This window comes from Clostridium estertheticum, assembly GCF_018861295.1.
GTDB lineage: Bacteria > Bacillota > Clostridia > Clostridiales > Clostridiaceae > Clostridium_AD > Clostridium_AD estertheticum_D.
The window spans coordinates 1-105,448 of the sequence record NZ_JAHLDM010000019.1; the positions used below are offsets into that span (position 1 = coordinate 1).

A 105,448-nucleotide genomic window follows, 5' to 3' on the forward strand; every position below is an offset into this window, starting at 1 on the left:
ATTTACGTGAGTTAATACGTTCTTTCCCAGCGCAGGGAATGACAGTCATCCTCTCCAGTCATATATTGTCCGAGGTTGAACTTATTGCAGATCACATTGGTATTATAAGCAATGGGGTAGTCGGATATAACGGCAAAATCAATCCTGGTGAAGATCTGGAAGTACTTTTCACAGAGGTTGTGAAAAAAAACCGAAGGGAGGATTTATAATGCTTAAATATTTACAGGCTGAAAATTTGAAATGTAAGAGAACATTTCTAAAAAAACTAATTTTTATCGCACCTATAGTTCCTTTGTTAGTTGGATTTATGACCGGAAAATATTTCGAACAAAATAGCTTCAATGAGTGGTACATGCTTATACTACCGGGATATATTTCAATAATGGCAGTAATGACTAACGAAAAAGAGGAAAAAAAGTTACGCTATAGGGCTGTATTTGGTCTTCCAATTTCACTAAAAAAAGTATGGATTTCAAAAGTTTTGGTAAACGGGATTTATATGACTTTCTCATGTATGGTTTTTATAGTTGGAATTTTTTTAGGAAGTTATCTAAGGATTACTCCCATACCGGCTTTTAGTGCATTTGCCGGAGCTGGTTTGATTGCACTTACATCTTTATGGCAGATTCCACTTTGTATGTTTTTAGCGAAGAAACTTGGAATGCTAGGAACAGTTTTGATAAACACTGGAGTTGGAACTGTATTAAATGTTATGGCTGTAAAAACATCAATGTGGTGGATTTCTCCTTATAGTTGGACGACACGTATTATGTGTCCCATTCTTGGAATTTTGCCAAATGGAGAGCTAGCAGGCATAGGAGATCCACTGCGAAATCCGGTCGTGATTCCAATTGGAATTATTTTGTCCATTATTCTGTTTGTTTTGTTAATGATTGTTACTGCTAATTGGTTTGAAAAACAGGAGGTTAATTAATATGATTGCTTTACTTAGGTGTATAAAATCGGATTTTTATAAATTAAGACATACTTCTATTCCGTGGATTCATTTACTTATTCCACTAGCAGGAGCATTCATGTTTTTGGCGTATTATAGAATATCTTCATTTGACACAGTAAAAAAAATAAGTGGGTATCTGGAGACCCTAGCAATTGCATTTCCTTTGCTGATAGGAATAATCAGCGGGATAGTAATTGAGCAGGAAGAGCAAGCTGGAAATTTTCAAACACTACTCTGCAATACAAAATCAAAAAACACCACGTATTTGAGTAAGCTAATTGTGTTACTTTTATTGGGAAGTTTTTCTATTATACTTGCAGTAGGAATCTTTGCACTTGGATTCCAAACAATGCCCAATATATTTTACTTGAAAGCCGCAGGAGCATTAGTGATTGGAAACATATTTCTTTATATCTTGCATGTGTTCATGAGTCTTCAATTTGGAAAGGGTGCCTCTACAGGGCTTGGAGTTGCAGAAAGTCTGATTTCTGCTCTAATGCTTACTGGTCTTGGAAATAGAGTATGGCATTTTATTCCATGTGCATGGGGTGTAAGATTTTGCGATTACCTCGTTGTAAAGTGGGCCAATTATTCTACAAGTGCTATTGTAGCGGTTGATACGAAGCAAGGAGTATTTATAATGTTATTTGCAATAGTGATTGCCTTTATTGCTAGTTTATTTTGGTTCAAAAAGTGGGAAGGAAGAAAGTCATATGATTAAAAAGGAGTTGTTATTATGAAAACAAAAAAAATATTGATCCCTTTACTTGTAGTTTTGTTTTGTACACTAGTGATAGGGTATTTTGCAAAAGATACTATAATTAAAAAAGTAATGCATTATCAAATTAAAGATAAAATTGTTTGCAAGGTCAATGCTAAAAATGCTACTCAAATAAGTTATAAAGAAGTAATGTATCAAATTTCAAATGTTTCATTGGATCCCTCTAAAATCGGGGGATGGAATGGAATTATTAACCAGGTAGCAGTTATTGATAAAAATAATTGTATACTTGAACAAAAGGAAACTGATTCATCTGCCCAGTTAACGATAAAGGATATTAAGCAGAATATTCCCAAAGATGCAAAGTTTATTGTCTCTTTTCTAAGTGTTTGCTCAATAAAAGGTACAGATAATAAAGATGCCATTGCCGTTCAAGTTAATAACCAATTTTACAAAGCTGTTCCAGTAGGAAGCGCGTCTACTGACAAAACAGCCATTAAATTATTTACTGAGGAGTTGCATTAAGTTTTATTCTTACTAGTAAAAAAAGATTAATATGAAAATGAAGTTTTCCATATTAATCTAATATATGTCATTTATCTAATTTATAATAACCCCGGTTGCAGGTTGCAGAACAGTTACACTGCATGTAGCTTTTTTAGTTGTATCATCCATTGAAGTTGCAGTTATTGTCGTAGTTCCTCCAGAAGTTGGTGTTACCCTCCCGTTTGAATCAACATTAGCTACCATTGGATTACTACTAGTCCACGTAACACGTTTTACCTTTTGGTTTTCTGGCATAACAACAGCTGACAGATTTACAGAAGAATCCCCTAATTTAAATTTTAAACTATTCTGATTTAGGATAATGTTATCTACCTGCTCTGGTACATAAACTATGCAATAAACTAAATGATTTCCTTCAACTGATCTTCCGATAATACCTGCAGTTCCGGCCTTTATTGCAGTTACTATTCCATCATCACTTACACTAGCTACATCTTCATTTCCACTATTCCAAATTATTGTTTTATTTGATGCATTTGTTGGAAGTATATCTGGCTTTAATGCTAAAGTGCTCTTAATCTTTAAAATCGCACTATTTTTATTTAATGTCATTTTTGCTATATCTTGCTTTGTTACATTTACAACGCAAGCATCCATAATTCCTCTATCAACTGTAGTCGCAATAATTAACGTCACGCCTTCAGCTATTGGTGTTACTACACCTGTAGCACTTACTACCGCTATATTCTCATTACTACTACTCCAGGTTACTGCCTTATTTACAGCATTACTTGGGTTTATAACTGTAGTTAATGTAAATGGAGTTCCTACAATTGATGGATTTGCATTTGGTTTTATAGAAATACTTGTCGCATGTACTTTAAGATCCCCAGATACAGGCCCAATTACATTTACACTACATGTGGCTTTTTTAGTCTTATCATAAACTGAAGTTGCAGTTATAACTGCACTGCCTCCAGACATTGGGGCTACCTTACCATTTGAATCAACATTAGCTATGCCATAATTACTACTAGTCCACACAACACCATTTACCGAGAGATTATCTGGCATAATTTTGGCAGACAGTGAAACAGCAGCATCACCTAATTTAAGTTTTAAACTATTTTGATTTAAGCTAATATTATCTATTACTTCAGGTACATACACTAAGCAATAAACAAAATAATTACCATCCACCGTTTTACCAATAATCCCAGCAGATCCGGATGATAATGCAGTTACTACCCCTGTATCGCTTACCTTAGCTACCTCCTCATTACCACTACTCCAAATTACTGCTTTGTTTAAAGCATTGACTGGAAATATGTCTGGCTTTAATGTCAATGTACTCTTGATTTTTAAAGTTTCATAGTTGTTAGTTAAAGTCATTCCTGTTACATTCTGCTTAATAACATTAACCAGGCAACCATCCATATTTCCTCTATCCACAGTTGTTACTACAATTAATGTAATCCCTTCAGCTATGGGTGTTACGACGCCTGTAGCACTCACCGTAGCAACATTTTCATTACTACTACTCCAGGTTACTGCCTTATTTACAGCATTACTTGGCGATATAACCGGTTTTAATGTAAATGGAGTATTTCCTATTAAATCTCTACTATGCTCATTTAAAGTGATTCCTGTTGCATGTATTTTAGTATCCATTATAGGTCCATTAACAGTTACACTACATGTAGCTTTTTTAGTTTTATCATAAACTGAAGTTGCAGTTATTATTGCCTTTCCCCCAGCCTTTGGTATTACCCTACCATTTGAATCTACATCAGCTATGTTGTAATTACTACTAGCCCACGTAATATCCTTCAACGAGAGATTATCTGGCAAAATTTTAGCTGACAGAACTGTCGCAGCGCCCCCTAAATCAAATTTCAAATTGTTTTGACTTAAGGTAATGCTGTTTATTACCTCCGGTACATAAACTAAGCAATAAACTAAATGGTCTCCATCCACAGTTCTACCAATTATTCCTGCAGAGCCGGATGTTATTGCCGTTACTATTCCAGCATCACTCACTTTAGCTACATCTTCATTTCCACTACTCCAAATTACTCTTTGGTTTGTTGCATTACCTGGCTGTATATCTGGCTTTAATGTCAAGGTGCTCTTAATTTTTAGAGTTGCACTCTTTTGAGTTAAAGTCATTCCTGTTACATTCTGCTTAGTGACATTAACGAGACAACCATCCATATTTCCTCTATCCACAGTTGTTGCTACAATTAATGTAATACCTTCAGCTATTGGTGTCACGACACCTGTAGCACTCACAGTAGCAACATTTTCATTACTACTACTCCAGGTTACTGCCTTATTTACAGCATTACTTGGCGATATAACCGGTTTTAGTGTAAAAGGAATATTTCCAATTAAATGCTTATTATGCTCATTTAAAGTGATTCCTGATGCATGTACTTTAGTGTCCGTTATAAGTCCGTTCACAGTTACATTGCACGTAGCTTTTTTAGTTTTATCATAAGTTGATGTTGCAGTTATTATTGCAGATCCACCAGACATAGGAGTTACCCTGCCATTTGAATCTACATTAGCTATGCCATAATTACTACTAGTCCACGTTATACTCTTAATCGAGAGATTATCTGGCATGATTTTTGCCGATATCGTAATAGGAGTATCACCTAAAGCAAATTTTACATTGTTTTGACTTAAGGTAATACTGTTTATTTCTTCAGGCACGTATACTAAACAATAAACCCGGTACTCTCCATCCACCGTTTTTCCAATAATACCCGCTGATCCTGGTGTTATTGCAGTTACTACTCCTTTATCGCTCACTTTAGCTACATCTTCATTTCCACTATACCAGATTACTGTTTTGTTTGAAGCATCTAGCGGAAGTATTTTAGGATTTAATGTAATTGTTCCCTTAATTTTCAAAGTTACCATGGTTGGGGTTAATGTCATTCCTGCTACATCACTCTTTGTTACTTTAACAATGCAGGTATCAATATGACCCCCATCTACTGTTCTAACTACAATCATCGCCGTACCTTCAACTATCGGGGTTACGATTCCAGATGCACTTACAGTAGCCACATCATCATTACTACTACTCCAAATTACTGCTTTATTTGCAGCATTAGCTGGTAATACAGTAGCTTTTAGACTTAATGTTGGCCCACCTACAATTAGAGTTTGGTTCTCTAGAGAAGTCGTTACAGTGGTAGCACTAATTGCTGATAAATTCACTGCAGCGCGTGTATTATAAACAGATACTTGAATTTGATATAATAAAGCTATTGTAAAAATTACTAATAAGTTTTTTACTGTAATTATTTTATGTTTTGTTATCAATTTTTCACTCCCTTTATTAAGACGAAAGATAATTTTTTTATAAAATATATGTCTACTTATTTTAACATTATCTTCTATATATCGGTAATTTGTCAATATACTTTAATTATTTTACTAGTGTATCTTTCTAAAAAGGAACAAAAATACTCTATAAATTAAAAAGTTAATTTTATCCATAATATTCTTGCAAACGTTTGCACAATGTTATATAATAATGATGGTTGTATTAAAGAAAGGAGATTGCATAATTAAATTGGCGGGTTTTCAATAAAAATTGAGGAGTGAATTTATGAAGAATAAAAAAATTTCAACGTTAATTTCTTTTGGATTATTTTTAGCTTTAACTTTCTCACCACTTCAAAACCTGAATTACTTTTCTAGTAATTCTACTGTTGTACATGCTGCAACCATTTCATCTTTACCATCTACCACTAAAGATGGAGCAATACTTCATGCTTTTGATTGGTCATTTAATACTATTAAGAATGAGTTACCTAATATTGCAGCAGCAGGATATAAATCCATTCAAGTTTCACCTGTACAAGGAACCAAAGACTCAAGTACTGATCCAACTAAATGGTGGTTATTGTATCAACCAACTAATCAAGCTATTGGAAATGCGCAACTTGGATCTTTATCTGATTTTACAACATTGTGTAGTACTGCAAAGAACTATGGAATTTCAGTAGTAGTAGATGTGGTTATGAACCACATGGCTAATAATGGAAATAAAGACCAATTAGATCCTTCTGTTGATTCAAGTTTCAAAAATTCAAGTTTATATCATAATCTAGGACAATGCTCAAACTGGAGTAACAGATATGACGTAACACAAAAGGGTATCGGTATGCCTGATTTAAATACTCAAACCACTGAAGTTCAAAACAAAGCAATTACTTTTTTAAATCAATGTATTGATGCTGGGGCTTCTGGATTCCGTTTTGACGCAGCTAAGCACATTGAAACAAATATAGGCTTAGATGCAAGTCAATCATGGTCTGGAAATTATTGGACTAATGTTCTTGACAATTTGCATAATAAATCAAATATATTTGTATATGGTGAAATATTACAAGATGGAACAGTAGACAATATTGCCACCTATGAAACATTTATGAACGTTACCGCTAGTAGCTATGGTGGTAGTGTAAGAAGTGCAATTACTTCAAACAACCTAAGTAAGGCAGGTGGTATGGGTGGTCTAAATCCAAGTACAAGTGTGGATTTTGTTGAAACTCATGATACTTATGAAGATGGTTCTACTCGTAGTTTAACAGATTTGCAAAGGAAACTGGGTTGGGCTATTGTTGACTCACGTGCAGGAACAACGCCTTTATTCTTTGATAGACCAACTAGTAAAATTGGATCTATTGGTGAATCTTTATGGAAAGATGCTGACGTTGTAGCCTTAAATAAGTTCCATAATGCAATGGTTGGTCAAACCGAATATCTAAGATGGACAAACAATAATCAAACTATGTTAATAGATCGTGGAAAAATCGGTACAGTACTAGTAAACGCTGGTTCAAGTTCAAGTGTTAATTCTCCTACTAACTTAGCAAATGGCACATACACAAATAAAGGCACAGCAAATTGTACTTTAACAGTATCAAATGGAACAATATCTGGAAACATTCCAGCAAATTCAGTTATAGTTTTATACAATGGTAGTACTCCAATTACTACACTTACTGCCTCTGCAAATATAACAGCTGGAAATTATACCACTACACAAAGTGTAATTTTAACACCATCAAAAACAGCAGATATCTATTACACAACTGATGGAAGCACTCCAACTTCACATAGTACAAAATATACTGAGGCAATTAATGTATATAATAGCTTAACTCTCAAGTATATAGCTATAGATTCACTGGGAGTTTCATCACCAGTATATACAGAATCATATGTCATTAGTACATCTACTGCCTATACCCCCAGTTCAGGCTATAAAGTAGACTATGACAGCAGTAAACTATTACAAGGTAATCGCTTTACAATATACTATAATGGATCTTTAGCTAATTCTAGCAATGTTTCATTACACTTTGGATATAATGGTTGGATAGGTGTATCAAATGCGACAATGACCAAACGTTCAGATGGCTTTTGGGCAGCTACTATAACTATCCCTACCACAGCTACAAAGTTAGATTTTGACTTTACTGCTGGAAGTAACTATGACAATAACAGCAGTAAAGATTGGCACTTACAAGTATGGTCAGGTTCTGTTCCAGTACAGGTTAGTCCAGCACCAGTTGCTACTAAATCTGTTACAGTATATTATAATGGACCCTTGGCAGCTAGTGCAACTTCAATGACACTTCATTGGGGATATAATAACTTTACATCACCCACAGATATAGCAATGACAAAGCAAACAAATGGACAATGGGCAACTACTTTAACAATGCCTTCAGGCAGTTACATGCTTAACATGGCCTTCAAGAACAATGCAAGTACATGGGATAGTTATAACTCTGTAAATTATAATTATTCTTCAGCACAATAATAAAAAAAACACTCTATATCACAGACTTTTGGGTCTGCCATATAGAGTATTTTCAACTTTTGTTATTATTAATCTTTTTACTGTTTTAAATTTAAGACTTCATAGCTCTCATAGAATTTAATACTGCAATCAAAGCAACTCCTACATCTCCAAAAACTGCTTCCCACATATTTGCCACTCCAAACACTGCAAAGATCAATATAGCTGCTTTTACACCTAGTGCAAATACAATATTTTGCAAAACAATCTTCTTTGTTTTTTTAGCAATTTTGATAGCCTCCGCAATCTTAGATGGTTCATCTGTCATTATTACTATATCAGCAGCTTCTATTGCAGCATCAGAACCCACACCACCCATAGCAATTCCAATATCTGCTCTTGCAAGCACTGGCGCATCATTGATGCCATCTCCTACAAATACTATTTTTCCTTTAGGTGACTTTTCATTTTGAAGTTTCTCTAGCTTTTCTACCTTCTCATGTGGAAGGAGTTCTGAGTAAACTTCATCAACGCCAAGAGCTTTTCCGATATTATTTGCTATATCTTTATTATCACCAGTAAGCATTACTATTTTTTTAATACCCATAGCCTTTAAACCTTTTATTGCAGATATAGAATCATCTTTTATCTCATCTGAGATTATAATATTACCAACATATTTATTGTCTATAGCTACATATATTATAGAACCAACATTTTCACCTTTAGTATAAGAAATTTTCCCACTATCCATGAGCTTTGAATTACCAGCTAGGACATATTTTCCTTTTACTTTAGCTCTAATACCTTTTCCAGCTATTTCTTCTACATCTTCAATATCTTTTTTGTTTATTTCTTTACCATAAGCTTTTAATATGGATATTGCAATAGGATGATTAGAGTAACTTTCAACAGATGCTGCATACTCTAATAATTCCTCTTCACTTAATTCTCCATTAACATGCATTTGTGTAACCTTAAATACTCCTTTAGTTAGTGTCCCCGTTTTATCGAAAACTACCATTTCCACACTATTAAGTGCCTCTAAGTAGTTTCCACCTTTAACTAAGATTCCACTTTTTGATGCTCCACCTATTCCTCCAAAGAATCCAAGTGGAATAGATATCACTAAAGCGCAAGGACAAGATACTACTAAGAATACCAATGCTCTATATACCCATTGCGAGAAAGTAGCACCAGGTATTAAAATTGGCGGAATCACCGCAAGTACAACCGCACTTATAACTACAATAGGTGTGTAATACCTTGCAAATTTAGTTATAAAGTTTTCAGTTGGTGCTTTTTTACTACTAGCATTTTTAACTAAATCCAATATTTTTGCAAGCGTCGATTCCCCAAACTCTTTTTTCACCTCTATAGTTAATAACCCATTTTTATTTATGCAGCCTGCTAAAATTTCATCGCAAGGATTTACTTCTCTTGGAACTGATTCACCAGTTAAGGCAGATGAATCAACTAACGAACTTCCTTCTATAACACTACCGTCTAAAGGTACTTTTTCACCAGGTTTTACTATTATAATATCTCCAATGTGTACCTCATCCGGATCAACTTTTACTATTTCATCATTAATTTTCTTATTTGCATAATCTGGTCTTATATCCATTAGTGCAGATATTGACTTTGTTGATTTGTTTACGGCTACATCCTGGAAAAATTCTCCTACTTGATAAAAAAGCATAACCCCAACACCTTCTGGAAATTGCCCTATAGAAAATGCCCCCACTGTTGCAATTACCATCAAGAAATTTTCATCAAAAATTTCTCCTCTCAATATATTTTTTATGGCAACCATTAATACGTCTCCACCAATTAATAAATAACTTATAAGATATAATGAAAATTCAAACCAGTAATCTAATTTTAATATAACTGCTATAATGTAAATTACAAAACCTATAGAAAAACGTATAATTTTATTTTTATTATTTCCTTCTTCCCCACCAGCATGTCCATGATCATGATTATGGACATGTCCCTCATACTTAACTCCATGAATGTCACTTTGTATAAAATTAACGTCGGGTTCTATCCTCTTAACTATTTTTTTTGCTTCATCTATGACTTTTAATATTTTATCCTCGCTTTGAAATTGTATCACCAAATTTTTACTAATAAAGTTTATATTCGCATCGGATACTCCATCTAACTTTCTACATTGAGTTTCAATTTTATTGGCACAATTTACGCAACATAGACCCTCTAGCATGAATTCCCTTCTTATTATATCCTCCATTTTCTCGCCTCGCTTTCAAAGTTTTACATTCTTTTATATTATGAATTATTGTTTATGTAATAGAATATTATCTAAGTTCTTTTATGTGTGTAAGTCCTTGATCAAATATTTGTTTAACATGCTGATCGTCCAATGAATAATAGACAACCTTACCCTCACGTCTATACTTAACAAGTCTAGCATTCTTAAGTACACGCAATTGATGTGAAATAGCTGATTGAGTCATAATAAGAAGAGCTGCTATATCACAAACACACATTTCAGTTTCAAAAAGCACACAAAGAATTTTAATTCTTGTACTATCTCCAAAAACCTTAAAAAGCTCTGCGAGATCTGATAAAGTCTCTGCTGGTGGTATTAATCTTCTTACTTTCTCTATCTCATCTTCATGAACAGTTGCGCAATGACAAAACTCTATATCTTTCTCCATCTATATTCCCCTTTCATATGAACATATGAATTGTTGTTCATACGTTTATTATATGATGCGTTGCAAGACTTGTCAACATTTCCTTAAAATATTTTTCACTTGGTGATTCCATTGTTAATACATCACATTATCACATTAGGGGACAGTTAATAACTTTAGTATTATTAACCCTTGATAACACTTGATATAACTCAGTTTGACGTTGGGGGGACACTTAATAACTTTAACACTGTTAACACCTGATATAACTCCGTTTGACATTGAGGGACACTTAATAACTATTGTATTATCAACCTAGTAAATATCACAAAAAATAAAAACTCGCATCATGTATTTGCATGATGCGAGTTTTAAATTCACTAAACAATTTAATCTAATAACTATCTATAGTACCTATATTCTTAATGATTTCAGAAATTATATCAATTCTTTTAAATGGTGTAATAAGATAATATCCATCTACATAATCATAAATTTCTCTTGCAATATCTGTAGATATCTTAATTGCAAGAATCGTAGCTTCCTCTTTTGAAATACCATTATATAGCTCCGTGATTTCATCAGAAACAGTTATCCCTGAAATTTCATTATTCATAAAACAAGCGTTCCTATGACTTACAATTGGAATAATCCCACCTAGGATTTTAGCAGGTAACTCCCTGCGTGCTTGTTTTAAGTTCTCTACAGCTTGCTTTGATAAAATTGGTTGTGTTAAAAACATAGTTACACCATTTTCTATTTTCTTTTTTGCGTGGTCAAGTTGACTACTAAAATTAATAGCATTTACATTTAAGGCACCACAAATATTAAAAGGTGATGAAAATGTTGTCTCATTTAAATTAGTAATGTAATTGGCAAGTATTGCAGAATTAAAGCTAAACATTGCCTTAACCTCATCCCGCTCAGCTGTAGGCACCGGGTCACCAGTTACCACTAAAACATTATTTACTCCCTCAATGCTTAAGCCTAAAAGTAATGCTTTAGTCGCATTAATGTTTCTATCTCGACAAGTCATATGAGGAACAGTTGTAATGTCAAGTTCTCTCTTTAACTTACAAGCAAGTAGGCTACTATCTACTCTAACTCTTGCAACAGGACAATCTGCAATAGTTATTGCATCAACTCCTTGCTCCTTAAGACTTTTAGCACTATTCATAAAAAAATCTATCCCCGTATCCATCGGTGGGTCGAGTTCCACCGCAATAATCTTTTTACCAAGCCTAATTTTTTCGAGAAGCGAATTTTCAACTATAAGTTTTTCAAACTTAATTTTTTCCATCTTTATACTTGGAACAATTTCATTTGGAGATAACCCTTCTATATTTGCTACAGTTTCCCTTATAAATTCTGGAGTTGTACCACAACACCCACCTATTATCGCTACACCTTGTTTTACTATTTCTAACATTTGCCTTGCAAAATATTCTTTAGTATTATTAAAAAACGTACGATTATTTATTACTGTTGGATACCCCGAATTTGGCATAACGGAGATTGTTTTATTTTTTATATTAAGAGTTTTAATATATTTTAATAAATGATATGGCCCCGAAAAACAATTAAATCCACAAGCATCTATACTTGATATATTAGATACTTTCTCTATAAATTTTTCACCTGATATACCTATTCTTGTAAATCCTTCCGGTGAAACTGCAAGTTCCATCAAAATATATGCCTTTGGATTTTTTTCCTTAATATATTTAGAAATTTCAGGTAAATATTCATCACTGCTAAAAGTTTCGAATATAAAGTGCGTAACACCGAGTTCTAAAAACAAATCTACTATTTCTTTATATGCCTCCCATAAATCCAGCGTCTCTAAAAATGGGATTGGCCCAATATCCGCAAAAACCAAAACGTCAGTGCCCTTTGTTGCCTCACTTGCTATTTCATACCCTTTTACAATAACATCTTTTACTCTATTAAAATCACTTTCAAGGCTAATTCTATTTGCACCAAATGTGTTTGTTTTAATAGCCTTGCAACCCGCCTCTATATATTCCTTATGTATATTTAATATGGTATTTCTATCATAAATATTTGCAAGCTCACATTTAGATAATGGATTTTCTTTAATGCTTGCATAATATGTTCCCATAGCACCATCAAAAATAAGTGGTAATTGTTTAATATTCATATATTTCTCCTTTCTCTCAAACATAAAATCTTATATTCGATAATCATCAAAAATTTCTTTAGGCTAATTATATCAAAAAATTCTGATTATAGTATACTTTAGAAAAAGTAATACTTAAAGCTTTAAAATATATTTTATATAATTACTCTACATATCTGAATTATTTTCTTGCATATTACCATAAATGAAGCGTAAGATAACATTAGGATATTAAAGCAATAAGAATGTCTCATAATCAAGAAAAATATTTTCCTCACATTGTACATAAGCAAAAAATAAATCTTAAATGAAATGGGTGATATCGATGGCTAAAAAAATACTAAAAAAAATTATAATAGTAGGTAGTGGCATTACAGCAATAACTGCTATTAAAGCAATTAGAGAAATAGACTTAGATTCAGATATATGTTTAATTGGAGAAGAAAAATTTTATCCATATACCAGAATAAAGTTATCCAAAAGTTTATTCGCAAATCTTGAAGAAAATAATATACTTATTCAAAAAAAAGAGTGGTATGAACAAAATAACGTGAAAATATTAATTAATACTAAAGTGGTAAGTATAGATTCAAATTCACATGAAGTCTCCTTATCTAATGGAAGTAAACTTAGTTATGATAAATTGTTAATTGCAAATGGTGCAAGTAATAACGTACCTCAAGTTGATGGTATAGGTATGAACGGAGTATATACGCTTCGGGGTCTTAATGACGCTTTAAATATTAAGGAGAAACTTAATGAAAACACGAATGTAATAGTTCTTGGTGGAGGAATACTTGGTCTTGAAATGGCCTTCATATTACATCAGCATAACATCAAAGTTACAATTGTTGAATTATGTCCAAGGCTTATGCCTCGCCAATTAGACGATAAAGCATCAGAGATATTAAAAAGTAAAATACAAGCTTGTGGAATACAAATATTAACTAACACTTGTGTAAATAAAATAATAGGCACTGATAATAAAGTAGAAGGAATTCTTATAAACGAAAATGTAGAATTAAAGTGTGACATAGTTATTCACTCAATAGGTATTAAGCCTAATATGGACCTAATTTTAAAGACTGATATTAAAAGAGAAAGAGGAATACTCGTAAACAATAAAATGGAAACTAATATAAAAGATATTTATGCAGCAGGTGATATTGCAGAATTTGATAATCAAGTTATTGGACTATGGAATATTGCTATATCGCAAGGCAAAGTTGCAGGGTACAATATTTCTGGGCGTGATGCTGTATATGAAAAGATTACTCCAGTAACAATGCTAAATGCTTTTGGTATTTCTTTGTTTTCTATGGGATGCATAGAAGAATCCAGCTCTACGAAAATATTGTCATATGAAGATATTAATGGAACCGGTTATAAAAAGATATTTATAAAAAACAATAAGATTATTGGTGCAATTGTAATAGGTGATGCTAGAAGATCACCACTTCTTAAATCTGCCATTGAAAAAGAATTACCCTTAGATGGGATAAACTTATCTAATATATCCGTAGACGACTTATTAGATAAATTAAAAAAGTAGATCAAAAATACAATACTTAATTTACACAAAATAAAAGCCAGGGTTTTTAATCATATAATGATAAAAACCCTGGCTTTTTATCGTTAAAACCATTTACCTACATCATTTAATATTTCAAAATTAGTTAGATCATAATGAAGTGGAGTTACAGTAACGTACCCCTCTTTAAAATATATTGTATCGGAATCTTCCTCATGAATATCTTTTGCCATGCCCTTAATCTGATACTGAGTTTCATTATTTTCCCCAATAGATTGTACATATTTGTTATTGTACAATCTACTTCCAATTTTGCACACTTTAATTCCTTTTATTTCATTCTCCGTAAGCATAGGAACATTTACATTTAATACAATATCATTATTAATTTTATTTTGGATAGCCTTAAGAAGTATTTCTCCAGCGTATTTAGCCGCTATGTCATAATTTTCAGTATTCTCATCAAACTCTACAGAAACCGCCATTGCTGGTATTTTATATATAGTAGCTTCTATTGCTGCAGAAACCGTTCCAGAATATAAAACATCTGTACCTAAATTAAAGCCTCTATTAATTCCTGATACTACCATATCTATTTTAGCATCAGTAAGTTTATTTATTGCAATTTTCACACAATCCGCCGGCGTTCCATCTACACTAAAAGCTTTTGCTTTTAATCCTTTGAGCTTAGTTTCTTTAACAATAAGTGGTCTTGTAAGGGTTATTGAATGCCCACAAGCACTTCTCTCTTTATCTGGTGCTACGATAATTACTTCATGATTTTTTTCAAGTTCTTTAGCTAAGGCATATATTCCTTTTGCGTTTATACCATCGTCGTTTGTCAGTAACAATCTCATTTTCATTCCTCCAATTATTCACTATAATACATATAATTTTATAACATATATATATATTATAACAATAGATGTATATGGGCAAATATAACTTTATATTCTATATCCTTCAATTTTTCATTAAATCATCTCTTAGGCCTCTGAAATCTTAAAAATAATCTCTTTCAAACTTTTGTTGACTATACCTAAGTTTGCTATTAAAATTATATAGAAATAATATAATTTTAATTTTAGAATGTAGTTATTCGCTAACTGTATACAAAATACTAAAGAAGAAAGGATGATTTATTTTGAAGGCATCAAATAGTTTAAAAAGGCAAATCGGCTCGCTAGAAGCCATTACCATAGTTATAGGCATGGTTATAGGTTCAGGTATTTTCTTTAAACCTTCAATAGTCTTTAAAAATGCTGGTTCTCCACTTATGGGGATACTTGCTTGGGTAGCAGGCGGTATTATAACTATAGCGTCGGGCCTTACTATTGCTGAAATAGCAGCTGCTATTCCAAAAACTGGAGGTGTCTTTATATATCTTAAAGAACTTTATGGAGAAAAATGGGCATTCTTATTTGGTTGGGTACAAACGGTTATTTATGTACCTGGCTCCATTGCAGCCCTCGCAATAGTTTTATCAACTCAAGCTACTAATTTTGTACCTATGAATGGACTTCATCAAAAACTATTTGCAATACTAATGCTTCTAATTATTGCGACTGCAAATGTATTATCAACTAAACTTGCCAGCAAAATTCAGTTCATCGCAACTATTGCAAAGCTTATTCCACTCATTATTATCATTGCTTTAGGAATTATAAAAGGAACAGCTCATAGTTTTTCCATGCCAGTAGGAACAACAGCTGCCGGTGCTGGATTTGGAGCCGCTGTGCTTGGAACACTTTGGGCTTATGATGGATGGGTAAGTGTAAGTAATATGGCGGGTGAACTTAAAAACCCTAAAAAAGATATACCAAAATCCATAATTATAGGATTAAGCATTACTTTAATAGTCTATGTTTTATTTAATTTAGCAATTATAAATGTAATTCCTATAACCACTGTTATAAGTTCTAAGACAGTAGCATCAGATGTCGCATCCGTTTTACTTGGAAAATCTGGCTCATTATTTATTTCTGTCGGTATATTAATATCAATCTTCGGAGCATTAAACGGTTACCTAATGACAGGAGTTAGAATCCCTTTTGCTATGGCACAGAGTAAACTTTTACCTTGCAGCAACTTTTTAGGAAAAGTTAACAAAAAATATCAAACTCCATTAAACTCTTATATTTTTGTGGCTGCACTTTCTTGTCTTTATATATTTAGTGGTTCTTTTAATGCCTTAACTGATCTTGTTGTTTTTGTTTTATGGATTTTCTTCACAATGGCAGTAGCCGGCATCTTTATATTAAGAACAAAACATAAAGATTTAGTGAGACCTTATAAAGTACCACTTTACCCAATAGTTCCATTAATCGGAATTATCGGAGGCCTATATATACTTATAAGTACTCTTTTAACCGATACTAGAAAAGCACTTATAGGAATTATTATCACTTTAATTGGATTGCCTGTATATTGGTACATTAAGAAACAAAAATAAAGTAAACGAGCATATGTTACTACAAATTCATCTCACTTGTTCAAATGTATTTTACGTAATATATGCTTTTTTTCCTTATAAGGAAAGGACCTTACTCCGGTTGATATTTAAATTTATCAAAATCAGCAAAGCAAGCATTCTTTTTTTCTAAATTATTGACTGCAAGTCCTATAAAATTTCCTGTATAACCTCCTGATAAAAAGCTGATATCTTCCTTTGCTAAAAATTCTTTTGTTTCTTGGTCTTCCACACTAAACTGTGCATTAATTCCATTCACTTTAATATGCATCTCCACTTTCTTACCACTTACAGGTACCTTAACTGGCAATATAGAAAAATCATCCTTTACTACTTTCATTACCTGAGCAATAATCCCCATTTCTTCGTCATAAGAAAGATATAAATAAATATAATTCATTGTATCTAAATATAATATCATCCCTGCTAATTGTAGGTGATTTGTAGGGGCAAAAGTAATTACCGTCTCTGCACTAAAATTAATATCACTCTGACGTATTGCAATGATATGTTGATCAAAAGTACTCTGAGGTGATTCAGCACCAGCTATACGTATTATTGATTTATCTGGAATTATGTTAAGCCAGCTACTGTTTGGAAATATTCTCAAAGTACTCCATTCACTATTTAAATCTTTTTTGTCAAAATCATCATAGAATTTATTATCCTTTTTTTTAATAACTCCATTAAAACCCTTTGGAAGTTCAACATCTGTAGCAGGTGAATGTCCACCTTGAATAAGTCTGAGCCACCCATCCTTTGTCCAAATAACCTTTTGCAATGCAGTCTCCCTTCCAAGAATAGGATATTTGCCCATTATAGGTCTAGTACACAAATGAGCTAAATACCACTCGTGTTCATCTGTTTCCACTAAGCTAGCATGTCCTGCACATTTAAGATATAAATTAAGGTTATCTCTAGAAGTTAACATAGGATTCTTAGGATCTAATTCATAAGGACCAGTAATACTCTTTGATCTAGCTACTGTAACCATATGTCCCTCTCCAGTGCCCCCTTCAGCTGTTAATAAATAGTAATACTCTTTATGTTTATATATCTGCGGCGCTTCTGTTTTTTCATATTCTGTTCCATCAAAAATTTTATATATTTTCCCAATCAATTCTTTTTTTTCATAATCAAATTTTTGAATAATAATACCAGCAGATTTATTATGTGTAATTAAACGGTAATCCCATATTTCATTTGCTAACCACTTTTCACCATTTTCATCGTGAAATAAAGATGGATCAAATCCAGAACTGTTTAAATAAATCGGATTGCTCCAAGGTCCTTTAATGTCTTTTGATGTAATTAAGTAATTATTCACATCTTTAAATGGAACTTTTGTACTTTTGACATCTGTATATACAAGATAGAAAGTATCCTCGCAGTAACTTATATGAGGTGCCCATATACTGCATCCTGTGGGATTACCTTGCAGGTTAACTAATTCCTCATTTATTAATACTGATGTACAATAATTCCAATTCACTAAATCATTAGATTCGTAAACTCTTATCCCCGGTAGCCACTCAAACGTAGAAACAACAATATAATAAATTCCCTTTACTTTTAATATACAAGGATCTGGATTAAATCCCTCAAGAATTGGATTATGAATAGATTTCATAACTATTACCCCTTTTATTAAATATTCTTTTCTTTCAAACTCTAAATTATTTATAAGTATTATACCATTAGATACCATTTATTCCATCCTATAATTTAAAATTGCTTATAAAACAAACCAAAGAATATAAATAGCTTAATATGAATATTTGCTACTTTAATTTAATTACTTTACAATCCTAATTAACAAGTTCATAATTATGTTAATCATTAAATAGTGAAAGGAATAATTATGAAAATCGATATAAGCGAAAAATGGCTTCCTGTCTACGAAGCGTTAGATAGTTCTGTACGAATTAAGATTATTAATCTTCTTTCCGAACTACCCTTAAATATAAAAGAAATTGCTAGCAAACTAGAACTTAGTAGTGCAATTATTACTATGCACATTAATAAATTAGAAAAAGCTGGAATCGTAAAAGGTGAACGTACCAAAAGTAAGGGTGGCGTCCAGAAAATATGCTCTTTAATTTTAGATGGTATAATAATAGATTTTCCGAGGAAAACCCAGAAGCGAGTAGAACATCATGAATATATCGTTCCGGTAGGTCAATATACTGATTTTGAAATCACACCAACATGTGGTCTTGCAACTACTGAAAAAATTATAGGTTATTTTGACGATACAAGATCTTTTTTAGATTCACAAAGAGTAGCTGCAAAGATTCTATGGTTCACTCAGGGTTTTGTTGAATATAAATTGCCTAATTATCTCTTAACAACGCAAAATCCTAGTGAACTTGAAATATCTATGGAAATTGGCTCAGAAGCACCCGGTGCAAACAAAAATTGGCCATCTGATATCTCTTTTATAATGAACGGAATTAAAATTGGAGATTGGACTAGTCCTGGCGACTTCGCTGATGTAAAAGGAAAATATACTCCAAACTGGTGGAACAGTGATATAAATCAATACGGGATGCTAAAAATCATTAAAATAAATGAAAAAGGTTCTTTTATTGATGGAGAAAAAATTTCAGATGTTAAATTATCTGATATAAATATTAGGAGCAAACAATGGAAATTAAGATTAGAAGTGGCAGCAGATGCTAAGCATATAGGCGGTCTAACGGTTTTTGGAAGTGGTTTTGGAAACTACGATCAAGATTTAATCTTTAGACTATATTATACATAGTAAAATGGGAATGAAGTGAGACTTCATTCCCATTTTGATTTTTTAGGATAAGGACAATTAGATTCCATCAATTTCGCCTTTATTTGTACAATACAACCACACTGCAAGCAGGTTGTACCATATTCTAGATAATTGCAATTAAAGCAAATATGCAAACGTTTTTCATAAGTTTCCTGATCAATAAGCTTAAATTGATTGCCACTTACAATTATATTTAACATGTCATCAATATCATTTTCAGAAACCATCACACTCGCAGAGCAAGCCTTACATTTTATCATCTTATTACTCTACATTAAGTACAATAACTGACATTTTAGGCATAACTATTGAAAGTTTATTATTTTGAATTGTAACCGCTTTAAATTCTTTTGGAACAACTTTATTTGGATCTGTAAAACTGTTGTATGCATTCATTTCATCAGATGCAAGTATAGTTCCCGATACTTTTGAATAGTCGAATCCTCTTAATTCACTAGTCACTTCAATTTCATCATTAGGACTTAAATTGCATAAAGATATATGAGTGATTCCCTTGTCGTCAATTGAAGCTGACACATTTAGCTCAGGTAAAGATTTATCCCCATTAACATAATTTTCGCATTCAAATGATGTAGACAAAAGCTCAGCATCTTGATGTACCTTGTACATTTTAAATATATGGTATGTTGGTGTTAATACTATTTTATCCCCCTGCGTTAATATCATAGCTTGTAGAACATTTACCATTTGAGCAATATTTGCCATCTGCACTCTATCGCAATGGTTATTAAATATATTAAGACCAACTCCTGCAACTAGAGCATCTCTTAAGGTGTTTTGTTGATAAAGGAAGCCAGGGTTTGTACCCGGTTCCACATTAAACCAAGTTCCCCATTCATCGACTATTAATCCTACACGTTTGTCTGGATCGTATTTATCCATAATAGTACTGTGTTTAATTATAAGTTCTTCCATATATAATATTTTTTCCATAGTTTTAAACCATAATGTCTCATCAAATACCGTTGCGAAACCTTTATCATCGAAACCGAAAGGCATTGTATAATAGTGGAGACTTAATCCATCCATAAGACTAGAAGATTCTCTCATCAATACTTCCGTCCAATTATAATCAGAAGCATTAGGACCACCAGCTATTTTAAAAAGCTTATTTTCCTGATAATTTCTTGCGTAGGTAGAATATCTTCTGTATAAATCTGAATAATATTCTGGTCTCATATTTCCACCGCAGCCCCAATTTTCATTACCAACACCGAAGTATTTTAGTTTCCAAGGTTTTTCGTGCCCATTAGCCGCTCTAAGTTCTGCCATTGGAGACACACCATCAAATGTCATATATTCTACCCATTCACTCATTTCTTGAACAGTGCCGCTTCCAACATTTCCACAAATATAAGGCTCTGTTTCAAGTTGCTCACATAGCTCAAAAAATTCATGTGTTCCAAAATTATTATTCTCAACTAGACCTCCCCAATGAGTATTAATCATTTTAGGACGACTCTCAGGTTTACCTATGCCATTCTTCCAGTGATACTCATCAGCAAAACATCCACCTGGCCATCTTAATACTGGAATTTTAAGTTCTTTTAAAGCCTGTACTACATCATTACGAATTCCATTTGTATTTTGAATAGGCGAGTCTTTTCCAACCCAAAGTCCCTCATATATGCATCTGCCTAGGTGCTCTGAGAACTGACCATAAATGTTCTTGTTAATTTTACCCTTCTTAACATCAGCATTAATAATGATTTTAGCCTTTTTTAAATTAGCCATTATTACACCCTCCTTTAGTAATTAATAAAATTATTAATATATTAATATTAGTATTAATTGTATTATAAGTTTTTTGGTATAGAAGGTCAATAATAAAATACATATAAGTAAAATTATATTTTTATTATGTTGGATGATTTTATTTGTATATATTAGTAACCTTTAATTAAATAACAATTCAATATTTACTCAATAATCCTAAACGTGTAGCATTCTTCCTTTCTCCAACTCTTTACTAATTTGAGCCTCACCTTTTTCATATTTTCCGTAAAATATCATAGGTATAGTAGCTAGGACAAATAGCATGGCAGGAACCCATATAAAACTAAACTGAATTCCAAATAAAGAAGAGGTTGATTGAACTTTATTCGCTACATATCCAAAAGAAGACATGATTTGTGCTGGGATAAATCCGCCGATACCACTACCAGCCTTAATACAAAATGCACTACCTATTGAGGACAAGAAACCACTAGCTCTTATTCCTGTTTTCCATTCTCCAAAATCTACAGTATCTGCAAGCATTGCGAAAGGCATAGAGCACGCTACTCCAGATCCTATAGAACCGATTACATAGAATCTAATAACAGCACTTACGTTATGGGATGCAACCATCAGTAATATATTAGAAATAGCGGCTACTAAAAGAGCACCAATCATTACAGATCTTTTGTTTGATAGCTTAACCATAAAAGGTATAAGTATCATACCTGCAACTGTTAATACGGACAAAGACCCAACTATAGAAACTAAGTATTTCATATGTAGATTATACTCAAAATAATATATTAATGAGGATGATCTTACATTATTACCAACCCAGAAAATTAAATTAGCAGTAACTAGTAGAATCCAAGGCCAGTTCCCTTTTGCAGCACTTATACTCTTTTTAATAGGAATTGATTTTAATTCACTGACATGATTTTCTCTTAAGTTAACAAAAGCTGTTAAAAACATTATTATAGCGACAATACCAAAGATTCCAAGGGTTAATGAAAATCCTTTTTTGTCATTGCCAGCGCCTAAAATTGCTACTAATGGTAAAACAAGATTAGTAAAAAGAACGCCTATATTTCCTCCAACCATTCTATACGAATTTAAAACCACTCTTTCTTCTGAGCTTCTAGATAAATTAGGCAATATAGCCGTTATTGGAGCACTAATACCTGTATAACAAACACCTGCAAGAATATATGTTACTACTGCATATACTATCTTCCATGTACCAGCTAAATTAGGTGTAGTAAAAGTAAGCCAAGTAAAAAATGCAAAAGGAACGCATAACCATAGGAAATATGGTCTACTCTGTCCCCACTTTGTGTGTGTATGATCTATTAAAAATCCCCATATAGGAGCATCAACAGCATCAACTAATCTAGTTGCTAAAAGTAATGTCCCTGCAACAGCAATACTTAATCCAAAAACATCTGTAAAGAAATATAATAAGTAAGTACTTATTACTACATATAACAAGTTACCTCCGCAATCAGTTAGTGCGTAACTAATCCTTTGATAAAAAGGTAATGTATTAGTTTTTTTAGATAATGGTTTACTTTTTTCAATATTAACATTCATAATGGTCCCCCCATTGCAATAGCCGTCATTATGATGGCAACTATTACATTTTATAATAGTTATATAATTATTAAAAATCTATAAATCCTTATTTATAAATACCCTCATTTCACCTACAGATCGGTTAGCCCAACTATAATATGGAACAAATGTAATTTCACACTCTTCATATACCTGACTTTTTTTATCACTTCTATATAGTTGTCCCTCCCAACTATCATCTATAATTAGTTTTTTAGCCTTAGTTTTAATTTTACCAACGCCAGAAAGCAGCTTAGAATCAAATTCATATTCATAACTAGCAGACTTATCTAATCTAATTAAATGTAGATTTTTACCGTTGTCTATTTCTTCTAAGCAGTATATAAAAGGTCCTCTTTGAATTGCAACTTTCCCTAAATCATCTTTAATATTTGGATTTGCTACTATTTCTTGAATTTCCATCTCGAGTTTGATTTCTATTGTATCAAATGTATTCCAATTTCTTAAGATGGAGATATAACCATTTATAATTTTATATTCCACTTTTTCATAGTTAACTTTAACAGAATACGAATAACACCAATCAGGTATTCTAAAGGCCATACTGAAATTACTGGATTTCTCAATATTTAAAGAAAACTTAATATCGCCAGCCCACGGGTAGTTTGTCTCTTGTTTAATAGAAACTTTATTATTATTTATTAAGATATCAACTTCATTAGACATATATAAATGTGTATATATTGTGTTATTAAGGGTGGTATAAATGTACTTACCTAAAGAAGTCAATGTTCTTGCAAGGTTAGGAGGACAACATGCACATCCAAACCATTCTGATCTAGTTACCTTTACATGACTTTTGCCTGGATCATTTTTACTAGCTACTGGATCAACTTCTAAGGGATTTACATAAAAGAAATGTTTTCCATCAAGTGCCATTCCACTAATAGTAGAATTATATAAACTTCTCTCCATAACATTTCCATATAAACTTAGCTGTTCGTTTTTAAGCATATTAAAAGCAAAGAATATTATTCCCACCGATGCACAAGTTTCACAATACATTGTGTCATTAGGCAAATCATAGTCAAAAGTTAAGGCTTCCCCTATTACAGTCGAACCAATACCTCCTGTTATATACATTCGTTTACTAGTAATATTGTTCCATAATTTTGTGCACGCTTCTAGCATTTCTTTATCATTCGTTAAATAAGCTATATCTGCCATAGCTGTGCACATATACATAAGTCTAACCGAATGTCCTTCAGCAGTTTCTTGCTTAAGAATTGGTTGATGCACTTGAAAATATTTCTGAGGTAATTTTTCCATTCCTGGAAGTATAAAAGTTTTATTATTATCATCTTTTAATTGATCTTTAAGAAAATTACTATCTTTACCCCTTTCATATAAAAAGTATTTACTTAATTCCAAGTATTTTTTATCTTTAGTTACTGAGTATAGTTTTGCTAAACCAATTTCTACTTCTTCATGACCGTCATATCCATGAATCTTGCCTTCTTCTGGGCCAAAATATTCATTAATACAATCAGCTAAATTACAAGCGATATCTATTATCTTTCTTTTTCCTGTAACACTATAATAAGCAGCTGCCGCTTCCATAAAATGACCTGCGCAATATAATTCGTGACTTTCTAATAGACGCTTAAACTTTCTTTCCTTAGCATCAATAGTAAAGTAAGTATCTAAATATCCATCCTTTTGTTGAGCGAGTCCTATCAAGTCTATAACGCCATCAGCTATGTTTTCAAGTTCAGAGTTACTATCATTAATCAAAGAATATGAAACAGCCTCTAGCCATTTATAAACATCACTATCTTGAAAAACATAGCCATAATGATGACCACTTTTTAGTCCCGCTGCAATTTTAAAATTTTCAATTGCATGACTTTTTTCAATTGGAATATTCTCATCATCTCGCTCAGCATCAATTTTTATATTAGCCTCATCATTAAGCACATTCCATTGATATGGAATCATTTCATCTTTAACCAATCTTATATACTTAGACCAAAAATCATCTGTAATAATAATATCTTTTATGTTTATCTCATTTTGCATTTATTAAACTCCTCCTATATCAATATTTAAGGTATGGTAAATACGACAATCAGTGTTTTTTCTTAGCACCAATTGACATAAGCTTTTTATGGAAGTATAATGTTGATTGTTCTTATATGATTGATTTATACGCTAATTATAAATCGATTACATTTATCTAACAACTAATAAAATCGTACTTTTGGTGGTGAAATCAGATATGCTCTATTTTAAGACAAATGTAAGTGTACCTCTCTCTTATTACAAATCTGGTCAATTTATATGTGAGAAAAATTGGCAGCATAAATCTTTTATTCTAGAAAATGACTATGAAATTATCATTGGAATTAAAGGAACCATTTATATTAAACAAAATGAGGATAAGTATGAAGTAAATCCAGGTGATGTTTTATTTTTACTCCCAGGTATGTTACATTCCGGATATGCACCCTCAGATGAGGGTAGTAGTTTTTACTGGCTTCATTTTTTATGTACTTCAAATGAGATAATATTAACTAAATCTGAGATATATCAAGAAATTATTTCAATATTAAATACGGAAAGTTTGCATGAAGATATTTTATTGCCAACTTTTTTATCATTAATTGACACTGGAAAAGTGTTCATTTATATAAAACAAATTTTACACATAGCTAATTCACTGTATTATACACATTTATCAACTGATTATTTAGTATCTGAACTTGCCATAGAATTAACTCAACAATTTATAAACTCATTTAGTTTGTCATTAACAAAAGAAAATTCAGTAAATAAAAGATTTTTTCAAATATTAGAATGGATAAGAGTAAATGTTACTAAAGACATATCTGTACAAATGGTAGCTAAGAAGTCTAATTTTAGTGCCGATCATCTAACGAGATTATTCAAAAAACATATTGGAATGAGTACTCTTCAATATATAAATAGTATTAAGATAAATAAAGCAAAAGAACTATTATTGAACTCTGAAAAAAGCATTAAAGAAATCTCTTATACTTTATGTTTTAAAGATGATAAATATTTCATGAAATTATTTAAGAAATATGAAGGAATAACTCCAACTCAATATAGAGATGCATACCCTAAAACTTATATTAACACAGATTCATCTGATCCACTCATTCCTTTGCCTAGTTATTTATCACATAAGAATTAAAACAACTGACTTATGACTCTACTATACAATCAAGTAACCGTCTATATTTCACCCTCTTCGCAAGCAGTTGCAATATAAAATAGCCTATAAAATAGACACTTTAAAGTCTACCTATAGGCTATTTTATATTATTAGATTTATACTCATATTTAATTAAAGGGGGACTCTAATTAAAAAATAAATCACTTGCTAATTACCATACCTTTATAATAACAATTAATTGTAGGATTAGTATCAAATCTTTATGTGAAAAATATGTGACTCTCTCTAACTTATGTTAAGTTAAATGTTAAACTTTGAATTTAAGTAGTTCCCCATAAGATTCTGCGAAAATAGTATTATTAAATTCATTATTTACAATACCTGCACGCACACCCTGCATAGTAGCAATAATATCTTTGGGCATAATATTATATCGTTTTTTAAATGGAGTACTAGCTATTAATGAGATGGCTTGTTTCCTACTCTCACTTAATTCTTTTGAAATTTTTTTTAATTTTCTTGAATCAACAACTATATTATAGTCAATAGGACTTATATCTTTTATATTTTTTTTCAATTCCTCTATATAAGATATACCTTCTTCTTTTGTCATAACTCCACTCATAGTTATTATCAGTAAATTTGTTTTAAGTTCCATTGTATACATATTAAACCCTCCCATATCTTTGCTTATTTATTGAGTTCCTATATTTTAAATTATAATCAATAACTGTATTACAAATATCTTATATTTATGTAAAGTTTATGTGTATAAATATCTTCTGCAATTGAAATAATTAAAGATTAAGTATGGATTTCTCCATAATGATCCAAATAAGGAACTCAGAAACTATTAAAATTTCATTTAAATTTTTATTTTTTGAAATCAAATGAATTATAACATTAGGAAAAGTATATATTATGAAAATTTCATTTGAACGAGCTTTAGCAATTGTAGTAATATATACTGCCCCTTTGTTACATTTCTTTCTCGAGCATCCCTAATAATTCATCAAATCTTTTTATAGTATCTTCTAAAGGTTTTGGTGATGACATATCTACCCCTGCCTTTTTAAGTATATTTATTGGATAATCACTTCCACCACTCTTTAAGAATCCTATATATCTTTCTACAGCACTTGCTCCCTCGTTAGTTATCATTTTACTGAAAGAATTAGCAGCTGCAAAACCTGTGGTATACTGATATACATAAAAATCATTATAAAAATGAGGAATTCTTGACCATTCCATATCTATTCCTGCATCTACTACCATATCCGGTCCAAAATATTTCACATTTAAATCATGATAAATTTTACATAAGTCCTCTGGTGATAACGGATTACCCTGTTCAATTTTTTCATGTATTACCTTTTCAAATTCTGCAAACATGCACTGTCTAAATACTGTAGTTCTTATTCCCTCTAATTGCTGATTTATTAGAAATAATTTCTTTTTCTTATCATTCTCATTTTTAATTTGATAATCTATTAATAAACATTCATTAGTTATAGATGCAACCTCTGCGCAAAATAACTCATACCCTGAATATATATATGGTTGAGTCTTTCTTGCATAATATGAATGAATGGAGTGTCCCATTTCGTGAACAAGCGTAGATACATCATTTAATTGATAATTATAATTCAAAAGCACATATGGCATACTATCAAAGCAGCCCCAAGAATAAGCTCCAGAGCGTTTACCTTTGTTTTGGAATACATCTACCCATCCCTCATTAATACCTTCCTTGAAGATGTCTAAATACTCTTGTCCGAGTGGCTTAATACCCTCAAGTGCTATTTTAACTGCCTCTTCATATTCAATATGATTTTCCTCCGCATCAATTATAGGCACATATAAATCGTACATATGCATTTCATCAAGCCCTAGAAGCTTCTTCTTAATGCTTACATACCTATGAAGGGATGATAAGTTTTTATTTATAGTATCAACTACATTATCATAAACCTTTACTGGAATATTATTAGGTTTTAAAGAACTTTCAAGTGCACAGGAATAATTTCTTGTTTTTGCATTAAATATAAAGTTCTTTATCGAAGATGTTAAAGATGCTGTTAAAGTATTACTAAATCCTTTATATGTTGAAAATAATGTTTCAAAAGCATCTTTTCTTACTCTTCTATCCTTTGATTTTATAAAATTGCTATAGTTCCCTTCAGTTAATTCCACCTCATTACCCTTTTCATCCTTTATACACGGAAATGTCATGTCTGCATTTGTAAGCATTCCAAATATATTTCCCGGTGCACTTAGACAATCACTAACAGACGCCAAAAGCTTTTCTGCCTCTGCACTTAGTGTATGGTCCTTTTGACTTATAATATCTGTTAAATAAAATTCATATAGTTTAAGCTTTGGAAACTTAACTATTGCCTCATCAACTGCTCTCTCAGGTAATGATAATAACTCAGGAATAAAAAATGCAGTTTCACTAGAAACTTCTGCGCCATAAGTATCAATCTTATTCTTAAGAACTTGAAATTCAGCCTTGCCTGTATCCTCGTCTCCTCTTAAATGTGCATACACAAGCAATTTATCTAAAAGTCTTTCAATTTCTACGTTACTTTCTAAAAATGATAATAACTCCTCAGGGATACCTAGTTTACCTGAGAATTTTTTCATATTTGGCACTTTAGCCTTTAGTATTTCAAAATCTTTTTCCCAGACTGACGAATTCTCATATATCTTTTCAACATTCCACTTATACTTGCTATCGACTTGATCTCTCGTTTTAAGTTTTTGTACTTCACTCACTAAAATTTCCCTCTTTCATTTTTTGAATTTAAAATCAAACTTACGTAGATTAATCTACATAGAATAGAAAACAACATAATATAATTATATTATCCTATAATTGAAAAAATAACCATACACTAGTAAACTATAATAATAACTTGTTGTTTATTTCCACTCACACAACAACTATATTTATAAATTTTTTTATATTTAATATTGATTTGTAATATTTATACAATATAATACTTTTGCTGTTTTTATCATCATACTATAATAAAATAATAAAAGGTTGTTATGTTTTTTGTACAAGCCATCAAAATTAGTCACTGATATATTACATATATTCTCTTTTTCTTAGATTATACTAACAAAAGTATATATTGCGAATAATGCATTTGAACTAGCCTTAGTAATTCTTAATTTATTTTATTTGCAGATACGTAAAGAAAAGTACATGTTTGAGCGCATGCGAGTTTGTACTTTTTAGTAGCTGCAAACAAAATAGATTTTAGAATTACTTAGCGAAGTGAAAGCATTGGAGCAATATATACTTTTAGTTAAAGCATAATCTATGAAAAAGTGCTTAGATTAAATGTGCATTAATCCATTTTATTATATCAGTAGTTACCTCATCCTTATTGGTTTCATGGAGCATTTCATGACGTCCATCTTTATAAAGTTTATAAGTCAGATCCTTAACTCCATGTTTCTCATAAGTCTTAACAAGTTTTAAAGCACCCTTCCCATTTTTTCCTACAGGGTCCTTATCACCTCCAAAAATATAGATAGGTAAATTATTAGGAATGTTTTTAATTTCCTCCGCATCTGCTGCACTCTTAAGTCCACTTAAAAAATCATAGAAAAAGCCCGCTGTAAAAACTGCACCACAGTATGGATTTTCTATATATTTATCCACTTCTTTGTTGTCCCTGCTTAGCCAATCAAATAATGTTCTATTTGGTTTAAAAAAATTATTATTACTTCCAAAAATCAATTTATTTAAATTAATACTTTTAGCATTTCTTCCTCTTCTTATAATCTCCACTTTTGATGCTATTCTTCCTATATCAACAATAATTCCCCGCTTACCGCAAGTGCCTGTAAGAATAACACCCTTTAATTCACTTCCATATAAACAAATATATCTTTGTGTTAAGAATGATCCCATGCTATGCCCAAATAAAAATACAGGTAAAATCATATTTTCTTCTTTAATAATATTATTTAGTCTATGCATGTCCTCAACCATTGAATTAAAGCCATCCTCACCTAATTCTCCCAAAGTCTCTATCTTCCCTGCAGTTTCCCCATGACCCCTATGATCATTAGCATAAACAATAAATCCATTTTTTGTTAAATTGTTTGCAAAATCTTCATACCTAGCTGCTGTCTCCGCCATTCCATGTGCTAATTGAACCACACCCTTAACCTGCATATCCACATCCGGCATCCATTTGTATACAAATATTTTCAAACCATCCTTACCCTTAAACGTAAAACTTTCTGATATCATACTCACCCCCTATTATTTTTACAATTAATAATATTTTTATGTTGAGAAATAACTCAGCGAAGTAAAAATTACTTTTTCATGAATTGTGCTAACAAAAGTATATACTGCGCATAATGCATTTAAACTAGCTTTAGTAATACTTAATTTATTTTATTTATAGGTATCTTAATAAAAGTACATGTCTGAGCACATACAAATTTGTATTTTTCAGTAGCTATAAATAAAGTCCTTTTTCATAGATTATGCTAACAAAAGTATATATTGTGTAGAATGCATTTAAGCAAGCCTTAGTAATTCTTAATTTATTTTATTTATAGGTGTCTTAATAAAAGTACATGTTTGAGCGCATGCGAGTTTGTACTTTTTAGCAACTGTACATAAAATAAATTTTAGAATTACTTAGCGAAGTGAAAGCATTAAAGCAATATATACTTTTAGTTATAGCATAATCTATGAAAAACTACCTATCTCGTATGCTAATTTAAAATACAAAAAAGCCACACTAATTAAATCTACTGCTTAATAGACTTGATAGTGTGGCTCTCATTTTTTTAGCCATATTTCATATTTACTCTCAATAAAATTATATCACTAAAATACATATTTGAAAAGCAATATTACACAATTCTGAAAATTAATATTACATTAAAGTATCTTTTCAAACAAATTCATCCTTATTTCTCTAAGACCTTATATTCAACCTCTATATATTTATCTTCATCATAAAATTTATCAGATTGTCCATAAATCTTAACGTTTGTATTTATCGCATTTTCAGCAATATATTTTGCAGTATGCACCGTAACATCAATGGTTTTATCTATTAGAACAGCTGTTACTGCTCCTGCTATTTTTGAAGTTTTCGAAGCTACCCTACCAAGTATAACACTATACTTCTTCGTATTTTTAGCCAATTTATCCTTACCTGAAATTCCTGCAATAGACGATATGACATCCCCCGTTAGTCCAATACCAAATTCTGCAGTATTGCCAACTAATTTTGAAGCATCATATACTACTTTCCCAATAATTGTCATAATAATCACCACACCTATATTATTACTCTTATAATTATTATACCATATTATTATAAAATTATTACTAATGAATTTGGTAAAAATTATAAAGTCTTTTTGACAAACATTCAAGACTATATAAATCTTTTAAGATATTGTATAATATATAATGTTATATAAAAACAAGAGACATACCTTATAATGTATGTTAAAAATATAGAGGTGAAAATACATGATAAAAACCATATTTAAAGGTAGCGCAATGTTAAATCCCGTTCCCGTAGTATTAATTACATCAAAAAATAAAGAAGGTAAAATAAATGTTTTTACAGTAGCATGGATAGGAATGGCTTGTACAAAACCGCCAATGATAACTGTAGCTATAAGGCCTGAGAGACTTTCCTATGATTACATAAAAGAAAGTGGTGACTTTGTAGTAAATCTACCTACTGCTGCAATGACAAGAGAAGTTGATTATTGCGGAGTGCGTTCTGGTAAACAAGTAGATAAGATTCATGAGATGAACTTCAAAGTGGACGACGCAAAAGATGTCATAGCACCAATAATATCTGACTGCCCCATATCTTTAGAGTGCAAAGTTAAAAGCATTACCCCTTTAGGGACACACGATTTATTTTTAGCTGAAATAGTAAATACGCATGTTGATAATACTTTAATAGATGATCTTGGAAAAATACACTTTGAACTGGCAGATCTCATTACTTATTCTCATGGCGAATATTTTAGCGTTAATTCTAAACCTTTAGGTAAATTTGGTTACTCAGTTCAGAAAAAAAACAAAACCAAAAAAAATAAGCATAAAAATAAAGCCTGATTTCTCAGACTTTATTTTTATATCTATTTTTATTTATTTGGCATTGATTTGTTTGGTATTGCTTTAGTAGGTATTGCCTTAGTAGGTATTGCTTTATTTTCAGATTTCTTATCCATTCTTAACATTTCGCCTATTGCTGATATACTACCAAAACTTGATAATATTTCATTCGGAAGTATAAGCTTATTAGCTGGATTTTTAGACATTTCTGTAAGAGCTTCTATCTGTTTTAATGCTATTACAGTTTCATTTGTACCTGACTCAATTATTGCTGTATTTACTTTTCTTATAGCACCTGCTTCTGCAATTGCAATTGTCTCTATAGCCCTTGCTTTACCTTCTGCTTCTAAAAGTTGTGATTCTTTAAGTCCTTCTGCACGTCTAATATTTGCTTGCTTTTCAGCTTCAGCATTTAATATTTGAGCTTGCTTATGTCCTTCTGCTCTTTCAATTTGACTTTGTTTTTCGCCTTCTGCTGTAAGAATAAACGCTCTCTTATCTCTCTCTGCTCTCATCTGTTTTTCCATAGCTTGTTGAATCTCACTTGGTGGAACAATGTTTTTAATTTCTACAGATAAAATCTTTATTCCATAAGCATCTGTAATTTCATCAATTATTTCAAGAAGCTTAGAATTTATTCTATCTCTTCCTGATAATACATCATCTAATGTCATGTCTCCAACAATATTTCTCATATTAGTAATAGTTGAATACACAATACCTGATTTATAATCCTCAATATTATACACTGCATCTCTTGAATTAATAACTTTATAAAATATAACATTATCAATTGATATATTTACATTATCTTTAGTTATAACATTCTGTGGTTGTATGTCGAGTATTTGTTGCTTAGTAGAAATTTTTCTTCTAACGAAATCTGCAAATACAATTGTAAAATGCCAACCTGGCTCTAATATCCTATGAAACTGACCAAATCTTTCTATTAGAATTACATACCCAGTATTAACAATCTTAATAGATGTTAAAATCATAACGACAATTAGTAACAATAAAACTAAACCTATAATCGAACCCATAACAAATTCCTCCTCAAATTTTAATATAACTTATACTTTAGATATTAATAATTTATTTCCTTCAATACCAGTAACTCGAACTAAATCACCTTTCTTTAAAGGTTCACCGTCATTTTTAACAGTCCAATAAATTCCTTGAAACTTAATATTTCCTTTTTGATCAATATCTTTTGTTATTGTAAATTCTTGTCCTACATACCCTTCTTCCATAGTCAAAGTTTTTTTCACAGTTTTGCTTATGGTCTTCTTAACTATAGGATACCCTATAGACATGGCCACTCCACTAACTGCTACAAAAATAATTATTTGCACAAATATTGGTGCACCTAAGCCAATAGAAATAATTGCTGCGAGTGCTCCTGCAGCAAACCATACAAACATAAAACTACTAGTTGTAATATCAATAGCTAATGCCGCCACTGCAACAACTATCCAAAATATCATCGGTGTCCAGCTCATATTATACCCCCTTAAAATCTAAAATATTATTAACTTTAACAGCTTATGTCATTATTAATCTATATCCTATATTATATAACTTTTATGAATTTTATAATACAACCTTATTATGTTTTAAAATCAATATTATTACTATAGAATATTTATGAATAATATTCATCTTTTATAAACTAAATAAATAAATTTTTTATAATGTTATAATCACATTATATTGTATATACTAAACTTAATAAAGTTTTATTTTAATATATAGTATCTTTTTTCGTGCATTTTTGTCGTTTTTTCACCATCTACCCTGTATTTACTCTCATTTTCTCAATAATACGTTACATTGTAATTATAAATTTATTGTAAATAGTAAATAACAATTTAATTATTGGTAAAATAATCATTAACGTTTCTACTAATGTATTCAAAATAATGATATAATTCTACTAAATATTTGTTATATAAAGAAATATTTGCATATACTATATAATAAAACCAAGAAAGGTCGTGAATTAGTTTGGAAACTTCTTTTATAAAGGTTTCTGCTGCTTGTCCAATAGTAAATGTGGCAGATATAGAATTCAACTTAACTAACATACAAAAATGCATTACACAGGCTTACGCAGAAGGATCAAAATTCATAGTTTTTCCAGAACTTTGCATAACAGCTTACACTTGTGCAGATTTATTTTTGCAACAGCGATTGTTAAAAAAATCTGAAAATGCAATTAAATCTCTATGTGAGTTTTCTGAAAATAAAGATATATTAATTGCTGTTGGCTCTCCATTATACTTTAATGATTGTCTATATAATTGCGCTTACATAATATTTAACGGAAAACTTCTAGGAATAGTACCAAAAAGCTATATTCCTAATTATACTGAGTTTTACGAAAAAAGATGGTTTGCAGAGGGTCTTTCCATAATAAACAAAACCGTGAATCTTTCTTTTGCTAGTGGCATCCCTTTTGGAACAAATTTATTATTTACTTGTGACAACATTAAATTTGGTTTTGAAATTTGTGAAGATCTTTGGGTAACCATTCCTCCAAGCAGCTACTTGTCTCTTCAGGGTGCAAATATAATTGCCAACCTATCTGCATCTAATGAATTAGTTAGTAAAGCTGATTACAGAAAATCCTTAGTAACATCTCAAAGTGCAAGATGTATGTGTTCTTATTTATATGCATCCTCAGGTGTTTTTGAATCTTCTACCGATTTAGTTTTCAGTGGTCATCTTTTAATTAGTGAAAATGGTTTATTATTAAAAGAAAATAATAGATTTCAAAGAGAAAACGAAGTTATTACATCTATTATTGATATAAATAAGTTAAATAGTGAAAGAATGAAAAATACAAGTTTTAGAAATACTAATTCCATATGTCCCTTTGAAGTAAAAGAAATTTCTTTTGAATTTGAAAATATGGATTTTGGCATCTTTGATAGAGATATTGATAAATATCCTTTTGTTCCGTCGGATCAACTTAAACGTGAAGTACGCTGCGCAGAAATATTCAATATACAATCTTCAGCTCTTGCTAAAAGATTTTCATTCACTGGACTTAATAAAGCTATAGTTGGTATTTCTGGAGGTCTTGATTCAACACTAGCACTACTTGTTATAGTTAAAACTTTTGACAAACTAAAAATACCATTAAAAAATATTATAACTATAACTATGCCTGGTTTTGGGACTACAGATAGAACTTATTTAAATGCAGTAAATCTATGCAAAAATTTAGGTACTGACCTTAGAGAAATTAATATAGTTGACGCATGTCTTTTGCATTTTAAAGATATAGGTCATCCATTAGGGAAACATGATGTGACTTATGAGAATGTTCAAGCAAGAGAAAGAACTCAAATTCTTATGGATCTTGCCAATAAGGAAGGTGGCCTGTTAATAGGTACAGGCGATTTATCAGAACTTGCTTTAGGTTGGTGCACATATAATGGAGACCATATGTCTATGTACTCTGTAAATTGTTCAATTCCTAAGACATTGGTTAGATATTTAGTCAAATATGTAGCAGATAAAGAATCGTCAAAGGAAGTCACAGACATTCTTTTAGATATTCTTGATACCCCAGTAAGTCCTGAACTTATGCCTAAAGATAAAAGTGGAAAAATAACGCAAAAGACTGAAGACATAGTAGGACCATATGTACTCCATGACTTCTTTCTTTATTATTTTATGAAGCAAGGCGCAACTCCTGAGAAAATATTATTTTTAGCAAAACAAGCCTTTAAAGACGACTTCGAGGAAGTCGTAATAATTAAATGGTTCGATAAATTTATAAAAAGATTTTTTACTCAACAATTTAAACGTTCAGCTTTGCCTGATGGTCCAAAAGTAGGAACAATAAGTGTTTCTCCAAGAGGCGATCTTAGAATGCCATCAGATGCTAGTTATAATTCTTTCCTTTAATATCTTTTAACACCAAGGAAAGTATATATTACGCGTATTGCAATACGAGTAATGCATTCAATCAAGCTTTAGAACTCCATACTTATTTTTAATTGATTTGCGTTAAGAAAAATATATGTTTGAGCGCTAGCGAGTTTATATTTTTTAGCAAATTAATTAAAAATAAAATTAGTAGTTCTTAGCGAAGATGAAGCTACCTTTTCCTTTTACACATAGAAAAAGATATATATTACGTATAATGCATTGAATCAAGCTTTAGAACTTCTTATTTTATTTTTAATTGATTTGCGTTAAGAAAAATATATGTTTGAGCGCTAGCGAGTTTATATTTTTTAGTAAATTAATTAAAAATAAAATTAGTAGTTTTTAGCGAAGATGAATGCATTAATAGTAATATATATCTTTATTTGTATATATCAACGATTAAACCTGAAATTTCATCAATAGTATTTGCTACCTTAAGATTATCTTTTTCCTGATTAAGTAACATTTGAGTAAGTTCTTCAAGTTTAGCATCTACAGTATCTACTGTTATAAAATATTGTGTTTGCCAAAAACTAATATCTTTTTTAACTTCGTACATATGTTTCAAAACAGATTCCAAGTATTCTTTAATTAAATTTTTATATGCTTTAACATCAGCATAACATTTTGTAGTACTTAACCTATTTCCTTTCTTTTTTATATCATCCATCATATCCTTTAGCTGCTCCTCTGATCTATTATGCCTAGCAGAACTAAAGTTTTGGGAAAAGTCCATTTTATTTTGAATAGGTTTTTTATCTGTTGAAATAGTCGAATTTCTTCTAGCTCTTGATATTTCCATGATTATTTCACCTCCAATTTATCTATAGTTATTTTTTAAACTTTTTATATCTTTTATATTCTTATGTATATTATAACGAACTTTCATCAAAAAAATATACACAAAACAAAATAAATTCTAGCTACAATACAAAATAAATTCTAGCCACAAAACAAAATAAATTATAGGGGGTGTCCCGGTGCAAAGATTACTGATTATGTTTTTGACTTTCTTTAAAATAGGCTCTTTTACCTTTGGTGGAGGTTATGCCATGATCCCACTTATTGAAACTGAAGTTGTAAGTAAAAAAAAGTGGCTTTCAAAAGAAGACTTTTTAGATATAGTTGTTATTTCTCAAACTTTTCCTGGAGCCTTAGTTGTTAATTGTAGCATATTTATTGGTTACAGAATTGGCGGTCTACTTGGAGCTATAATCGGACTTCTTGGAGTCATTTTACCTTCATTTTTTATAATTCTATGCATAGCTGTCTTTTTTATGAAATTTCGCGAGTATTACTATGTCAATTTAATTTTCAAAGGTATTTCTGCTGCAGTACCAGTACTTATACTTATAGCGGTAGTAAGTTTATCAAAATCTCTAAAGAAAAACTATACAAATCTTATTGTAATTTTATTGTCAATTACAAGCATATTATTTTTTAAAGTACATCCTGTTATAGTTATACTTTTATCTGGTTTATATGGAGTTCTATTTCTTGGAAAGAAGGTGAAATAAATGGGTATTTTAATTAAAATGTTTCTATCCTTCTTAAAAATAGGTGCCTTTAGCTTTGGCGGAGGTTATGCTATGCTTCCACTTATCGAAAGAGAAATTGTAAAAAGCAATAATTGGATTAGCTATAAAGAATTTGTTGATATCATTGGAATATCTCAGATGACTCCAGGACCAATAGCCATAAATTCAGCTACTTTTGTAGGTTTTAAAGTGGCTGGTATATCAGGTAGTATCGCTGCAACCCTAGGTGTAATCTCATTTTCTTTTCTTCTAGTTTCCATTGCAAATCATTATATTATGAAATTCAAAGAATCCTATATAATGAAAGCAGCCCTCACAGGTATGCGTCCTGCTATGATTGGTCTTATAATTTCCGTATTTTTGTCTCTAGGCCGTGAATCTTATAAAGACATTAAAAGCGTAATAATTGGATTTATTATATTTGGACTACTACTAACTGATAAATTTCATCCAATTATAACAATAATGATTTCTGGACTATTAGGCATTATATTTTATGGACTATTCCCCATCTGATTTTTAAAACATTGCTTTTTGTTTACCTAATATACTTATTGTTTCATTTCTAATAATATGATATGATATGTTTAATGTACCAAAGGGGAGTAGCGAGGGCAGTTTTTCTGCTTTTAATTATTCGTCATCACGGTGTACTAAAATACACCCGGATAATTAACTCACTAGATGTTGCCAGACCTTTGTTCTATTTTTTAATAGAGCAAAGGTTTTTTTGTCTCTAATAATTTTCACTATAATTGCAAATACTATAAAAAGAGGTGGTATTCATGTTTGCACGCAAAACTATAAAAGAAGTTCTAAAAGAATTTAACTCAAATTTAGAAACGGGGCTTTCTCAAAAACAATCAGAAATACAAAGAGAAAAATTTGGATTCAATCAGTTAGAAACTAAAAAACCTAAAACATTACTTTCTATGTTTTTCGCCCAATTAAATGATATTCTAATTTACATTTTAATTGCAGCTGCTGTAATTTCTGCCCTTCTAGGTGAAACAAGCGATGCAGTTATAATTGCTATCGTAATTGTTATCAATGCTACCGTCGGAATTATTCAAGAATCTAAAGCAGAAAAAGCTCTTGATGCATTGAAAAAACTATCCACTCCAAATGCCGTAGTTAGGCGTGATGGAGAGGTAAAAGAAATTCCATCTAGAGAAGTTGTACCTGGTGATATTATTATTATCGACGCTGGACGATATGTACCTTGCGATTTAAGGCTACTTGAAACTGCAAATTTAAAAATCGAGGAATCTACACTTACAGGAGAATCTGTACCAGTAGATAAAGATGCAACACTTGTATTAACCGGCGATGATATTCCACTAGGAGATCAAAAAAACATGCTCTTTATGTCAACGCTTGCAACCTATGGTAGAGGCGTTGGCATAGCTGTATCTACTGGAATGAATACTGAGATTGGTAAAATTGCTAAAATGCTAGACGAAAAAGTAGATACCGAAACTCCACTGCAAAAAAAACTAGCACAGCTTGGAAAATTTCTTGGAATAGGTGCATTATTTATATGTGCTCTTATGTTTGTTGTAGGTGTTCTTCAAAAGAGAGATCTTTTTGAAATGCTTCTTACATCCATTAGTTTAGCAGTTGCCGCTATACCTGAAGGTCTCCCTGCAATAGTCACTATAGTACTTGCTATGGGAGTTCAAAAAATGATTAAGGAGCATGCAATTGTACGTAAACTACCTGCTGTTGAAACTTTAGGTTCAGTAAATATTATATGTTCAGACAAAACAGGAACCTTAACTCAAAATAAAATGACTATAACAAAATTTTATGCAGGTGATTCCCTAGGAAATATTGAGACTTTAAATCTTAATGATAAAGAGCAGAAGTTGCTACTTGAAAATCTCATTTTATGTAACGATTCTACCTACTCCGAAAATTCAAAAACAGGTGACCCAACTGAAATTGCACTACTCGTAGCTGGAGCACGCAACAATATACTCAAAGATGCCTTAGAGAAAAAACACCCGCGAATTGATGAAATTCCTTTTGAATCGGATAGAAAATTAATGACTACTGTAAATAAATATGATGACGGATATTATGTAATGACAAAAGGAGCAATTGATAATTTGTTAAATATATGTACTAAAGCATATATCAAAGGTAGCATCGTACCTATTACTCCTGAAATAAAAAAAGACATAATAGCAATATCTAATAACATGTCTGATGATGCATTAAGAGTTTTGGGTGCTGCTTATAAAGTTCTTAAAACAAGTCATGTAGATATTGATTCTTTAGAAAGTGATTTAATACTTATTGGACTCGTTGGCATGATAGATCCGCCAAGGCTTGAGGTTAGAGATTCTATTGCACTATGTCACGCATCAGGAATTAAGACTGTAATGATAACTGGCGACCATCAAAATACAGCTTTTGCTATAGCAAAAGAACTTAATATTACAGATGATTCTAAAAGCGTTATGTCTGGAACTGAGCTTGATAGCATATCAGAGGTCGAATTAAATAGTAGGATTGATAATATTAAGGTATTTGCAAGAGTATCTCCAGAGCATAAAGTGAAAATTATAAAAGCTTTTAAATCCAAAGGGAACATCGTATCAATGACTGGAGACGGGGTAAATGATGCACCTTCTCTTAAAATAGCAAATATCGGTGTTGCAATGGGTATAACGGGCACCGATGTTGCTAAGGGTGCAGCTGATATGGTATTAATGGATGATAACTTTTCAACTATTGTTGCTGCTATAAAAGAAGGAAGGAACATCTTTCGCAATATCAAAAAGACTGTAATATTCCTTATCTCCTGTAATGTTGGAGAAATTATAGCACTGTTTTTTGCAATACTTTTAGGTTGGGCATCTCCTCTTCGCCCCATCCATATATTGTGGGTTAACTTAATTACAGATACACTTCCAGCTCTAGCTCTGGGAGTCGATCCTGGTGACCCTGACGTAATGAAATATAAACCACGTAATCCAAAGGATAGTTTATTTAAGAACTCGACCTTAAGTTTAGCTCTTAATGGATTGTTAATTGGAATACTAACCCTAGCAGCATTTATAATAGGTGCAAAATACTATAGTGGTGATACAAATCTATTTCCACTATTCCCGAGTGGTCTTAAACCAGATGCTTTAGAACATGCACAAACTATGGCTTTTGTAGTCCTTAGTTGCTCTCAGCTTATTCATTCATTAAATATGAGAAACGAAAAGAAGTCCATATTCCAAATAGGTTTATTTTCAAACAAATATTTAATTGGATCTATTCTCTTAGGCCTAATGCTACAAATCCTTATAATAACAATAGCACCACTTGCAAAAGTGTTCAGTGTTCATGCTTTGAGTATGAATGATTGGGGTTTCGTAACTATATTATCCATTATGCCCTTAATCTTAAATGAGATTGTAAAAATGTTTAAACGTATGTTATCTAAAACTTTAGAAAATTAAATAAATAAATAGAGGTTGATGAATTAATTCATCGACCTCTATTTATTTGAATCATATATATATGTTTCTTACCTTAATAGTTGAATTCATGTGCATTATATTATTTTCTTAATTCTTGTTTTCCAATAACTTTACTTTTAGCATCCATTTTACATGTGTTTTTAGCTTCTGGTGTAGTAAAATATACATTTCCCTCAACCTTAGTATCTATTAACTGAAAGTTATTTGCCGAAATATAAAGGTCACCTTTGAATGTTCCATGTTCCATACTTGTTTCAGTACTTTTAATCGTTAGTTTTGGCACAGCTAAAGTGAATCTATCTCCTATGTTCTTAGCTTTATCTTGACTGTATAGATTTATCTTGCGTTGCAAAAGAGCTTTATCACTTCTAAACTCACCATCAACTACAAGGTTTTTATTTATAGTTAAACTTTTTTTCATATCAATAGTCTGTATACCATCTTTACTTATAGCCTTTTCAAAAGAGGCTGCAGTGTCTACTTCATTTAAAGTTGTTACTAATTCCTGCTTTCCAGTAACTTTACTTTTAGCATCCATTTTACATGTATTTTTAGCTTCATTTGTAGTAAAATATAAATTTCCTTTAACTGTAGTATCTATTAACTGAAAGTTATTTGATGCCACATAAAGGTCACCTTTAAAAGTTCCATGTTCTATACTTGTTTTAGGACTATTAACAGTTAATTTTGGCACAGTTAAAATAAATTTATTAGTTATGTTCTTATTTTTGTCTTGACTATATAGGTCTATATTACGTCCTACAATATTTTTATCCTTTTTGAACTCACCATTAACTACAAGATCTTTATTTATAGTTATATTCTTTTTCAAGGTAATAATCCACGTACCATTACTACTTATAGCCTTTTCAAATTCTTTTGGAGTACTTACCATTGAAGTTGCGGTTATTACCTTTGGAGTTTTTTTAGGTGTTTGAGTTGGAGCTTTCATGTTACATCCTACGAGTAATACGGCTAGTATAGCCGATGTTAATAATATGTTTTTTGATTTCATTAGAAATCCTCCTTATTAATAAAATGATTTATTCTTCGGATATAGTATAACCAAAATAATAATAATTCATGTTTAATAACAAAGTTAAAATATTTTCAAAAAATATTAAACGACTAAAGCCTTTTAATATTTAAGGCTTTAGCCGTTTAACGACATTTCTCTTATTTACTCTTTTTCTATTTCTTCTAATTTAATATCTTGTTCTTTTAATCTAGTACCATCCATATCTTGAACAATCAGATCACATTTCATAAGTCCACCCAATGCCCTTTTAAATGCATTTTTACTTGTTCTAAATGTTTTCTTTATATCATCTGGGGAACTCTTATCATTGTATACCATAGATCCACCAGATTTATTTAAGAATTCTAATATTTGCTGTCCAACTACATCTCTTTCTTCTAATCTTGGTTTTCTTGCTGTTACATCCATTTTACCATCTTCGTAATATTTCTGTACTCTCACAGTTAGTCTGTCTCCGGGTATTACACTAGCATAATTCTCATTTCTTAGAATAACAGCTCTATAAATGTCATCAATAGCTATCATTAATGTGCCATTAGTCTGGATTCCGTATACTGTACCTTCAACTTCATCATCAATTTCATATGAATCTGTATCATATAAATATTTATCAATAAAAGTAGTAGCTGCAAGTCTTCCAGTCTTATCTAGATATATGTAAAAAAGATATTTCTTACCTGTTTCTAAGCTATAGTTTTCCTCTTTAAAAGGAACTAATATATCTCTTTCTAAACCAATTTCAACAAAACTTCCTATTGTAGTCATGTCGACTACCTTAAGATAAGCTAAGTCTCCAACTTTTGCCAGTGGCCTTTTTAAAGTTGCAATTAATCTGTCACTCGAGTCCCTGTATATAAACGCTTCAACTTCATCGTCAATTTTAAGTGCTCTCCCTACTGTACTTTTCATTGGAAGTAATACATCATCATCCGTATTATCTGTCTCAGCTCCCAAATAGTAACCAAAATCTGCACGCCTAACTACCTTTAAACTATTAATATCTCCTATTTTTATCATTTAATATCCCCTACCTTTTTTAAACTTTTGACCAATCTATATATTTGTTAATTTTATCAACAAATTGTACTAAATATACTTGTCATCTTTTATCATATATTTCATTGAAAGTTCAGCATAATGATGCGCTGATTCTTTTAAGCCCTCTTTTTCCTGAGCCGTTAATATTCTTATAACCCTTGCCGGCACTCCCATGCATAAAACACCAGACGGTATTTTTTTCCCCTGCGTAACTAAACTACCAGCTCCAATTATAGTATACTCTCCTATTTCTGCACCATTAAGGATTGTACTTCCCATTCCGATTAAAGTATAATTTGCAATTGTACAACCATGTATTATAGCATTATGTCCTATAGTTACATAATCTCCAATATTAACAACAAAATCGTCATCATTATGTATAGTGCAGTTATCTTGAACATTTGTGTAATTACCTATAGACATAGAATTCATATCGCCTCTTAATACAGCTCCAAACCAAATACTGCTGTACTCTCCTATAGATACATTTCCTATAACATCTGCGCTGATAGCAATAAAAGTATTTTTATGTATACTCGGGATTTGTCCATCGAATTGATGTATCATAATTTCCTCCTCACCTCTTCCAAAATAATAAATGCACATCGAATATAGTGCTATACTAAGTATACATTTATTATACTACTATATTTAATAAACAAGCCCATAATTAGTCATAATTTGATTTAATTTATTATTTGATTTTTTATAAAATGTATTATATAATACCATATGTAGTGGCGATTATTTTAAAATTACTACATATGGTATTATATTTAATATCACATAAAATATACCTAAATAATTAGTATAACTACTTAGGTATAATAATTTCAAACATACAGACTTATATTTTACATGATTTAAGATTAATATGCAACTAATAGGAGGTGTTTATACTAGTTTTTTTTAAGCTAGTATTAATTATGGCGGAGATAAAAAATTTGATTAAACGGGTTTTCACAAAGGAATTAGAAAAGAATAAAGCTATTACTGTTTTTGATTTATTTAATTGGAAAAAGGTAAATGTTTTGTTAAAAGACCATAAAACTAATAAAGTACTTTTAAACATGAAGGATTTAGAATTTCCAGAACACTACTCACAAAATTCTTGCGATATAATCGCTTCAAAATATTTTAGAAAATCTGGTCTTAATAATAAAAAAGGTTATGAGGATAGTATGAAACTTGTAGCTCATAGACTTGTAAATTTTTGGTGTGAAGCTTTAATAAATGAAACTATCATTAAATCTGATGAAGAAAAAAGCATTATTTATGATGAATTAATATATGCATTTTTAAATCAAATGTTTGCTCCAAATTCTCCTCAGTGGTTTAACACTGGCCTTAATTTATCATATGGTATAAAAGGTGGATCATTAGATAATTTTTATTATGATGAAAAATCAAAAATGATAGTTAAAAGCAAAGATGCTTATACAAGAACTCAAGCCTCAGCTTGTTTTATTCTATCAATTGAAGATAAATTACTCGGCAAACATTCAATCTCAGAGCAATATGTAACAGAAACCAAATTATTTAAAGGCGGTTCTGGTACTGGAACTAATTTTTCTAGTATACGAGGGATTGGAGAGAAATTATCTAGTGGTGGTATTTCCTCAGGCCTTATGAGTTTCTTAAGAGGCCTAGATAGAAACGCAGGTGCGATAAAATCTGGTGGAACTACAAGACGTGCAGCTAAAATGTTATGCCTTGATATAAACCATCCTGAAATAATGGAATTTATGACCTGGAAAGCTAAGGAAGAAGATAAAGTAAGGGCTCTAACTAAAATGGGTTATGATGGTAGTTTTGAGGGAGAGGCTTATGAAACTGTTTCTGGCCAAAATGGAAACAATTCCATAAGATTTTCAGATGAATTTATGACGAAAGTTGATAAGTTGTCAATTGATCCAAATCAAACTATTACCCTTAAGGGAAGATGTGATTCTTCAATTGACAAAGATATAAGTGTAAAAAAACTATGGGACACCTTTAATGACGCTGCTTGGAAATGTGCAGACCCAGCTCCACAATTTGATGACACCTTTAATGCATGGCACACTTGTCCTGCTGGAGAAGACGGAGAATTTGGTGCTAAACATAATAGAATTAATTCAACTAATCCTTGCGGTGAATATGCCTTTTTAGATGATACTTCTTGTAACTTAGCATCTATTAATATTTATAAATTTTATGACCCTAAAACTAAAAAGTTTGATGTTTCCGGATATGTGCATTTAATAGGACTTACTCAATTAGTTCTTGAAGCATCAATACATTGGGGACAATTTCCAACTGAAGATATAGCAAGAAAAACTCATTTATTTAGAACTACTGGTCTTGGGCTATCAAATTTAGCTTCATTATTTATGGTAATGGGCTATCCCTATGACTCAGAAGACTCTAGAAATATAGCATCATCGTTAACTGGAATAATGACTGCGCAGTCTTATTATGTTTCATCTTTAATTGCGAAAGAATTATCTCCTTTTGAAAAATATGATATTAATAAAGAATACATGCAGATAGTTATAAGAAATCACGCAAGAGCAGCTGGAGCAATAAAGAGTGACTTTGAAAACCTAAACTATGAACCTATAAAAGTGGATCACGCTATTTTAAATAAAGACTCCTTAGGTGATATAAGTGAAACCTTAAAAAGTTGCTGGACAAAAGCATTAAGCAGTGGCGAAAACTATGGCTTTAGAAACGCTCAGGTTACAGTTTTAGCTCCTACTGGCACTATTTCCTTTGCTATGGATTGTGGTGCAACATCTGTAGAACCATATTTTAGTCATTTTATTTATAAGAAATTATCTGGCGGCGGCTTTATGACCATTGTAAATCCTGTAATTAAAGATTCTCTTACTAACCTTGGATATTCCGAGGGTGAAACAAATGATATTTTTGATTACATTCTAAGAAAAGAAATGGTTGATGAAAACGGCTTTGAATACGAAAAAATTGTGGACGGTAAAATAGAGGGTGCTCCTCATTTGAAACAGGAACATTTATCTATATTTGATACAGCAAATAAATGTGGTAGCGGTAAAAGGTATATTTCCTTTATGGGACACGTTCTTATGATGGCAGCAATAACACCAATGATATCAGGTTCTATATCAAAGACTGTAAACTTACCTAAAAATGCCACTATTGAAAATTTTAAAGAAGTTATATTAACTTCTTGGAAATTAGGAGTAAAAGGTATAGCCTTATATAGGGATGGTTCAAAGGCAAGTCAGCCACTAAACACTACTTTATCCGAGGACAAGGAACTATTACTTGAAGATCTATCATATGATGCTCTTTTAAAGAAAGCAAAATCATTACAAAAAACTTCAAACCAATCACACTCAACACGTGAAAAACCAATTGGGATACGTTATGGCACTACTCATCCTGCTCAAATTGAAGATGTAAAGATTTATACTACGGTAAATAGGCGTTCAAATGGAGAGATTTCTGAAATATATATAACAACAGATAGAGAAGGTACTATTATTACTGGTTTACTTAATTCTTTATCAAAAGCAATCTCAGTTATGCTTCAACACCATGTACCTGCAGACGCTATCTCGAAGATGCTTCGAGGTCAAAAATTTGAACCTTATGGTTTTGTACAAAAACATCCTTACATTAAATCAGTTTCATCTATTTCTGATTTGATTAGCAAAATTATTGATATAGAACTAGGTGATTACAGTAGATGTCAGATTAAACCTGACAATTATGAGAACACTAATATACCTAATAATCCGTTAATCCCTGTTGAAAATGAAATTTCAACTACTTTAGAAGAATCCGCTAATGCGGTGTCTCCTGTAAGTAAAGAAACTGACAAAATTCAAGGTGAAAGATTGTACTCTGAAACCTGTTCACTTTGCTCAAGTACTAGGCTTGTTCGCAATGGTACTTGTAAGGTTTGCCTTGATTGTGGAACAACAACTGGATGTAGTTAACAGCCACATCACAATTGGCATAATAGTAAAAGTACAACTAAGTTGTGTTCTAACACAATTAAGTTATGTCCTAATACAATATAGTTATGTTCTGGAACAATTAAGTTGTGTTCTGTAAAATGAATATTTATTCATCATTACAAATTAAATATAAAAAATCACTATTTATTTGAAATTAATAAATAGTGATTTTTTTTGCATATCGGCATATGAATTCGGATATAATAATTTATAAGAACATTTGTTCTTTAAGCAGATGTAAATTTTATAAATTAAAAATTATTTTCCTCATTTTTAATTTTTACACTTCGCCCTCTGGAATAATCCAGAGAGCTTTTATTTATAATAAATTGTTATAATTAAATCGTTTTAATCTATCAGGAGGAGGAGTATCAATGGGTAAATATAATTCAAATAAACTTACAACTAAATTTGTTCAGGACTATATAAAAGATAGACTTTGGGAAAAAGATAACGCCGAGTATGTTCCTTTTTTAAGTGTAAGAAGTGTACCCACCAAAGGAAAAGCCAATCGCATCATGGGCTATAAAACTGGCAGAGAACATCATTTTCTAACAAAATTAGAGTACGCTGCATTTTATCATTTTGATTGGAGTGATGACGTGTTAGATATCAAAGAACAGTATCCCCTTCTCCCTATAGATCTTTTACAAAATATTGCTGTAGAAGCTGGTATAGAATATCCTAGTCTTGATGATGAACCCATTATTATGACTACAGATTTTCTCGTCACCACTAAGTGTAATGATAAAATAGTCCACAGTGCTAGAACAGTAACTCCTTCTATTAATCTTTCTAACAAAAGAATTATAGAAAAGTTTGAAATAGAGAGGCGTTTCTTTAATTCAAAAGGTATAGATTGGGCTATTATCACTGAAAAAGAATTATCGAGTGTATTTACAAATAATATGGATATACTTCATTCAAATAAATTAATTAATAATGGAACAACCTTAGAAACGCAGTATCTGATTACTATGTATAAATATTTGACTAAAGGCATAGAAACAGCTATTTCTAAAAATATGCCAATAGCCTACCTTCTTACAGAATTATCAAAAAAATTTAATATTAAATTTTCAGATATCAACGAAATATTCTTAAAAGCAATAATTGATAAAATAGTAGTTCTAGATATTTATAATAAGCCTTTAAATATCACAGCATTAACTATAAGTGATCTAAGCGTAAATACCAAAGTACTTTTAGGTTCAGTTAACACACTATAGGGAGGTATAGTATGAAAAAATTACAAGTCAATATGGTATTTAGAAATACAAAAGATAATGTTTATTTCAGGATTATTCTTATATCCTATGATTACTCTGACTTAGTTTGCATAGAACTTAATAACAAAAAATCATTTCCTTATTATGATAATACTTCAAATATCGAGTCTCAATTAATTAATGAAGAACTAGAGATATTAGAGAACGACCCATACTTTAGGATTTATGATGAAAGTATCTTTCCTGCAAAATTTTTAAAAATGAGAGATACTGCATACGATTATATAAAAGATTTATGTTGCGATAATAATTTATTGGATCTTTGTAGTAAACATAAAAGAGGATTACTAATTAGTGATATTAATACCAAATTGGAAATAAGCAAAACCACTATTTATAAAAATATGAGAAAGTACCTTCAAGGAGGAATGACAAAAAACTCATTATTACCTCCTCAATTAAAATCTAGAGTTACTAATTATTCAAATAAACCTGGCAGAAAAAGAAACATTACTCAAGGTGAAGGTATCATAATTGACGATAATATTTTACTGCATATAAAAAACATCTACGAGATGTATTATCTAAAGATTGATGGCTCAACTATAAAACAAACTTATCATGAATTCTTATATAAATATTATTCTTATCTTACAATTGAAAATGGTAATGAAATCAGAAAAATACTTGATGATGATAAAATACCAACACTTAGACAATTTAAATATCATATGGATAAGATTAGGAATTTCAAACGTGAAATATTAAGCAAAATTGGTGAAATAAAATATCAACAAACTGAAAGACCAACTCTTTCTAGAGAGGATATTAATGTTTTTGGACCAGGACATCTATATGAAATTGACTCAACGGTAAGTGATATATATCTTGCAAGCAACATATCTAGAAATATAGTTGTGGGTAGAGCAGTTTTATATATAATAATTGATGTCTATAGTCGCCTTATAACTGGATTTTATGCAGGTCTTGAGGAGAGTAGTTGGACCGCCGCTATGATGGCGTATATGAACATGAATGAGAATAAGGTTGATTACTGTAAAACATACGATATAGATATTACAGAAGAGGAGTGGCCTTCATATGGCATACCCTCTAGGATAAATGCTGACAGAGGTGAAACTATAAGTAAGGCATCTGACGAACTTGTAAAACATCTTCATATAAATATTGAAAATAATCCTCCCTATTGCCCTGACATGAAAGGTATTGTTGAAAGATGGTTTAAAACTATTAATGATTACTTGCAAAAATATGTTCCAGGTGGAGTTAGAAAGAATCATCAGCAAAGAGGTGGTGAAGATTATAGGAAAAATGCTGTACTTAATATAAGAGAATTTAATCAAATGCTAATAAGGTTTATTCTTGGTTATAACAATACTGTTTTACAATCCTTTTCTATGAGTAAAGATATGATTGATAATCAAATAGTTCCTACGCCTTCAAATATATGGAACTATGGTGCTACAATGAAACTTCTTTTTACAAGCAGTATACCTAAAGAAAAAATGATGCTTACATTGATGCCTAAAGCTAAAGCATCGATCCAAAGAGGCGGTATTTGTTTCAAAAGACTATATTATTCATGTGAAACTGGAATACGTGAAAATTGGTTTCTTCGAGTTTCAAATGCACCTAAGAGTGTAGATATAGCCTATGACCCAAGAAATTTAAATAAAATATACATCTATGACAAAAGGACAATGCAATTTGAAACCTGCAATATGCTCCCCAAAAGCATTAAAGACTATAAAGATATATCCCTTGATGAATTAATAAAAATAAGAAGTACCGAGTCTAAATTAAAAAAATTAAATAATACCGAAAATATTTCATTGCAAATAAATTCACATCACCAGATGAAAGATATAATTGACAATGCGGTTAAACAGTCAACCGTTTTAGCATCATTATTACAGGATAAAACAAATAATATACCTATAAATAAAAAAATTGAAAAGGCGATTATGCGTAAAGAAGAATACTTTGATTTAGACCCTCAAACACAAAATAGTGAAACCTCTGTTTTGAGCTTAGACAAATATAAAAACAAAACATCTGACAATGATGAAATAACCTATGAAGAACATGAACAAAAACATAATGATGAAATTAATGATTTAATAAAAAGTATTATATTAGGAGATAAGGAAGATAAATAATGGAGGTCGATTAATTATGACTATATATAAACGTAGGATGAATGCAATATATACTGTTCCTTCTCTACCTGATTATGAAGGTAATCCATTTATAGAAGCTCTACCACCACTTCTTGAGCCTACCGAACTATATAGAAAATTGTATTCCCCTATTAAATACAGTGATGAGGAAAGAAACCTATCAAAAAGTCAAAGAATACAAATTCTAAGTAGGTTAAAACAATTTTTTATACCTAATAATAAACATATTGAATTGTATAATAAAATCTACATGGCACTTACAGATGGTTATAAAGATAAAAACCCATTCAACCCTGAGAATGTAAGAAGAAAATGTAATATAAGACGAAAATACTTTAATAGTGATGTTGATATCAGTAATTTTTACATTGATGAAGATATGGTTGAAGATATATATACCACTTCTAGTGGCTTATGTATCTTTGGTATTAGTGGTGGCGGAAAAACTGTCTCTACTAATAAAATACTAAATCTCTTTCCTCAGTTTGTACAGCATACTGAGTATAAAGGTCATTCACTAATAGAGAATCAAATAGTTTACATTAAATTAGAATGTCCTACAGATGGAACCATAAAATCTCTATGCAATGCCCTTTTCAATAAACTTGATGAAATTATAGATAGTGCTCAATATTTTAAGAATTGGGGTGGGGAAAGACGTGGAACTATGGTTCAAAATATGCCTAATGCTGCTATAAATGAAAATATTGGTCTTATTGTAATAGATGAAATACAGCATCTTGCAAGGACTGAGGCTAAAACCAAGGAACTTTTAGATTTCCTGGTTGAGATAATAAATACAATCCAAGTTCCTATTCTTGTAATTGGTACAAATAAAGCATATCAGGTTCTTCAGGATAACATTAGAGGACCAAGAAGAATAGGTGGTAATGGGTTTATGCTTTGGGATAGAATAACTGATAAGAATGAATGGAAAACCTTTATAACAGCCCTATGGCAATACCAATGGACTCAAGAAAAAGTACCCTTATCAGATAAATTAATTGATTTATTTTATGAACACTCACAAGGTATTGTAGACTTTGCAATTAAGCTATTTACCTTCACTCAGGCTAATGCCATTTATACTGGTCATGAAAAAATAGATAAACAAACAATTAATGAAACTGCAAAAAAAGATCTTGCTCTTACTAAAAAGATGAGAGAAGCTATCAAAAGTGGTGATATAACACTAATGGCTCAATATGAGGATATCTTGATACCTAATGAGGCAGAAAGATTAATGACTTTAGCTAGATTATCAGAGAAAGAAGAAGTTATAAAACGAACCTTTGCTTTAGATAGGATTATAATAGAAAAACGGAAAGAAGATTTATATTTAGAATTGTTTAATAAAATGCAAAAGATGTCTTCTGGAGAGACTAATTTACTAAAAAAAGCGTTACATGAAATATTAAAAAATGTTGATATGACAAAATCATATATCGAAATTGAACAAGAAGCCCAATTATTATTTATGGAGAAATTTAAAGATAAATTATTAAGTGAAGCACAGCAGTTACAAAAAATACCCAAAATCAAAAATATCAATTCTTATAAAAGAAATGACTTACGCTCAATCTTTGATAAGAGCAAAAAAGAAGAAAAAGATGTGTATATGATTCTTCATGAGATGGGATATATTAAATCTCCTGTAGAATTTATAAATTAAGGTGGTGTAATTATGCTTTCATATTTTCCTCAAGTAAGGGATGAAGAATCAACCTATAGTATCTTTTCAAGATTACAATTTGCTTTACAACCACCTAATTTTGAAGTTATGGGAACAATGCTCTTCAATAGAAAGTTCGAAGTTGGAAGATTAAATTTTCAAGGCTGTTTCGATCATTTATGCAGTAATTTACCTTCCAACTTTACTTCAGAAAATTTCTTTTATAATAATACTATTTATCCTCTTTATATACCCTTTATATCAACTGAAAAACAAGATAAAGCTTTAGAATATTTCAAAGGTGATTATCCTGATAAAATCAATAAATGCCTTAGAATAAGCGATATCACTAGGACTAAAACATATATTAGATTCTGCAAAGAATGTATTAAAGAAGATTTCAAGATTTACGGAGAACCTTATTATAGAAGGCAGCATGAAATTGAATTAAATAGAATGTGCTATAAACACAAAGTCCCTTTATATGAGTATAATATATTTCCATATAAAATACCTAGAAGATATGATGACTTCTATACAGTTTTAAGTAATTCAAAAGAGATAACTATCCCAGTAGAATACAAAGAAAAATTCTTGGATATTGCTGAGGATATAGATACTATATTTACATTAGATTTAGACAATTGGAACATAGAAGTTACAAAAGATAAGATATTTAATAAACTTGCTGAAAAAGGATATGTAACGGTTAACGGTACAACATTACAGCAGGAATTTTGCCAGGACTTTAAAAAATATTATACAGAAGAATTTTTAGATTATATTGGATATAACTTCGACGTAGATGAAAATGATAGTTGGATTAGGCATACAACAACTAGAAGGAAACCTGTAGGCGATCCTTTAAAGTATATTTTGGTTATAAGATATTTATTTGGTACCTTTAAAGAATTTTACAGGTATAATAAAAAATATAGTAAATTTAAAAAGGGTCCCTATCCTTGTTTAAATATAATCTGCCCTAATTACAATGAACTTGTAATAAAGGATATTATGAAAATAAATGAATCACACGGTTACCCGATTGCTACTTTTGAATGTGAACATTGCGGTTTCAAATATTCTCGATGTGGCCCCGACAAGAATGACAATGATATATACAACAAGACCTATGTTAAGGATTATGGTCACCTATGGCATGATAAATTAAAAGGATGTGTAGATAAAGGTTTTAGTCTTAGAAAAACATCTAAGATATTAGGCAGCAATTGTGAAAGTATTAAAACTTGGGCTAATAAATACAAAAATCCTAATTTAGTTAAAGCCCCTACAATAGAATTGACGAACGAACCTGATAATTTATTACTAGATCAGTATAAGAATGAAGTTAGAATTTTTATAAAAGAAAATCCTAATGCTACGAGACAAAATATATATAGATCTAAGCCACGGGCTTATAATTATTTATCTAAAAATGATAATGAATGGATATTTAATACTGTGATACTAGTTAAAGAGGATAAAGCTATTTCGAAAGAAGAGAGGCTTATGAATCATTGGTTAAATAAAGATGAACTATTAGTAAAGAAATTATTAATCGCAATAAATAAAATTAAAGCAGAAAAATTGCCATATAAAAGGCTAACCATTGCTGTTTTACAAAAATATACTAGTTACTATAATTTCCATCAAAATAGAAATAACCTTCCTAAGTGCTTTCAGATTTTAGATAAAGTATGTGAAACCATCACCGCTTATCAAAAACGTAGAGCTAATTATGTTATGAAGGAAATGGCTGATAATAGTATTCCGATAACTATTTCTAAAGTTTTGCGTAATGCAGGTTTAGGGATTCGAACAAAGCAAGAGGTTCTTAATTATATAGAAGAAATGGTAGAACAACATAATCATGGCAATGTAATTATTATAGAAAAAAACGATAACTATAAATAAAGAATCGGATTATCCAATTCTTTATTTTACATATATACTTAAAAACCATCTATGTTAATTCTTTGTCACTTTATCTATTGTTCCATGACCTACCAAATAATTCATTTCCTTTTAGAGAAAGTTCTAGAACTTTTGTTTCTTTTAATATTTTTTGACTTTCTAGGCTATAAGCTGATATCTTATCAAATGAAATGAAAATCTGTTTGCCAATACTTTTATATTTTTTAAGTATATTTTCTATAGCTTCATCAGATATTTGCTTTAACACAACTGAATCATGAATCAAAATCGGTAATACTGTCAACTCTAACACACTTAAATCATATTCTACCATGCTCTTATAAGAAGTGCCTGTACCAGTATCATCTATAGTTTCAAAAGTATATTGATTCTTATCGAATTTAAGAATAGGTGGTTTCTTTTTCCCTGAATATACATAGTCGTTTATTTCCTGCATTTTAGAATTAATACTATTTTGTAGTTGATTCAACTGTTCCATTTTCATGTTGTCTCTTCTAAGTTTTGTATCATTCCTCGAAGTAGTTAAACTACCAAGTTTTACATATGTATTATTTTCACTTTCCAATATTTCTATTCTTTTCTGCAAATTTGAATATTTAACTAATATGACCTTTGATAAATTAGGTATTTGAATTATTTTTTTAATATTTGTTTCAATTTCACCTATTTCAGTTTGTGAAATAAAAATTAGCTGATTTAGTTCTTCTTTCTTATCCTTTAATTCAGATTTTAACACTTTTCTTATTTCCTGGTGAAATTTTTCTACTTCTAAAATACTTTTTATATCTGTATTCGGAAAAAAACTCAATAAATCGTCAAATTGTTCCGACTTTAAATCAGCGTTTTCTTTTAAATTATTATTTAAAACTGTAAGTTGCGAATAAAATCTACTCATTCGCCTTCTGGCGACTGATAACCGCTGCTTTAATTTCAGTACCTCCTCAGCCTTAACTGAATCTATATCTAATAAGTCGTTATCCAAATCTTGAGAAATTTTATCTTTCTCTTCATTTAATACACCCAATTCCTTCTGATTTGTAGTATGTTGACGTTTCCCAATAGACGATACAAATTTGTATTTTTGAGCATTTTTGAATGCGCTTAATTCTTTTTCTTTATCCTTTAGCAATAATTCTAGCCCAGAAATTGCATTATAGAGATTAAACAATTTCAATAAGGCATTAATTGGTGCACCCGCAGATTCATTATGTATAATATCTAACGGACGCTTTTCATTTAAATTATCTTTTCCATATATTCTTGCATATCTTCCAACAATATCACGGAAGCTAATATCAGAAAGTCCTATCGCATACTTTTCCTTTAGGAAATTAAAGTACTCTGTAAGTGGAATATTAGATATAACATCATATTTCTCATTACATTTGCTTACATTTTCTAAATCATCGGTGTTTCTCAAAAAGTGATATTTATTTTTATCAAAAATAAAACAGAATTTAATTATATGACTTCCAACATTTCTTTGAATATCTGTCGATTTCAATATATAGTCTTTTCCACCAAATATAAAATCTATAATCATTAAAAATGTAGATTTTCCTATAGAATTAGTCCCAAAATCATCACCCAAGACAGTATTTAAGCTTGGACTAAACTCAATTCTTTTTTGTTTAAATTGTTCGCAAATAATCTCATACAACATGATTAACTCTCCTCAATTGATAATTATAATCTATTTTACCTAATACAAATAAACACTCTACTGTTTCAGCAAATTCTGTAATATCGTCAAATCTCTTAATTACATGTATATATAATTCATAAATAGTTAAATGTTTTTCTTCCTCTAAAACATTTAATATAATAGGGAATTTGCTTATTATGCTTTCACTATAACTAAATAGTTTATTTGGCAATTTCATGGAACACCTCACAACTCTGCACAAAGTATGAAATTACTGCTTCACATGCTTCATTTGAAGAACCTACTGCTTTGGATTCTAGCCATTTGACTAAAGATCTAAATATTTCGCTCTTACTACTCATTTCTTTTTCACATTTCAAAAAGGTTGTCTTTATTTCTGATGCAACTAATCCGAAATCTATATGTCCAGCTTGATCCAAATCCTGAAATATTTCTTTTATAAAATTAAAAAAGATGCAAACATAATTTTCAACCTTAACTTTTAATATAATATATGTGTCTTCAATTTTATTAGAAATCTTTAATGCTTGATATTCTAATTTCATTTTTTGTAATGATTCTTCATCTATATGGGAAAGAGCATTAATTACTAAAATTATTTCTTGCTCTAAGTCCTGATGAGAAGCGGCTATTTTTGCTTTAGATACACTAGTCAGATTTTTTTTTATTTTGAGTAAATCTAAGTATTCTTCTTTAGTTTTATGATCATCATAATACCCATGGCAATCCTTACATAATGCAATTTTATTTTCAAAATCTTCACAGTTACTACCAAGTCTTTCAAGTCCTTCGAGTTGCTTTACTTCATTAGGTGTTGGACTATTAGGATAAATATGTGCAATTTGATACTTTTTGTTCATGCGCTTTCCTTTTCCTAATAGCATGTATTTTCCACATAGAGGACATATACCATCTACTTCTAATAAGTATGCGTTATCCAAATTATCTGTAATCGCAATTCTTTGTATTAAATATGGATCATTTGATTTTGTTATCTCCAAACTCAAGCCCTCCCCATTTTTTTAAAATTCTCGCTATGTTTATTCCCATATTATTGATTACTTCACTGTATTATTCAACTGCTCATTATATGAGTAATAACAAGTTAAATCATAGTTTTAGAAATTATACTGCCCTCATTTTTACATATGTAGATGCTAAGTAGTCATAAATTTAATTCTATTGTGCCAAATTTCTCTGTCTAAACATATTAATTAATGACATCATAATCTATTATTTACAAGTATTTTTTCTAATGCTACCATATACATTTTCCCAAGTTCTTTTTCTTGACTTCTATAATAATACTTTTGCTCAGATATTATTTTATCTTTGTCAGAATCATATAATTTTTTATTATATGATAACCAACCAAATAGACTTAGTACTGTATAGTAGAAATAAAACTCTTTGTCGGATTGCATATTAAAATCATACAGCAGAAATTTATTATTTTTTTGCCATATGATTACCCAATTTATATTTATAAATTATAATTAAAACTCTGTTCTATACCCATGTGTCTTATTCTATTCAACCAGTCATAAATCATGGATTGATTATAAATTCTTTTACCATTTTCATCCACAGCTTTTTCTAACGCTAATGCCATTAAAGCATATTCATTTTCTATATAGGTATCAAAAATCCCTTGATCATCTGTATTTATAGATACAAATAATTGAGGACATTTATTTATCTTATCAGGATCTGCTGTCAATCCTAAATTATAAAAATCTACAATTGGATGCTTATCATATCTTTTAAAATTACCTATAAGATAGTTGGATGAAGGATTGGTCTCAATGCCAATTCCTTTATCAAGAATAAAATATTTCATACTATGTTGAATTTCTTTAACGGCAACTATATAGTTACTTGGAACTTCAAATTCGTATTGTTCTGCCCCTTTTTTTCGTACTTTATAATTATAATGATAACTATTATATAAGAACTGTATATCTTTATCTTCTCTTATGCCCTTATCTTCTATATTACCTTTTTCGTTATCATAATAATTTATGGCACATCTATCCCAATAATGAATTTCATTTTTTTTAGTATACTTACAATCAATATACTTTTCAGGATCATCCCCTCTTAGTTTCCATGCATCATAATATTGTCTACTACTAAAGTATTTTAACTTTTGTTTACCGCTAAAATTTCTTGAATATATATCATTAAAAAGATAATGATACCTTTCTTCCAAATCATTAATTAGATTTTTCATGTCAAGTAGGTTAAATTCTTTAATTTTAATTAACATCCAAACAATGTTATCTAAAAAATCTTGTTTAGGCATTATGAGCCTTTTATTTTTATTATTGTACCATTGCTCTACATCTACCCCTAAGGCAAGGGCATGCCCTAGTCTATCGCCATGACTAAAATTCAAAAAGTAAACAGTCTCATCTATTGCCCTTAACCCATCAATTATATCAAGAAAATCCTCTCCTACGTGATAGGTAGCTCTTAACTGCATAGGATAATGGCTATTGGATAGATGTTCATTTCCCATAGGAGAACAATTACCTCTATCAAGAGGCTCCTCTCTAGAATCATAGTTATCCCTTAATTGCATAGAATAATTAATCTCAAAAAGGCGTTCATTTTCTGTATGGAAATTATTAGTTCTTAAGTATCTGAATACTTGAGCGAAAACTTCAGGACGACATCCAATTTCATTAGAACATCCATCTATTCCAAGAATTCTACCTGCAGAAGCTTTTAGGCTGTTCCTTAGTTTTAATATTGCCAAAGCCTGTTTTTTAATTTCTAATCTTTTCTTATTATGTCTTGGAGACATAAATAGTGACTTCTCTAAAGAAACATCCTTATCCTTTTCTTTGGTAAAATGAACAACATAAAAATATTTTTTCTGTTGTTCTCTATTATAATTTATAATCTTATCCATCTTGTAAATTTCCTTAGATAGTTCATCAGCACTATTTTCAGGAGTAATACGGGCTTCTAGGCTTACTATGTTCTGATTTTCCATAGTTGTTCTAATCGCTGTATAATAAACTGCTTTTTTTAAAAGTGGGTCTTTGTCTAAAAACTTGCTTTTTCTATCTTGATATGCAGAAAAATTATCAAAACCAACTCTGTCGTTTGTTTGAATCAACTCTCCTCTAAGTTTGCTTTTTATAACAAGGTAGGCATAAAATAAATTCTGATATTCAATAAATTCAGGATCATTCTTATAGATCTTTTTAAACATGGAATATAAAAACATTCGTTCTCCCACATAATATTGATTATAATCTTTACCTCTTAAAATTACATTTTTAGGTATGCTATAATCTATGGCAACCTTGTTACCACGGGAAACATCTTCAAACCTTTTTCCAAAGTCGTATTTTAGACTATCAATAATTCCTTGAATTGTATGAGTATCTATTGCTGCCATTAAGGAATCACTATTTTTAAGAACTTTTTTTAGTTCTTCATTATCTCCCAGCTTAGCTATATTCTCTTTTTTTGTATTATCGTATTTATCATGGTCTTCATCCTCTTTTACATCGAAAAAAGGCATATTATTCAACTTACAAAATAGGAATGCTCTTATTATCGCAGCCTTTTTGCATAATGCAGGGAAATTGGTTCTTTCAGTGTTGTCACTATATTCTATATCAGTTTCAAGACGACTATGCATTATTCCTGACTTATAAAATTCACTTTCCCTATTAGCAATTCTATTCATAAGACTTGTCCATGTTAAAGAAAATACTGGTGCAGAGCCTTTTAAATGGAAGTGATTTTCTGCAAGTCCTTCTTTTAGAATATTGTGAAGTCTTACATTATTTGAGTTTATAATAGGATTCCAAGCAAAAAAATTTCTATTATAGGAGGATACCACATCTTTATAAGCAAAGTAAGCTGTGGTGAATATGTCTTGACCAAGCTTATGAAATATCATTCTCCATCTCATCATTTGTTCATATTTACATTCAGGAACACCATTATTATCTATTAGCACGTCCTCACCGAAGGAAATAAATAAATTGAATATAGACTTTGAATTAGAAATTGAATTAACTAAATGACGCCTATCTTTCATCCAATTTTGTAATAAATAATATATGTTATTCATTTCATCATTTGAATAATACCTAACTTCATTAATTCCAAGGTTTATAAATGAAGCTTTATTAATATTATTGAAACGGTATGAATTTTTACTTTCTGCTTCAAAGCAACTCTTAATGATCTCTTCTGGATTTACTTTTCTAAATAAAATATCTAAGGATAATCTAATGTTGTCCATTACACATCAATTCCTACATGCTTAAATAATTTTTCCAAAAAGTGAACCATTTCTGAGGCAGCCTTCTTTTTATTATCTGCTGAATCTGTTGAATTGTATAAGTTATTGGAGCAGTTATCTCTTATTTTGATTGTTTCCTTGCAAAAGCCAGCCATAATTTCATTATTTTTAAATTTAAATAAAATACTTGAGACATCGTTAGCATTTTTAACTATTTGATCTCTAACACCAGTATTATTTTGCTTATTTAAAAAATAAATATATCTATTTTTTAAAATTTGTATGTCCTCGTCAGTAAATTTTGTATCAAAATAAGAATCATCAGGTGATGTAAAAATGCTGTTCCATAATGCTGCAACATCGTCTGAATCAAATTGTACATCTTCATTTTCTTTAGTAATAATATTGGTGTTAACAAATAATGGACATTGCAAAAATACTTCAATAAAATCTTTTGATTCTTTCTCATTAATATTTTTTTCAATAATATCTGTTGACTTGTAATATATAGTATTAATTACTTGTGTCATGAAAGAATATTCCCAATTTTGCTTTGATTTTAAATGCATTTCTACATCCTCATATAAATTTTCAAATAGTTTTTCAAAATATTCAACACTATAAAAAGGAATGATTGAATCATTTTCACTTTGCCATTTTTCAATTAATATATATAGGGATTGTTCTTTAATTTTATTTATTACATCGTCATCTTCATAAACGGTACCAAATACTGTTTCAAAAACACCCTGTGGATTTAATAGGTTTGATACAAAAGTTGGAATGCATAATGTATAATACTTTGTTGGTGAAATCTTATCTGTGAGTCTAGCATTAATTTTATAATATACGCTTTGGATGGTTCTATAATCTCCTAATTGCTTATTATTTATATCCTCTAGAGTGCCTACATAAAGTACAAAATAATGTAACCATTCTACTAGTTGAATATATTTCCCTAAATTCTTACTAACTTTACTTTCAGCCGTATCATATTCCAATTTTATTGTTTCTAAAAGACTATCATAAGATTTATTTTTTTCAATTTGGTTTAATACTCTACCTTTTTTTAACAGTTCAGGTGAAATACTTTTTTCTAATTTATTAATAGGAGAATTTCGGAAATCCTTTAATGTAAAATCGGCTTTTACTTCCAGTTCCTTCTTAATGTCAAAAAGGTATTGTATTTTTACGTCTTTTTTTGTACAAGAAATTATTTTTTCCACTATATATGGTAAAGACATATCTTCAATCTTTGTATTTGAATAACTTATATTTTTAGTTATATTTCTATTATTTGTGTCAAAGACTCCAGGCAGACTACTGCTTCCAGCTCTATTCCTTATAATTTTTTTAGAATATGGATCATATAAGTTTCCACCCACAATTACACGAGTTTTAATATAGTCATTTTCAATTTTTAAATACCTTAATAATGTGATAGAATATAATGTTTTAAGACCAAAAATAAATTTTGATACTTCCTCAGTATTAATATAATTTTCAAATACTTTTAATATTAACAAAACATCTCCTATTGATATATTTAAAGGATTATTAGACTTATTAATTATATTTTTCACGGATAATATCTCTGCATCTGTGACAATACCCTCCATAAGCTGAAAATTATTATCTTGCTTAATAGGAAATTTTTCACTTAATTTTGTCACCACATATTTATTTCTTATGGATATATCTTCATTTAAGAAGCTCTGAATGAATTCAATATATTCCATAGTAGAAAGATTCTTTCTGATCCAGTTATTTATAAAATAATCCTCAAATCGTTTTAAATTACTTTTCCATTTTCCTTTTAAATTTAGATCAGTATTTTTTGAATCTCTATCCTTAGGATCTAAATCAATATCATTATTTTTTATATTAACAATATCATCCATGCTATCAATAAACGATAAATAATTATGTAGTTCCCTTAAATTATCTGGTACTAAATAATGGTTTTGCGTTTCTGGTTTTATGAATATAAGTCCTGTTTTCATTCTGGTTTTATCTAGTATTAATTGTTGAATCCCCTTATCTTCAACTTTCTCTTCACCTTTAACTTCTATTATAATATCAGTAGATTCAATATTTCTTAGTTTTGGCATATATAGTTGTCTTTCTACAGGAATTAGCTTCTCTATATATCTAAATGCCATAGTTTTAGTATTATCAGACAGCCTTTTTTGTTTAATCATAGTTTCAAAGTACTTCATGTAGCTTTGTTCTACTGAATCCATTAATTGTTCCATTTTAATGGCTATTAATATAATAACATTTGGTATTATAAGATATTTTCTAAGTTGCTCAACCATATCGTAAGCATGAATCATATTCATATCCAAGTCATCAATAGAAATAACTAAGAAATTGTCCTTTTGTTGTTTTGTTAAATATGGTAGCAATTCTTTCATTAATTCAATTAAGTTATCCCTCATATTTAAGCTGGCAGAAAGCCTTGAGAGGTTTTCTAGTATTGTTCCTGTGTATCCATCGTCCTTTAATATTTCTTTTTCATCCATATTTAAAGTAACCATGTTCTTATATAATTTTTCAAATTTTCTTAAAATAGAGTTTGCCATAGAATTATTATATTCATTTTCCTGGTTCTTCAACTCTTTTTCAAACTTAGAAAACATTTTTGCTATAACAATGCCAAGCAGGTTTTCTTTATCTTCCAACATAGATGGATCAATAACATCTAAATTATAAAAATTATAACCCTTTATTTCATTAAATTCAGGAATATTTACCTTTCCATTACCATGCATATCCTTTAGGAACTGATTGAAAGATACCATTGCAGAACTTTTACCAGTACCTCTTTCACCTATAAACGAAATAATGTTATTATACTGATTCTGATTAAGGTTTACATCTTTTTTATCGTTTTTGGTATTAGTATTATCTACTATATGTTTTACAGATTCAGCTGCGTTAATATAGATATCTCTAAAAAAAGATTCATTTATATCCTCATACTTCTCAACTTTTATTCTTAAAGCATCGCCTTCACCAATTTTTATTTTTATTTTTTCTACAGTAATTCCCTTATCCATTTTATTCACTCCCACCATATTTATATATAAAAAGCCATTCTTTTACTTTATTTTACCACAATATTTATCATAATAAATCAAATATTTACAATTATACTAATAAGCGATAATTTATTAGTATAAGTAAATTTATTTGGGTCATCCTAAAAGTAAATCTAAATCAAAAGCAGAACTTAGATAAAGACTAACCATAGACTAACTATATTTAAATGGAACATCTGCATTATCAAAGGCAATATAGAGAATATAGAAACTGTCCGTCCTTTGCCATATCAATTGCTCTGATGATAAATCTTATGCTGGTGCTGAGGGTAATGTTAAAACTACTGTTTTATCACCAGTGTTTTCTTTAAAATCTGCTGTTTAAATATTTAATTTAACATTGGTTCCATCACTTAATCAGTAGTTATCTATGCTTAAACCTGTTAATGGTGCAGTAATCATGGTGATTTTTGATGATATTCAATACAGGTATAAATAACTTTCAATAAATGCATACTATAGCTTTGCATATTTATGCAATTTATTCATGTTCCAGTACACGTCTAGTTGTATATTACAAAAGATACCTATACGCTCAGTACAGATGTAGTTGTATTTATAACATTTTTTAGGATACCATATTTCAACATTTATAGAACTTTTCAGTACACCTAATAGTTGTATCTATACTCCTCTGGAAAAATCCAGAGGGATTTCATTTATAAAAAATTAATTTCTTAACTTTGAAAGGGCTATAAGCTTTGGTAGTTATACCTTTAATCCACCTGCTTAAGTAGGTGAGTAGTTTGAAAAAGAGGAAAATGATATGATAACTTTAATTAAACTAGATTTAAAAAATTGCATAAAAAACGAAAAATTCAAAATATATTTCTTATCTTTGTTAGGTATTTGTATATTTTCATTTTTAGCTGTTTGTGCAGATTCCTTTATGAGCAACTCATTACAATTAAATTTTACAAATAAAATGGGAATAATGTTAGGAAATAATGTGCGGTCAGTCTTTCAGTTTATATTATTAACGCTTCCTTTAATTGCATGTGGTATTTATTCTGACTCATTTATATATGAAAGAGATAATAACATATGTGTATATTATTTAACAAGGACTACTAAATTGAAATATTTTACATCTAAAATGTTTTCAATTTTTATCATAGTTTTTTTTACTATATTATTGCCACTAAGTATAAATGAACTATTAACGGCTTTAGCTATACCCAATATAGGTGTAGATCATGGCTACGGGATTCCTGTATATCAATTGAAAGCTAACGTAAGTGAATTTTTTTTACAAAGTATCCACAATAATCATCCTTATTTATATAATTATCTATTAATTTTAATAACATCATTTTATGGAGCATTAGTAGCGGTTATAGGGTTTAATATATCTCTACTGTTTCAAATGAAAAAAATCAACTTACTTATTTATATGTTTCTAGGAGTTAACTTAACGTCATTTGTTTTACCACAGAAGTTTCAAATATATAATTATATACAATCTTCTCCAGGCAACCTTAGCGATTTTATTATTGCATTAACGGGGTGGATAATGATATGTATCATAAGCGGAACAATTGGTATATGGAAAGAGACTAGAAAATAGTTTTATTGTATTTTATAAACAAAAAAGTAAAGGAATAGGATTATATGAAAAGTAGATATAACTATAACAAACTAAATCTAATTTTATTAAATATATTCACAATGATGTTCATAGCAAAAATATTATCCGGAGACTTACATGGAATCACTCTTGATATTAAAGATATTTTTGTATACTATTATTCGCATACATTTTTAGGAGAAAAAATCACCATAATAAACATACTCATTTCGGTATTTCCTATTATAATAGTGATTTCTATATTTGCAGATGAGGTATCAGTTGAGCTAGAGAAAAATGCAACTTATATATTTACTAGATCAATAAAACGTAAAAAGTGGATTACTAATAAATTCATACATATTTTTATTAGTCTTATAAAAATTCAATTAATCCAATTTAGTATATCATTTATGTATTTTACTGCTTTAGGGTATAGAATAAATGATTTAAAATCATCACTAGTAATTATTATAGAACTGTTTATATTAACGACACTAACTCAGTATATTCTTATAGTAATAGCTAGTTTAGTTACATTGAAAACAAGTAATATCTATGGATATACTTTCTGTAATTTTATATTTTTAATTAATATACTAATTTTTCATTTGTTTTACTTTACAAAACAAACATTAGTGCAATATTTACCGTTTACTCAATATATTTTATCTATTCAAGAAAATATATTAGTTAATAGAAATATAAGATATCTATCCAATTTTATTCCTGGGTATAATTTTACTGAAGCCGTAATTTACGATATTATCATTATAATTACTTTAATATTAGTTGGAAGAAAAATAATAGAAAAACATGAATTTTATTAGGAGGAAATATGAGTTATATAGAAATTAAAAATCTTACCAAAACTATAAAGGGAAATAAGGTATTAGACAATATAAATATTAACTTGAGTAATGGAAAAATATATGGCTTCATAGGTAGAAATGGCTCAGGAAAGACTATGCTGTTTAGGGCTATCTGTGGGTTAATAAAGCCTACTACTGGAGAAATTACAATAAACGGTAAAATTATTTCAAACGATATAGATTTCCCTGAGTCCTGTGGAGCAATTTTAGAGACACCAGGATTTTGGGATAATCAAACAGGGTTAGAATGTTTAAAAAATATAGCAAGTATAAAATCAATTATTAATAAAGATATAATATCTCAGTGGATGCTTAAATTAGGATTGGACCCAAAAGACAGAAAAACCTTTGAAAAATATTCATTAGGAATGAAACAAAAGTTAGCTTTAGTACAAGCTCTTATGGAATCACCGAATTTAATCATTTTAGACGAACCAACAAATGCTCTAGATGAAGAAAGTGTTCTTATTTTAAAAGATATTCTGAAAAAAGAAAGAGAAAGAGGCGCAACTATATTACTTTCTAGTCATAATAAAACAGATATTGAAGAATTAAGTGATAAAATATTTAAAATAGATGTTGGTAAGGTTAAAGAGGTGTAACATGAAAATTACAAACAAATTATTTCTTATTATAATGACTATTTCTATATCAATATCTTTAATTGCGGCTATCGTAGTTAGGCTATCGATTTCAAAATTTGAATATACTGATATTCCTAGTTTAGCAAGTAAAATTATTTATTACCCATATGAAGAAGTTGAATATAGTGACGCGTTTAAGGATGTAAGCGCAACGAAAGATACTAGCACACTTTATAAATATATAGTAAAAGGCAAAGCAACAGGACATAGAGAGATTTTAAAAGGTGCAGTACTTACAGAAATCGAAGTTAATAATGTATTGCAAGGATCCATAAATAGTAAATATATATATATTTATGAGCCAATAGATATATCTATTGCTAAAGTATCGATGTTATCTACGTTTGAGGGATACAATTTTATAAAATATAATAAGGAATATATTTTTTGTTTATGCGATTTGAACAAAGATTATTATAATATTTATACTAAGGGTAAAAAAAACATATTTATGTATACAACCCCTTTCTATGGAAAGTTTCCATTAAAATATAAACCCGAAGATTTTGTTGTAATTAGTGAAGATGACTTTATGGTTGAACCATCTAAATATTATAATGAATATAGTCATTACGAACAAATATTTAGTTCAGAAAAAACAAAAAATAAATACTTTAAAGAATATAATAGACTAATGAAAATTACTCCAAAATAAAAAACAACACCTTTTTCACTATACGTTTGAAAAATAACACTTATGCATGCACCTCACATTTTTTTTATGATTAATTTATCATAATCATAAAAAATTTTGATAAATTATGTTATGATTACATTGTAAAATTAATCGTATAATGTATAAATTTATATAAAAAGAGGTGGTATTGTGGATTTATTAATAGTAAAAAATAAAATCTTTTTTCATATTATATCTTTCATTAATGACAACCCCTTTATTAAAGCTTGTTTAATTATAGGTATAGGTGCTTTAATATTTTTATTAGGAGTAAAGGTTGGACATGCACTGAATAATTTAATGTTATGATATTATTTGATTAATGAGGCCTACAAAATGCGAAATTAAAAGTGATATGCTCCCCTTAAAGTAGACAAATCTAGAAAGGGGAGCATTTTTATGTTGAAAAATTTATGCTATGAGTTTTTCAATATCCGTTGGTTTTCTATCAGTAAATAATGCACATATGGACAATAGGAAAACTATAGTATAGGAAACTACGAAAGTGTTATCGAATGCTTTACTTAGTTCCTTATTTTTAATATCTCTAATAACATCTTGATTTGAATTATTAATTTTACTTAACATTTTTCCTTTAATAATTGGTTGTAGATTTGCTTGTGAATTTATTTTGATCGTAACATCCTGTTTAATATTATTAGTTGCATTTGTGACATTACTATTTAATATACTCACAAGAACTGCAATTCCTATACACGTTCCAATTTGCCTTGCAGCATTAATAATTCCTGATGCTATACCACTTTTTTCTACAGGTAGATATTTTATTGATGAAGCGATTGATTGCACTGAAAATCCAAATCCAATTCCCATAATAGCAAGTGTTATTCTCATGCTTGTTATTGAAGTGTTTATGTCTATCTGCGATAACAACACTGTACCTACTCCAACAATAAGTATTCCTGAGAAATTAACAAGTCTTGATCCAATCTTTTTAACCAAAATACTACCTAGAGGAATACCTAATACCGAAGCTAGTGAAAGAGTCATCAGTACAAGTCCAGACTTAAGAGGAGAGTAGCTAAATACCTCTTCTAGATAAAAATTTAATAATAAAAGTGGCGAAGCTGTTGCAAACCCCGCTGACATATAAAGAATGCAAGAGGCCGTAAAGGTACTTTCCTTAAATAAATTAAGTGGTAGCATTGGTTCTTTAGTTTTAACTTCAATAATTAAAAATGTAATAATTGATAAAATACAAATGCAAAAAAGTGATACTATTGTTTTTGATTGCCAGCCATAATCGTTTCCTTTAAGAAGTGAAAAAACTAAGCAAAATATACTTATCATAAGTAAAATTGCACCTAGAACATCTACTTTTTTTGAAACTGTAGTATCATAAGATTCATTCAAAGATAAAGCCGCAAAAACTATAGCTATAATAGTCATTGGAACATTAACATAAAAAATATATTTCCAGTTTAAATATTGGATAATTATTCCACCCATAGGTGGCCCAGCAGCGGCTGCTAAAGCTGTAATCCCACCTGATACAGCTATTACAAAACCTCTTTTTTCTTTGCCAAAAATTTCAAGTCCTAGAGGTAAAACTACTGGAGTTACAATTGCAGCGCCTATCCCTTGAAAAAATCTCATAATAATCAAAAATATAAATGAATTCCCTACCCCACAGAGTAATGATGATAACCCAAATATAAATAATCCTATTATTAAAATTTTTTTCCTTCCAAATTGATCTGCAATTTTAGAACCTATAATTAGAAAAACTGAAAATGATAACAAGTACGCAGTTGTAACCCAACTTACATCATTAATGCTTTTGCCTAAATAAGTTGCCATATCTGGTAATGCTATATTTACTATAGTACTATCCAGAACCCCTAAAAAACAACCAATAATTAGTGCTGTAAAACCTAAAATAACCTTACTTTTTTTCATAAAACCCTCCTAATACGAAACTTATTTCATATTCGTATTGTATGCTTTATGTTTCACGATGTCAAGAACATGAAATTAATTTCATATTGTTGACAAAAGATACGCTTTACCTTAAAATCTAACTAGGTGATATTATGAAAAGAGAAATAAGAATACCAGTTCAAAAAAGATCAATTGAAAAAAGAAAAAAAATAATTGATGCCGCACTAAAAATATTCAATGAAAAAGGTTATTTCAACACCAATACAGCTGAAATTGCTAAGGAAGCGGAATTAGCTACGGGGAGTCTGTATGCATATTTTAAGGATAAAAAAGATATATTTCTAGAAGTCACAAATTTATATGGAAACGCTATTTATAATCATAGTGTTACCGAACTGAGTAAAATAAAAGATACAAGTGATTTGGATTTAATTATAAAAACTACTATAAATATAATAATTGAAAACCACAAAATATACTCAAATTTCCATCAAGAAATGATGACATTATGTTATATAGATAATGATATTAAATACCAAGTTCGTGAACAACAAAAACTTTTGCTCAATAAATATATCGAAGAATTTAAATTTTTTAATTTAAATATTAAACATAGTAAGGAAAAATATTTTTTAATATATTCCTTAATTGAAGATACCTGTCACGAAATTGTTTATGCTGACAAATCAATTCTAGACAGAGATGTTTTAATAGATGAGTGTGTCAAAGTAATAAAAAAAGTATTATTATAAATATTATTTCTAAAACCTAAGATGGATTTTACCTTTTATTAATGTCTATTAAAAAATAAAGGAGATTGTTTATGACTAATGTAAAGAAAATAATATTAGGTGTAGTTTGTATTATGGTTTTATCAGGTGGGGTAATTGGAGGAAAATATTTAATTTCTGTGCAGAAATATAAGAAAATAGTGAATGAGCTTAAAATTGGTAGCGTGGATTTATCAAAGGTTTCTGATGGTAAATATACAGGTTCTTGTGATGCAGAATTTGTTGCTGCCAAAGTTTCAGTTACAGTTAAGGATCACATGATTAAAGATATAACCCTACTAAGCCATAAAACTGAAAGAGGAAAGAGTGCAGAAGTTATACCAGGAAATGTAGTTAAGGCTCAAAGCTTGCAAGTAGATACTATTACAGGTGCAACAAACAGTAGTAAAGTGATTTTAAAATCCATTGAGAATGCATTAAATGCTGGTAAATCATAAAAAAGTCCTCTTTTTGATATTATCCAAAAATTTTCATATAAGGTTAAATTCACCACTTTGAGCTATATCCTTTGAAGAAAACTTCAAAGGGTTTCTTTTTTACTAAATTTTAAAGGCGGTGATTTACGATGAAAAAAATTTGCTTTATCTGCAATTAAATTAGAATGCTACTTTTGGAACAATATTTGAACTTGCTGCTGCTTTAAAGAATTCTGCTTGTTTGAATCCAAATAAACTTGCCATTATATTTTTAGGAAATGTGCTTATTTTAGTATTGTAGGTACCTACTGCATCATTATAATTTTTTCTTGCTACAGCTACCCTGTTTTCAGAACCTTCTAATTCAGTTGTTAATGCTGTAAATTGAGTATCTGCTTTCAAATTTGGATATGCTTCTGCAACAGCCATTAATTTTCCTAATCCAGCTGTTAATTGTGTATCTGCCGCTAACTTATCTTTAGTAGTTCCTGCACCCATCATCGTTGCTCTAGAAGATGCTATACCTGTGAATATGTCAGTTTCGTGTTTTGCATACGCCTTTACAGTGTTTACTATATTAGGTATTAAATCTGCTCTTCTTTGTAATACAGTATCAATATTACTTTGCTGTGTTGTTACATTAACTCTTTGTGTTACCATTCCATTATAAGAAACTATTAGAAATCCTACTACTAGAACTACTACTGCTAATATTGTTACAAATTTTTTATTTGCTTTTGTCATTTTTCTATCCCCTTTTTTATAATATATTCTAGTCTGAAGCTCCACCACCACCTGAATCTCCACCGCCAAAGCTATCTCCACCACCGAAACCGCCTCCACCAGAACTATCTCCGTAACCCCCAAAGTAACCCGAGTTTCCTCCACCACTTCTTGGTTTACCGAATATTGCCCCCAATAAACCGGCTAGTATGAATATTAATATGAATATATTATTAAATGTAAATCTGTCTTTTGCAGGTGGTTCAGTTTTCACTAATTCTGGATTACTGATTAGTGGAAAAATCATATTGATTGCATCAAAATATTTTCCTTCTCTTAGCACTGGATGAATTTGCTGTAGTATACTTTTAGCTTTTACATCAGGTATTTCACCTTCTAATCCATATCCTACCTCTAACCTTATTTTATCAGTGGATGTTACATATACAAATAATAAGCCTTTCTTTGTATTCTTATCTCCTATTCCCCAGTTTTTAAATACAGCATTAGAATATGATTCTAAATCATATTCTGCTGGAAGTTTATCAATAGTTAAAATTGCTAGCTGTATTCCAGTTTGGCTAGTTAAACTCTCACATTTACTTAGCAATTGTTGTCTTTCTTCTACACTTAATTTGTTAGCATAATCTTGAACATATATATTGGTAGTTGGCTTTGGTGGTAGTGACTCCGTTGCCGCAAATACCGGTATATTAATAATGATTAGTGCTATAAGTGTAAAAAATAATGTTACTATTTTTTTGTTAAACATCTAAATTCTCCTTCTAAAATTGTTTTAATAAAATTTTTTCACTTTAATAACTTTCAAACCTAGACTTTCCGTGCAAGTTACTAACACACTTATAATTCGACAAAAATCTATAATTACCCTTCTTTTCTGTATGAAAAAGTAAAAAAATCTGTTATATTACACTTATGTTATTTTCATTAATTATAAACAATACCCCTAATTGTATCACTCTACAATTAGGGGTATTGTTTTAATATTTTAATTGCTAATAAATATCAACTATACTGCCGTTTTCATCTAAAATTAATTTAATGAATCCACCAATATAATATTTATTCAAATTTGAACATTTCAAGTTTCCCTTGAAGTTCCTCAATTAATACTATAAGATTATTGGCATGGTTATTAACCTCTTCTGAGGAAGCAGATTGTTCTTCCATAGAAGCAACTATCTGCTCTGTAGAAGCAGAAGTTTCTTGTGCAACTTCTGATATACCATCTATCATTGTAACCACATTATCCTTATCTCCAGTGGTTTTCTTTATCCCTTGAAGTTCTTCTTTAACCTGTGACAATACCTCATCAATCGAAGATGTGATCTCTTGCATTGATATATTTATATTTGTTACAGCTTCCTTTTGAATTTGATTAATTCCATTAGTTTTATTCATAAATTCAACTGCCGAGCTTGTATCATTTATTATACTATCTATAATTTCTTTAATACTTAATGACGAATCTTTAGATTTTTCAGCAAGTTCCTTTACTTCCTCTGCAACTACTGCAAACCCCTTACCAGCTTCTCCTGCTCTTGCAGCCTCAATAGAAGCATTTAATGATAAAAGATTAGTTTGCTCTGAAATATCCGCTATAACATTTGTAACTTCTGCTATATTATTTGATTTTTTATTTAATTCACTAATTATTTCAGAAACCATTCCAAGTGAAGTTTCAAGTTTTGCATATGAACCTTCTAGGGTTCTAACATCATTATTACCTTTACCAATATCATTTGTAGTCTTATTTAATAAGTTTTCTATTAAATTTGATTTATCACTGATTATTTCAATTTCATTTCCAAGACTTACGATAGCAGCAGCTCCATCCTCAATCTGTTGGGTTTGTCCTTGTGTTCCAGAAGATATCTCTCCTATAGACTCTGTTACCTCTCCAATTGCTAAACTATTTTGTTTTGATATAGTAATCAAACTACTTGCTGTTTCTTGTACTGCTTTAAATTTTTGGTTTAACTCTGAAATTAAAGAATTTAGATTCCTTGTCATATCATTAAAGTCATTTGATAAATCTTCTAATTCATCGCCTGATCTTATGTCTAATAATATTGTCAAATCACCCTTTGCTGTTTTATTAACTACTTCTTTAATATGTTTTATACCTTTTACCAGTTTATCACTTGTTAGAAAAGCTAATAGAACTACTAGTATCAATGCCACAACTAAAACTATAATACTTAACCTAACTAAATAACTTACTTTACTTGTGACTACTGATTCAGGTTTTAATGAAATCATTTTCCAATTTAGCCCTTCTATTGTGGAATAAGATGCATCGTAAGTGGTCCCTGCTATAGTTGCCTTAGTAGTTCCTTTCTTATCACTATAAACCTTATCAGCCCAAGAATATTGTTTACTAAAATCTTCTTTATTCGCTACAATATCTTTAATTCCTTTATCATCACTTTTCTCTGAAAAACTTGGAGCTACATTTTTACCCATTTGAGTAAATAGTGAAGAACTTATTAGCGTTCCCTTGTTATCAAGGAAAATTAACTTATTACTATTTCCTTTTTCAAGAGTTGTCCTAACATCTCCCATTGATGTTAAACTAATATCATATCCTACAGCTCCTATGAATTTTCCATTTTGTTTTACAGGATAAGTAATAGAAATCATCATTTCCTTTGTTCCACCTTTATCCTTATAAACATCAAACCATACTATATTCCCTTTTGCTTTTGTATCCTTAAAAGCTTTTAAATCTCGCGCCACGCCTGGATAAGGACTCCAAGGAAATATGTCCATGAATCCTGTTTTCGCACTAATGTAATATGTATCAACAAGAGATTTATCATTATTTTGTGCATTCTTAAGTAAATTTGTTATCATAACATTTTTATCTTTGCCGTTATCCACGGTTCCAATTCCACTTGCAACTTCCTTAATAGAAGATTCATACTTTGATAAATATGTATTTATATTTTGACCTGAACTTTGTGCAATGCTAGAATTTTGTTCCTCCGTTGAAGTCTTTATTTGTTTATATGAATATGTTATAAAAGTTCCTGCAAGTACACATGAAGCCACTAGCGTTGTTACACTCATTGATAATATAAATTTCTTTTTAATAGACGTTCTTTTCACTCTTTTTTCATTCGCTCTGTTTTGTTTCATAAATTTTAGTCCCCCTATAATTCTGGGCTATGTTTAAAATAATATTGATAATATCAAAATTCCCTCATTAATTTCTTCATCTATTATAATTACAGGATTGTAAGCATATACCATAATATTTAGCTTAAACATAGCTTGATTATTTTATGTTTCAAACATTTTATCCAATTATTACATTCAGCCCCTTATTGAATATATATCCATCTTAATCAGCATATGTTATTATTTATTAATTTTACTAAGATTTTTAACCATTGTCAAATTTTTATCAAAAAAAGAGGTACAAATTCCCATAAGAAACTTGTACCTCTTTTTTTTACTTTTTATTATTCTTAACTCTGTTTGGTTTAGCCTTAGGCCTCATAACTACATCATTTTTTTTATCTTTTTTATAACCAGTATTATTATACTTTGATCTAGAAGTATTTCTTCTTTTCATAAATCCTGATAAATCCATAAACCATAAAGCAAAAATAACAAATACTCCTGGTATTACATATCTAGATACAAAAATTGGCATAGTTGGCCACATGAATACAGGAGCTATAAAAAACACTATAGCTATTGCAAGCACTGCCCACTTATTAATTTTTATTTTACTAAGTAAAAAAGTTTTTAAAACATAATATATTATAAAAACAACAATTGTAAATGCTATCATACCAAGTATTTGCATGGCCATATCCATATTTATCCCACCTTTTCTACAAATGAATGTATATTATACATTATCAAACATTTTCTACAATATATCAATAGTTTATGCATTAATTTATATAATTATATTTGTATAATTATGTTTGTATTAAAAATAAATTTATGCTAAAATATTTTTGGGTAGTATCGATTGCGAACTGCACTTTATTGTTTAACATAAAAAAATCATTAAATAATCTGCTCATATCATTATGAATGAGACGGTGCTTCAAGAGTATCACCACCCTCAGTTATCTGAGATGTTTTTCTAGATTTACTAATTCAAAATATTTCATACTAGTGGTTGCAGCTCCTAAGCGAGTGACTTAACCTCTGGTTTTCTTTTAAATATAAACAATTCAGATGCAATCGCATACTTAATTTACCCTATTTAATTTTACACAACCCTTGTTTTTCTATATAAGGGACATTCAAGTAAATAATAAGTCAGTATACTAGTCTATTTCGCGACATACTTCGTCTGCAGAATCTGCTGATAGTATGACTATCAACAGAACCTGCTTCCTAGTCTTTCGCGAAATATCCGTCGCATCTTTAACTTGTTATTTATTTTCATGCCCCTAAGAACCAAAATCATAAATATTACTTCAAATAATATTTGAAAATGTAGGAGGATTAAAAATTGAAAAATTCTGTTTCTACCTTTATGTCTGCAAAAAAAGCAGGTACTAAATTAACAATGCTTACAGCTTACGATTATTCAATGGCTAAAATTATTGATGAATGCGGCGTTAATGGTATTTTAGTAGGAGATTCCTTAGGTATGGTTTGCCTTGGGTACAAAGATACCTTAAGTGTCACTATGGATGATATGCTTCATCATACTAAAGCTGTTGTTCGTGGCACTAAAAATGCGCTTGTAGTAGGGGACATGCCTTTTATGTCTTACCAAACATCCTTATATGATGCAGTTAAAAACGCAGGACGATTTTTACAAGAAGCGGGAGCATCAGCTATAAAACTGGAAGGTGGAGCTGTAGTTTGTCCTCAAATTAAAGCAATAGTTGCTGCTCAAATACCTGTTATGGGTCACATTGGGTTAACTCCTCAATCTGTTAATATGTTTGGAGGCTTTAAAGTCCAAGGAAATAATAGCATAACCGCTAAAAAACTTATTGAAGATGCTAAAAAAATAGAAGATGCAGGTGCATTTGCTATTACACTTGAATGTATACCTGCAAAACTTGCAGAGCTTATATCAAACGAAGTAACTATACCAACTATTGGTATAGGTGCTGGTGGTGGCTGTGACGGTCAAATTTTAGTATATCAAGACATGCTAAATATGTTTGAAGATTTTAAACCAAAGTTTGTAAAAAGTTTTGCAAATGTAGGTGACCTAATGAGATCTGGATTTAAATCATATATTAAAGAAGTAACCGAAGGAACTTTTCCGTCCAGTGAGCACTGTTTTAAAATAGATGATGAAATTTTAAAAAATTTGTATTAAATTTATTTAAGAAAGGAAGTGTAATAGGCATTAATAACAATATGGTACTAATGCCTCTAGCAAATGAATACTGTAAAAACTATTAAAGAAATTCGTAATCAAGTCAAAGTTTGGAAAAAAGAAGGTTATAGCATTGCCTTAGTTCCTACCATGGGATCTTTACACGCGGGCCACGCAAGTTTAATAAGCCGCGCTGCAAAAGAAAATGATAAAGTTGTGGTAAGCATTTTTGTAAATCCAATACAATTTGGTCCTAGTGAAGATCTAGATTCTTACCCAAGAGATCTAAATAAGGATGAAATTGTATGTGAGGGTGCTGGAGCTGATTTAATATTTGCACCAAAAGCCACCGAAATGTATTATAAGGATATAGAAGCAAGTGTGAGTGTTAAAGAACTTGCAACAGGTCTTTGTGGTGCTAAAAGGCCAAATCATTTTGCTGGAGTATGTACTGTAGTTTCAAAACTCTTTAATATAATTCCTGCAGACAAAGCTTATTTTGGGCAAAAAGATGCTCAGCAGTTAGCTATAATAAAAAGAATGGTTAGAGACTTAAATTTTGATATAGAAATTGTTGGTTGCCCTATTATACGTGAAAAAGATGGACTTGCAAAAAGCTCACGTAATGTTTATCTATCATCAAAAGAAAGACAAGCAGCTTTAATTCTAAACAAAAGCTTAACTAAATGTAGAGAAGCCTTGTCAAATGGTGAACGGTCAACAAATCTTCTAAAAGAAATTATAAAAGCGCAAATACAAACTGAGACTTTGGCAAGGATTGATTATATCGAAATTGTAGATGCTTTGTCCCTCGATGCTATAGACTTTGCAAACAAACCTATTCTTGTTGCCATAGCTATATATATTGGCAAAACAAGATTAATAGATAATTTTATATATGAAGCTTAACTTATTAATTAATAATTGTTAACTACCAAATAGAACTACAGGAGGACTAATATGATATTAACTATGTTAAAATCTAAAATACACAGAGCCGTAATCACGCAGGCTAAATTAAATTATGTAGGAAGTATAACAATAGACAAATCACTAATGGAAAAATCTAATATTCTAGAATATGAAAAAGTTCAAATCGTAGACATTGATAATGGTAATAGATTTGAGACTTATGTTATTGCAGGGGATGCAGGTAGTGGAGTTATGTGTATAAATGGAGCTGCTGCTAGATGTGTCCAACCTGGAGATAAAATAATAATTATGACTTTTTGCCAAATAAATGAAGAAGAAGCAAAAATAATTAAACCTACAGTAGTATTCGTTGATGAGACAAATGCTGTAGTCGAAATAGCTCACTATGAGAAACATGGTCAAATAAAATAATTTTTTTTTAATAATGTAATAATTTTTGAGTAATTGTAAACAATAATATCACAATACTTTATTAAAGAGGAGATGTTTACAATGAAAGCATTAGATGGTACTGCACTAGTATTAGTTATTATAGGAGCTATAAATTGGGGATTAATTGGATTCTTCCGATTTGACCTAGTATCCAGCTTATTTGGTACTGGCTCAGCATTAACAAGAATTATTTTCGCTCTAGTAGGTTTATGTGGCCTATATGCTTTATCTTTCCTCGGAAGAGACAGAGATAGCAACAGAGACAGAACTGAAGTTAAATAATTTCAAAATAAATATATCAAAAATATAAAAGAAGCCGGATTTAAAATTCGACTTCTTTTATATTCAAATTAAATCTTAACTGTACCAAAGCCAACCTATCTCTAACTCTTATTACAATTAAACTTTGTGATTGTTTTTTATTTACATCTTGTATAATCTTAGAATACTTATTATTTAACATCATTATAAAGCCACCGGCTTTAGATTGAATTTCATATCCATTAGATTTTTTTACTATAACCAAATTCTCCCATTGATGAGGAGCGTAATTTGTAAACTTCATTTCAAAAATCATTCCTTGTTGCTCAAGTAATGTCAGTAAACTATTATAATGATCACTTAGCATAGTATTTGTAAACTTTAACCCTTTGCTGACATTATTACTATGTTCTAAGAGCTTGCTTTGATCGATTAATTGTAGTTCATGTTGTTTTTTTATATTGTCTAACTTCTTTATTTTACGATTCACATTCTCTAAGTAATGATTATTATTATCTTTATCCATAATTATTCCCTTGCCTTTCATAGTATTCTTTATGTAGAATGTAGTTGAGGTGATTATACATGAATAAATTTATAGACTTGATTATTTCCGCATTAGAATATATACGTAAAAATAGTAAATTATATATTACATCATTTTTTAATAAAACATACTTCTTAATCGATAAAAATTTTACTTTAAATAAAATTTACAAACCAATTCTAAAAGAAAAAACTGATACAAACAAAAGATTACAAGGAGCAATAAACACTGTAAATATTAAAAATAAAGAAGTTGAAAAAAACATATCAAATTTTGAAAATGAAAATACCTTACTACAAGAAAAAATATCTATAATTGAAGATCTAATAACAAAAAGGTATGATTAATTATAATATAAATTAAAAGAAAGAGCTGCGCAAGAGATGACTCGCAGCTCTGAAAGAGATGATTCAACCAATTTTTTTCTCGTTTTCCTTGTTCAAATTGTTTTGAATTATGTTTTGTACTACATCCGATATATTTGCTTTTTCTTCCTTAGTCATTCCGTCAAGATATATAGGTTTACCAAAGATAAGCTTAGCATTTGCTCTTTTAATTTTGCCATTATTACCTTCCAAGGCCGTATAGGTATCATACAATGTTATAGGGACAATAGGGACTCCTGCTTTTATTGCAAGCCTCATACTGCCTTTCTTAAATTCGCCCATAGTGTTACTCCTACTTCTAGTTCCTTCTGGAAAAATGAGCATTGAATATCCATTTTTTAAATATTCAACACCTTCTGCAATATCCTTAAGCGCCTGTCTTGGGTTTTCTCTATCCATAAACACACAATGTATTTGTTTCATCCAATAACTCATTATTGGTATCTTAATCATACTTTTTTTAGCAACAGCTCCCGTAATACTATTCATATTAGACAATATTACTGGTATATCAAGATTACTTTGGTGATTTCCAACAAAAAGGCAAGCCTCCTTTGGTATATTTTCTCTTCCACTAACTGTCAAATTCAAATTTGCGGCCTTTAGTATAAAATTAGCCCAATTCGTAGCAACCTTAAATAGGTATACTTCTGCCTCTTTTATAGATTTTTGCCTTTTGAGTCTGTTTAATTTAGGTTTCTTCGCGCTTATCCAAATCAAATTAGTAATAAAAAGCATATAAAAATATATAGTTCTCATATATCTGTTCCTTTCATTCTTTAATTTAATTACACATACAATTATACTAGTTAATAAGTTTTATTTCAAATTCCTCGTAAATATTGATATTTATTTATACATTTGGGCAACATCATTTATATAAATAAATATTATGTAGGAGATTACCTTTATGCCAAAAAAAACCTGGTTAAAATATGCACTAATTTGTATTTCACTTATTTTTGTAATTGTATGTACAACTATAAGCTACAAATCTACTATAAAAACTAGCTTAGATTTAGAAAACAATATGGTAACTCATTTTATTGACGTTGGCCAAGGTGATTGCGCACTTATTCAAGTGAATAATAAAAATTTACTAATTGATAGTGGTACAAGTGATTCAAAACAAAAATTAATTAGGTATTTGAAAAAAAACAATATCACAAAACTAGATTATATAGTTGCAACCCATCCCCATGAAGATCATATAGGCGGAATGGCTAGTGTTATTAAAAACTTTGAAATTGGCGAATTTTACGCACCCAAAGCAATAACTTCAACTCAAACATTTAATGATATGATCGACGCTCTTCGGGCTAAAAATCTAAAAATAAAAATAGCTACTCCTAATATATCTTTAAATTTAGGTCCTAATGCCACCTGTGTTATGTTATCCCCAAATAAAACCACCTACGATAATCTAAATAATTACTCTTGCACTCTAAAGATATCATACAAAAATTCAACTTATTTATTTACAGGCGATATAGAAAACCAGGCTGAGCAGGAGTTAATAGCTAATGATTATGATCTATCAGCTCAGGTACTTAAAGTTGCACATCATGGTAGTAAAACATCTTCTTCAAAAGAATTTCTAGCTAAAGTGTCACCAAAGATTGCTGTAATAAGCTGTGGCATAGACAATGATTACGGTCATCCAAATAGAGAAACCTTAGATAGACTTAAAAGACTAAACACTATTATCTATAGAACTGACCTAGATAAAACTATTGTACTTATAAGTGATGGGTCAAAGATAAAAAAGCTAGATAACTAGCTTTTTTATCTTGTAGTGCGTCCTGATGTAAATGAATATTATTATGAATTTCTCGGTCAGTGGCACCAAATAAGAAGAGCAGAAACATTGAAATTCCATTTAAAATTCTTCTTTTGAAAATATTAAATTCTCATGAGCCTGACTGGAAGGAAGGCTAGCGAACGGGCGCAAGCCGAATGTGAGTGAAAGAGAATTTAATATTTGCAAAAGATTAGAATTTCTTAATGGAATTTCACGTTTCAAACTCTTATTTGGTGCCACATAGGAGAAATTCATAGGTTACATCAAATTAAAATAGTACTAAATTTAATTAAACATAATAATACTATACCAACAATTATTCTATAAACAGCAAAAACCTTCATAGGTTTTGTCTTTAAATAAGCAACAAATCTTTCAACTACAAGAAGTGCAACCAAAAATGCAACTATAAAACCAATAACCAAAGTAATAATCTCTCCACTACTAAAATTCATACCAGTTTTATATAAAGTAAGAGTTGCTGCTCCTACCATAGTTGGTATTGCAAGGAAAAATGAAAACTCAGTTGCAGCAATTGTAGAAACTCCACAAATCCAACCTCCCATTATAGTAGATGCAGATCTCGACATTCCTGGCCAAAGTGCCAAACATTGAAAACATCCTATTTTAAATGATTGTTTAATGTTTAATTTCTCTACGCTTTTTGTTGTGTGCTTATTTCTGAATTTATTTTCTATGATGATCATTAGAATTCCGCCAACTATAAGTCCTATAGCCACGGTACCTGGATTAAAAAGATATTCATCTATTTTATCATTTAGAAGAAAACCAAAAACTGCAGCCGGTATAAATGCGACAATAATATTAGTCCAAAATTTAATTCCTGATGGCTTAAGTTTAAAAAATTCCACAATCGAATTCCATATTTTACTCCAATATAAAACCATAATAGCAAGAATCGCTCCTAATTGAATTACTACCTCAAAACTATTTGCAAACGTGCCTTTAAAATTTATAACATTTCCCACAATGATCATATGCCCCGTGGAGGAAATAGGAATAAATTCTGTTATTCCTTCAACTATAGCTATTATTACCGCTTTTAAAACCAATATAATGTTTAAATCCATCTATTGTTTGCTCCCTTCTAAAAATAATTTGTAATTTTTAATTATAATATATTAACAAATTAAATACAATTAAATTTTTATAATGTTCTTTTTCATAACTTCTCCGTGCTTGTCCCCTTTGTTCTTATCATATATATTGCACATATTACTAAAACAGTACCAACTATCTGCATAAATGTTATATGCTCATGTAATATAAAAAACGATAAAATCATAGCAGTTGGTATTTCCAGATTTCCTATTATAGATACCTTAAGCGATCCTATATATTTTATAGCTGCATATAGTAGTGTTAAAGGAATTATTTCACAAAATATGGCAAGTATAGTTGTATATATTAAAAGGTTTTTAGTTATTTCACCCCTAAAAACAAATAGAGGAAATTTGTATATCATAAGGCTTATTAGTGAAAAAAGTGTTGAATAGGCATTAATAGTTAACGGACCAATTCCCTGTAATTTTTCTTCACTATAAATATTCATAAAGGCATAAAACATTGCACATATTAAAGCAAATATTACTCCAATAAGTGAATATTTAGGTCGACTTGATAAAATATCAAGAGTTAAAAGGCAACCAAAGAATGCCAGAAACACAGCAAAAACTTTTATGTAACTTATAAACTGCTTCTTAAACACCGCTGAATATATGAATACCATTATAGGATATGTATATAGTAATATAGCCACCATTTGAATAGGTAAATAGTTATAGGCTGTATAATAAAACACTGTCATAAATGTATTTCCAACAATTCCAAGTATCGCGAGTCTTAATAATTGCTTTTTTGTTACCTTAAATGACTTCTTATTAAAAATATACATGATTACAAACATTAATGGAACAGCTATAATGTACTGAAGTGTGAGTAAACTTATAGCATCAATTCCAAGACCAGAAGCTAGCTTTACAAATAGCCCCGCACTTCCGAATAATACAGCTGAAAAAATCGAATAAATATATCCTTTGCTTAGTAAAATAGTATGATACCCCCAGTACTTTAATGACCCTTATATTTATATTCTAACAAAACCCTACCTAAAAAGCCATATGTTTTAATAATAAGTTATATTAATATGTTAGACATTTATGTTAGTATGTTATAAAATTGTATTATCATAAATATAAGGTATAATAAAAGTTATTCTAATAATAAAATCTAAATTCATAAGTACAATTAAAGGATGTGTTCAAAATTAAAATTCAGTCATTACTCAGTATATTAGTTTCAAAATTTGTTATGACATTATCAAAGTCTATATTTCAAGGCGGAACTAATTTCCCCGGGAAAATCGCCCTAAAACTTGATAAAAACATTTTAGAAACAATTGCTAATAATTATGAGGTTATACTTATAACCGGTACAAATGGTAAAACCACAACAACAAGCATGATTTATAGTATTGTAAAAGATAGCAAAAGACCTGTAATTACTAATAATACTGGAGCAAATATGTATACAGGAATTGTTGCATGCTTTATTTCAAATTATTCATTTAAAAAGTCTACCGAGAAAAAAATTGCTGTTATAGAAGTTGATGAGGCTAATCTTAAATTTGTAACGCAGTATATAACTCCAAAAGTAATTACTATAACAAACCTTTTTCGGGATCAAATGGACAGATATGGGGAAGTATATACAACTCTTAAAAAAATACTTGTGGGAATCGAGAAAGTTCCTGAATCAACTCTTGTTCTTAATGGAGACGAATCTTTATTTGGAAACTTGAATCTTACAAATGATGTGATTTACTATGGTTTTGGAACAAAGGTTAATGAAAATAAAATTGTAGATATCAATGCAGATGCTAAGTTTTGTACAATCTGCAAATCTCCCTACAGTTATAATTTTATAACCTACAATCATCTTGGAGATTTCTATTGTCCTGGATGTGGATATAAAAGGCCAGAGCTTACCTACTTCGTAGATAAAGTGATTGATTTAAATACCAGTGGTTCCTCGGTTTCTATTAATGATAAAGAATATTACATAAATCAACCAGGTACGTATAATATTTATAATGCCCTATGTGCCTACTCCGTAGCAAAGGTTCTTGAAACTTCCGATAGCGTTATAGAGCATTCTCTTAAAACCGTAGCTAGTAGCTTTGGTAGACAAGAAACTCTAAATATCGATGGTACCGAGGTTAAAATAATATTGGTTAAAAATCCTGCAGGTTATGACGAAGCTGTAAACACTATTAATCTTGACAAACGCACAATAAACTTATCTCTCCTGTTAAATGATAATTATGCAGATGGTAAAGATGTTTCTTGGATTTGGGATGTGAATTTTGAGCGCCTTACAAGTCTTGATGTTAACAAAGTTATGATCTCAGGAATACGTCTGTACGATATGGCAATAAGACTTAAAGTAGCTGGTTTTTCATCAGATTCTTTCCTACTTTGCACGGACGAAGAAACCTTACTTAAAGAAATTAAATCTTGCAATGGCGAAATAGTATATGTACTCGCAACCTATACCGCAATGATAAATTTAAGAAAGTTTTTACATACTAAAGGTTACATAAATAAAATTTGGTAAAAAATCTAATATATTTAAAAATCTAATTCAGAAGGTGAATAATATGGAAATTAACATTTGTCATCTATATCCTGATTTATTAAATGTGTATGGGGATGTAGGAAATATTTTAATACTAAAACACAGAGCGGAGCTTCGAGGAATTGAAGTAAACATTGTTAATATATCTATGGGCGATATTTTTAAAGCAGAAGATTACGATATTGTTTTTTTTGGAGGCGGCCAAGATTACGAACAAACTATAGTTTCTCCAGATCTAATAACTCTAAAAAAAGCATCAATGGAAGAATATATAGAAAGTGGGAAAGTATTTTTAGCCATTTGCGGGGGATACCAATTGCTTGGGAAATATTATACAACGCCAAGTGGTGAGAAAGTTTGCGGTCTTGGTATTTTGGATATTTGCACGGAAAGCGGTGACAAACGTTTTATAGGCAACACAATAATTCATAACGAAACGTTTGATGAAACCTATGTTGGCTTTGAAAATCATTCTGGAAGGACCTATATTAACGGCTTATTACCCCTTGGCAAAGTTGAAGTTGGATATGGTAATAATGGGGAAGACGGTTACGAGGGTTGCGTATATAAAAATACCTTCTGTACTTATTTCCATGGTTCGCTTCTATCTAAAAACCCTGAACTTGCAGACAGATTGCTTTCACTTGCATTAAATAACAAATATGATGAAGTAGCTTTAACTTCTTTAGATGATACTCTCGAGATTAAAGCCAAAGAATTTATAATAAAGAGAGAAACTTCTAAATAAATAATAGTATAAATTTCTTAATGGAATTTCACGTTTCAAGCTCTTATTTGGTGCCACGCAGGAGAAATTCATAGTGGAAATAGACTTAATCCTGATGAATGTAAGAAACTTTCAGAATTTATTAGAATTAAATTATGTTAATTATAATGTTAATAAATAATAGTATGAATTTCTCCGGAAGTATCACCAAATAAGAAGAGCAGAAACATTGAAATTTTATTTAAAATTCTTCTTTTGCAAATATTAAATTTTCGTGAGACTGACTAAAAGGAAGTCTAGCGAACCGGCTGCAAGCCGAATGTGAGCGCTAGAGAATTTTATATTTGCAAAAGATTAGAATTTCTTAATAAAATTTCACGTTTCAAACTCTTATTTGGTTGATACGCAGGAGAAATTCATAGGGTACATTATGCAGAGCAGTAACATAAAAAAAGATGTAAATTTGAATAAATTCCAAATTTACATCTTTTTCTCTAATTGTAATGCCAAACTAAAATACTTTATAGAATCAGCCACATTAGATAGTTTATGGTACATACTCCCCATTTCCAAATAACGAGCATATATATCTTTCTTATTTCCAAACTTTAATAGTGAATCTAAAGATAAATTCATGTACATCTCTGCACTAGATGCACTTCCTTGTCTATCGAGAATAATAGCTTTATAATAATAACTTTTTTCTATGAACTTAATATCATCTAAATTAATTGCATAGTTTAATACTTCATCAGAAATACTCTGTGCAAGCTCAACTACATCATTTTTAATAAGTTCTTCAACACAATTAAGCATAAATTCAACTAGTCCTACCTTATCCTCTCTAGGATATACGCTTAACCCATGACTTATATACTCAACTGCTTTTTCTTTCATATTACAGTCAAACATTGTTGACCCATAATTGAAAATAGCCATTGCCTTATACGATGACTTATCTTTATATAACTCATAAGACTTTTGCTCATATTTTTGAAAGTCACCATTTTTCATTCTTATAGATAAAATAGCTAACATATGATATATCTTGGCCGCGCGAAGATCTGTATCCACATGTTTAACCAAATCTAGTAACCTTTTTCCTACTTCAAAAGCACGTTCATAATTTTCTAGCTTAATATTACAAGCAGCCTCATTGTACGTTACTATAATTATTTTTTTATAATTCAGAATCTCACTACTATAAAGTCCCTTTCTAACATTACGATAATAACTCGATGCTTGAAGAAAATCTTCTTTTATATATAGATGTCTTGCCATATCTATATAATAAGTTAATTTATTATCATCTATAGATGTTTTTAAATACAAATCATAATACTTTGATGTAACTGCTTGAGTATTCTCAAAATCTTTTTCATCTAAGTAAAAATTAAATAACATATGCATTAATTCAATAGCTAAATCATAATAATTATATTTTTCAGCTACCTCCAAATTATAGGATACATTAGTTTTGTAATCCTCATCCTTAATAGCTGTATTATCCTCATTTTTAACATTTACCTTTAATATTTCAATATTTTCTTTAACTTGCTCAAATACATTTTCATTTAGATATCCGAGATCTATGTCTAGTTCCTTACTTATTAATTCTAATACCCAAGGCTCTGCTATAACCTTATTATTTTCTATGCAACTCATTTTAGATACTGATATTTTGTCATCACATATCTCTTTTAATGTATATCCTTTATATATTCTACTTCTTTTTATTTTTTCTCCCGTTGATAATATTTTCATTGTCATCACCTATCCACAAATCATATAATTAATCTGTAAAATTCCCCATAAATATTTCACTTTATTACTCCTAATCTTTTAAACAACTCTACACCTTCATTTAAATATTTAGCCGCCTCTATACTTCTGCCACCATCAACATAGAACTTCCCAATCATTATAGATACTTCAGCCGCTTCCTTTAGTTTGTCATGCTCTTTTACAAACATTAGTGCTTGAAGTAATGTGTTTTCAGCTTCATTCTTGTTGTCTTCTAATAAATCGACTCTGTATTTTAATAAATAATACTGAAATAATGCTTTATTATTACCATCTTCTATATAGTCTAGTATATGGCTTAAAGCTTCTTTAGCTTCACTTACAGACTTAAGCTTAATATAATTTTCACAAATATTAGCTAATGTATCTATTAATTTTAAGTCCTTAGTATTTTGTCTAATCTCCTTAGCCTTATTTAAGTGTATAAATGATTCTTCCATATTTTCAAATTCATAAAACAATCTTCCTAAATTATTTTCTATCTCCGATATATAAGTCAAATTATTAATTTCTTTAAATACTTTCAAAGTAACCTTAGAGTATTTTATAGCATTTTTAATATCACCTTTTTTATTATATCCATCCGCCAATAATAGGAGTGAATTAGCATACTCATTTTTACTATTAATTTGATTAAATTTTTCCTTAGCTAAATACGAATATTTTATAGCATTTTCAATGTTTTCTAATTTAAAATAAGTATAACCTATATAATAGTATATTTCGCCGAGTAAAAAATCATTTCCCATTTGATTGTCTATAAAAACTTTTTCAGCTTGCTTAAAATAACTAGAGGCTGACTGATATCCCATCATCTTAAGAGTTATTTTTCCCAGTTTTAATAAAGTTTCAATTATTTCTTCATAAGAATTATTTTTAATAAAGATTATATTTGCAGAAAGAAAAACCTGTTGAGCTGACGCAATGTTTTGCTGCTCCATATATATATCGCCTCTTAAAGATAAATTCCTAGCTCCTTGATATTCTAATTTATATTTTTCACAGTAATATATAGATTTATCAATGTTTTGCTCCGCCTGCAATAAATCACTATTTAGAATTTGAGCTTCAGCAATATTTTGATAGAACAAGCATATTTTTTCAGCTTGGGTTTCTTCCGACTCCATTAGATATTCAACATTTGTATTTAAAGCAGTTGCCAAATATTCTAATAAATCCATACTTGGATTGGATTTACCTGATTCTACTAAACTAATTTGACCTGGAGTTATTCTACTACCCGCAAGATCTTTTAATGTCATATTAAGCTCTTTTCTTTTCCTCTTTATCTTTTCTCCCATAGATAATATTTCCATAATCACTCTTCCTTTACAACATGGTAATATAATAGTATTAATTTATACAAATCGACAATTTAATTCAATTATAACATAGTTCACCTATAATATTGTAAATATATGAATAGATTTTAAATTTATGCTAAAAAAATCAAAAAAAATTAAAAACTCCAAACCATGTGTTTACTAACATAGTTTGGAGCCTTTTAAATCATAATTATAAAATATGATCCTTGATATTATCATACATGTCCCCTGCCACATTCATTACCATCTTACCTGTTTTTTTAGCTCTTCTTCTTGTGTTTCTGTCCATATTAGGAATTAACATCATACCTGCAGCCACACCAATTATCGCACCTGCTGTAATTGTTGATATAAATTTATTTTGCATAAATTACACACCCCTTATTTATTTATTTATTTATTCTTTATAGGATGTGCATTTTTAAATTGATTAATGTACTTTTTTTGAAAAATAATAAGTAGATCTAATAGTAAAATAAAAATTTAATTCAGAATACTTTTTCCAAACTATAAAGTTTTTATGAATAAACATCTGACAGTTCTATTTTTATATTTTCATCATGACCTCTCACATTACTACTATAGATCATATTTTCATGAAGTACCTTCTCCTTGGGAAGTCTTACTGTAAACTTACTTCCCTTTCCAAATTCACTTTCAACATATATATTACCACCATGTAATTCAACAATCGACTTAACTAAACTAAGGCCAATACCCGTACCCTCTGCATTTCTTGATAACGATTTATCTACCTGTCTAAACCTGTCAAATATTATATCCAAATACTCCTCTTTAATGCCAATGCCATTATCTTTAACTGATATTTCAACAAATTTATTTTCATTCTTAACATAGACAAATATTTCATCACCTATATCTGAAAATTTAATAGAATTTGATATAAGATTTAAGATTATTCTCTCTATTTTTTCTATATCACAAGCAATAATGTTTTCCTCAATGTCCGTGTCAAAAACAATATTTAATCCCTTACTCTCAGTCAGATTAATTAAAGACACCACAATTCCTTCGACAATTTCAACTATATTATTATTAGATAAATTCAGTTTATAAAAGCCTGCTTCTATTTTTGATAAATCAACTATGTTATTAATAATTTTAGATAATCTATAAGAATTTTGCTTAATTGATTCTATATATTTAATAATGGAATCCTTTTTATCATCAAGTGAGCCACTATCACAATACATGCTAAATAGCTGAGCCGTTGCAAATATAACATTTAATGGTGTTTTAAGTTCATGCGATACATTAGCAAGGAATTCTCCCTGTACTTTTAATGCTTTTTCCATAAGTATATTAGATTTGATTTCAGAAGTAACATCTATTATTAAAATTAATATTTCGCGGATTTTTCCATTAACTTCGAATACTGGTTCAAATATAATATTAAAGTATACTTGATTTCCATTTAAAGTTAAAGCTTTTTTATTTAAATACTTAATCTTCTTATCCTTCAAAACTTCATCTAAACACTTATAGTATTCACTCTTTTTAAAGTTTTCAAACAAATCTTCTATTTTATAACCCTTTATTTGGTTAATTGATTTAAGACTCGGCTTAATCGATTCAATAATACCAAAAGCTTTTCTATTAATATCCACAATTTTAAAATCTTGATATGATAATCGAACGACAGGTAAATCAAACGTATTTACCATTCTATTTAAGAATTCATAACGGTTCCTTGTAATTTCCTCGTGCTTAAAATAGTCTGTCATATCTCTACTACAAAGAACTCCTAAAATGAATTTTCCATTACTATCATAAATAGGTGTACCATTGACATCTATTTGCAATGTTTTACCTGGGGACTTAACTGTCATTCTCATATTTTTAAATTCTTCGCCCCTCATAACTCTATTTGCTGGAATATTTTCTATATCAATTTGCTTCCCATAAGTGTCATAAAACTCAGAAGCATTATACCCCTCACTTATATTTTCAAAACTATTGTAAGATGCATGGAACAATTCTCTTGATGTTTTATTTACTAATATGTATTTTCCTTTATCATCAAAAATAGCAATAGAATCAGCTATATTTTCTATTATAGCTTCTAATTCCTTTTTATGCTGCTCTATTTCTCTTGATTGGTTTATTGTTTCTGTAATATCGTGAAAACAAGATACTATTATAGTTAAATCACCATTTGAATTATAAATAGGAGTTGAACTAATTTCTGCAAAATATTCTTTATTCGGGTGGCATACAAAAATCTTAACATTTTTTGATTTTTCACCTCTTAATGCTCTAACTGACGGAAAATCTTTATAAGGCACCTGATTACCTAGCATATCGAATACTTTAGTATCCTTAAGAGCATCGGCTATATTAATTCCTTTACCTGATTGATAAATAAGTCTCTTGGCTTCTGAATTCACCATTATAAACTCACCCTTATTATTAGCAAACATTACTCCCTCAGATAAATTTTCAATAATGTCAAATAACTGATTATTTTGCTCCTCTATCTTCTGATTTCGCTTCTTAAGCTTCTGGTTTTGCTCGGAAATAATTTTATAACGCTGCTCAATACTTAAATTTTCGAAATTTCCCAATATATCACCTCAATAATTTATATTACTTTATACTATTCGCTTTTAACAGATAAGTAATAAAATTTGTTTTTTCATCACTACTTAGGTTCAAAACTAACCTCTCTATGTCTCCATGATTAGTTTTATACTCATCAACAATCTCACTAAATGAATATGTTTTATTTTTCTCTTTATTACATTTTAGTTTAATATTAGAATCCTTGATACTATTAGTCTCTTTAACTATTATATTAGACTTTCCCTTTGATGCTATTGAAGAAATTTCACCCTTTACCTTCTCGCTTGCTACATATATAGGATTTTTAAGTAACCATTTTTCCACAACCTTGTCTGATTTTATTCCTAGGCGCTCCTTGCATTTTTCGTCCACAAGTTCATTAAACAAATCTCCTGTATGACTATCTACTTTAACAAATATAACCTCTATCCCACTCTTCATAATTTCTTGCATTTTCCTATAATATTCCTTTGATGATTCCTCTTTCCTATCCCAGAACCCCGTAGCATGATAACAAATCCCTATATAATCATGAAATATTACTACTTTCTTTTCTCCTAGGCTTTGCGCATACTGACATCCTTTTACTGCACCTTCTAGTTCCCCTGCAATTTGTCTTATATTTTTATTAGAATCACTCTTACCTTTGCCGCTCTCTATATGTACAACTATGTCATCCTTCACTGCTACCACTCCATAAGAATACTCCATAGTTTGTGAATTATAACTTCCATCCACATAAATATGAAGGATATCCTTTGGATAATTATTATCTATCTTATCTAAAATAATAGGGGCACCATTTAAAAACTTTTCAGCTTCATTTCTATCCTCAAAGCTCTTATATTTAGCACCTTTTACTCCTTTTACGTATTTTAAGCACTCTGCCCAAGTACCAACTATTATGTTTTCTATTTTTTCATTAGTATTAGAATTAAATCCTTCCTTTATAGCATAAACTTTTTTACCCATTCTTTATGTTCTCCTTTTTAAAAGCTGCTTCATAATTTAAGTTTCTAGGTATTATAAAATACCCTTTTAATTCTATCATAAATAAAGTATACAATAAATGATAAAATCATTTATTCTTTTTTTACAATATTTACATTTCCATATTCTATTAGGTTCGGTGGACAAGGCCTAAGAATAATATTATAATAACTCTTACAAGTTGATATTTCACAGCACAATTCGACGTATTATGCATGTTTCACAAATTAAAATAAGATATATATTGGTATAACAAATAAATTTGGTATGCGAGAAAGGATGGTGAATGAAGCGGTTTCCACAACTAATTAAAGTACAGTGGAATTCTTGCTTCTATCATATGAATAAAATCAAAAATAAGTATATTTTACTTCCTATTATTACTGCTGTTTTATCATTAGTATTCCTCATTTTTGTAAGTAATACCTTTAAAGTATCTTCAAATAAACTATATACTAATTTTCTTAAAGATGCTTCATCAAATACTATTTCCACAGTATACGTAACAACCTCTCCTAAAATTCAGGTTAAACTTAAAGATGGAACTATTTATGAAACTGATAATCCAAGAACTAACAATTTTAAAGAAGGATTGCTTAAAGATGGTATAAATGTTTCAGAGCAAGCTTTAACTAGTCCACTAGAAGTTGCATCAATATCATGTTTTATAATTTCTCTTATAGTACTAGGCTGTATGAGCTTTAAACCTGCAAGAAGAAAAACAAAAGGCATGTTCTCGGCTAGCAACCTTGATGTTACAGCTGTTGCGGATATTGGTTTTAACTTTGAAAATGTAGCCGGTAATGAAGAAGCTAAAGATAGTGTACAAGATGTAGTTGATTTTCTTAAAAACCCCGAGAAGTATTCTGCTTATGGGGCTAGAATGCCAAGAGGTGTAATTTTATATGGAGATCCAGGTACAGGTAAAACACTTCTTGCAAAAGCAGTAGCTGGAGAGGCAAATGTACCTTTCTACGCAGTTTCTGGTTCTGATTTTGTTCAGATATATGTAGGGGTTGGTGCTGGAAGAATCAGAAGCTTATTTAAGAAAGCAAGAAGTCATGGAAGAGCAGTTATCTTTATTGATGAGATTGATGCTATTGGCAAAAAAAGAGATAATGGAACTGGTGGTGGTTCTGATGAGAAAGATCAGACACTTAACGCTCTACTAACTGAAATGTCTGGTTTTAATGAGACAGAGGGCATAATTATAATTGCAGCAACTAATAGGCTTGATATGCTTGATGAAGCACTACTTCGTCCAGGTCGTTTTGATAGACATATTGAAGTAACTCTTCCTGATGTATCTGCAAGAGAGAAAATTTTAAAACTTCATCTTAAAAACAAACCTATTAAGGATATAGACTACAGCGAATGGGCACATAAAACTTCATATTTCTCAGGTGCAAAGTTAGAAAATTTAACTAATGAAGCAGCCATCATTGCTTGTAAAGACAATTCTACATTTATTGAAAATGAACATTTAGATAAAGCTTATTCAATAATGCTAGCAGGTTATGAAAAAGTTGATAGAGATTATATTAAAGATGATGATAGAAAAATAACTGCATTTCATGAAGCGGGACATGCTTTAATTTCACTTAAGATGTTACCAAAAGACAAGGTATCTAAAGTAACTATAATTCCAACTACCAAAGGTGCCGGCGGTTATACTTTAAGTATTCCCGAAGATAAACTATATCAAAACAAAGATTATATAAAGAAAAAAATAATGGTACTACTCGGTGGCAGAGCTGCTGAAGAGATTATTTTCGGTAGGGATCATGTAACCACTGGTGCATATAGCGATTTGCAGAGGAGTACTCAGCTTATAACAAACATGATAACAGAATACGGAATGGGTGAATCCTTAGGTCTACTTACAATGGCCAAATTAAAAGAATCAGGTTTTACAAATCAAGACGATGTATTCTTAGAATGTAAAAATTTGATTTCGCAGTTATATGATGAAGTTATAAATATTCTAACAGCTGAAAAAGAATCTCTAACGTCTATAACCAGTTTATTAATTAAAAAAGAAACTATAGATCATGAAGATTTAATTAGTATTATTGATAATACCGTTAAAATCGAAGACGAAAACATTCATGAGATTGCATAAAAAGTCACAAATTTTAAGGCACATTCAAACATATAAGGAGCAAAACATGCTTCTTATTAATTTGAATGTGCCTATTAAATTTCAAAATCCTTCTTTGACAAATATAAGGCTCTCGTTAACCTGCCTAAAAGTCAGGTTAACGAACCAATGCTGAAACAATACCCGTATGAATTTCTCCGGAAATGGTACCAAATAAGAAGTGCAGAAACATTGAAATTCCATTTAAAATTCTTCTTTTGTAATTATAAAATTCTCGTAAGCCTGACTGGAAGTCAGGCTAGCGAACCGACGTTGCACAACCAATGCTGAAACAATATCGGTATGAATTTCTCCGGAAGTGACTCCAAATAAGAAGGGCAGAAACAATTGAAATTCCATTTAAAATTCTTCTTTTACAAATATAAGGCTCTCGTGATCCTGACTGAAAGTCAGGCTCACGAACCGGTGTCGCACAACCAATGCTGAAACAATATCGGTATGAATTTCTCCGGAAATGGTACCAAATAAGAAGTGCAGAAACATTGAAATTCCATTTAAAATTCTTCTTTTGCAAATATAAAATTCTCGTGAGCCTGACTGGAAGGAAGGCTAGCGAACCGGCGTTGCACGCCGAATGTGAGTGATAGAGGATTTTATAATTACAAAAGATTAGAATTTCTTAATGGAATTTCACGTTTCAAACTCTTATTTGGTGCTATGCAGGAGAAATTCATAGGGTACCCTTTCTTATTTGGTGACACGCAGGAGAAATTCATCTTATTACTCTTTCGTTCCAAAATTCATAAGAAATGCTACAAGCATTCCTCCAATAAGTCCACCTACATGAGCAAAATTATCAATACCCGGCATCGTAGCTCCTATAAATATATTTATAAATATAACGGATAAAATATTTTTTATAAAAGCACTTCCAGTCTTTTCTTTAGATGTAATTGCAAAAACAAGTACCGCCCCAAGTAATCCAAAAATTGCACCGGAGGCACCAATCGAAACACTTGTTGAAAATATATAACTAAATATAGATGCACATATTCCAGAAATAAAATAAATAACAAGATATTTTGCTTTTCCATAAACGCTCTCAACCATTGGTCCTATAGCATAAAGTGAATACATATTAACCGCTACATGTACAATCCCACCATGTAAAAACATACAAGTAACAAGCCTATAATACTGCCCTTGATTTATTAAATCATTAACCTTTGCACCAAGTAAAACTAGAACATTAGTATCACTATTTAAAATGCTACCATTTGTCATATAACTCAGGTATGCAGTAATACCATACATTATAACGTTTATAGCTATAATTATTATAGTAATCCAAGGTTTGTCTTGTAGATTTACTTTCTCAGGCCTACTGCGTAAATTGTTATTATTCATAACTGAAACTAAGTCATTTACCACCTCTAACTTTACATTTTGAGAATAATTCACTTTTTTTTCTGATACATTAACCTTTATTAATGGTTTTTCTAATAAATTATTTGTTTCAAGGATTTTACCAGATTCATCACTACTTAATTCACCATCAGATAGCAGTATATATATATTATTTTTATCTGCTGGAATATCATATTGTGTTAATTGATTTAAGCTTCTAGGAGTCGTAAATATTATCCGGTAATCAAAACCGCTTATATTCTTACTCACAGTCCATAGCTTTGAATTATTATTTTTACTTTTTATATCCTCTAATAAATATCCGTGCTGCGTTGTCATACCATTTATAATGATCTTTATATTTTTTTCTAACATATTATTCTCCTAATCAAATAGATATTTTCACATTATTGATTTCACAATAACATTATGATGCTTAAGCAAATCTATTTCATAAAATTTAATAGGAAGCCGTGTTTCACTCTCATATAGTACCCTTAATATAGGCCTATCTGGAAAATTTTTATTTTGTTTAATTACATATCCTTCAACACCATTTGATAACTTTAAACAAACTCCTAATGGAAACACTGAAAAAGTTTTTTTAAAATTTTTTACTACTTCTTCATCAAATGCATTTCCAGCGCCTGCAAGTATTAGCTCATAAGCATCACTAGGATTGAATTTTTTTCTGTAACATCTATCATTACTTACAGAATCATAAACATCACAAATACCAATTATCTTTGCATATTTAGAAATTTGATTTTGAGTAAGTCCATAAGGATATCCATTACCATCAACTCTCTCATGGTGGTGTTCCACTGCTTTTAAAACCCTATTTGTCATACTAAAATTCTTCTCCAATATTTCTTTCCCGTATATAGGATGATTTTTTATTTCTTCAAACTCTTCCTTTGTTAGTTTTCCAGGTTTCGTTATAATATTTTTATTTATTTTAGTCTTACCAATATCATGAAGAATTGCACCAATGCTTAATTCTTTCAATTCACCTTGCGAAAGATTCATTGTAATACCAAGAAAAATCGCCATAATTCCAGTATCTATAGAGTGAAGATAGGTATAGTTATCAAAGGTTTGAATATCGTACAAACTTTTATTAACATCACCCATTTCAATAATATAATTAACTAAGTCTTCCACAACCAATAATGAATTTTTAGTTCCTTTTGTATCCCCTTCAGTTACATTTTTCATTATGGTAGACATATTTTTCATAGTTAATTTTTTTAAACTACTTAGTCTCTCATCTTCTATAGATACATCATCTAGCCTTGAATCTTCTACATAAATATAAAAAACGCCTAACTTTTTAAGTTTAACAATATATCTTTTGTTCAATTTAACCCCAGATCTTAAAAGTATACTTCCATCATTGGTTACTATATTTTTGCCTAATATTTCATTTACCTTTACCCTATTAATAAACTCAAGTCTCATGGTCACCTCTAATTGTTTTTTAATCATAGCTTGCGGAAATACAGCTTCGCAGGGAATGATTAAACTTTCCGCTTAAGTATCTAAGTTATTTTGGCGAATCATCGAAAAGTTAGCGATGACTCTATTTGTATTCTTCTTCTTTTCCTTTGATCCTTATAAAAACTTCTCTAAGTTCTTGCTTTATTAGCTCACATATTTCAATTAACGATTCGCGAACCACCATATGCTCATCAGAATATTTGAACTTAACTAGCCATGTTGGGTTATACTCATCATCTATAGGCTCAATAATATATCCTTTAGACCTAAATACATCTTCATTAAAACAATCATAAATTGCTGAAAATTGCCATTCTTCCACATCATCATGCGTATCAAAAGTTAAATTAATTAAATCTCCGCAGTAATTTAGTTTTGTTACAAACTCTGCTCCCTGCGATGTTTCATAACTTCCAATCTCACGAACAAATTGATTAGTTTCCTTATCTACTTCCATTAATACCAATGAAGAAAATTGCATAAAACCCACCCTCTCTTATTTTTTGCAGTCCTTACAAATGCCTTTTAAATAAACATGACTTTCTGTAAGTGTTATTCCTGTCTTAGCCTTTATTTGCTCTTCTATTTGAGGTATAGGACAATCTATAACCATTTTCTTATGACATAAATCACACTCTATTATATGTTTATGTGAATTATTATTTATAATATAGTTATACATATTGTTTCCCAAATCAAATTTATTAACAATTTTTTTACTCTCTAGCAAATCTAAGGTTCTATATACCGTTGATAAATCTATTTTAATGTCTTCTTTTTTAAGTAAATCATATATAACATTTGCGTTAATTGCATCTGAGCTTTCGAGTATAATTTCAAGTATACTTTTTCTTGCTTTAGTAACCCTAATATTATTATCTTTTAAGTATGAAATTACGTTCATCTACATCACCTTACTACATTATTTTATTTCTTTTAATACTGCTAATAAGTAATTCCACATTCTATCTGTTGATGAGATACTTAGGTGTTCCTTTGATGTGTGTACATCATACATATTAGGTCCAAAAGATATTTGATCAATGTTACCATCAAACTTTTTACTAAATAATCCACACTCAAGACCTGCATGTATAGCTGCTATTTCAGGTTTTTTACCAAATAAATCATTATATACATTTTCAAATACTGTTTTTATCTTAGAGCTAGGATCATATTGCCACTCTGGATAATCAGATTCAAATTCAATAGTCGCTCCCACCATTTCTGCAATCACTATAGTTTCATCACATATTAATTTCTTTAAAGATGCAACTGAGCTCCTTATTGCAGAATCAAATACTAAATAATCATCCTCTGTTGTAAGAACTCCTATATTTGTTGAGCTTTGTACTAAACCTTTAATATCCTGGCTCATGCTTTTAACTCCATTCGGAATTAAGAAAAGTACCTGAAGTGCTTTTGTAGCAGTCTCCTCTGAAAATATTTTACGTGAACTATCATCTAATATTTCAATAGATAAATTAACCTCTGGATCAATAGTATTTAATTCATTCTTAAATATAGAATTCCACAAATCTAATTTCTGATTAACTATTATTTGATCATCTTCTCTAAATAATATAACAGCATCAGCACTACGAGGAATTGCGTTATTTTTAGCTCCTCCACTTATAGAATTTATTTTAAAATCTATAGCTGATTTTAAATCTATTAAAAAACGTCCCATGATTTTATTAGCGTTACCTCTTTCTTTATCTATTTCCATTCCAGAGTGACCGCCCTTTAAATCCCTTAGTTTTATAAGACAATTTACAAAGCTTTTATCCGACTTTTCCCAAATTATAGGAAGTTTTATTTTTTCCCTTACTCCACCAGCGCAACTTACTAAAAGTTTTCCTTCTTCTTCGGAATCTATATTAATTAATACTCTTCCCTCTAAGTCCTTAGGGTCTAGAGCCTCGGCTCCAACCATACCTACCTCTTCACCTGTTGTTACTAATAACTCGATTGGCGGATGAGGAATATCTGTAGAATCTAGAACTGCAAGACTCATTGCTACTGCAATACCATCGTCAGCTCCAAGTGTAGTACCATTAGCATGTAAAAAATCGCCTTCTACAATAAACTCAATAGGATCCTTTAAGAAATCATGTTTTGAATGAAGTTCTTTTTCACAGACCATATCCATATGCCCTTGAATTATTATCTTTGGCGCATTTTCATATCCTGGCGTTCCTGGTTTCTTAATAATTATATTTAATGAAGCATCCTGAGTAACTTTCAAATTATGTTCTTTTGCAAAGTTTACTAGAAAATCACTTACTCCCTTTTCGTTACCAGAACCTCTTGGAACCTGGTTCATCTCTTTGAAATATTTAAATGCTTTAAATGAATTTAACTCTTTTAATTTTTCTAACATATTTATCATCCTTCCTTGTGAAATTTAATTAAAAAAACATCATTTTTAGTCCAAAAAACACTAAGATAATTCCTCCAATATAGTCTGCATATTTTCCTATAATATCTATTTTTTTTAGATATTTGGAAATTATAAAGGCTATTATTACCATTATAAAAGTTACTGCTCCAATTATTAATGTATCTTGTAATAATATAACCTTTGTTATATCATTTAATACTGTAAATCCTACCACCATCGCATCTATACTTACAGAAACCCCTAAAATAAGATACATCTTAGGTTTAAGCAGTGGACACTTACCTTGATTATCAATTCCTTCTTTAATCATAACAACTCCAACTAACGCTATAATTATACCACCAATAATAGTTGGCATTGAAGCTACATATGTATTAAAAAGAAACCCCGCATAAGCTCCAATATACGATAATAAAAATTGAAATAAAGCAAAAGATATTGTAAAACCTACCTTATTTTTAAATTTAGTTTGATTGTTTAATCCTATGCATAAAGCTACTCCAAAAGCATCTAAAGATAGAGCTAAAGCAATCATAAATAATGGGTACATAGCCAGCTTCCCCACCCCCTTCAATAATAATTCATTCTAACTTCACTAATTTATGTGTATAACTTTCCATATACCATTATCAATTATTCAAGCTTCCTTGTCAACTAAGATTTATAACGACATAAAAAGTATTGTTTAATTGCTGCTTGTATGTATTTGCTTTTATAGACTATAATATAAATGTATTTACACTAGGAGGTGTTGTAGTGCTTTCAATATATAGCAGTTCAGAAAATAAACAACTTACAAAACTTGAAAATATAGAACCGGGTTGTTGGATTAATATGATAGATCCATCAGAGGAAGAATTAATATTTGTTTCAAAAAACACTAATGCACCTATGGATTTTTTAAGGGCTGCTTTAGATGAAGAAGAAACCTCCCGTATTGATATAGAAGATTGTACGTTAATTATATTAGATATTCCCTTTACTGATATCGACGATAATTCATTGACCTACGATACTTACCCTATAGCTGTTATCCAAACAGACAAAGTAATAATTACGGTTTGTTTAAAAAACAGTAAAGTATTATCAGATTTTGGCGATGGAAAAATTAGTTCCTTTTTCACATATAAGCGTCAAAGATTTATGCTTCAAGTCCTATATAGAATTGCAAAATACTATTTAATATACCTAAGGCAAATTGATAAAAAAAGTTACATAGTGGAAAAACAACTACATAAATCCTTAAGAAATAAAGAACTTCTTCAATTATTGGCCCTAGAGAAATCACTTGTTTATTTCTCTACTTCATTAAAAGGAAATGAAATCACCTTAGAAAAAATGCTTAAGCTAGATATTCTTCAGCAATATGAAGAAGATAAAGATGTACTCGAGGATGTTATTATTGAAAACAAGCAAGCTATAGAAATGTGTTCGACATATACTGATATTTTAAAAGGCACCATGGATGCCTACTCTTCTGTTATTTCAAATAAACTAAATATTGTGATGAAATTTCTTGCTGCCATTACAATAGTTATGGCTATACCAAATTTAGTTTCCGGACTATTCGGTATGAATGTAGGCGGAATACCCTATGGCAACAACACCAGTGGTTTCTGGTACGTATTTACATTTATTGTTCTTCTAGTTATTTCTTCTATTTATATCTTAAATAAGAAAGATATGTTTTGAAAATTTGAAACTAAAACAGTTCACCACTCGTATTATATATGAGTAGTGAATTTACATAAGTATTCACATTATTTACACTTCATATTTTGTGTATAAAAACTTTTTAATAATAGGAGGAATCTACTTATGAGAAGAAGAAAAATTTTATATGTTGCGCTATTTATAGCTGCGCTATCCACCATATCTGCTTCAAAAACTTATGGAGCTACTACAGCAATGCCAGGTGGTACTGTAGTAATTGGATCACATGCTTTTTCACTTGACTACGCTAATGATCCTAAAAATGAAAACGAAATTTCCAGCGCAATAGTAACCGGCGGTGATGTATATGTTAAAACTTATGATAATACATGGGTTAATAATTCTACCTCTGTAACTATAAATGCTAACATACTTCCTAGTGTAACTTATAAAAGTTCTACTGGTATAGAAAGTAATTTTACAGCTGGTGATGCCTCTTCAGATACACCAACTGTTACAGATCCACTACAGATAATTAGCATAGAATAAATTTTATTTAAGCACGATTTGAAAAAGCGCAAAGGCGCTTTATGAAAAGCGAGTAACGTTTCACAAAATAGTTGACCCCTATATATTGGTATAAATAAAAGATAAGAGATAGTTTCTAAAACTGTCTCTTATCTTTTATTTTATAATTTTATTTAACTGCTTCTCCCTTTTTTAGTTTTAAATCTACTGAGTAAGCTACCTTATCTGATTTTAGAAGTTTAACTACCACTTTATCATTTTCTTTTCTAATTGGAAAAGCTGTAGTAGCTTTACCTATTACTGCTATTGGGTTTATAACTTTTCCATTATAATACATCTGGTATTTTGTAACATCCTTGTATTGTTTCTTTCCTGCATCTGATAGAGTTACATTTACTACACATCCAAAAGAAGCTTTTCTTACAGTTGCCGTAATTGGTGCTGATGGATCTACTTTACTCGACTTACTTTTCGCATAAAATATACCTGAAATAGCTAGTATAATTACTATAACTGCAACTATACCTATTGTCTTTTTATTAATTTTATTTTCCATTATTATCATTCACTCCTATTATTATATTATTTTTTTATCTGACACTTAATTTTATATTTAATTCCCTAATAACCTTCTTATTTTGGTCTAAAAACTTTACTACCACCTCGGTTCCAGCATTTTGAACTGGGAACAGGGTAGTTTTACTTTTTGAAATACTCTCTATTGCTGATATATGCTTATTTCCAATAGAGAATTGATAATATTTATAACTACTAAATTTTTTATTATCCTTAATTATCTCCGCCGTAGATCCAAAATTTGCAGCTTTAATAAATACTACAAGTCCATCTTTACTACTTTTTACTTTTGTATTTTCATCTTTCACTTGTGCTGCTGTTAAAGGTTTTTCTTGTGCTGCTATTTTAGCATTTTGTTGTATTAATAATATTGTTTGTTTTTGCTTAGCTGTCTGAACTTTACCTTTATTTGTAATATCCTTATTAGCTACACTTGCTTCTTTTCCCCCTGGTTTTACTACACCAGTTTTAGAATTATAAGTTGTGGAATTAGGGTTTGATTTTTTTACATCATCCTTTTTTAGCTCTGCTGTATCTGCAGAACTTTTCTTTTTAATACTAGCAGCATCTTTATCAACTTTTGATTTATGAAGTAATACTACTATAGATACTATTACTACTATAATTACAAGCAATGAAATTATTATATTACGTTTTTTTCTATCAATTTTCATTTCTTATCCTCCTCGTATACTACATTCTGAAATATACTTTACAGTTGTTTATATCAGCATCCTTATTAACAATATAATCTTCTGTTATAGTAAAATCATAAATTTTTGCCTTATGAGGATTTACATTTACATTTTCAACATCAAATACTCCACTAGCCACTATTTCTCCGTCCTCATCCTTAATTACTATTGGTAATGTTTCTAATTTCATAATTGTATCGCACCCATTACGAATCATGAAAACTATAGAAATAGAATCATCAAAACACCTTAAAGTTTTAAACACTTCAATATTAACATCCCCAGCCTTTATTAAAGGTAACTTGTTTAAGAATTTTGTAAAAGTACCTTCTAACTCATGGTGATCATCACCTGGAAATCCTTCAAATTCACACTTTACCGTATTTACTGTGCTAACAGATTTTTCAAACTGTATTTTCCAATCATCATTTGGAATAAGATCAACAAGTAGGTTTATTTTATCAAAATAAACCTTATATGGTCTTGCGCAGAATGGTGGCAATATACCAAAATCCTTCATATCCATGGTCTGGCTTGCAAGTATATCATCGTTTTTATTCACAATAAGTAATGGTACTTTATGGAAATTAATCTGTTTAGATGATCCATTTCTTATATAAACACTAACTTCAATTTTATCTTCCATATCAAAAGTGTATATACCATTAATACATACTTGTCCATCTTCAAGTGGTGGTAATTCATTTAACTCTTCCATTATAAGTTCTTTCTGAAAGTCTGACATAACCCCTTTGTCATATTCATTAAGATGAAGTACTATGTTTACTGCCTCTTTTTCTAATATATTATTGCTTGCTATTAAATTATCATTACTTATCATCCCAAATTCCTCCTAGTAGGTTCTTTTCCTATTCTTTGTAATTTAAATTGTTCCTAATTATACCATATAATTAAAAATCATTTGATAAATATTCTTTATACTTGTCCACTTTAAACTACGTTAAAACTTAGAAATAGTTGCACTTCATTTTTCAAATTTTAAATTTTTCTACGCTTTCAGATAAACTTTGTGCCATACCTGCAAGGGTTTCTGCTGTTGCAGTCATCTCTTCTGAAAAAGCCGTCTGCTGCTGCGTCGTAGCTGAAATTTCCTCAGCTGATGCTGCTACTTCTTCTGAAACACTTGCTACCGATTCTACTTTTTCCACCACATAATTTTTAGACTTAACTGCAGATTCTAATGCATAATTTACATTTTGAATTTGAGGATCTATAAGCTTAACTTCATCCAATATATCCTTAAATGAAGCAACTGTACTCTCCACTGTAACAACCTGCTCTTCAATTTTATCAGTTACGAGGTTAGCTTTACTTGAGACTTCCTTTGTATCCTTAGTAACTGTGCTTACAAGTTCCATAATTCCATTTGAGGAAGATGAAACTTGTTCTGCAAGTTTTCTTATCTCATCTGCAACTACCGCAAATCCCTTTCCTGATTCGCCAGCCCTAGCAGCTTCTATGGAAGCATTAAGTGCGAGCAGATTAGTTTGTCCAGCAACATTATTTATAACCTCTGTAATAGCTGTAATTTTTTCTACGCTGACATTCAATAATAGAAGTTTTTCCGTAACATATTTAAATCCCTGTCTTATATCTTCCACAGAGCTTACAAGGTCTTCTATTCTTAACGCTCCAATATCCGCAGCCCCTTTAATTTTACTACTTCCTACTGAAACCATTTGAGCATTTTCATTTATAGTATCAAATGTTTTTGTAAATTCTTCAAGCAATGTAACTGATTCAATAAGATTTTGACTTTGTTTTGTAGCACCATCAGCAACCTCTCCTACAGCCCTTGTAATTTCCATGCTAGATGATGCAACTTCTTCACTAGAAGCAGAAAGAGTCTGAGAAACACCATTTAAGTCGCTCGTGGTACTTTTTATACTTCCAATCATCTCTCTAAGTGTTTCTAAAGTTTTATTCATAGCTTTAGCTAAAACACCAACTTCATCCTTAGATCCTACTTTCAAAATAGCGGTAAAATCACCCTCCGAAATTGTTTCTAATGCTGAAACTACATTTTTAATAGGTTTTGTAATCTTAGAAGAAAAAAAGTATGCAAATATTAGTATTAGAATTAAACTTGTTACAAATAATAATCCTATTTTCTTTATAATATTAAGAGCAATATATTTTAAATCTTGAGTATTAATTGTAATTGATGAAACCCCAATAATTTTACCATCCTTCAACTTTGGAACAACCGTAGTAGATCCTTCATATTCTTTACTTATATAATCCTTAGTATTCCCATCCTTAAGTGCTTCTAATTCTTTTGCATTCCCTGATTTTCCTATTTGACTCCTGTCGCTATTTATAACCACCTTTCCATTTAAATCCATATACTGAAAATTTGTAATGCTAGGTTGTGCCTTACATATTTCATCCATATAAGACTGAGTATCCGTTATATTATAATTAGATTTTTCTAAACTCATATTTGCTTGTCCTATGATTATTTTACTATCTGATTTGATCTGATCATTGAGCATGCTACCCATGTTTACAGCAATTAAAGCAAACATAGTTACCATACTTATAATTGCTACTGACATAAAACCTGCCGTTACCTTCTTTCTAAGCGAATTGAACACTTATACCATCTCCTTTATTATGACTCTCGATTTTATTATCTTATGTGACGAAAAAAATGTCAATATTTTTTATTTTTTGAACTTATAAGTAATAATATGAATAAATAAGGTAGAATTACTATTTAAAGCAATTCTACCTTATTCTATATTACACTTTAATTAAATTTTTAATAAATATCAACTATAGTACCATCAATACCCAAAACTAATGTTTTAAATTCATCTACTTTAACCTCAGTTAAAAATCCGTCTATAC

85 protein-coding genes and 1 pseudogene are annotated in these 105,448 nt (G+C 30.1%); 36 read left to right on the forward strand and 50 right to left on the reverse strand.

What is annotated here, in order from left to right; translation table 11 throughout:
• The 4 genes and pseudogenes from KPL54_RS17050 to KPL54_RS17065 form a co-directional block, all read left to right on the forward strand.
• Positions 1 to 209 (forward strand): annotated as a pseudogene (locus KPL54_RS17050) (lantibiotic ABC transporter ATP-binding protein); the annotation flags it as partial.
• On the forward strand, positions 209 to 934 hold the full coding sequence (locus KPL54_RS17055) for a lantibiotic immunity ABC transporter MutE/EpiE family permease subunit (protein WP_216107707.1): 726 nt from the start codon (positions 209 to 211) through the stop codon (positions 932 to 934). The pseudogene KPL54_RS17050 and the gene KPL54_RS17055, both read left to right, overlap by 1 nt.
• 1 nt (position 935) lies before the next feature.
• Positions 936 to 1,679, forward strand: coding sequence for a lantibiotic immunity ABC transporter MutG family permease subunit (locus KPL54_RS17060; protein ID WP_216107708.1), 744 nt, complete (start codon positions 936 to 938; stop codon positions 1,677 to 1,679).
• 15 nt (positions 1,680 to 1,694) lie between these two features.
• Positions 1,695 to 2,204 (forward strand): NisI/SpaI family lantibiotic immunity lipoprotein, encoded by a 510-nt coding sequence (locus KPL54_RS17065; RefSeq protein WP_216107709.1) that lies wholly within the window; start codon positions 1,695 to 1,697, stop codon positions 2,202 to 2,204.
• Positions 2,205 to 2,279: 75 nt separating this feature from the next.
• On the opposite strand, the gene KPL54_RS17070 is transcribed toward KPL54_RS17065, so the two are convergent.
• Positions 2,280 to 5,522, reverse strand: a complete 3,243-nt coding sequence (locus KPL54_RS17070) for an Ig-like domain-containing protein (RefSeq protein WP_216107710.1) — start codon at positions 5,520 to 5,522, stop codon at positions 2,280 to 2,282.
• Between the two features lie 289 nt (positions 5,523 to 5,811).
• Between KPL54_RS17070 and KPL54_RS17075 the strand changes: the two genes are divergently transcribed.
• Positions 5,812 to 8,037, forward strand: a complete 2,226-nt coding sequence (locus KPL54_RS17075; protein WP_216107711.1) for a carbohydrate-binding protein — start codon at positions 5,812 to 5,814, stop codon at positions 8,035 to 8,037.
• A gap of 91 nt (positions 8,038 to 8,128) precedes the next feature.
• Here the strand turns inward: KPL54_RS17075 and KPL54_RS17080 are convergent, their stop codons facing one another.
• The 3 genes from KPL54_RS17080 to KPL54_RS17090 form a co-directional block, all read right to left on the reverse strand.
• Positions 8,129 to 10,273, reverse strand: a complete 2,145-nt coding sequence (locus KPL54_RS17080) for a heavy metal translocating P-type ATPase (RefSeq protein ID WP_216107712.1) — start codon at positions 10,271 to 10,273, stop codon at positions 8,129 to 8,131.
• 67 nt (positions 10,274 to 10,340) lie between these two features.
• The gene (locus KPL54_RS17085; protein ID WP_216107713.1) at positions 10,341 to 10,703 is read right to left on the reverse strand and encodes an ArsR/SmtB family transcription factor; all 363 of its coding nucleotides are present in this window, start codon (positions 10,701 to 10,703) and stop codon (positions 10,341 to 10,343) included.
• Positions 10,704 to 11,076: 373 nt separating this feature from the next.
• A complete protein-coding gene (locus KPL54_RS17090; RefSeq protein WP_216107714.1) occupies positions 11,077 to 12,843 on the reverse strand; it encodes a bifunctional homocysteine S-methyltransferase/methylenetetrahydrofolate reductase in 1,767 nt (588 codons plus the stop codon).
• A 304-nt stretch (positions 12,844 to 13,147) separates the two neighbouring features.
• Between KPL54_RS17090 and KPL54_RS17095 the strand changes: the two genes are divergently transcribed.
• Positions 13,148 to 14,374 carry an NAD(P)/FAD-dependent oxidoreductase gene (locus tag KPL54_RS17095; protein ID WP_253203540.1) on the forward strand — a complete coding sequence of 409 codons (1,227 nt, stop codon included), beginning with the start codon at positions 13,148 to 13,150 and terminating at the stop codon, positions 14,372 to 14,374.
• A gap of 83 nt (positions 14,375 to 14,457) precedes the next feature.
• Here the strand turns inward: KPL54_RS17095 and surE are convergent, their stop codons facing one another.
• Positions 14,458 to 15,210, reverse strand: coding sequence for a 5'/3'-nucleotidase SurE (gene surE / locus KPL54_RS17100; RefSeq protein WP_216107715.1), 753 nt, complete (start codon positions 15,208 to 15,210; stop codon positions 14,458 to 14,460).
• 287 nt (positions 15,211 to 15,497) lie between these two features.
• On the opposite strand from surE, the gene KPL54_RS17105 reads away from it, so the two are divergent.
• Complete coding sequence (locus tag KPL54_RS17105) at positions 15,498 to 16,805, forward strand: APC family permease (RefSeq protein WP_253203542.1); 1,308 nt, start codon at positions 15,498 to 15,500, stop codon at positions 16,803 to 16,805.
• 91 nt (positions 16,806 to 16,896) lie between these two features.
• Here KPL54_RS17105 and KPL54_RS17110 read toward each other — a convergent pair whose 3' ends face one another.
• Positions 16,897 to 18,531: a glycoside hydrolase family 43 protein gene (locus tag KPL54_RS17110; RefSeq protein WP_216107716.1), complete on the reverse strand. Its 1,635-nt coding sequence runs from the start codon at positions 18,529 to 18,531 to the stop codon at positions 16,897 to 16,899.
• A 153-nt stretch (positions 18,532 to 18,684) separates the two neighbouring features.
• Here KPL54_RS17110 and KPL54_RS17115 point away from each other — a divergent pair, with 153 nt between their 5' ends.
• Positions 18,685 to 19,587, forward strand: a complete 903-nt coding sequence (locus KPL54_RS17115) for an ArsR/SmtB family transcription factor (protein ID WP_216107717.1) — start codon at positions 18,685 to 18,687, stop codon at positions 19,585 to 19,587.
• Between the two features lie 23 nt (positions 19,588 to 19,610).
• Here KPL54_RS17115 and KPL54_RS17120 read toward each other — a convergent pair whose 3' ends face one another.
• The 4 genes from KPL54_RS17120 to KPL54_RS17135 form a co-directional block, all read right to left on the reverse strand.
• Entirely contained in the window at positions 19,611 to 19,868 is a 258-nt protein-coding gene (locus tag KPL54_RS17120) for a DUF6171 family protein (protein WP_216107718.1), read from the reverse strand.
• A gap of 4 nt (positions 19,869 to 19,872) precedes the next feature.
• Positions 19,873 to 21,363 (reverse strand): alpha-N-arabinofuranosidase, encoded by a 1,491-nt coding sequence (locus KPL54_RS17125; protein ID WP_216107719.1) that lies wholly within the window; start codon positions 21,361 to 21,363, stop codon positions 19,873 to 19,875.
• A gap of 198 nt (positions 21,364 to 21,561) precedes the next feature.
• Positions 21,562 to 22,938 (reverse strand): MFS transporter, encoded by a 1,377-nt coding sequence (locus tag KPL54_RS17130; RefSeq protein ID WP_216107720.1) that lies wholly within the window; start codon positions 22,936 to 22,938, stop codon positions 21,562 to 21,564.
• 78 nt (positions 22,939 to 23,016) lie between these two features.
• The gene (locus tag KPL54_RS17135; protein WP_216107721.1) at positions 23,017 to 24,999 is read right to left on the reverse strand and encodes a glycoside hydrolase family 127 protein; all 1,983 of its coding nucleotides are present in this window, start codon (positions 24,997 to 24,999) and stop codon (positions 23,017 to 23,019) included.
• Positions 25,000 to 25,198: 199 nt separating this feature from the next.
• Between KPL54_RS17135 and KPL54_RS17140 the strand changes: the two genes are divergently transcribed.
• The gene (locus KPL54_RS17140) at positions 25,199 to 26,137 is read left to right on the forward strand and encodes an AraC family transcriptional regulator (RefSeq protein WP_216107722.1); all 939 of its coding nucleotides are present in this window, start codon (positions 25,199 to 25,201) and stop codon (positions 26,135 to 26,137) included.
• Positions 26,138 to 26,426: 289 nt separating this feature from the next.
• Here KPL54_RS17140 and KPL54_RS17145 read toward each other — a convergent pair whose 3' ends face one another.
• From KPL54_RS17145 to KPL54_RS17160, 4 genes are all read right to left on the reverse strand, one after another.
• On the reverse strand, positions 26,427 to 26,786 hold the full coding sequence (locus tag KPL54_RS17145; protein ID WP_216107723.1) for a hypothetical protein: 360 nt from the start codon (positions 26,784 to 26,786) through the stop codon (positions 26,427 to 26,429).
• 311 nt (positions 26,787 to 27,097) lie between these two features.
• Positions 27,098 to 28,897, reverse strand: coding sequence for an oligoendopeptidase F (gene pepF / locus KPL54_RS17150; protein ID WP_216107724.1), 1,800 nt, complete (start codon positions 28,895 to 28,897; stop codon positions 27,098 to 27,100).
• Positions 28,898 to 29,462: 565 nt separating this feature from the next.
• Positions 29,463 to 30,392, reverse strand: a complete 930-nt coding sequence (locus KPL54_RS17155; protein WP_216107725.1) for an alpha/beta hydrolase — start codon at positions 30,390 to 30,392, stop codon at positions 29,463 to 29,465.
• 674 nt (positions 30,393 to 31,066) lie between these two features.
• The gene (locus KPL54_RS17160; protein ID WP_216107726.1) at positions 31,067 to 31,429 is read right to left on the reverse strand and encodes a hypothetical protein; all 363 of its coding nucleotides are present in this window, start codon (positions 31,427 to 31,429) and stop codon (positions 31,067 to 31,069) included.
• A 211-nt stretch (positions 31,430 to 31,640) separates the two neighbouring features.
• Between KPL54_RS17160 and KPL54_RS17165 the strand changes: the two genes are divergently transcribed.
• Positions 31,641 to 32,243, forward strand: a complete 603-nt coding sequence (locus KPL54_RS17165; protein ID WP_216107727.1) for a flavin reductase family protein — start codon at positions 31,641 to 31,643, stop codon at positions 32,241 to 32,243.
• A gap of 29 nt (positions 32,244 to 32,272) precedes the next feature.
• On the opposite strand, the gene KPL54_RS17170 is transcribed toward KPL54_RS17165, so the two are convergent.
• Both KPL54_RS17170 and KPL54_RS17175 read right to left on the reverse strand, forming a co-directional pair.
• A complete protein-coding gene (locus tag KPL54_RS17170) occupies positions 32,273 to 33,286 on the reverse strand; it encodes an SPFH domain-containing protein (RefSeq protein ID WP_216107728.1) in 1,014 nt (337 codons plus the stop codon).
• Between the two features lie 30 nt (positions 33,287 to 33,316).
• Positions 33,317 to 33,745 (reverse strand): NfeD family protein, encoded by a 429-nt coding sequence (locus tag KPL54_RS17175; protein ID WP_253203543.1) that lies wholly within the window; start codon positions 33,743 to 33,745, stop codon positions 33,317 to 33,319.
• 505 nt (positions 33,746 to 34,250) lie between these two features.
• Here KPL54_RS17175 and KPL54_RS17180 point away from each other — a divergent pair.
• Positions 34,251 to 36,161, forward strand: coding sequence for an NAD(+) synthase (locus KPL54_RS17180; protein WP_216107729.1), 1,911 nt, complete (start codon positions 34,251 to 34,253; stop codon positions 36,159 to 36,161).
• Positions 36,162 to 36,564: 403 nt separating this feature from the next.
• Here KPL54_RS17180 and KPL54_RS17185 read toward each other — a convergent pair whose 3' ends face one another.
• Positions 36,565 to 36,987 (reverse strand): YaaR family protein, encoded by a 423-nt coding sequence (locus KPL54_RS17185; protein ID WP_216107730.1) that lies wholly within the window; start codon positions 36,985 to 36,987, stop codon positions 36,565 to 36,567.
• Between the two features lie 196 nt (positions 36,988 to 37,183).
• Between KPL54_RS17185 and KPL54_RS17190 the strand changes: the two genes are divergently transcribed.
• From KPL54_RS17190 to KPL54_RS17200, 3 genes are all read left to right on the forward strand, one after another.
• Complete coding sequence (locus KPL54_RS17190; RefSeq protein ID WP_253203549.1) at positions 37,184 to 37,702, forward strand: chromate transporter; 519 nt, start codon at positions 37,184 to 37,186, stop codon at positions 37,700 to 37,702.
• Positions 37,703 to 38,239: a chromate transporter gene (locus tag KPL54_RS17195; RefSeq protein ID WP_216107732.1), complete on the forward strand. Its 537-nt coding sequence runs from the start codon at positions 37,703 to 37,705 to the stop codon at positions 38,237 to 38,239.
• A gap of 269 nt (positions 38,240 to 38,508) precedes the next feature.
• The gene (locus tag KPL54_RS17200) at positions 38,509 to 41,181 is read left to right on the forward strand and encodes a cation-translocating P-type ATPase (protein ID WP_216107733.1); all 2,673 of its coding nucleotides are present in this window, start codon (positions 38,509 to 38,511) and stop codon (positions 41,179 to 41,181) included.
• A 100-nt stretch (positions 41,182 to 41,281) separates the two neighbouring features.
• Here KPL54_RS17200 and KPL54_RS17205 read toward each other — a convergent pair whose 3' ends face one another.
• From KPL54_RS17205 to KPL54_RS17215, 3 genes are all read right to left on the reverse strand, one after another.
• Positions 41,282 to 42,217, reverse strand: a complete 936-nt coding sequence (locus tag KPL54_RS17205; RefSeq protein ID WP_216107734.1) for a hypothetical protein — start codon at positions 42,215 to 42,217, stop codon at positions 41,282 to 41,284.
• Positions 42,218 to 42,382: 165 nt separating this feature from the next.
• A complete protein-coding gene (locus tag KPL54_RS17210) occupies positions 42,383 to 43,258 on the reverse strand; it encodes a CvfB family protein (protein ID WP_216107735.1) in 876 nt (291 codons plus the stop codon).
• Positions 43,259 to 43,327: 69 nt separating this feature from the next.
• Positions 43,328 to 43,849: a gamma carbonic anhydrase family protein gene (locus KPL54_RS17215; RefSeq protein ID WP_216107736.1), complete on the reverse strand. Its 522-nt coding sequence runs from the start codon at positions 43,847 to 43,849 to the stop codon at positions 43,328 to 43,330.
• Between the two features lie 359 nt (positions 43,850 to 44,208).
• On the opposite strand from KPL54_RS17215, the gene KPL54_RS17220 reads away from it, so the two are divergent.
• The 5 genes from KPL54_RS17220 (at position 44,209) to KPL54_RS17240 (ending at position 54,284) form a co-directional block, all read left to right on the forward strand.
• Positions 44,209 to 47,247 (forward strand): vitamin B12-dependent ribonucleotide reductase, encoded by a 3,039-nt coding sequence (locus KPL54_RS17220; RefSeq protein ID WP_216107737.1) that lies wholly within the window; start codon positions 44,209 to 44,211, stop codon positions 47,245 to 47,247.
• Between the two features lie 395 nt (positions 47,248 to 47,642).
• Positions 47,643 to 48,497: a TnsA endonuclease N-terminal domain-containing protein gene (locus KPL54_RS17225; protein WP_216107738.1), complete on the forward strand. Its 855-nt coding sequence runs from the start codon at positions 47,643 to 47,645 to the stop codon at positions 48,495 to 48,497.
• 11 nt (positions 48,498 to 48,508) lie between these two features.
• The gene (locus KPL54_RS17230; RefSeq protein ID WP_216107739.1) at positions 48,509 to 50,677 is read left to right on the forward strand and encodes a Mu transposase C-terminal domain-containing protein; all 2,169 of its coding nucleotides are present in this window, start codon (positions 48,509 to 48,511) and stop codon (positions 50,675 to 50,677) included.
• A 16-nt stretch (positions 50,678 to 50,693) separates the two neighbouring features.
• Positions 50,694 to 52,370: an ATP-binding protein gene (locus KPL54_RS17235; RefSeq protein WP_216107740.1), complete on the forward strand. Its 1,677-nt coding sequence runs from the start codon at positions 50,694 to 50,696 to the stop codon at positions 52,368 to 52,370.
• 12 nt (positions 52,371 to 52,382) lie between these two features.
• Positions 52,383 to 54,284, forward strand: coding sequence for a TnsD family Tn7-like transposition protein (locus tag KPL54_RS17240; protein ID WP_216107741.1), 1,902 nt, complete (start codon positions 52,383 to 52,385; stop codon positions 54,282 to 54,284).
• Between the two features lie 70 nt (positions 54,285 to 54,354).
• Here the strand turns inward: KPL54_RS17240 and KPL54_RS17245 are convergent, their stop codons facing one another.
• The 6 genes from KPL54_RS17245 to KPL54_RS17270 all read right to left on the reverse strand — a co-directional run bounded on the left by KPL54_RS17245 (position 54,355) and on the right by KPL54_RS17270 (position 63,303).
• A complete protein-coding gene (locus tag KPL54_RS17245; protein ID WP_216107742.1) occupies positions 54,355 to 55,968 on the reverse strand; it encodes a DUF2326 domain-containing protein in 1,614 nt (537 codons plus the stop codon).
• On the reverse strand, positions 55,958 to 56,182 hold the full coding sequence (locus KPL54_RS17250) for an ABC-three component system middle component 7 (protein WP_216107743.1): 225 nt from the start codon (positions 56,180 to 56,182) through the stop codon (positions 55,958 to 55,960). Before KPL54_RS17250 ends, KPL54_RS17245 begins: the two co-directional genes overlap by 11 nt.
• A complete protein-coding gene (locus KPL54_RS17255; protein ID WP_216107744.1) occupies positions 56,172 to 56,972 on the reverse strand; it encodes an ABC-three component system protein in 801 nt (266 codons plus the stop codon). Before KPL54_RS17255 ends, KPL54_RS17250 begins: the two co-directional genes overlap by 11 nt.
• Before the next feature lie 222 nt (positions 56,973 to 57,194).
• Positions 57,195 to 57,395: a hypothetical protein gene (locus KPL54_RS17260; RefSeq protein ID WP_216107745.1), complete on the reverse strand. Its 201-nt coding sequence runs from the start codon at positions 57,393 to 57,395 to the stop codon at positions 57,195 to 57,197.
• Between the two features lie 59 nt (positions 57,396 to 57,454).
• Positions 57,455 to 60,241 carry a hypothetical protein gene (locus KPL54_RS17265; protein WP_216107746.1) on the reverse strand — a complete coding sequence of 929 codons (2,787 nt, stop codon included), beginning with the start codon at positions 60,239 to 60,241 and terminating at the stop codon, positions 57,455 to 57,457.
• Positions 60,241 to 63,303, reverse strand: a complete 3,063-nt coding sequence (locus KPL54_RS17270; RefSeq protein ID WP_216107747.1) for a hypothetical protein — start codon at positions 63,301 to 63,303, stop codon at positions 60,241 to 60,243. Before KPL54_RS17270 ends, KPL54_RS17265 begins: the two co-directional genes overlap by 1 nt.
• 808 nt (positions 63,304 to 64,111) lie before the next feature.
• Between KPL54_RS17270 and KPL54_RS17275 the strand changes: the two genes are divergently transcribed.
• From KPL54_RS17275 to KPL54_RS17290, 4 genes are read left to right on the forward strand one after another with little or no spacing between them, the layout of a single operon-like run.
• Positions 64,112 to 64,912 carry a hypothetical protein gene (locus KPL54_RS17275; RefSeq protein ID WP_216107748.1) on the forward strand — a complete coding sequence of 267 codons (801 nt, stop codon included), beginning with the start codon at positions 64,112 to 64,114 and terminating at the stop codon, positions 64,910 to 64,912.
• A gap of 44 nt (positions 64,913 to 64,956) precedes the next feature.
• A complete protein-coding gene (locus tag KPL54_RS17280; protein WP_216107749.1) occupies positions 64,957 to 65,742 on the forward strand; it encodes a DUF2705 family protein in 786 nt (261 codons plus the stop codon).
• 8 nt (positions 65,743 to 65,750) lie between these two features.
• Positions 65,751 to 66,386, forward strand: coding sequence for an ABC transporter ATP-binding protein (locus tag KPL54_RS17285; protein WP_216107750.1), 636 nt, complete (start codon positions 65,751 to 65,753; stop codon positions 66,384 to 66,386).
• Position 66,387: 1 nt separating this feature from the next.
• Positions 66,388 to 67,083: a hypothetical protein gene (locus KPL54_RS17290; protein ID WP_216107751.1), complete on the forward strand. Its 696-nt coding sequence runs from the start codon at positions 66,388 to 66,390 to the stop codon at positions 67,081 to 67,083.
• A gap of 432 nt (positions 67,084 to 67,515) precedes the next feature.
• Here KPL54_RS17290 and KPL54_RS17295 read toward each other — a convergent pair whose 3' ends face one another.
• Complete coding sequence (locus tag KPL54_RS17295) at positions 67,516 to 69,024, reverse strand: MFS transporter (RefSeq protein ID WP_216107752.1); 1,509 nt, start codon at positions 69,022 to 69,024, stop codon at positions 67,516 to 67,518.
• 134 nt (positions 69,025 to 69,158) lie between these two features.
• On the opposite strand from KPL54_RS17295, the gene KPL54_RS17300 reads away from it, so the two are divergent.
• Together KPL54_RS17300 and KPL54_RS17305 are read left to right on the forward strand one after the other, a co-directional pair.
• Positions 69,159 to 69,758 carry a TetR/AcrR family transcriptional regulator gene (locus KPL54_RS17300; RefSeq protein ID WP_216107753.1) on the forward strand — a complete coding sequence of 200 codons (600 nt, stop codon included), beginning with the start codon at positions 69,159 to 69,161 and terminating at the stop codon, positions 69,756 to 69,758.
• A gap of 71 nt (positions 69,759 to 69,829) precedes the next feature.
• A complete protein-coding gene (locus tag KPL54_RS17305; protein ID WP_216107754.1) occupies positions 69,830 to 70,234 on the forward strand; it encodes an FMN-binding protein in 405 nt (134 codons plus the stop codon).
• Positions 70,235 to 70,393: 159 nt separating this feature from the next.
• Here the strand turns inward: KPL54_RS17305 and KPL54_RS17310 are convergent, their stop codons facing one another.
• The 4 genes from KPL54_RS17310 to KPL54_RS17325 all read right to left on the reverse strand — a co-directional run bounded on the left by KPL54_RS17310 (position 70,394) and on the right by KPL54_RS17325 (position 74,786).
• Positions 70,394 to 71,041, reverse strand: a complete 648-nt coding sequence (locus KPL54_RS17310; protein WP_216107755.1) for a LemA family protein — start codon at positions 71,039 to 71,041, stop codon at positions 70,394 to 70,396.
• Positions 70,986 to 71,708, reverse strand: coding sequence for a TPM domain-containing protein (locus tag KPL54_RS17315; RefSeq protein WP_216107756.1), 723 nt, complete (start codon positions 71,706 to 71,708; stop codon positions 70,986 to 70,988). The genes KPL54_RS17310 and KPL54_RS17315 overlap by 56 nt, the downstream gene beginning before the upstream one ends.
• A gap of 311 nt (positions 71,709 to 72,019) precedes the next feature.
• Positions 72,020 to 74,098 (reverse strand): methyl-accepting chemotaxis protein, encoded by a 2,079-nt coding sequence (locus KPL54_RS17320; RefSeq protein WP_216107757.1) that lies wholly within the window; start codon positions 74,096 to 74,098, stop codon positions 72,020 to 72,022.
• Positions 74,099 to 74,414: 316 nt separating this feature from the next.
• On the reverse strand, positions 74,415 to 74,786 hold the full coding sequence (locus tag KPL54_RS17325; RefSeq protein ID WP_216107758.1) for a hypothetical protein: 372 nt from the start codon (positions 74,784 to 74,786) through the stop codon (positions 74,415 to 74,417).
• Between the two features lie 651 nt (positions 74,787 to 75,437).
• Here KPL54_RS17325 and panB point away from each other — a divergent pair.
• The 4 genes from panB to KPL54_RS17345 all read left to right on the forward strand — a co-directional run bounded on the left by panB (position 75,438) and on the right by KPL54_RS17345 (position 77,912).
• Positions 75,438 to 76,265 carry a 3-methyl-2-oxobutanoate hydroxymethyltransferase gene (gene panB, locus KPL54_RS17330; RefSeq protein WP_216107759.1) on the forward strand — a complete coding sequence of 276 codons (828 nt, stop codon included), beginning with the start codon at positions 75,438 to 75,440 and terminating at the stop codon, positions 76,263 to 76,265.
• 63 nt (positions 76,266 to 76,328) lie between these two features.
• Positions 76,329 to 77,174: a pantoate--beta-alanine ligase gene (panC, locus tag KPL54_RS17335; RefSeq protein WP_216107760.1), complete on the forward strand. Its 846-nt coding sequence runs from the start codon at positions 76,329 to 76,331 to the stop codon at positions 77,172 to 77,174.
• 51 nt (positions 77,175 to 77,225) lie between these two features.
• Positions 77,226 to 77,609, forward strand: a complete 384-nt coding sequence (panD, locus tag KPL54_RS17340; RefSeq protein ID WP_152753253.1) for an aspartate 1-decarboxylase — start codon at positions 77,226 to 77,228, stop codon at positions 77,607 to 77,609.
• An 81-nt stretch (positions 77,610 to 77,690) separates the two neighbouring features.
• On the forward strand, positions 77,691 to 77,912 hold the full coding sequence (locus tag KPL54_RS17345) for a DUF378 domain-containing protein (protein WP_216107761.1): 222 nt from the start codon (positions 77,691 to 77,693) through the stop codon (positions 77,910 to 77,912).
• A 40-nt stretch (positions 77,913 to 77,952) separates the two neighbouring features.
• On the opposite strand, the gene KPL54_RS17350 is transcribed toward KPL54_RS17345, so the two are convergent.
• Positions 77,953 to 78,417, reverse strand: coding sequence for a hypothetical protein (locus tag KPL54_RS17350; RefSeq protein WP_216107762.1), 465 nt, complete (start codon positions 78,415 to 78,417; stop codon positions 77,953 to 77,955).
• 59 nt (positions 78,418 to 78,476) lie between these two features.
• Between KPL54_RS17350 and KPL54_RS17355 the strand changes: the two genes are divergently transcribed.
• On the forward strand, positions 78,477 to 78,785 hold the full coding sequence (locus KPL54_RS17355) for a hypothetical protein (protein ID WP_216107763.1): 309 nt from the start codon (positions 78,477 to 78,479) through the stop codon (positions 78,783 to 78,785).
• Between the two features lie 63 nt (positions 78,786 to 78,848).
• On the opposite strand, the gene KPL54_RS17360 is transcribed toward KPL54_RS17355, so the two are convergent.
• A complete protein-coding gene (locus KPL54_RS17360) occupies positions 78,849 to 79,583 on the reverse strand; it encodes a lysophospholipid acyltransferase family protein (protein ID WP_216107764.1) in 735 nt (244 codons plus the stop codon).
• Positions 79,584 to 79,734: 151 nt separating this feature from the next.
• On the opposite strand from KPL54_RS17360, the gene KPL54_RS17365 reads away from it, so the two are divergent.
• Entirely contained in the window at positions 79,735 to 80,604 is an 870-nt protein-coding gene (locus tag KPL54_RS17365; RefSeq protein WP_216107765.1) for a ComEC/Rec2 family competence protein, read from the forward strand.
• 284 nt (positions 80,605 to 80,888) lie between these two features.
• Here KPL54_RS17365 and KPL54_RS17370 read toward each other — a convergent pair whose 3' ends face one another.
• Together KPL54_RS17370 and KPL54_RS26750 are read right to left on the reverse strand one after the other, a co-directional pair.
• Positions 80,889 to 81,716 (reverse strand): undecaprenyl-diphosphate phosphatase, encoded by an 828-nt coding sequence (locus KPL54_RS17370; protein WP_253203548.1) that lies wholly within the window; start codon positions 81,714 to 81,716, stop codon positions 80,889 to 80,891.
• 92 nt (positions 81,717 to 81,808) lie between these two features.
• Positions 81,809 to 82,696 carry a DMT family transporter gene (locus tag KPL54_RS26750; protein WP_216107788.1) on the reverse strand — a complete coding sequence of 296 codons (888 nt, stop codon included), beginning with the start codon at positions 82,694 to 82,696 and terminating at the stop codon, positions 81,809 to 81,811.
• A 206-nt stretch (positions 82,697 to 82,902) separates the two neighbouring features.
• Here KPL54_RS26750 and KPL54_RS17380 point away from each other — a divergent pair, with 206 nt between their 5' ends.
• Together KPL54_RS17380 and KPL54_RS17385 are read left to right on the forward strand one after the other, a co-directional pair.
• A complete protein-coding gene (locus KPL54_RS17380) occupies positions 82,903 to 84,261 on the forward strand; it encodes a Mur ligase family protein (RefSeq protein ID WP_216107766.1) in 1,359 nt (452 codons plus the stop codon).
• Positions 84,262 to 84,304: 43 nt separating this feature from the next.
• Positions 84,305 to 85,030 carry a type 1 glutamine amidotransferase gene (locus KPL54_RS17385; protein WP_216107767.1) on the forward strand — a complete coding sequence of 242 codons (726 nt, stop codon included), beginning with the start codon at positions 84,305 to 84,307 and terminating at the stop codon, positions 85,028 to 85,030.
• Positions 85,031 to 85,489: 459 nt separating this feature from the next.
• Here KPL54_RS17385 and KPL54_RS17390 read toward each other — a convergent pair whose 3' ends face one another.
• The 5 genes from KPL54_RS17390 to KPL54_RS17410 all read right to left on the reverse strand — a co-directional run bounded on the left by KPL54_RS17390 (position 85,490) and on the right by KPL54_RS17410 (position 91,692).
• Positions 85,490 to 86,773, reverse strand: a complete 1,284-nt coding sequence (locus KPL54_RS17390) for a helix-turn-helix domain-containing protein (protein ID WP_216107768.1) — start codon at positions 86,771 to 86,773, stop codon at positions 85,490 to 85,492.
• Between the two features lie 56 nt (positions 86,774 to 86,829).
• Positions 86,830 to 88,128 carry a helix-turn-helix domain-containing protein gene (locus KPL54_RS17395; RefSeq protein ID WP_216107769.1) on the reverse strand — a complete coding sequence of 433 codons (1,299 nt, stop codon included), beginning with the start codon at positions 88,126 to 88,128 and terminating at the stop codon, positions 86,830 to 86,832.
• A 199-nt stretch (positions 88,129 to 88,327) separates the two neighbouring features.
• Positions 88,328 to 88,504: a YtxH domain-containing protein gene (locus tag KPL54_RS17400; protein ID WP_216107770.1), complete on the reverse strand. Its 177-nt coding sequence runs from the start codon at positions 88,502 to 88,504 to the stop codon at positions 88,328 to 88,330.
• 151 nt (positions 88,505 to 88,655) lie between these two features.
• A complete protein-coding gene (locus KPL54_RS17405; protein WP_216107771.1) occupies positions 88,656 to 90,722 on the reverse strand; it encodes an ATP-binding protein in 2,067 nt (688 codons plus the stop codon).
• Between the two features lie 22 nt (positions 90,723 to 90,744).
• Complete coding sequence (locus KPL54_RS17410; protein WP_216107772.1) at positions 90,745 to 91,692, reverse strand: ribonuclease H1 domain-containing protein; 948 nt, start codon at positions 91,690 to 91,692, stop codon at positions 90,745 to 90,747.
• A 358-nt stretch (positions 91,693 to 92,050) separates the two neighbouring features.
• On the opposite strand from KPL54_RS17410, the gene KPL54_RS17415 reads away from it, so the two are divergent.
• Positions 92,051 to 93,832, forward strand: coding sequence for an ATP-dependent metallopeptidase FtsH/Yme1/Tma family protein (locus KPL54_RS17415; RefSeq protein ID WP_216107789.1), 1,782 nt, complete (start codon positions 92,051 to 92,053; stop codon positions 93,830 to 93,832).
• 759 nt (positions 93,833 to 94,591) lie between these two features.
• On the opposite strand, the gene KPL54_RS17420 is transcribed toward KPL54_RS17415, so the two are convergent.
• The 6 genes from KPL54_RS17420 to KPL54_RS17445 form a co-directional block, all read right to left on the reverse strand.
• Positions 94,592 to 95,593, reverse strand: coding sequence for a rhomboid family intramembrane serine protease (locus KPL54_RS17420; RefSeq protein WP_216107773.1), 1,002 nt, complete (start codon positions 95,591 to 95,593; stop codon positions 94,592 to 94,594).
• Positions 95,594 to 95,620: 27 nt separating this feature from the next.
• The gene (locus KPL54_RS17425; protein WP_216107774.1) at positions 95,621 to 96,679 is read right to left on the reverse strand and encodes an HD-GYP domain-containing protein; all 1,059 of its coding nucleotides are present in this window, start codon (positions 96,677 to 96,679) and stop codon (positions 95,621 to 95,623) included.
• Between the two features lie 121 nt (positions 96,680 to 96,800).
• Complete coding sequence (locus KPL54_RS17430; RefSeq protein ID WP_216107775.1) at positions 96,801 to 97,199, reverse strand: DUF6762 family protein; 399 nt, start codon at positions 97,197 to 97,199, stop codon at positions 96,801 to 96,803.
• A gap of 15 nt (positions 97,200 to 97,214) precedes the next feature.
• Positions 97,215 to 97,622, reverse strand: a complete 408-nt coding sequence (locus KPL54_RS17435; RefSeq protein ID WP_216107776.1) for a Fur family transcriptional regulator — start codon at positions 97,620 to 97,622, stop codon at positions 97,215 to 97,217.
• 18 nt (positions 97,623 to 97,640) lie between these two features.
• Positions 97,641 to 99,101, reverse strand: coding sequence for an aminoacyl-histidine dipeptidase (locus KPL54_RS17440; protein WP_216107777.1), 1,461 nt, complete (start codon positions 99,099 to 99,101; stop codon positions 97,641 to 97,643).
• 28 nt (positions 99,102 to 99,129) lie between these two features.
• On the reverse strand, positions 99,130 to 99,678 hold the full coding sequence (locus KPL54_RS17445) for a manganese efflux pump MntP (RefSeq protein ID WP_216107790.1): 549 nt from the start codon (positions 99,676 to 99,678) through the stop codon (positions 99,130 to 99,132).
• Between the two features lie 200 nt (positions 99,679 to 99,878).
• Here KPL54_RS17445 and KPL54_RS17450 point away from each other — a divergent pair, with 200 nt between their 5' ends.
• Both KPL54_RS17450 and KPL54_RS17455 read left to right on the forward strand, forming a co-directional pair.
• Positions 99,879 to 100,814: a magnesium transporter CorA family protein gene (locus KPL54_RS17450; RefSeq protein ID WP_216107778.1), complete on the forward strand. Its 936-nt coding sequence runs from the start codon at positions 99,879 to 99,881 to the stop codon at positions 100,812 to 100,814.
• A 126-nt stretch (positions 100,815 to 100,940) separates the two neighbouring features.
• Entirely contained in the window at positions 100,941 to 101,324 is a 384-nt protein-coding gene (locus KPL54_RS17455; protein ID WP_216107779.1) for a hypothetical protein, read from the forward strand.
• Positions 101,325 to 101,472: 148 nt separating this feature from the next.
• Here KPL54_RS17455 and KPL54_RS17460 read toward each other — a convergent pair whose 3' ends face one another.
• From KPL54_RS17460 to KPL54_RS17475, 4 genes are all read right to left on the reverse strand, one after another.
• Positions 101,473 to 101,859 carry a hypothetical protein gene (locus KPL54_RS17460; RefSeq protein WP_216107780.1) on the reverse strand — a complete coding sequence of 129 codons (387 nt, stop codon included), beginning with the start codon at positions 101,857 to 101,859 and terminating at the stop codon, positions 101,473 to 101,475.
• Positions 101,860 to 101,893: 34 nt separating this feature from the next.
• Entirely contained in the window at positions 101,894 to 102,553 is a 660-nt protein-coding gene (locus KPL54_RS17465; RefSeq protein WP_216107781.1) for a hypothetical protein, read from the reverse strand.
• Positions 102,554 to 102,572: 19 nt separating this feature from the next.
• A complete protein-coding gene (locus KPL54_RS17470) occupies positions 102,573 to 103,415 on the reverse strand; it encodes an SLAP domain-containing protein (protein ID WP_216107782.1) in 843 nt (280 codons plus the stop codon).
• 151 nt (positions 103,416 to 103,566) lie between these two features.
• Positions 103,567 to 105,192, reverse strand: coding sequence for a methyl-accepting chemotaxis protein (locus KPL54_RS17475; RefSeq protein WP_216107783.1), 1,626 nt, complete (start codon positions 105,190 to 105,192; stop codon positions 103,567 to 103,569).
• Between the last annotated feature and the right edge of the window lie 256 nt (positions 105,193 to 105,448).

Bases quoted from the DNA above. Each gene is read 5' to 3' on its own strand.
- KPL54_RS17260 (WP_216107745.1), bottom strand. From the start codon at position 57,395: ATGCAATCCGACAAAGAGTTTTATTTCTACTATACAGTACTAAGTCTA.
- KPL54_RS17370 (WP_253203548.1), bottom strand. From the start codon at position 81,716: ATGGATTTAAACATTATATTGGTTTTAAAAGCGGTAATAATAGCTATA.
- KPL54_RS17230 (WP_216107739.1), top strand. From the start codon at position 48,509: ATGAAAAAATTACAAGTCAATATGGTATTTAGAAATACAAAAGATAAT.
- KPL54_RS17225 (WP_216107738.1), top strand. From the start codon at position 47,643: ATGGGTAAATATAATTCAAATAAACTTACAACTAAATTTGTTCAGGAC.
- KPL54_RS17355 (WP_216107763.1), top strand. From the start codon at position 78,477: ATGAATAAATTTATAGACTTGATTATTTCCGCATTAGAATATATACGT.
- KPL54_RS17400 (WP_216107770.1), bottom strand. From the start codon at position 88,504: ATGCAAAATAAATTTATATCAACAATTACAGCAGGTGCGATAATTGGT.
- KPL54_RS17420 (WP_216107773.1), bottom strand. From the start codon at position 95,593: ATGTTAGAAAAAAATATAAAGATCATTATAAATGGTATGACAACGCAG.
- KPL54_RS17365 (WP_216107765.1), top strand. From the start codon at position 79,735: ATGCCAAAAAAAACCTGGTTAAAATATGCACTAATTTGTATTTCACTT.
- KPL54_RS17320 (WP_216107757.1), bottom strand. From the start codon at position 74,098: ATGAAACAAAACAGAGCGAATGAAAAAAGAGTGAAAAGAACGTCTATT.
- KPL54_RS17295 (WP_216107752.1), bottom strand. From the start codon at position 69,024: ATGAAAAAAAGTAAGGTTATTTTAGGTTTTACAGCACTAATTATTGGT.
- KPL54_RS17395 (WP_216107769.1), bottom strand. From the start codon at position 88,128: ATGGAAATATTATCTATGGGAGAAAAGATAAAGAGGAAAAGAAAAGAG.
- KPL54_RS17275 (WP_216107748.1), top strand. From the start codon at position 64,112: ATGATAACTTTAATTAAACTAGATTTAAAAAATTGCATAAAAAACGAA.
- KPL54_RS17115 (WP_216107717.1), top strand. From the start codon at position 18,685: ATGAAAATCGATATAAGCGAAAAATGGCTTCCTGTCTACGAAGCGTTA.
- KPL54_RS17390 (WP_216107768.1), bottom strand. From the start codon at position 86,773: ATGAAAATATTATCAACGGGAGAAAAAATAAAAAGAAGTAGAATATAT.
- KPL54_RS17065 (WP_216107709.1), top strand. From the start codon at position 1,695: ATGAAAACAAAAAAAATATTGATCCCTTTACTTGTAGTTTTGTTTTGT.
- KPL54_RS17075 (WP_216107711.1), top strand. From the start codon at position 5,812: ATGAAGAATAAAAAAATTTCAACGTTAATTTCTTTTGGATTATTTTTA.
- KPL54_RS17465 (WP_216107781.1), bottom strand. From the start codon at position 102,553: ATGAAAATTGATAGAAAAAAACGTAATATAATAATTTCATTGCTTGTA.
- KPL54_RS17455 (WP_216107779.1), top strand. From the start codon at position 100,941: ATGAGAAGAAGAAAAATTTTATATGTTGCGCTATTTATAGCTGCGCTA.
- KPL54_RS17210 (WP_216107735.1), bottom strand. From the start codon at position 43,258: ATGATAAAAATAGGAGATATTAATAGTTTAAAGGTAGTTAGGCGTGCA.
- KPL54_RS17345 (WP_216107761.1), top strand. From the start codon at position 77,691: ATGAAAGCATTAGATGGTACTGCACTAGTATTAGTTATTATAGGAGCT.
- KPL54_RS17240 (WP_216107741.1), top strand. From the start codon at position 52,383: ATGCTTTCATATTTTCCTCAAGTAAGGGATGAAGAATCAACCTATAGT.
- panD (WP_152753253.1), top strand. From the start codon at position 77,226: ATGATATTAACTATGTTAAAATCTAAAATACACAGAGCCGTAATCACG.
- KPL54_RS17290 (WP_216107751.1), top strand. From the start codon at position 66,388: ATGAAAATTACAAACAAATTATTTCTTATTATAATGACTATTTCTATA.
- KPL54_RS17270 (WP_216107747.1), bottom strand. From the start codon at position 63,303: ATGGATAAGGGAATTACTGTAGAAAAAATAAAAATAAAAATTGGTGAA.
- KPL54_RS17410 (WP_216107772.1), bottom strand. From the start codon at position 91,692: ATGGGTAAAAAAGTTTATGCTATAAAGGAAGGATTTAATTCTAATACT.
- KPL54_RS17090 (WP_216107714.1), bottom strand. From the start codon at position 12,843: ATGAATATTAAACAATTACCACTTATTTTTGATGGTGCTATGGGAACA.
- KPL54_RS17300 (WP_216107753.1), top strand. From the start codon at position 69,159: ATGAAAAGAGAAATAAGAATACCAGTTCAAAAAAGATCAATTGAAAAA.
- KPL54_RS17190 (WP_253203549.1), top strand. From the start codon at position 37,184: ATGTTTTTGACTTTCTTTAAAATAGGCTCTTTTACCTTTGGTGGAGGT.
- KPL54_RS17415 (WP_216107789.1), top strand. From the start codon at position 92,051: ATGAATAAAATCAAAAATAAGTATATTTTACTTCCTATTATTACTGCT.
- KPL54_RS17315 (WP_216107756.1), bottom strand. From the start codon at position 71,708: ATGTTTAACAAAAAAATAGTAACATTATTTTTTACACTTATAGCACTA.
- KPL54_RS17125 (WP_216107719.1), bottom strand. From the start codon at position 21,363: ATGGCTAATTTAAAAAAGGCTAAAATCATTATTAATGCTGATGTTAAG.
- KPL54_RS17140 (WP_216107722.1), top strand. From the start codon at position 25,199: ATGCTCTATTTTAAGACAAATGTAAGTGTACCTCTCTCTTATTACAAA.
- KPL54_RS17305 (WP_216107754.1), top strand. From the start codon at position 69,830: ATGACTAATGTAAAGAAAATAATATTAGGTGTAGTTTGTATTATGGTT.
- panC (WP_216107760.1), top strand. From the start codon at position 76,329: ATGAATACTGTAAAAACTATTAAAGAAATTCGTAATCAAGTCAAAGTT.
- KPL54_RS17220 (WP_216107737.1), top strand. From the start codon at position 44,209: ATGGCGGAGATAAAAAATTTGATTAAACGGGTTTTCACAAAGGAATTA.
- KPL54_RS17205 (WP_216107734.1), bottom strand. From the start codon at position 42,217: ATGAAATCAAAAAACATATTATTAACATCGGCTATACTAGCCGTATTA.
- KPL54_RS17085 (WP_216107713.1), bottom strand. From the start codon at position 10,703: ATGGAGAAAGATATAGAGTTTTGTCATTGCGCAACTGTTCATGAAGAT.
- KPL54_RS17280 (WP_216107749.1), top strand. From the start codon at position 64,957: ATGAAAAGTAGATATAACTATAACAAACTAAATCTAATTTTATTAAAT.
- KPL54_RS17135 (WP_216107721.1), bottom strand. From the start codon at position 24,999: ATGCAAAATGAGATAAACATAAAAGATATTATTATTACAGATGATTTT.
- KPL54_RS17175 (WP_253203543.1), bottom strand. From the start codon at position 33,745: ATGAGCTGGACACCGATGATATTTTGGATAGTTGTTGCAGTGGCGGCA.
- KPL54_RS17460 (WP_216107780.1), bottom strand. From the start codon at position 101,859: ATGGAAAATAAAATTAATAAAAAGACAATAGGTATAGTTGCAGTTATA.
- KPL54_RS17245 (WP_216107742.1), bottom strand. From the start codon at position 55,968: ATGTTGTATGAGATTATTTGCGAACAATTTAAACAAAAAAGAATTGAG.
- KPL54_RS17055 (WP_216107707.1), top strand. From the start codon at position 209: ATGCTTAAATATTTACAGGCTGAAAATTTGAAATGTAAGAGAACATTT.
- surE (WP_216107715.1), bottom strand. From the start codon at position 15,210: ATGAGATTGTTACTGACAAACGACGATGGTATAAACGCAAAAGGAATA.
- KPL54_RS17110 (WP_216107716.1), bottom strand. From the start codon at position 18,531: ATGGTATCTAATGGTATAATACTTATAAATAATTTAGAGTTTGAAAGA.
- KPL54_RS17265 (WP_216107746.1), bottom strand. From the start codon at position 60,241: ATGGACAACATTAGATTATCCTTAGATATTTTATTTAGAAAAGTAAAT.
- KPL54_RS17435 (WP_216107776.1), bottom strand. From the start codon at position 97,622: ATGAACGTAATTTCATACTTAAAAGATAATAATATTAGGGTTACTAAA.
- KPL54_RS17120 (WP_216107718.1), bottom strand. From the start codon at position 19,868: ATGATAAAATGTAAGGCTTGCTCTGCGAGTGTGATGGTTTCTGAAAAT.
- KPL54_RS17195 (WP_216107732.1), top strand. From the start codon at position 37,703: ATGGGTATTTTAATTAAAATGTTTCTATCCTTCTTAAAAATAGGTGCC.
- KPL54_RS17470 (WP_216107782.1), bottom strand. From the start codon at position 103,415: ATGATAAGTAATGATAATTTAATAGCAAGCAATAATATATTAGAAAAA.
- KPL54_RS17425 (WP_216107774.1), bottom strand. From the start codon at position 96,679: ATGAGACTTGAGTTTATTAATAGGGTAAAGGTAAATGAAATATTAGGC.
- KPL54_RS17130 (WP_216107720.1), bottom strand. From the start codon at position 22,938: ATGAATGTTAATATTGAAAAAAGTAAACCATTATCTAAAAAAACTAAT.
- KPL54_RS17185 (WP_216107730.1), bottom strand. From the start codon at position 36,987: ATGGAAATATCAAGAGCTAGAAGAAATTCGACTATTTCAACAGATAAA.
- KPL54_RS17145 (WP_216107723.1), bottom strand. From the start codon at position 26,786: ATGTATACAATGGAACTTAAAACAAATTTACTGATAATAACTATGAGT.
- KPL54_RS17285 (WP_216107750.1), top strand. From the start codon at position 65,751: ATGAGTTATATAGAAATTAAAAATCTTACCAAAACTATAAAGGGAAAT.
- KPL54_RS17170 (WP_216107728.1), bottom strand. From the start codon at position 33,286: ATGGGTTCGATTATAGGTTTAGTTTTATTGTTACTAATTGTCGTTATG.
- KPL54_RS17325 (WP_216107758.1), bottom strand. From the start codon at position 74,786: ATGGATATGGCCATGCAAATACTTGGTATGATAGCATTTACAATTGTT.
- KPL54_RS17060 (WP_216107708.1), top strand. From the start codon at position 936: ATGATTGCTTTACTTAGGTGTATAAAATCGGATTTTTATAAATTAAGA.
- KPL54_RS17155 (WP_216107725.1), bottom strand. From the start codon at position 30,392: ATGATATCAGAAAGTTTTACGTTTAAGGGTAAGGATGGTTTGAAAATA.
- KPL54_RS17095 (WP_253203540.1), top strand. From the start codon at position 13,148: ATGGCTAAAAAAATACTAAAAAAAATTATAATAGTAGGTAGTGGCATT.
- KPL54_RS17165 (WP_216107727.1), top strand. From the start codon at position 31,641: ATGATAAAAACCATATTTAAAGGTAGCGCAATGTTAAATCCCGTTCCC.
- KPL54_RS17235 (WP_216107740.1), top strand. From the start codon at position 50,694: ATGACTATATATAAACGTAGGATGAATGCAATATATACTGTTCCTTCT.
- KPL54_RS17360 (WP_216107764.1), bottom strand. From the start codon at position 79,583: ATGAGAACTATATATTTTTATATGCTTTTTATTACTAATTTGATTTGG.
- KPL54_RS17215 (WP_216107736.1), bottom strand. From the start codon at position 43,849: ATGATACATCAATTCGATGGACAAATCCCGAGTATACATAAAAATACT.
- KPL54_RS17385 (WP_216107767.1), top strand. From the start codon at position 84,305: ATGGAAATTAACATTTGTCATCTATATCCTGATTTATTAAATGTGTAT.
- KPL54_RS17350 (WP_216107762.1), bottom strand. From the start codon at position 78,417: ATGGATAAAGATAATAATAATCATTACTTAGAGAATGTGAATCGTAAA.
- KPL54_RS17440 (WP_216107777.1), bottom strand. From the start codon at position 99,101: ATGTTAGAAAAATTAAAAGAGTTAAATTCATTTAAAGCATTTAAATAT.
- KPL54_RS17200 (WP_216107733.1), top strand. From the start codon at position 38,509: ATGTTTGCACGCAAAACTATAAAAGAAGTTCTAAAAGAATTTAACTCA.
- KPL54_RS17160 (WP_216107726.1), bottom strand. From the start codon at position 31,429: ATGACAATTATTGGGAAAGTAGTATATGATGCTTCAAAATTAGTTGGC.
- KPL54_RS17430 (WP_216107775.1), bottom strand. From the start codon at position 97,199: ATGCAATTTTCTTCATTGGTATTAATGGAAGTAGATAAGGAAACTAAT.
- KPL54_RS17080 (WP_216107712.1), bottom strand. From the start codon at position 10,273: ATGGAGGATATAATAAGAAGGGAATTCATGCTAGAGGGTCTATGTTGC.